Origin of the sequence: Allobosea sp. LC85 (genome assembly GCF_000735605.1) — a bacterium.
In the GTDB taxonomy this organism is placed as follows: Bacteria; Pseudomonadota; Alphaproteobacteria; order Rhizobiales; family Beijerinckiaceae; genus Allobosea.
Genome location: NZ_JPKG01000004.1, coordinates 56,967 through 171,200, shown reverse-complemented (window position 1 = coordinate 171,200; position 114,234 = coordinate 56,967). Strand labels below are relative to the sequence as shown.

Below are 114,234 nucleotides of genomic sequence, written 5' to 3'. Positions count from 1 at the left end.
AGTCATCCGGCCAATCATGGATGTTGTAGGCGAGGCCGGCGGTGTCGCCGCTGCGGATCTTCTTGGCGAGCGCGACCATTTCGGCCCAGGTGTCGGGCAGCTTGTCGGGGTCGCCGCCCGCCTTCTTCACCAGCTCGGCATTGACATACATCAGCGGCGTCGAGGCGTTGAAGGCAAGGCCGGCCTGCTTGCCGCCGACCTGGCCGAGCGCGAGCAGCGCGTCGGAATAATTCGCCTTGCGCCAGTCTTCCGGCTCGCCCTTCAGCAGCGGGCCGAGATCGACGACCTGCTTGCGCTTGTCGAGGGATTCGACGAGCTCGCTCAACAGGTGGAAGCCGGAATAATAGACATCCGGCAGCTGGTTAGTGACGGACTGACGCAGCATCGCCTGATGCCCCTCGTCATAGCTCGCCGCCGGCGCGCGGAAATTGATCTTGATATTCGGGTGCGTCTTCATGAATTCCGCGGCGATCGGCTCGTGGAACTTGGCGAAGGCCGGGAAGGCGTAGAGCACATCGAGCGTGACATCCTGGGCGCGGGCTGCCGTGGATGCGACGAGGGCGAGCGCTGCCGCAGCAAGCGCTTTTCCCAAGGGTTTCATGTTTGATCTCCGTGACATGGACAGCGAAGCTGCCGGATTGAATCAATGCGTCAGGCCTGGTCTTTTCGCGGGTTGGGACTTGGAAGCGCCGGTCCTTGTCGGAGCCTCCCTACTTCACCCCGGTCATCGTGATGCCGTCGATGAACCTCCGTCTGGCGATGAGGAAAGCGAGGACGAGCGGCGCGGTCAGGATCGTCGCCGCGGCCGTGAGCGCGCCGTAGTTCGATCCGGTCTCGGCGTCGGCGAAGAACATCATCCCGAGCGGCGGCGGCGCGAGCTTGGCATCCGAGATGACGATCAGCGGCCAGTACAGGTCGTTCCAATGCGCCACGGCCGAGAAGACCGAGAAGGCGGCGATGGCCGGCCAGGCGCTCGGCGTGACGATGCGCCAGACGATCTCGAACTCGCTCATGCCGTCGAGCCTGGCGGCGTTGATGATGTCGTCGGGGAAGCTGCGGAAGAACTGGCGGAACAGGAAGATGGCGAAGACCGAGAGGAAGAACGGCACCATCATCGAGAAATAGGTGTTGAGCAGGCCGAGCTGGGCGAGCGCGATATAGAGCGGCATGGCCGGCACCTGCACCGGAATGCAGAGCCCGAGCAGCACCAGGACGAAGAGCGCGTCGCGGCCGGGAAAGTCGAGCTTCGCCAGCGCGTAGGCGCAGGGGATGGCCACGAGCAGCTGCACGACGAGAATGCCGGCGCAGAGGATGACGCCGTTCAGCGCAAAGCGCAGCAGCGGCGCCTTCTCCATCGCGAAACCGTAATTCTGCAGGCCGTAGAACTGTTTTGGCCAGAGCGAGATCTCGGCGCTGAAGATCTCCGCCGGCGGCTTGATCGAGGTCACCAGCATCCAGATGAAGGGCGCCAGCATGAAGATCGCGCCCGCGATCAGCACGCCATGGACCAGAACCAGCGAGAGGAAACGGCGCAGCACGGAATGGACGGGCGTGGCGGCCGAGGCGGGGGCAAGCGCGTGACCAGCCATCAGTAATGCACCTTCTTGTCGAGGGCGAAGGTCTGCACGGCCGAGAAGACGAGGATGAAGGCGAGGAAGATGAAGGTCAGCGCCGCGGCATAGCCGGTGTGGAAATACTGAAAGCCTTCGAGATAGATGTTGTAGAGCAGCACCTCGGTGGAGCCGACGGGGCCGCCGCGCGTCATCACCGCCACCGTGTCGAAAATCTTGAAGGCGGTGATCATCGTGGTGACGAGCACGAACATGGTCGTCGGCCCGAGCAGCGGCCAGGTGATGGTGAGGAAGCGATCGATGCCGCTGGAGCAGCCGTCGATATCGGCCGCCTCGTAGAGATCGCGCGGGATCGCGGTCAGCCCGGCGAGGAACAGGATCATGTTGAAGCCGAGCAGCTGCCAGATGCCGATCACGGCGAGCGTCGCCAGCGCCGTCGACGGCTCGCTCAGGAAAGCGACGGGGGCAAAGCCGAGCCATTTCAGGAGGCCGTTGACCGGGCCGAGCGAGGGGTGGAGCAGGAACTGCCAGACGGTCGCCATCGCGATCAGCGTCGAGGTCACCGGCAGGAAATAGATCACCTCGTAGAAGGAGCGGCTGCGGCGGCGCCGATGCACCATGACCGCGATCAGCAGCGCCCCAAACACGCCGCCCGGCACGACGATGGCGACATAGAGCAAGGTGTTGACGACAGAGCGCCGGATGATCGGATCGGCCAGCGCCTTCTGGAAATTGGCGAGGCCGACCCAGTCCATGTCGACGCCGCCGAACTCGTAATTGGTCAGGCTGAGCAGCATCAGCACTGCGAGCGGCAGCAGGATCGTCAGCAGCAGCAGGATGAAGGCCGGGAGCGCGAAGCCAAGCCCGGTGAGCCGCTCGATCAGCGCCCTGCGGCGGGCGACGGGGGCGAAACCAGCGGGTGTTGCAAGCGCGAGCGTCATGCTCAAGCCCTCAGCGGCACGACGGAGGCGCCGCCCTGCCCGCGCGGCTCGAGCCGATCGCCCTCGGCATCGAAGATATGGCTCGCGGCTTCATCGAAGCCGAGCGTGACTTCGGCCGCCTCGTTGACGCAGGCAGCGACCGCTGGGCTGGCGCGCATCGTCACGCCCGGTGCGTCGCGCCCGGCGAGATCGAAATGCAGGATATATTCGGAGCCGAGATTCTCCTTGCGCCTGAGGCGCGCGGAGAACCAGGCGCGGCCGGCGCCGGCTTGCTCGCCATGAACGAGGGTGAGCGCCTCGGAGCGGATGCCGAGCGTCACCGGCTGCCCCGGCGCCAGCGCGACTGAGAGCGCCATCGGCCGGCCAAAGAGTTCGAGGCGGCCGGCGGCGCCGACCGTGGCGGGCAGGAGGTTGATCGCCGGACTGCCGATGAACTGCGCGACCTTGAGCGAGGCCGGCTTCTCATAGAGCTGCGAGGGCGTGCCGAGCTGCAGAATCTCGCCTGAATCCATCATCGCGACGCGGTCGGACATCGTCATCGCCTCGACCTGGTCATGCGTGACATAGATGAAGGTCGCGCCCAGGCGCTTGTGCAGCTCCGCCAGCTCGGTGCGCATATGGACGCGCAGCTTGGCGTCGAGATTGGAGAGCGGCTCGTCCATCAGGAAGACATCGGGGCTGCGCACCATGGCGCGCCCGAGCGCGACGCGCTGGCGCTGGCCGCCCGAGAGCTGCGCCGGCTTGCGGTCAAGCAGATGGCCGAGCTGGAGCTGGGCCGCGACCGCGTCGACATCCGTCTCGATGCCGGCCATCGCCTTGCGCCGCTGCCCCGAGAGCAGCTTAAGCAGCGGCAGGCGCTGCCAGAGTTTCAGCCGCGCCATCATCAGCGGCAGCGCAATATTCGCCCGCACGCTCATATGCGGGTAGAGCGCATAGGACTGAAAGACCATCGCGACGCGCCGCTCATGCGGGCGCAGATGATCGACGCTGTTTCCTCCGATCGCGACGCTGCCGCCATCCTGGTGCTCCAGCCCGGCGATGATCCGGATCAGGGTCGATTTTCCGCAGCCGGAGGGGCCGACCAGCGTCAGGAATTCGCCATCGGCGATGTCGAGATCGACGCCGCCGAGCACCTTCGTCGGCCCGAACGCCTTGGCGATGGATGACAGTGCGACTGTGGCCATGTCGTTCGCCTCTTGAATTGTGGAACCGGATCGCGGGCGGTATCGAACACGCGCCAAAGCGCGGCAGGCAGCGTCGTCAGGCGGCGCGCGGCGGGTAGACCTCGTGGATCACATCGTCGATCCAGAGCGTTTTCAGCGCGGGAATCTCACGGATCGCGGCGGTGAACTCCCGGCCCTCGAAGCTGTAGGCGACGGCGCCGAGCGTGGTGGAGCCGGCCATGCCGGGCTGCAGCTCGGGGCCGACGACGAAACCGGAAGACGGGCCCCAGATGTAGCGCGTGCCCGCGACCATGAAATCATGGGCCCGGTGCAGATGGCCGCTGGCGACGAAGGCAACGTCATGGCGACGGACGAGATCGAGCAGATGGGCCCGGGGTCTCGGCGGCACGCTCCAATAGCCCGTGTCGCCTTCATCCGGCGTCTCGACGAAGAGCGGCCGGTGCAGGAACCAGCCGAGCCGCCGCCCCTCAGCGTCCGCGATCGCCTGCTCGAGCCAGGCGAGCTGGCGCTCTTCGTCCGCCTCGTCGCTGCCGAACAGCATCGAGTTCAGGCCGATCAGCCGCCAGCCTTCGATATCGCGGCTCCAGAAATCCGCGCCAAGATGGCTGCGCCAGCGGGCGAGACGCTCTGCATTGACCGGCTGGTGCGGGTGCCAAGCCTCGCCGACATCATGATTGCCGGGAATGCTCAGCACCGGGACGCCAAGCGCGTCGATCAGCTGGCGGCAATGCCGCATGTCCTCGTCGATATCGGCGCCGTCGACCGTGACATCGCCGGTATGGATGACGAGGTCCGGCGCCTGTCCCGCCAGCCAGGATCTCAGCGGCTCCCAGTTGCAGGCAAAATGCTGCTTGGTCGGGCTGAGATGGGTGTCCGAAATCTGCACGAGCCGCTGCATGGGTTCCCCTCCCAAATACGCTCCCCGGGAGGAAGCGGCCTGCCGCCGTCAGATGCGGGGCAGTGCTTTTGCAGTGGATCATACAAATGAATGTTTTATGACACAAATGTATTTTGAGGGTGGCGCGGCTTGCCACGTGGATGTTATGCGCGGGCCTGGAGGGACTCGATCGCAGCGGGTTCGGCTTGGGTATGAGCGGGCAACACGGGGGAAGAGCCACCCCGCTCACTCGCGTGCGTTCGCGGCAAGGCTGGGTGAACTGCAGAACTGCACCCGTCACGCCGCATCAGTCGAAATTGCGCCATATGCGGAAGTTGACAATGCGCCTGAAAGCTTCCGTTCCTTGCGGGGCAGCCAGGCGACTGGTCGACCCAAAGCCGCAGCGGCGTTCCGGCTGGGGCCTTAATCTGCGCCAGAGCGTCGGCCGGTCTTCACCTTGAACCTGCAGACTCTGAACCTGCGTATAGGTCATCCCCTCCTCTTTGGTATTCGATCTTTCCTCCCGGCCAATAGTCCTGTCGGGAGCGTACCGTCATGGTCAAGGTGCTTCCTCAGCGTGCCTGCCCCACGGAATATCACGCGATTGCGATAGATATTCCCGCTGCGCATCGAGGCTAGAGAGTCGATCCTCCCTAGAATTTTGCATGGGTTGCCTCAGTCATTAAACAGCCTTTGTCTAAGACTATAAGAATAACTATGCCTACATCACGGTCATTATATCGAGATTCTGCTCTCAATGATCGAGCAACAGCTCTTGTCATTAGCGATGATGAGAAAAATTATTCTGTCCTCGATCATAAGAAAAATGAAAGAGATGGATGATTACATTTTTTCAACTCGGTACTCGGCGTGCCGCTTGTGCGGCTCTCGTCGTAGCAGCCTGCGCAATAGCCGCCTTCACCTTCTCTCAAACCCCGGCCGAAACCGGGTCTCGCGCCGGAACCGTCCTGTCGTCTCCGACAGCCACTTTCCAGTCAGCGCGCGATTGGGCGCCCTATGATGTCGCGGCGAATGTTGCTCCGGTGCCCCAAGGTGGCCCTCGTCACTCAGCCGATCGTAACTCTGCGGGCGCGACAGCTGCTGGGCTGGGTGCTGCAGTAAACAGCCCGGCGGGCGATGTCTCACATTTCATCAGCTCTGCGATGCGCCCGATAATATACAGCATTCTGATCGCTGAACCGGGTTCATTGCTGAAGTCGGCGATCAAAGTGCTGCATCTTCTCGGTATCATTCTAGGTCTGGGTGCCGCGACGGTGCTCGATCTCGTTATCGTCAAGTTCCTTGTCTCGGGGAAAATCAAAGCCGATCAGATTGCGATCGTGAAATTCGTCACCGGCATCGTGTCCGCCGGTCTCGCGGTGCTGTGGCTCTCGGGGATCCTGTATCTGGTGCACTACGCCGCCTTCGATCCGGCAAAGCTCTGGAACCAGAAGGTCTGGGCCAAGATCGCGATCGTCGGCGTTCTGACCATCAACGGCTACTTCATCCATCACACGGTCATGCCGCTCCTGGAGAAGCAGATCGGGCGGTCGCTCTTCGCGGGCCTGTCGCGCAAGCAGGTTGCGATGATGCTGGTCTTCGGGACGGTGTCCGCGACCTCCTGGTATGTGCCGCTCATCCTCGGCGCCATGCCGCACTTCAACTTCATCGTGCCGGCCCCGCGCCTGCTGGTGGCCTACGCGATCATTCTGGGCATCGCTATTGCAGCGACCCACGGCATGGTTGGCGCACTCCGGCGCAATGGAGGCGCTCCCGAGGCCCAGCTTCAACCTGCGACAGCGAGGTCGTAGTCTAACCCGCTTCCCTTGTTGGCAGGCTCGAGCATCGGACCGAAAAGTGGAATCCGGTTTTCGGAAAAATCCGATGCTCAAACAAAGAGTTAGATCGCCGTGCGTCCGTTCGGACGCACGGCGATCTGGATTTTCAAGTAAGCTTTGATTTCGTTGGATTTTATTGGGACTTGTCGGGGTCGCGACAGGCCCCGACTCGTGCCCCTCGGCCAATTCGCTTGTTTTCGTGTCAATTCAGTCGCTTGCTCGCGGGCCGACCGGGGCCGGATTTCCGGGCCGCTCCCCATCAGCCTCGAGAGCGACGGCATCGCATCTGCGTCAGGGCCGCGAAAAACCCCTCCCCCCCGGGAGGGAGGGGGGAGGGGTTTAAGGGGGCGATTTGCGGCGAACCGCCCCCCCGGGGGGCTCTTTATCCTGACCATAACGGTACGCTCCCGACCGAACTATTGGCCGGGAGGAAGGATCGAATACCAAAGAGGAGGGGATGACCTATACGCAGGTCTAAGAGCTCTTATACGTGCCTAGAGCATCGGACCGAAAAGTGGAATCCGGTTATTGGAAAAATCCGGTGCTCAAACAAAGAGCTGGATCGCCGCTCCTGCGTCCGAACGGACGCACGGCGATCTAAGAGCTTTGCGGCTTTCCCGGCGCAAGCTTCAGCTTGTCCGCCATGCGGGCGAGTTCGGGCAAGGACGCAGCCCGCATCTTCTGCATGGCCTGGCTGCGGTGAACCTTCACGGTAATCTCGCTCACGCCCAGATCGCCGGCGATCTGCTTGTTGAGCCGTCCGGTCACCACCAAAGCCATCACCTCGCGCTCCCGCGGGGTCAGGCTATCGAAACGCGCACGCAACGTCGCCAGCGCCTTTTCATTCTCAAGCCATGCGCGGTCGCGCGCCAGGCCGAGGTGAACGGCATCGAGCAGATCCTGGTCGCGGAACGGTTTGGTCAGGAACTCGACCGCGCCCCCTTTCATCGCCTGGACGGACATGGGAATGTCGCCATGCCCGGTGATGAATACGAGCGGGAGCTGAATGTTCGCCCGCGACAGCTCTTGCTGAAAGTCAAGACCGCTTTGTCCCGGCAGCCGGACATCGAGCACGAGGCAGGTCGGCCCGTCCGGTCGCCCATCCTTGAGGAAGTCGCCCACCGAAGCGAGGAGCTTCACGTCAAAGCCGACGGATCGCAGCAGGCTGCCGAGCGCATCGCGGATCCCAAGATCATCATCGATGACGATGACGGTTGCCGGCGCCTCGGTCATCATCAGCATCCCCCAAACGGAACCGGCTCTTGCGGACGTGCGCTGCCTGTATCCGTTGCGGCAGCACCGGGCAAAGTCCGCCCCCCAGAGCGCCAATGACGCGACGAGAACACTGCTCTTCTCTCCTGTCGCCAGTGCCACGAAGCCTCTTCGCACACGAGAATGCGCGCTAATTACCTCAGCGCAAGGCCAATTGCGAGGTGATCAGGCTGCCCGCGAGAGCGCCTTGCGCCTGCTGCGGTCTGCCATCGACCGCGTGCCGATGCGCTGCATGTCCGGCGGGCTGCCGCACGGGGGGCAGTGCCACAAGCAGCAGAGCGCGAGGCTAGGCCATCGGACCGGATATCGTATCCGGTCCGATGACCTAGCCTTTTCGTGTTTGCATCGGCTTTCCCGAAAACCGCAATCCACTTTTCGGGCCGATGCTTTAGCACTCGCGACGCTCTGCCGAACGAAGGGCTTGCCCTTGGGGATCACCGCGGCTGCCGAACATAGTTAGACGTCTGTATAGGTACTGCGAGCCGTTTAGCTGCTTCTCTGGACCATCCGTACAATCGAAAAGAAGAGCTTCACCGCATTATTCTGATCGGGACAAGCGACAAGTCCGGCTATCAGCGCCAGGCTGCTTCGCTAAACCAGTAGATGCCAGAATTGTCGCGCGATGGGCAGATCTCGCAGGCTACACCCAGGAGTTTGCGATGAATCTCGTCACCAATCCGGCCTATCGCTGGTACGAAGCGGCTCATTGGATGCTCACTCCGGCACGGGTAGCCACGCAAGGCATGAAGGTCATCTTCGAGAACCCAGGCAACCCTCTCACCGGCACGGCCTACGGCCGGACCATCGCCGCCGCCTGCGCGCTCTTCGAGACGACGACGCGGCGCTACGACAAGCCGGCGTTCAGACTTGCGACAACGCGCGTTGACGGCCAACGGGCCGGTGTGAGCGAGCGCGTCGTCTGGGACCGCCCCTTCGGCCGGGTGATTGCGTTCGATCGGGAGATCGGGCGGCCAGAGCCGCAACCGAAGCCCCCATTCGGGCAGGTGATCGCGTTCGACCGGGCGCTGCACCGTGCGAAGCCGCAGCCGAAGCTGCTGTTGGTCGCGCCCATGTCCGGCCATTTCGCCACCCTGCTGCGCGGCACGGTCGAGGCCTTTCTTCCCAGCCACCAGGTCTTCATCACCGACTGGGCCGACGCGCGCATGGTGCCGCTTTCGCAGGGGCGCTTCGATCTCGACGATTACATCGACTATCTCATCTCGATGTTCCGGGCGCTCGGGCCCGATCTCCACGTCTTGGCGGTCTGCCAAGGCTCGGTGCCAGTGATGGCCGCCATTGCCGCCATGGAGGCCGACAACGACCCGCTCACGCCACGCTCCATGACGCTCATCGCCGGCCCGATCGACACCCGCCATTCGCCGACAGCGGTGAACCGGCTCGCTGAGAAGCACGGCATCGCGTGGTTCAGGAGACACTGCATCGCAAAGGTGCCGCCGGCCTATCCAGGTTCCCGGCGCGACGTCTATCCGGGATTCATGCAGCTCTCCGGTTTCATGGCGATGAACATCGACCGGCATCTCACGGCCCATTGCAAGATGTTCGAGCATCTCGTCGATGGCGACGGCGACGCGGCCGAGAAGCATCGGGACTTCTACGACGAATACCTGGCCGTCATGGACCTGACAGCCGAATTCTACCTGCAGACGGTGGAGCAAGTCTTCCTCCGCCACGACTTGGCCAAGGGCGAGATGATCCATCGCGGGACACGCGTCGACCTGCGCGCGATCCGGCGTTGCGCAATCATGGTCGTCGAGGGCGAGAAGGACGACATCACCGGCATCGGTCAAACACGCGCGGCCCTCGAACTCACGCCCAACCTGCCGCCGGAGAAGAAGCTTTACCATCTCCAGAAGGGGGTCGGACATTACGGCGTGTTCAACGGCTCCCGCTTCCGCGCCGAGATCGTGCCCCGTATCGCCCATTTCATCTTGAAGCAGCAGATGAGCTCCAGCTCCGAATCGAGCTTGGATCCGTCGCGATTAACCGCAAGTCTTAGATAATCGATACCATAGTATAGGTTTCGATGCCTTTGTCGCGCTTAGATGCCAATGTATCTTACCAAGCGCGCACAACGCTAGAATTCTGCACAACGCTTATCGCGAATTTTGGAGGCGGCGGTGCCAACCAAGAAACCGCTGATTGCGATCGTCGATGACGACGAGTCGATGCGCGAGGCTACCAAGGGGCTCATGAGGTCGCTGGGGTTTGACGCCGAGGCCTTTTCATCCGCAGATGATTTCTTGAGGTTCCCCCATCTCCGCCGCCTGGCCTGCCTGGTGACGGACATCGATATGCCCGGCATGAGCGGGCTTGATCTGCACCGCCGCCTCGTCGCGTTGGGCAAGAGCATTCCGACCGTTCTGATCAGCGCCTATCCGGACGAGAACGTGCGCGCACGCGGGTTCGGCGCGGACATCGTCTGCTCCCTGACAAAGCCGTTTGGCGAGCAGGATCTGCTTGATTGCATCCGGGCTGCCCTGGCTTGCGGTCGCCACGGCGAAAGCGGTTCATGACGGCCCGCAGGGAGGCAACGCCAGCCCTTCAGGTCTGCGGCTATGACCTAACCTTCTGTGTTTGCATCGGCTTTCCCGAAAACCGCAATCCACTTTTCGGGCCGATGCTTTAGCAACGACCTCGCGCAGGCAAAGCGCGCTGCAACGCGACGCCGCGGGTGCCAGGCATCTGCACGTCGAGGATGAGACAGGCGGCGTCGTTCACACGGGCGACCCAAATCAATCGCCGCGGATGTGACGTGTGACGGTCCATCCCGGGCCTGCCACCTCACACCACCGGCATTTGGCCGGCGTGCTCGGCGGGAACGGTCTCGTCCCGTTCTGCAGGGAGAGTGAACTGGAAGACGGCACCGCGAGGGTCATTCGCGGAGGCCCACAGCCGTCCGCGGTGCGCCTCGATGATCGACCGGCAGATCGCCAAGCCCATGCCCATGCCGTCGGGCTTGGTCGTGTAGAAGGCCTCGAAGATGCGCTCCACACTCTGCGCGTCCAACCCCGGGCCGGAATCCCGCACCGTGACGAGCACGCCGTTCGAGCCATCTCGCCCGGTGCTGATCAGCACCTCCCGCGCCCCCTCGGCGAGGCCGCACATGGCCTCGACCGCATTGAGGATCAGGTTGAGCATCACTTGTTGCAGTTGGACCCGATCGGCTCGAATGAGCGGCAAGCCCGCCGCGAGCTGCGTCTGCACCGTGACGCCGTTCTTCACCGCTTCGCCACGGGTCAGGGCGATAACGTCGAGGACGGCTTTGTTGATGTCCAAGCGATCCTTGCGCGCCGGCGCCTTCTTGATCAGGGCCCGGATCCGGCCGATGACGTCGCCGGCTCGTTTGGTGTCCTTGTTGATGCGACCGAGGGCCTGCCGGACCTCCTCCAGATCGGGCGGGCGGGCCCCCAGCCAGCGCAAGGCGGCCTGGGCGTTGGTGGCCGCCGCGGCGATGGGCTGGTTGACTTCATGGGCGATCGAGGCCGTCAGCTGCCCCATGGTCGCGACGCGGTTGGCGCGCGCGAGCTCAGCCTGGGCCTCTCGCAAGGCTTCGGATGCCAGCGCATGGTCCGTGAGGTCGCGGGTGATCACGAGGGCGGCCTCCACCCGCTCCGAGGCCGATCGCAGAGGCGAGTAGCTCACCATCAAGTATCGCCGGCCGAGAGGATAGCTGAACCACTCCGCGTAGCGGGCTTCTTCGCCATCGAAACACCGGTCGTAATACGGCTTGAACGTCTGCTCAAAAGCCTTCGTCCCCAGAAGATCCGCGACGTGCTTGCCGAGAATCCTCTCGGCCGGCATTCCCCAAATCCGCTCGTAGACCGGGTTAACCCGCTGATACCGGTAATCCCTTCCAATCACGCAGATCGCATCAGGCGAATTCTCGAACACCTGCCCGGTCAGATACTCCGCCCGCTCGCGCTCGGTGATGTCCTCGCAGACGATCAAGACCACGGGCCGGCCCTTCATCAGCATGGCCTTGCCCGTTTCGCGGACCCAGAGCACCGAGCCATCTTTGCGGACCTTGCGCAGCTCCCAGCTAATCGCTCGGCCGAGTTGTTCGAGGCATCTGGCCGTGTTCCGTTGCGCCGCGGCTCGATCAGCTTCATGAAAGACTTTCAGCACGGAATCGCCCGTCAGCTCGTCGACGGTGTAGCCGAGTTGCTCAGCCCCGAAGGGATTCACGGATAGGACGGTCCCGGACGCGTCCACCATGAAGTACATCGTCGGATTGTTCTCGAATACGGCCCGCCACTTCTCTTCGCTCTCCCGCAGCGCCTCATCCGCCTGCTTGCGCTCGGTGATGTTCCGCCCGACGCCGCGGTAGCCGATGAAGCGGCCCGTCTCGTCAAACATCGGCAGCCCCGAGACGGACACGTAACGCTTGCCGCCATCGGGCGTAGGCCGCGCGAGCTCGAAATCACGGAACGGCAGGTGGGCATCGAGCGTTTCGCGGTGTTTGCGCCAGGCCTCTGCGTCAGGCTCCAGATAGGGCACTTCCCAGCGCGTCCGACCGATTTCGGAGCCCGGCGCCACCGCGTCGGCAAATCCTTCGGCGAACTCCTGGCGGAGGAAGCGATGCTGCGCGTCGCTCTCCCAATACACGTCGAAGGAGAATTGCACGAGGGTGCGAAAGCGCACCTCGCTCGCGCGTAGGGCCTCTTCCACCCGCTTGCGCTCGGTAATGTCCTGAATCGTACCAAACATGCTGCGCGGCCGGCCCGACGCGTCCCTTGTCAGATCGCCGTGACTGTGGACGATGCGCAGCTCGCCATTGGGCCGGACGACGCGGTACTCCAAGTCGTAGCGAGATTTGCCACGCAGCGTCTCCGCCGCGGCCTGGCTCCAGATCGGCCGATCCTCTGGGTGTATCCGCTCCAGCATTCCGGCAACAGTGATCGTGTCTTCGCCCGGCGTCAGCCCAAAGATGCGGTAGGTCTCGTCTGACCAGGTCGAACGGTCTGTGTCGAGGTCACGTTCCCAGTAGCCGACATGCGCGACGCGTTGAGCTTCTTCGAACTTGGCCTCGCTCCGACGCAGACCGTCCAACGTCTCCTTGAGACGGGACGTCATGAGAGTGAACGCCTGGGCAAGCAGGCCGACTTCATCGTTTCGCCGAACCTCGGGCAGGTCTCGCCATTCCCCCTTTGCGATCGCTTGCGCCGCCTGCGTCAGGGCGGTCAGCGGCCGCAACGTGCGTCCGACCACCCAGAGTCCGAGGAGCACGAAGACAGCAACCATGACTGTGCCGATGCCAATCGAGAGATACGCCGCGCGATATGCAGGCCCCAGGAAATCCGAAGCAGGCACCGCCGCGACGATGGTCCACTTAAGTGCGCCAGGTGCCTCAAAGCGATCAACCGCCGCATAGATCCGGCCGCGCTCGGGGTCATCGAAGGAAAAGGCACGCGGCGCAGTTGACGAGGACCCAGCGATCTCGGGGTGCCGACCGAGATGACGGGCCGTCGCGCGAATGACGGGATCGGCGGCCTCTGATGCCTGCAGGCGCAGATGCCCGCCATCGGGGCCGATCGCGACGGGTGACACTCCCCCCGACGCGCCAATCAGACCCCCGGTGGCATCGATGACGAAGGCCCGCCCGTGGTCACCGATGTCGAGCGACTGCAAGAAGCTGGAAAGCTGAGTCAGGATGAGGTCGATCCCACACACCCCGACGAAGGTGCCGTCCTTGTCGAGGACCGGCGCAGAGAGCGAGACGCTCAGGATCGGCTCGACGGAACCGAGATAGGGCTCGGTCCAGTACCGCTTGCCCGTCTCCTTCGCCTGGGCGTACCAGAGCCTCTGGCGCGGATCGAAGGCTCCTTTCGACTTCCTCAATTGGCCGATCCGTCCGCCTGGCAGCGCTTCGAACTCGCGCACGACGCCGGCGCGAAATTCATCGGTCATCAGATACACGGTGCTTGAGTCTTCCAATCGCCCCACCGAAACCATCCCGCCGGCCTCGTTGCCGAAAAACAGCCAGTCGACATCGGGTTCGTCGGTCAGCAATCCATAGAGCTCCGCTGCGATCGCATTTGGATTGCCGAGCGGCATGTCGTGAGAGACAAGACGGTGGGCCAAGCGGGATACCGTTCTGTCGGAGCCGCGCACCAAGTGACTGAGGTCGCGATGCGCAGCTCGCGTCACCTCTCGGATCAATTGGTCGGACATGATCGAGACTACGGCGTTTCCCCTCCAAATCCCCACACCGGTTAGGGCAAGGCTTAGAACAAGAACGACGCCGGCGACGGGGAAGATTAAACGGTGCCGCAGCATGATCACCGAGATCCCCCAGGTAACGAGATCCTCCAGATAATCAGATAGTTATTTTATATTGCTCCCAGGGATGGGGGCCGGCAAGGCGAGATGTTGGCCACGGGCGGGGGGCGTTGAGGTGGTCCCCGGTTTCTGGACAGCGAGTTAAGCTTGGTTCGCCTGAGAGAGGACGAACCCGATGACCGGGGAGGAAGCGCCATTCGGGGAATTCAAGGCCAAGGTGGCCCCGGATGCGGTCGGAGGCGAGCAGACGGTGGCGCAGTTGGCAGCGAAGCACGGCATCCGCCAGACCATGATCAATGTTTGGAAAAAGCAGGCCATCGAGGGGATGGCCAACGTCGGCGGACGGTGTTTGAAGAACTCCTCGCCGCAGAAGAGCTGATAATCGGGGTTCTAAAGCATCGGCCCGAAAAGTGGATTGCGGTTTTCGGGAAAGCCGATGCAAACACAGAAGCTTAGGTCATCGGACCGGATACGATATCCGGTCCGATGACCTAGCTAGACCCCGTGTTCGCACAGGACCTCGTCCGAGAGGTCGTGCAGGTGCAGGGATGGCGAGCCCCGCCATGAGCCGCGTGATCACCCGACCGATTGGCTTCACCAAGTGCCTGTTCGCCAGGCAGCGATTCCTGCTTCGCTCAGCCAAGCGCCAAACCTTCGTATAGGCTCAACCAACCATCGTAGAGTCTAAGCTGCCGCACGTACAATCGATATGGCGGTGTTGATTGACGTAGCCTGACATCGGCCAAAACCGCTGGGCGAAGGCTGCAGGCCATCGAAGGCTGCAGGCCATATTGATACACGATCGAGCACTCCCCGGGGAATGCAAGGAGGCGTGGAGAGTGACACAGGCTGCGTCGACGGCGAGCCAGGCGGGCGGATCTGCCTCCTCACACCCTTGCCATAACCCGACTCGTTGGCCGTGCGACCACCATCAAGGCGAGTGTCACGAAAGTCCTCGCGAACCGACCCCTCTGATTAGCGGCAAGCCGCTCCGTGGCCCAAATGCGATGGTGAGCCAGTTTGACATGAAACCCGCGTTCAAGCGGATGCGCAGCTGCTTTGTATTGGCGCACTGAACCTGGTCGCGCCGATCGTCCGTGACAAGCGTGAAGCGGGACGGTCCGGTCCGCGAACTGAGGAGGAGTCATGGACCTTCTTCTGAATGACACCAAGACAGGCAAGTGCCGCACGGGGGTCAAAGGCCGCCCGCAGTCCGGCGCCCCCACTGTTGTTCTCAGTCATCCTCGTTTCGCTATTCGCGTTGAGACCAAGATAAAGCGCTCTCGCGAACGGGCTCGGCGTTGGGTTCTGCGTGAACTCGACTGCCTGCTCCAGCAGCGCGGCCCAGCCGCCATCAAGGGGAAGACCGATTGGTGGCGGGAGGTCGAGTGATGTCCCACGCATTACGTCATCACCCCGGCCCTCATCGCGGGCTCGGTCGCGTGAATGGCCGGCCGGAAATAATCCGTCATGCCGTTTGGCTCTACGTCTGTTTTGCCCTCAACTTCCTGCCTGATCCGGACACATCTACCTTTAGCTACGGGCCATTCGTGCTCCTTGGCCGGTTCGCGAACGTGCCTGCCCGGAAGCGGAAGTTTTGAGAGTCTGAGGAGGGGCCCGGTCCCAGGGGCCTGTTCGATCGCACGACCAAAGAGATGAGGTATCGCGGTGGCTGCGGGCGATCCGGGAGCGGAAGTGCGCAGCCTCTTCACATACGGTGCCGGAGAGGTCGGACCTGACCTCGGCAGCGAGCGAAGGAGCGACGGCGATGGCGCATTTCGTAGGTCTGGACGTGTCGGTGCAGGAGACGGCGGTGTGCGTCGTCGACGAAGCCGGCAAGGTTGTGTTCGAGCAGAAGGTTGCGACCGAGCCGGACGATCTCGTCGGGCTGCTCATGTCCATCAGTCGCGACTATGGCCGGATCGGGATTGAGGCCGGTCCGCTCTCGCAGTGGCTGGTGAATGGCTTGGCGGAAGCAGGCCTGCCGGTGATCTGCGTCGAGACGCGGCACATGAACTCGCTCCTGAAGGCGCAACAGGTCAACAAGTCGGACCGTCACGACGCGCGTGGCATCGCGCAGATGATGCGCGTCGGCCTGTTCAAACCGGTCCACGTCAAGACGCTGGCGAGCCAGGAGAAGCGGATGCTGCTGACCAGCCGCAAGCTCCTGCAGCGCAAGATGCTCGACATCGAGTTCGACCTGCGCGGCACGCTGCGCAACTTCGGCCTCAAGGTCGGCGTGGTCGGCACGGCCGGGTTCGAGGCTCGCGTCCGCGACTTGGTGGCGGGCATGTCCAGTCTGTCGGCGATCGTGGAGCCGCTGCTCACCGTCCGGCGCGTCCTGCGCCAGGAGTTCGCGCGGATGCACAAAATGCTGCTCGAAGTGGTTCGCCAGGATCCCGTGTGCCGGCGGCTGATGACCGCGCCTGGCGTTGGGGCGGTCGTGGCGCTCACCTATCGGGCGACGGTCGATCAGCCGCAGCGCTTTGTTCACTCGAGGGCAGTCGGCGCGCACGTTGGTCTGACACCTCGACGCCACCAGTCCGGCGAGATCGACTATGATGGCGGCATCTCCAAGTCCGGCGACACCATGCTGCGAACGATGCTGTACGAGGCCGCCCAGACGCTGCTTACGCAGAGCCGGCACTGGTCGTGGCTCAAAGCATGGGGCACGCGGGTCGCGCAGCGGCGCGGCATGCGGCGCGCCATCGTAGCCGTCGCCAGGCGACTGGCGGTGATCCTGCATCGCATGTGGATCGACGGCACCGACTTCCGCTGGGGCCGCGACCCGGCAGCCGCCGTTCAGGCGGCCTGACCCCGGCCCGCACAGGAGCAGCGACGGGTTCTGCCATGGCAGGAAGAGGTCCTCACGGGGACGGTGGTGAGACGAGATCGCAATGTCCGCAGCCTCTGCCGCTCGACGGCGGCAAGAGCGCCCGAGAGATTGGTCCGCCTCATCCTCTTACCCCATCATGGGGCGGCCCCTGCGCCGACCCCGGAGAGAAGCGCGAGCCCCGTGCGGCGACCTCGTACCGAAATGCCCCCGAGCAGGAACCGACCACAGCTGGACGCGATCCGCACGGCCGTCGTCCCCGCCGGCACAACCGGCGATCGATCGGTGCGGCCCCTTGACTTAAACCGCGATAGAGAAGCGGACGTTCTCAGAGTCTGAAAAGGGCCATCTTCGCCCCTCAACGCCGATCCCTCGATCTCCCGGACGTGACGAGCCTCCGTTCTGAACGCCATTCCGAAGCATGGACGTTCAGCGCTGACCGCTGCTCCGGCATGGAGAGATTACCTCAACCCGGCCCTGGGACGGGCGGACGTCGTGGCTCATCACCGCCCATTCTGGAACGAAGAACAGTCAGCGCCTTCCTTAGGTTTGGCAGGATTCAACCCTCGCGCCGCGGACGTCCCCTCTCGCCCCCGGAATGACGGCCGCTCAGAACCGCCTCCGCCGCATCGAGTCCGGTCTGATAGGCCCCGTGCGCGGTCGAGAAATCATGCGTCGAACAGGCCTCGCCCGCGAAGAAGATGCGCTCGTCCCATGGCTTTGCCAGAATGGCGCGCGCATCAGTGCAGCCGGGGAGCGCGTGGCTGTAGGAGCCCCTGATGAAGGGCGATTTCGCCCAGCGCGTCTGGGCGACCGGCTTCAGCCGGCGCCGGATGCCGGCGCCGAACAGGCCGGCGAGTTCGTCCTGGGCGAAGGCGACCATGTCCTCGCCGGATTCGAGCTCGCGCGCCGCAGCACCACAAATGAATCCCTCGATTAAGGGACGGCCGAACGGCCGCAAATGGTAGCTGCCGGTCTTCGCTTCATGCGGGTTTCCCAGCACCTGCGTGTCCGGTTCCAGATCGTCGGGACGATCGATGGCGAACGAGACCTTGTCGGCGAGGCCAAGCGGCAGGCGAGACGCCGCCTCGATCCGGTCAGCGAGCGCAGCCGGCAGTTTGATGACGCCCGCAGCCAGGACATCGGTCGAGACCGTGATGATCGCAGCCCCTGCCCTGATCGTGCCTGAGCCTGTGACGATGGCGAGTTTCGACTGTTCAGCCTCGATCGCCGTCACCGGCACGCCGAGCGAGATCGGCAGCCCGGATGCCGCAGCGGCAATGAGCGCGCCATAGCCCTCGATGATGCGCCAGTTCACGCCGGTGTCCGCATCGGCGAAGGCGAGATAATCCCGGATCGAGAGGGTCTTGAGGTCGGTTCCGTTGATATAGCTGCTGACGGCCTCGAGATAGGGATTCCAGGGGCCGCCCTCCTCCAGCCAATCGGCGGCCCGGTCGCTCCCGGCCGGGGCCTGGCGCAGGCGTTGCTCGAACGCGGCGAAGGCTGAGTGAGCGGCCTCCTGATCGGCGGCGGGGAAGCCGAGATTTTTGAACTGGCGCCCCCAGGGCGGCAGCGTCCTGTCGATGGTGAAGCCGAGGCCCCGCGCCAACGCGGTGCAGGGGTTCCGCTCGGCCGAATGCAGCCAGCCGCAGCCGAGATCGATCGGCAAACCGCCGTGAGGAATCGTCCAGGCGCGGCCACCGATCCTGTCGCCGGCCTCGAGGACGGCGAGCGAGATCCCGGCCGCCGCGAGCCGTCGCGCTGCCGCGATGCCGGCCGCGCCGGCGCCGACCACGACGACATCGACCTCTGCACTCATTCGACCGTCCTCGGTGCGGCGCCCAGTTCCAGCCAGTCGAGCTCTTCCTCGAGCCGATGGAAGGCATCGTCGCCGATCGTGCCGTCGCTCCGCAGCTCAAGCGCCTTGTCGCGCGCCGCGGCGAGCGCATCGCGCCGGAGCTGGTTCTGGGTGGTGTCGAACTCGTCGCTGTCGCGTGTCTGCGCGAGCATGTCGTCATATTCCCGGCGCACCGCCTCCGCAGCTTCGGACGGCGCATCGCCAATCGTTGCAATGGCCGCCTTGAGGGCGAGTTTTCGTGCCATGCGGAACTCGCGCTCGACCGGGCGGTCGTCCCGCGGAGACAGCCGGCGCAGCAGCAGCGGCAGCGTCAGCCCCTGGATCAGCAGCGTCCCGACCACGACCGTGAAGGCGCAAAGCAGGATCAAGTCGCGCTGGGGAAATCCGCCCGGCAGGGCATAGGCGGCCGCGAGCGTGACGATGCCGCGCATGCCGCACCAGGCGATGATCAGGCCATCGGAGCCGGCCGTTGACGCCAGCCGCGGCCCGTCCTTCGCACCGTCGGTCTTGGCCCTCCCGTTCTTGGCCCCGTCGGATTTGGCGCCCTCGGCCTTGGCGCTTTCCGTCTTGGCGCCCTCGGTCTTGGCGCTTTCTTTGGCCCGGCGCGTCACTTTCGCGATCGCCTGGTAGGTCATGACCCAGCTCAGGCGCACGATGATGACGGTTGCCAGTACGACGAGCGCGATGACGACATAGGCGCCGATCTCGCGCGGGCTGAGCGTGGCGAGGATCGGCCGCAATTGCAGACCGATCAGCACGAAGGCCAGGGTCTGGAGCACGAAGACCGTCGTCTCCCAGACGGCATAGGACGGGATGCGAAGGCGCGCGCTGGTGCGGGCGGGCGCGCTGCGCGCCAGGACCATGGCATAGACGACAATCGTGATAATGCCGGAGAGGTGCAGCTCCTCCGCCAGGATCCAGACCCCGAAGGTCGTGATGAACTGCAGGATGATGGCGCTCGGCGGGTCCTTGAACGCGGCCAGGAACCGAACCAGCGCCCAGCCGAGGATCGCGCCGAGCCCGATGCTGCCGATGACGACGAGGCCGAAGGTCGGCAGCGCCGACGCCGGCGAGAAGCCGCCGACGACGACCGCCCCGACGGCCAGGCGATAGATCAGCAGCGCCGTCGCGTCGTTGAGGAGGCTTTCGCCTTCCAGGATGACGACGAGCCGATGCGGCGGGCGCAGGCGGCGCAGAACGGCGGTCGCGGCGACAGCGTCAGGTGGCGCGACGATCGCGCCGAGCGCCACGGCCGCTGCCCAGGGCAGGTCCGGCACCAGCCACCGGGCGACGACTGCGACCGCCACCGTCGTCACCCCGACCGCGATGACGACGAGGCTGCCGACGGGCAGCCAGTTCCGGCGCAGGTCGCGCGGCGAGGTATCGAAGGCCGCATCGAGCAGGATCGGCGCGACGAACAGGGCGAGCACCAGCTCGGGATCGAGCGCGATTGCCGGCGCGTTCGGGACGAGCGCCAGCGCCGTCCCGGCGACCGCAAGCACGACCGGATAGGGCACGCCAATGCGCCGCGCGCCGGCCGAGAGCAGGACCGCCCCCAGCATGATGGCCAGGATCGACTCGAAGAAGATCATGACCCGAATTTTGCGCGGGCCGGTCGGTCTTGTCGATTGGCGGGCAGATCAGAGTGGAGGCAAGTCCGATCGCAGGAAGTCCGATTGCAGGATGAGCGCGGCGGCGGTCGTCACGCGCATGTCTTCGCGCCCCTTCCCTTCGCTGTCCCGCCCTGTCGCTGCGCACAGCCTGCACCCTGGCGGATGCCGGGAGCGTCATGACGGGGGGCGCACTCCGCCTGGCAGTATGCATCCGGGCTCTCCTGCGATACGCCTTTAGGCCTGCTTGTACGGCGTTCCACCATCTGGCTTCGGGAGGTTGCAGCGTGGCCCTTATGACCCGACGGCGCTTTGTCGCGTCTCTTCCGGCTCTGGCCTCCGGCCTGGCCACTCCCCTTCGCGCGCAGGTCGGCATGCCCGGCAGCGGCGCGACGTTGTTCCAGGACGTTCGCATCTTCGACGGGACGGGAAGCGGGCTCTCAGGCCCCTCGCATGTGCTCGTTCGCGGCAATCTGATCGAGCGCATCTCGACGGGACCGATCGCAGCCGAGCCCGGCACCGTGGTCATCGCGGGCGGCGGGCGGACGCTGATGCCAGGGCTCACCGACATGCACTGGCACGCGATGCTGGTGCGCTCGACGCCGTCGCAGTCGCTCTTCGGCAATCTCGGCTTCAATTATCTGACGGCCGGCGCCGAGGCGACCGAGACCCTGATGCGCGGCTTCACCACGGTCCGCGACATGGGCGGCCCGTCCTTCGGCCTCAAGCAGGCGATCGATGGCGGCGTGCTGCCTGGGCCCCGCATCTATCCGTCCGGTGCGGTCATCACGGTGACCAGCGGGCACGGGGATTTCCGCCAGCTGACGGACCTTCCCCGGGCGCCAGGTTCGCTGGCGCGGATGGAGCAGGTCGGCGGCAGCATGGTCGCCGACAGCCCGGACGAGGTGCGGATGCGCGTACGCGAGCAGCTCATGCAGGGTGCCTCCCAGATCAAGCTGACGGCAGGCGGCGGCGTTGCCTCGCCGTTCAGCCCGCTCGACGTCTCGACCTTCACCGCAGACGAGCTCCGCGCCGCCGTGGAGGCCGCCGAGAACTGGGGGACCTATGTCACTGTGCACGCCTACACGCCGGCGGCGATCGCGCGCGCGATCTCCGTCGGGGTGAAATGCATCGAGCACGGTCACCTGATGGACGACGCATCGGCGCGGCTGATCGCGGAAAAGGACATCTGGCTGAGCACGCAGGCCTTCCCGGATGAGCTGGCGGAGGCCTTTCCGCCGGACTCGGGCGAGCGGGCCAAGGCCTATCAGGTGTTTGCCGGCACGGAGAAGACCTTCGAGCTGGCGCGAAAATACAAGCTCAAGGTCGCCTTCGGGACCGACATCCTGTTTGCACCGCAGCTCGCGAAGCGGCATGGCGAACTGCTCGCCAAGCTGACGCGCTGGTTCACCCCCGCCGAAACCCTGGCCATGGCGACCGGCACGAATGCCCGGCTGCTGGAATTGTCCGGCCTGCGCAATCCCTATCCAGGAAAGCTCGGTGTGGTCGCCCCCAACGCGCTGGCCGACCTGCTGCTTGTCGACGGCAATCCGCTTGAAAACATCAATCTCGTCGCTGATCCGCACAGGTCTTTCGTCGTCATCATGAAGGACGGTCGAATCTACAAGAATGCGCTGCCGGGCTGACGGCCCCGCCCATCTCCTTGCTTGAGCAGCGATTTCGTCGCTGGAGAAGCGCCGCCGCCCGAAGCCAGACATTGCTGATCGGCCGAAGCCGAGGCTGATCCCGCCCCGAAGCGGAGCGTCACTCCGATTTCGGTCACTACGGGATCGGGTCTTGAGACCGGCAGCCCCGATGCCGCTATAACCTTTCCTGCCGTGCTGACGGAACGTCGGATGATGCGAGCGCATTCTATGGTCGTGGGGCACTGTCGGGGCTGACCGTGAACCGCCTTCGGCGCGGGATCGCCTTCGCGCGCGGGAGAAACCAGGCGCGCGTGAGAAACCAGGCCGGAATGGGCTTCAAGAGCGAAAGGACAAGCCGTGACAATTGCCAAGAACACGATCTGCCTTTGGTACGACAAGGATGCCGAGGCCGCCGCCCGCTTCTACACCGAGACTTTTCCGAACAGCGTGATGGGAGCCATCCACCATGCTCCCACCGACTACCCGTCCGGCAAGGCGGGCGACGTGCTGACGGTCGACTTCACCGTCGCCGGCATCCCCTGCCTCGGCCTGAATGGCGGGCCCACGTTCAAGCATAACGAAGCCTTCTCGTTCCAGATCGCGACCGACGATCAGCAGGAGACCGACCGCTACTGGAACGCGATCGTCGGCAATGGCGGCGAGGAAAGCGCCTGCGGCTGGTGTCGCGACAAATGGGGCATCTCCTGGCAGATCACGCCGCGTGTGCTGACCGAGGCGATGGCGGCCGGCGGCGAAGAGGCGAAGCGCGCCTTCACCGCAATGATGGACATGACGAAGATCGATGTCGCCGCGATCGAGGCGGCAAGGCGCGGCTGAGGCTCGCAAGGGGCTGATCCGGCGGACCGAAAGCCCCTGCCCGATCGCGCCCAGTGCGGATCCCGAAAAGCTGCGTCGCGCTCACGAGGCGGGCGCGGTTTATGGACGCCGGATCCGATCGCAGCTCGATCCGGCTTGAAGGCCAGCTCAGGCAGCGCTATCTTACAATCGTCTTACCCACGGCATTGGGCACCATGGCAAGCGCGCCGAAGCTGATCACGACGGTCTCCACGAAGGGGCAGGTCATTCTGCCCAGCTCCATTCGCCAGCGGCGCGAATGGGGGGCCGGAACGCGGCTCATCGTCGAAGAGACAGCGGAAGGCGTGCTGCTGAAGCCAGCTCCCGCCTTTGCGGAAACCCAGCCCCAGGACGTCTTTGGCGTTCTCCCTGCTGTCGGCAGGCCGAAGACGCTGGACGAGATGACGGCGAGCGTTCTGGCTGAGGCGAAGCGCCGGCATGCTCGCGATTGATACCAATCTCATCGTTCGCTACCTGACGGGCGACCATCCCCAGCAATCACAGCGCGCTCGCGTTCTGATCGACGGACAGCCGGTCTTCGTCGCGAAGACGGTGATGCTCGAGGTCGAATGGGTGCTGCGCAGTGCGTATGAGCATGATCCGGCCGATGTCAGGCGGGCCTTGAGAGCATTTGCGGGTCTTCCCTCAGTGACGATCGAAGACGGCTCGGTGGTCGCTGCCGCCCTGGATCTGGCTGAGCGCGGCATGGATTTCGCCGATGCCTTGCATCTCTGCACATCTGCCCATTGCGAGGGTTTCGCGAGCTTCGATCGCAGGTTCGTCACAACCGCGAAAGCCGCCGGCTATCAGCACGTGCGAGAAGCTTGACCGCGACCGGCACGTCAGCCCGCCCTGAGCTGTAACGAAAACGGCCCCGCATCACTGCGGAGCCGCCTTCCGTCGGGAGCTCATCGAGGAGCTCGACCTTGGATGCCGCAGGTCTGACCAAGCAGGCCAGGAGCGAGCGGCCCGATTGCCTTACGCCCTTCTGCAGCGCCCGGCCAGCGCCATGCCCGGCCACGATGCCGCACCTGACGCCCTATTTCCCCCAGCAGCGCTCCGTCGTCGCTATCTCCACCGCCATGGCGCTGCTCGCAGCGGGCCAACGCTGCAACCACCCGGCGGCTCTTGACGCCACCCATATCATGCAACATATGGAGTTACATGAATCGCGACAGTCGTTTGTCCGGGGTGCTGCACGTGCTGCTGCACATGGCGGACCAGAACAGCCCGGTGACCTCGGAGGCGCTGGCGCGGATGATGCGGACAAATCCCGTGGTGATCCGTCGGATCATGTCGGGCCTGCGCGATCAGGGCTATGTCCGCTCCGAGAAGGGCCATGGCGGCGGCTGGACCCTCGCCCGCGACCTCGCCGATATCACCTTGCGCGACATCTATGACGGCATCGGCTCGCCCGCCCTCTTCGCCATCGGCCATCGCAGCGAGGCGCCCGGCTGCGTCGTCGAGCAGGCGGTCAATGCGGCGCTCGATGGCAGCCTGCGCGAGGCGCAGACGCTGCTGCTGGCCTCCTTCGAGACCGTCACGCTGGCGGCCTTGAGCGCGGATTTCCGCGAACGCCTGGCGCGGCGCGCGCCGATCCAGCCGGGAGAACCCACCTGTGTCGACTGAGATCGCGGCTCGCGACGAGCCCCTGCTGAAGAGTTTTTCCGATCCCGAAGCGGTCTCGCGCTATGCCGAGGGCCCGCGGCGCTTCGTGCCCGGCCTCGACGCGCTGCACCGGATGACCGGCCTGCTCCTCGCCGAAGGCGCTCCCAAAGACGCAAGAGTGCTCGTGCTCGGGGCCGGCGGCGGCAGCGAGATCCTTGCGCTCGCCAAGGCGCATCCGCGCTGGAGCTTCGTCGGCGTCGATCCGGCGGCGGAAATGCTGCGCCTCGCGGAACGCACGCTTGGGCCGCTCATGGACAGGGTCACGCTGGTCGAAGGCTATATCGACGATGCGCCCGCCGGGCCCTTTGACGCGGCGACCTGCCTGCTGACGCTGCATTTCCTCTCCGCGCCCGAACGCGAGCGGACGGTGCGCGAGATCCACGCCCGGCTTCGCCCCGGCGCGCCCTTCGTCGCCGCGCATGCGAGCTTCCCCCAGGGCGTCGACGAGCGCGAGACCTGGCTCGATCGCTATGCGGCCTACCCGATCGCATCCGGCGCCGATCCCGAACAGGTGCATCGCGCCCGCGCGGCGGTCGCGACCAGCCTGCAGAGCTTCAGCCCCGAGCAGGACGAGGCGATCCTGCGGGCCGGCGGCTTTGGCAACGCCAGCCTGTTCTACGCGGCCTTCACCTGGCGCGGCTGGATCGCGAACGCCTGAACGATCGGCATGGTCCGGCTCCATATGGCCGGAGGAGCCCGCCCCGGCCCTCACCTCTTGTTGCCGGCCGTGGCCAGCTCGCGTGCGCTGATCGATCGGACGCAATCCGTCAGCCGGTCGAGCAACCGGGCCGCCAGCCGGGTGCGCTGCCAGTAGAGCGCGACGGAGATCGACCGATGCGGCGGCAATTCCACGAGGCGGCCGGCGACCAGGTGCGGCGTCGCCAGCGTGAGCGGCGTCATCGACCAGCCCAGTCCGGCGAGCGTCATGTCCAGCATGCCCTGGGTCGACGGGGTCCAATGGACCGGGGGCGAAATCGGCGTCTTCCAGGCCTCCCGCGCCCAGCGCGCCTGCAATTCGTCGCGACGGTCGAAGCGCAGCATCGGCGCCCCCTGCAGGCTCGCAGCATCGACGCCGTCGGGAAAGGACTGGTGCATGAAGCCGGGGCTGGCTGTGGCCACATAATCGATGGCCCCGAGCGAGTAGATCTTGCATCCGGGTACAGGCGCGGGATCGGCCGTCACCGCCGCCAGGACCTCTCCCGTGCGCAGCCGCTCGGCCGTATGGGCCTCGTCTTCCATGACGAGGTCGAGCATCGCACCGGTCTCGGCCGCGAACTGTGCCGCCGCCCGGGGAAACCAGGTGCTGACGCTGTCGGCATTGACCGCGACCCTGACCGTGGTCGCGCCAGGCCGCTCAGCGGCCAATCCGGGGAGATCATGGACCACTTCGCCTTCGAGCAGCCGAACCTGCTCGACATGGGCGCAGAGCTTGGCGCCGATCCCGGTCGGGCGGCAGGGAGCGCCCCGCGTCAGCAGGATCGCGCCGAGCCGTTCTTCGAGCCCCTTCACGCGCTGGGACACAGCCGATGGCGTGACACCGAGCGCCATGGCGGCCTTCTCGAAACTGCCCTCGCGAGCAACCGCGGCGACGGCCGCCAGGGACGCATAGTCCAGCATTAGCTCACCTAATTCACGATTAGATTGTTTAGCTAGACTACATCGACGGCCGCGCCCATCAAGGCCGGCATGACCAGCTCTCTCATCTCCTCTCTCTTGCCCTCTCTCTTGCCCTCTCTCTTGCCCGCCTTCACCAAGGGTTTTGCCCTGTCCGCCGGCCTGATCATGGCCATCGGCGCCCAGAACATGTTCGTCCTGCGCCAGGGTCTCAAACGGCAGCATGTCTGGCCGATCGTCCTGTTCTGCGCTGCGGCCGACGCCTCGCTGATCGTGGCGGGCGTCAGCGGCCTCGGCGGCGCGCTCGCGCTCGTTCCAGGCCTGTCGCTTGGTCTCAGCCTGGGTGGTGCGGCCTTCCTCGGCTGGTACGGGGTCTCGGCGCTGCGGCGGGCCGCCAATCCTTCCGTCCTCGTCGTCGAGCAGCAGGCGGGCATGACGCTCAGCGCCGCGCTTGCCGGCACTGCCGCCTTCACCTTCCTCAACCCTCACGTCTATATCGACACGGTCATGCTGATGGGCGCCGTCGGGACGAGCCTTCCGCCGGTCGAGCCGCCTCCGTTCATGGCCGGCGCGGCGCTTGCCAGCCTTGCCTGGTTCGCCTCGCTCGGCTTCGGCGCGCGTTTCCTTGCCCCGCTCCTGTCCCGGCCCGCGTCCTGGCGCGTTCTCGACCTCGGCATCGGCGCGATGATGCTGACGCTGGCTGCCAGCCTCCTCCGCGACGTGCTGATCAGTTGACGATCGCCATCGCAAGCCGGCGCGCCGGCCCGCGTCAGGCCGCGTTCGGCTTCCAGTCGGCGACCTCGACGGCGAGCATCGCCGCCGCCTCGACGATCGGCCGCGCCGGCATCGTCACATAGGAGGCGGTGAAACTCATCGGGGTCGGCACCCAATCGCAGTTGAGGGCGACGAGCTCGCCGGATTCGACGAAGCGCTCCACCAGCGGCGACGGTAGGGTCGCAATGCCCAGTCCGTCCAGCGTCATGTTCAGGCAGGCCGCCAGATTGCTCGACGAGACCGGGCGGCTGAGCCGGCTGCTGTTGCGCTTGAAATAGTCGACGACCTCCGCATAGGGGCGCGTGTTCCTGGCATGGGTCAGAATGGGAAACCGGGCGAGATCATCGGCCCCGGCAGGATCCGGCAAGGCTGCGGCGAAGCGGGGTGCGGCGACCCAGGGCAGCGCCACCGTTCCCAGCGGCAGATTGGCGACCGAGAGGTCCGAGATCGGTCCGTTGAGAAAGGCGATGTCGAGCGAGCCGTCGATCAGATTGCGCTGGAGATTGAAGGTCAGGTCGACGCTGAGTTCGACCACGACCTCGGGAAAACGCACGGCCATCTCGCGCAGGAAGCGATGCAGCCAGGTCTGGGCCACGGTTTCCGCGACGCCGAGCTTCAGGATGGATTGCCGGCTCGTCATATCCCCCGCCTGGAGCAGCGCCTCGGTCGCCTCGAGCGCGCGTGCGGCGAGCGGCAGCACGCTCTTGCCTTGGTCCGTCAGCACGACCGATCCGGCATCGCGTTCGAACAGGCGCAGGTTCAGGACCGTTTCGAGCGCCGCAATGCGCGCCGAAATATTCGGCTGCGTCGTGTTCATCTGTTCGGCGACGCGACGGAAATTTTTGAGCGAGGCCAGGCGGACGAAGGTTTCGATCTGCTTGAGCGTGATCTGCATCGAAAGTCCCGCTCCGCGCGCCGCCCCGGAGAGAGGCAGAGGATCACTATTTTCTATTCTATGGAGACAATCAAATAATTAGACCTGATCATCGATCGCGGCCATGTTTTTGCAGGTTCGGCTCTCCCGGTAGCATCGGGCGTCTCCCTGCACTGAAAGGTGGTTTCCGTGAGCGGCACTGCATCCCCCCAGGGCAATCTCGGCGCCGATATCGGCGGCACTTTCACCGATGTCGTGCTGGAGATCGGCGGAGAGAGTTTCTCCGCCAAGGTGCTGACGACCTATGACGCGCCCGAACGCGCCATCATCGAGGGCATGCACCGCGTCTGCGTCAAGGCAGGCGTGACGCCGGCTGCGATCGGTCGGATCATCCACGGCACGACGCTCGCGACCAACGCCCTGATCGAACGCCGCGGCGCGAAGACGGCGCTCATCACGACGGAAGGCTTTCGCGACGTGATCGAGATGCGGACCGAGAGCCGGTTCGAACAATACGACCTCAATCTGACGCTGCCCCAGCCCCTGCTGCCGCGCAACCGGCGCTACACGCTGCGCGAGCGCGTCGGTGCCAGCGGCAAGACGCTGATCCCGCTCCGGCGCGAGGATATCGTGGCGCTGGCCGAGGAGATCGCGCAGGCCGGCTATGAGAGCGTCGCCGTCGGGCTGATCCATTCCTATCTCGACCCCGGCCATGAGCGCCTGGTCCGCGAGGTGCTGCTGGAGCGGATGCCGGGTCTCGCGGTCTCGATCTCGTCGGAAGTGTCGCCGCAGATGCGCGAATACGAGCGCTTCAACACGGTGGTGGCGAATGCCTATGTCAAACCGATGATGAAGCGCTATCTCGCCAGTCTCGCCGCGAAACTGGCTGGCGAAGGCGCGGACTGCCCGATCTTCCTGATGCATTCCGGCGGCGGCATCATGTCGCTCGAAGGCGCGGCGGAGTTCCCGGTTCGCCTGGTCGAATCCGGGCCGGCCGGCGGAGCGATCTATGCCGCCGATGTCGCCGCGCGCTTCGGCCTCGACCGGGTTCTCTCCTTCGACATGGGCGGGACGACGGCCAAGATCTGCCTGATCAAGAACCAGACACCGAAGACGAGCCGGGTCTTCGAGGTGGCGCGGAGCTACCGCTTCAAGAAGGGCTCGGGCATGCCGATCTCGATCCCGGTGATCGACATGGTCGAGATCGGCGCCGGCGGCGGCTCGCTCGCCCAGGTCGATTCGATGCGCCAGATCCGCGTCGGCCCGGAGAGCGCCGGCTCGGAACCGGGGCCCGCCTGCTATGGTCGCGGCGGCACGAGGCCCGCCGTGACGGACGCGGACCTCCTGCTCGGCAAGATCGACCCCGCCAATTTCGCCGGCGGCAGCATGGCGCTGGACGCAGCCGCCTCGCGCGCGGCCGTGACGGCTGCGATTGCCGATCGGCTCGGCATGAGCGGCGAGACCGCCGCCTTCGGCATCGTCGAGGTCGTCGACGAGAACATGGCCAATGCCGCCCGCGTCCACGCGGTCGAGAATGGCGAGGATCTTTCCGGCTACACGATGATCGCCTTTGGCGGCGCGGCGCCGCTCCATGCCGGGCGGCTCTGCGAAAAGCTCGGCATCGCGCGCCTGCTGGTGCCGCCCGGGGCCGGTGTCGGCTCGGCCATCGGCTTCCTGCGGGCGCCGTTCAGCTTCGAGGCGACGCGCAGCGTCTATATGCGCCTGGCGGATTTCGACGCGTCGCTGGTGCGCGACCTGCTCTGCGAACTCGAAAGCGAAGCCACGAGCTTCGTCCGCTCCTGCGACGCGCAGGCGCCGCTCAGTGTCGAGACCAAGGTTTACATGCGCTATGTCGGCCAGGGCTGGGAAATCCCGATCGATGTCAGTCGCGCCCCGCCGACGATCGATGCCTATCGCGACCTGTTCGAGGCCGAATACGCCAAGCTGTTCTCAAGGACCGTGCAGGGGTTGGACATCGAGATCACCGTCTGGGCCGTGAATGCGAGCACGGCGAAGACGGTGCCGGTGCGGGCCGAGGGGCTCGGCGCCCTGGCGCCGCTGACGACGACCGCACAACGCGAGGTCTTCGATCCCGCGCTCGGTGTCCGGGTGACGGCGGGCGTGTTCCAGCGCGCGGAGGTCGCAATCGGCCGGGTCGTGGCAGGCCCTTGCGTCATCGTCGAGGATGAAACCACGATCATCGTGCCCGCCGGCTGCGCGGCGACCTGCCGCTCGGATGGTTGCATCGAAGTCGTCAAGCAGAGCCCTGACGCGGCTAAAGCCCGTCTCGCCGACATGATCGAGGCCTGACCATGACGACGCTCTCCACCGTTTCGCTGCAGGTGATGTGGAACCGCCTGATCTCGATCGTCGAGGAGCAGGCCCAGGCCCTGATCCGCACGGCCTTCTCGACCTCGGTGCGCGAGGCCGGGGACCTCTCGGCCGGCGTCTATAACCGGGCCGGGCTGATGCTGGCCCAGGCCGTGACCGGCACGCCCGGCCATGTCAACGCGATGGCCGATGCGGTCGCCCATTTCATCCGCGAGATCGGGCCCGAAAACATCCTCGAAGGCGACATCTACATCACCAACGACCCCTGGATGGGGACCGGGCACCTGCACGACATCACGGTGGTGACGCCGTCCTTCTACCGGGGTCGGCATGTCGGCTTCTTCGCCTGCACGGCCCATGTCGTCGATATCGGCGGCCGCGGCTTCGGCGCGGACGCCAACTCGGTCTATGAGGAAGGCCTCTATATCCCGATCATGAAATTCGCCGACCGGGGCCAGGTCGACCAGCCCTTCGTCAGGCTGGTGCGCGGCAATATCCGCGAGCCCGACCAGGTCGTCGGCGACATCTTCGCGCTCGCGACCTGCAACGATGTCGGCCATCGCCGGCTGACCGGCATGCTCGATGAATTCGCGCTCGACGGGCTGGAGCAGGTCGGCGATTTCATCCTCGAGAATTCGCGCCAGGCGACGCTGGAGAAAATCGCGGCGCTCAAGCCCGGTGCAGCCGAGGGCGCCATGCTCAGCGACGGTTTCGCCACGCCGATCGAACTCAGGGTCAAGGTCACGATCGGCACGGACGAGGTTTGCGTCGATTTCACTGGTTCGTCCGGCGTCGACCTCAAGGGCATCAACTGCCCGATGGTCTATTCCAAGGCCTATGCCTGCTATGCCCTGAAATGCGCGATCGCGCCCGAAATCCCCAATAATGCGGCCTCGCTCGAGCCCTTCCGCATCACGGCCCCGGAGAACACGATCGTCAACGCGCTGCATCCGGCGCCCGTCGCGCTGCGCCATGTCATCGGCCATCTCATCCCCGACACGGTCTATGATGCGCTCGACAAGCTCGTGCCCAGGACCGTTCCGGCCGAGGGCGCGGGTCCGCTCTGCAATTTCCAGGTCTCGCTGCGTCCGGCCTCGGAGGCTGCCCGGCTTGCCGGAGCCAGGCGCGCCGAGGTCTTGATGTTCAATTGCGGCGGATCGGGCGCACGCCCGACGCTCGACGGCATGAACACCACCGCCTTCCCCTCCGGCGTCATGACCATGCCGATCGAGGCGACGGAGCATGCCGGCCCGATCATCATCTGGCGCAAGGAATTGCGACCCGATTCCGGCGGCGCCGGCCGCTTCCGCGGCGGGCTCGGCCAGTTCATGGAGGTCGGCGCCGTCGCGGGCCATGTCTTCGACATGTCCGCGATGTTCGACCGCGTGAAGCATCCGCCGCGCGGCCGCCTTGGCGGGGCCGATGGCGGCGCGACCGAAATCCGCCTCGATGACGGCACCGCCATGGCCGGCAAGGGGCGCCAGGCCGTTCCCGAGGGCCGCAAGGTCATGCTGTCATTGCCCGGCGGCGCCGGTTACGGCCCGGCCGCGGAGCGCAGCCGCGCCGCAGTGCTGCGCGACCTCGCGCTCGGCTATGTCTCGGCCTCGGCGGCCAAGGCCGCGTACGACATCAGCGATGCCGAGATCGCGGCGGTCGAAGCCGGGCTGAAGCGCGGCGAACTGCCCCCGGCCGGATGACGCCGTGCCTTTTGAGACCCGCAACGCCGATGATCCCAATCGCCGCCGTACCGTCCCGGTGCGGCGGTCAGACGCGAGGATAGCATGCCGCATTACGACCGTATCCTGATCACCGGCGCGGCCGGCCGTCTCGGCTCTCAGCTTCGCATCGGGCTCGCACATCTCGCCGGGACGATCCGCGTCGCCGACCGCGAGCCGCTCGGCCCGCTCGCCGCCAACGAGGAGCAGGCGATCTTCGATCTCGCCGACATGGAGGCGACGATCGCGGCGACCGAGGGCTGCGATGCCATCGTCCATTTCGGCGGCGCGCCGACCGAGCGGGACTGGCAGACCATCCTCGATTCCGGTATTCGCGCCTCCTACCACATCTATGAGGGCGCCCGGAAACACGGGGTCAAACGCATCGTCTACGCCTCGTCCGTCCATGCGATCGGCTTCCACGAGATCGGAGCGCAGATTTCGGTCGATGCGCCGGTTCGGCCGGACTGCCTCTACGGCGTCGGCAAAACCTTCGTGGAAAGCCTGAGCCGGCTCTATTGGGACAAGTTCGGCATCGAGACGGCGTGCCTGCGCATCTTCTCGTCCTTCCCCGAACCTGTCGACCGCCGGATGCTGTGGTCCTATCTCTCCTTCGCCGATTGCGTGCGCCTCGTCGAAGCCTCGCTGACGGCGCCGTTCGTCGGCCACACGATCTCGTTTGGAACCTCGGACAACACAGTGAAGGCGGTCGACAACAGCGGCGCCAACCATCTCGGCTACCACCCGCAGGACAGCTCGGAAGCGTTTCGCGCCAAGGTCGAGGCGAACGCGCCGGCCCTCGACCCCAAATCCCCGACCGGCCGCTATCTCGGCGGCAAGTTCTGCGAAATGGGCCATCCCGACGACGAAGCGAAGGCCTGAGATCGCCGATAGCCCATCGATCCGTCATTGCGAGCGTAGCGAAGCAATCCAGAGGCGGCAGCGCTCGACGTCCCCCTGGATTGCATCGTCGCTGCGCTTCTCGCAATGACGGTTGGGTCTGAACGCAAAAGGTGCGTTCTGCGAAATGGGCCATCCCGACGACGAAGCGAAGGCTTAAGCTCGCGGATAGCCCATCGTCATTGCGAGCGGAGCGAAGCAATCCAGAGGCGACAGCGCTCGACGTCCCCCTGGATTGCTTCGTCGCTGCGCTTCTCGCAATGACGGTTGGGTCTGAACGCAAATGAATGGAGCAGGCACATGCTAAGGGACAAGCGTTCGCACGGGCTGTGGGAGCTCTCGGCCCCGCCCGCGCCACCGACCACGGTCCTGAGCGGGCAAGCATCGGCAGACGTCGTCATCGTCGGCGCCGGCTATACCGGGCTGTCAGCCGCCCTCCACCTGGCGAAGGCCGGCAGAAAGGTCGTGGTTCTGGAGGCGGTCGAGATCGGCTTCGGCGCGTCCGGCCGCAACTCGGGCTTCGTCAATGCCGGCCTCTGGGTGATGCCCGACGATCTGATCGCCACGCTCGGCCCGGTCCATGGCAACCGCCTGATCGGATTGCTCGGCGAAGCGCCGCGCGAGGTCTTCGCGCTCACGGAACGCTATGGCATGTCCTGCCAGTCCGATCATCGCGGCACCTATCATTGCGCCGTCGGCGCCAGCGGCCTGAAGCAGCTTCAGGCCCGCCAAGCGCAGTGGAGCCGGCTCGGCGCCAAGGTCGAACTCCTGAGCGCGGGCGATACGCAGGCGAGGACCGGGGCTGCCGGTTATACCGGCTCGCTGTTCGACCCGCGCGCCGGCACGATCCAGCCGCTCGCCTATGCCCGCGGCCTGGCGGGCGCCGCCATGACCGAAGGCGCGACCATCCACACCGGCAGTGCGGTGACCGCCTTCGAGCGCAGCGGCAACGCCTGGCTGGTCAGGACAGCCGGCGGCAGCGTCAGCGCCGACTGGCTCATCCTGGCGACGGACGCCTATTCGACCGGGGCGACCGCCAGCATTCGCGAGGAGCAGGTCCACCTGCCCTATTTCCACGTCTCGACCGCGCCGCTCGGCCACAATATCCGCAAGACCATCCTGCCGAATGGCGGCGCGGGCTGGGACACCAAGACCATCCTGAGCGGGTTCCGGCTCGATGCCGAGGGGCGGCTGATCGTCGGCAGCGTCGGTGCGCTGCGCGGGACGGGCTTGAGCGTTCATCGCGCCTGGGTGAAGCGGCATATCCGCAAGCTGTTTCCGCAGCTCGGCGAATTCGAGTTGGAGACGGAATGGTACGGCAAGATCGGCATGACGCCAGATCATCTGCCGCGGCTGCACAGCTACGGCCCGAACGCGATCGGCTTCAGCGGCTACAATGGACGCGGCATCGCGCCGGGCACGGTCTTCGGGCGCGAACTCGCCCGTCTCATCCTCGGCGAGATCGATCTTGCCGGCATGCCGTTGCCGGTATCCGATCTCGCCATCCCGGCCTTCCGGGGCATCAGGGAGGCCCATTACGAGGTCGGCGCGCAAGTGGCGCATCTCCCGATCGCGCCGGCCTGAGCCGCGCAGTCGCGCGATACGGCTGCAGCCTTTCGCCAATCGCATCCAACCCGCCGCGTGGCGCCGTGCCGGCTCAGGTAATTGATAAATACCGACCGTATGGTATGTTGCACTTATGCCGAGACCGACCAAACAATCGCCTGAGCGCGGCAGCGCACGCATCCGGCTCCTCGAGGCGGCGCGTGATGTCGTTCGAACCAAAGGCTTCGCAGCGACGGCCGTCGACGAGCTCTGCAAGTCAGCCGACGTCACCAAGGGAGCGTTCTTCCATCAGTTCGGCAGCAAGGACGCTCTGGGGGTGGCGGCTGCGGAGTTCTGGGCGGAGACGACCTCTGCATTCTTCGCCGCCGCGCCCTACCACGCCCCGTCTGATCCGCTGGAGCGCATTCTCGCCTATGTCGCGTTCCGCAAGGCGATCATTGCAGGCGATCTGGCCGAGTTCACCTGCCTGGTCGGCACGATGGCGCAGGAGGTTTTCGCCAGTTCCCCGGCCATTCGCGATGCCTGTGGCCGCAGCATCCTCGGCCATGCGGCGACGCTCGTGGCCGATATCGAGGCGGCCCGACGGGAGCGCGGCATCACCGGCGACTGGACGGCGGAAAGCCTCGCGCGGCACACGCAAACCATCATCCAGGGCGGCTTCGTCCTGGCGAAGGCCGGGAACGATCCCGAGCTTGCGCGAGAAAGCCTTGATCATCTGGAGCGCTACATCCGGCACCTGTTTCACGTCACAGAGGAGGTGGAGACATGAGCGAAATCAGCGAGGTTGGCTGCGCCTGCGGGCAAGTGCGCCTGGCGTTGAAGGGAGCGCCGATCCTCGTCTCCGAGTGCCTGTGCGACAGCTGCAGGGCTGCGGCCGATCGGCTGGCCACGCTTCCCGGTGCGAGGAGCGTCCTGACATCCTACGGCGCGACGCCCTGCGCGGAGTATCGCAAGGACCGGGTCCGGATCCTGTCGGGCACGGAGCGCTTGAGCGAATTCCGGCTCTCGGCCGATGCGGGCTCGCGTCGTGTCGTCGCGACATGCTGCAATACGCCGATCTTCCTGGAAATGAAGGGCGCGCACTGGCTGAGCGTCTATCTGCATCTCTGGCCGGATGCGGCGCGGCCAAAGGCCCGGATCCGGACAATGGCCGGCGATTGTGCCGATGCGTCCAACCTCCCGGACGACATCCCCAATCTGAAGAGCCACTCGGTATCGTTCTACGCCAAACTCCTGGGGGCGTGGATCGGAATGGGTTTTCGCAATCCCAGGATTGACGTGACGGGGACGATCGATGCCTGAGGACAAGATCGAGATCGAGAACGTCAACAAGCCCGGAAGCATCGAACGGGTCGATCGCGCGAAATATCTGGCGATGCGCGCAGCGCTGCTGGCCGTCCTGCCAAGCCAGCCACCGGGCCTGACGCCGGCCGAGGCGAAGGAGGCGCTCCTCTCCCGGCTTCCGGGAGACCTGTTCCCCGGAGGCAAGACGGCGGGATGGTGGTTGAAAGCCGTCCAGCTCGATCTCGAGGCAAAGGGCGCAATCACACGCGCGCCCCGGAAGCCGGTTCACCTCTACCGGCACGGGCCGATCTGAAGGCGCGCGGCACTTCACGGAATGAACCGAAGCCGCAGGCTACTGCCAGAAGCGCATGAGCGGATTGGCCGGGGGCGACTTGCGCCCGACCGGCCCTCCTACGCCACGGCTATCACCGGCTGGCGAAGGACCGTCTTGAGCCTGGCCGCTGCAGTCTTGCGCGGATCGCTCAGATAGATCTCGTGGTGGGGGCCGTTGAAGGTCATCCCCTTGCCCGGCATCACCTCATCATGGAGCCGGGCCAGAACCGGACCTTCCTCATCATAGCTGCCGACATGCAGGGTCTGGAGCGAGAGCCCTTCGGCATAGGATTCGTGGCGCAGGCTCTGCGGGGGCTGACCAAGCTTGCCGCCCGTCTTGGCCACCGCCCTCTCGAACATGTCATGGCTGACGAAATCAGGAGCCATGATCATCATCGTCCAGCGCCATTGGCTCTTTTCGCGGGTGATGAAGCTCCGGGAATCGTCGGCCCACCACAATCCTTCCAGCGGCGGCACCACATAGTCTCTGCCGAGCGCCGCCTTTGCGGCGAACTTCATGGCGTAGCTGACCCCGTAGAGCCATTCGACCGCCGAACGGTAGGCCAGCGCGGTGTTGGGATCGCCTTCACCGTTCACCTTCACGAACGGCATCTGCGGCACGTCGACCAAAGCGAAGTCCCCGGTGGGCGGGTCATAGAGTGGTCTAAGGGCCTTCTTGAAATCGATCTTCGCCATCCTCGCCACCGCCCTCCTTCGCGTCGCCTGTCACCTAAAGCATCGGCCCGAAAAGTGGATTGCGGTTTTCGGGGCAAAGCCGATGCAAACACAAAAAGGTTAGATCATCGGGCCGGATACGATATCCGGTCCGATGATCTAACCCACCATTCGATGACGGTGGATGGCAGCAGCCGCTCGCGGAACCGGCCCAATGCCTTGCGGGAGTGCGGTGCCGGAATGATGTCGGCGCCGCTTAGATCGGGTGCAGTCCCTCGCCGGGATGACCTCCCGGCGAGGGACTGCCTGGTTCTTAGTTGCGATACCAGGACGCGAGGTTCCAGGTGTCGACGTCCCAGCCGCTGTGATCATGCGCGAGGCTCAGCGCCGCAGCGACGACCTTGGTCCGCGACAGGACCGGCAGGATGACGTTGGCTTCGCAGAAGATCTCGTTGACCTTGATCAGCAGGGCTGCGCGCTTGGCCGGGTCAAGTTCCTTCTGCGCGGCCTTGTAGGCCTCGTCAGCCGCCGGGTCGGAGTAGCGCGAGACGTTGCGGCCGAGCCACTTGTTGTCCTTGTTGGCGATCTCCCAGGACACGAACTGGTTCAGGAAGCGCTCCGGATCGGGCTGCGGCTGCGTCGTGGTGTACATCTCCATGTCGACATAGAGCTTGGTGTAGGTGTCGGGGTTGGCGACGTCCGAGGAGAAGAACACGGACGCGGTCACCGACTTCAGCTCAAGCTCGATGCCGGCACGCTGGCAGGCCTGCTTGATGATCGCCTGGACCTTCTGACGCGGCGCGTTGATCGAGGTCTGGAAGACGAGTTTGAGCTTCTTGCCGTCCTTCTCGCGGATACCGTCGGCGCCCTTCTTCCAGCCGGCCTCGTCGAGGATCTTGTTGGCCTTCTCGAGGCTGAATTCGTATTTCAGCTTCTCCGACTTGAACTGCTTCGGCTGGTTGACGAAGCTCGCCGTCGCGATGCCGCCGCGGCCATAGATGAACTTCTGGATCGAGTCGCGGTCGATCAGCAGGTTGATCGCCTGGCGCACGGCCGGGTCGCTCAGCGTCGGGTGCTTGGTCTTGACGCTCGAACGCTCGCCATCGACCTCGGTCCACGGATCCGTGGTGTTCAGGGTGATGAACTCCACGTCGCCGGCCGGCGCTGCGCTGATCTTGCCGCGGCCGCCGGTTTCCATGCGCTTGAGGACTTCGTCCTCGACCAGCGTATCCCAGGCATAGTCGTATTCGCCGGTCTGCAGCACGGCGCGCGCCGCCGAGATCGCGTCACCACCGCCCTTGACCTCGAGCGTGTCGAAATGCGGCTTGTTCTGGACGTGGTAATTCTCGTTGCGCGTGCCGGTGAGGACGTCGCCGGGCTTGAAGTCGACGAACTTGTAGGGGCCGGTGCCGACGGGCTTCAGGTTCGCCGGAGCCTCACGCGACTTGGCGCCCTTGTACTCGCCGAAATGATGCTTCGGGATGATCATGCCGGCGACGCCGACGAAAGCGTCGGCCCAGAACGGCGTCGCTTCCTTGAAGATCACCTTGACGGTATGGGAGTTGATCTTCTCGACCTTGATGTCCTTGTAGGCGCCGGTCGTATAGGCGGCGGTCGCCGGATCGGCGGCATATTCCCAGGTGAAGACGACGTCATCGGCCGTGAACGGCTTGCCGTCATGCCAGGTCACGCCCTGCTTCAGCTTCCAGGTGACGCTCTTGCCATCCTCGGAAAGGCCACCATTCGCCTTGGTCGGAGCTTCGGCCGCGAGCTGCGGGACGAGATTGCCCTCCTTGTCCCAGCCGGCGAGCGGCTCATAGAAGACGCGCGAGGCGACCTGGTCCTTGGTGCCGGAGGCGAAATGCGGGTTCAGCAGGGTCGGCGCCTGCCAGAGCAGGATCTTCAACGGCCCGCCGCCGCCAGCCTTTGTCGGCTTGTATTCGAGCGTAGCGTTCGCCATCGCGACGCCGTTCCAGGCAAGGATCTGGCTCGCGATCGGCGCCGTGATCCCCACAGCCGCCATTCTCTGAATAAAGGACCGCCGCGAAAGGCGCCCTTCCTTCAGATTGTTCACCATCCCCTGAATGTCTTGACTATTCATGACTTACCCTCGGATTCAACTGACAAGATACCAGCCACTATACTGACCGGATCCAGCCTTCTTTTATTGAATCTAAACCGTGACGATGCTTTAGATTCAAGGCTCGTGGTAAGAGCTACAGAATTAAGCCCGGCTTAAGGCAATCGACGAAGGTGGCGCTTAAGGTCCGCTTCCGACACAAGCCAGATATGCGGGTACCGCGCAGCGCGATCGCGCCGGGCACCAGAACCTCGCCGATTGGCGATCCCGGGCCTCTAGGTAATCCTCCAGCGGAGCTTCAATCTCTGCAAAACCCGGGCTTCGCAGCAGCCCCGTCCTGTAGCAGTAATACGGCGCGGGCTGCGTCTGCGAGCCTTGCGGCAAGGGTGGTGAATCGCCGCTTCTGGCGCCCGGGCTGCTCAGCATGCAGGCCGATCTGATGGAGTCATTCATGTGTGATCTCTGCTGTTCGCCCCCATCCGGCCTGTCCCGCCGTGGCCTGTTTGCCGGCATGGCGGCCTTCGCCGGCGCCGCCGCCCTGCCCCGGCCGGCCTTCGCCCAGGCCACGCCCCCGCAGAATGCGATCTCGCCGGATGAGGCGCTGAAGCGGCTGATGGAGGGCAATGCGCGCTATGCCGCCAATGCTCCGACCAACCAGGACTATTCGGCCGGCCGCGCCGCCCGCGCCAGCGCCCAGCATCCGATCGCCGCGATCCTGAGCTGCGCCGATTCACGCGTCTCGCCGGAACTCGCCTTCGATCAGGGGCCCGGCGACCTCTTCGTGGTCCGCCTCGCCGGCAATTTCGTCAATGACGATGGCCTCGCCAGCCTCGAATACGCCGTGAAATACCTCAACACGCCGCTCGTCATGGTCCTGGGACATTCGGGCTGCGGCGCGATCGACGCCGCGATCAAGGTCGTGCGGGACAAGGCAACCCTGCCCGGCCATCTCCAGCAGATGGTGCGCGAGATCAGACCCGCCGTTGAGGCTGCCAAGGCGGGCAAGCCCGACGACCTCCTCGCCGCGGCGATCGCGGAGAATGTCCGCCGCGGCAAACGCCGCCTCGAGACCGCCAAGCCGATCCTCGCGGAGTTCGTCGCGAGCAGGAAGGTCAAGGTGGTCGGGGCGCAATACGAGCTGTCGAGCGGCACAATCACGCTGCTGTGACGCATGGCCGGAGCCGCGCGGCCGGCCACCCGACGGGGCCAATCGCGCGATGCGCCTGCCTCTCGACTTCCGCTTTCATGCCCCTTCATTAGATCACGCTGCGTTTGGAGATCACGCTGCGTTTGGACGAAATCGTCCAAACGCAGAAAACGTGATCGACTCTAATAGTTTAGAGCATGCTTGATGCGAAAAACCGTTGCCACTTTTTCGCAGCATGTTCTAGGCACGCAGGGAGCGGGACACCCCCGCAAGTCGATCGAACAGGGAACTGGCGTGCGCAAACTTGGCTTTGACCTGCGTCAGCTGGAGATTTTCCGGGCCGCTGTTTCCGCCGGAACCCTCACGGAAGCCGGACGCATGCTCGGCCTCACCCAATCAGCCGTGTCCCAGGCCATAGCGTCATTGGAGAAGGAGTTTGAGGTTCCGCTGATCGACCGCAGTATTCGTCCGGTTCAGATCACCACGGCAGGCAGAATGCTGCTGGAGCGCGCGGAAGCCCTGCTCACCGAGGCCGCCGAGCTCGATATCAATCTGCGTCGCATGAGCCGCAATGCGACACCGACGCTGAGGATTTCGATGGTCGCTTCGCTGACCACGGTTGTTGGTCCGCAATTCGTGCGCGAGCTTGGACGCTCCTTCAAACGGTGCTCGCTCTTTGCAAATCTGCGCGGGCTCAGCGAGCAGCAGTTCCGGAGCCGGGAGATCGACATCCTGATCGGCGTCGACCTGCTGCGGGAAACCGATGTCGCGCTCACCATTCCCCTGCTGATCGAGCCCTTTGCCCTGCTGCTGCCGGAAGCCTGGGACAAGCCGGTCGAGAGCCTGGCGGATCTCCAGGGCCTCAGCTTCATCCGTCATACCCAGCGGACCAGCGCCGGCCGGCAGATCGAGCAGGCGATCCGCCAGCGCAGGCTCGACTTCCCCCGCGAATTTGAAAGCGACACCGCAGATACGATCGCGACGATGGTGTCCGCTGGATTGGGCTGGACGATCACGACGCCGCTGATCGCACTGCAGACACAGGAGCGCTTGCGCGGAACGCGGCTCGTCGCCCTGCCCGCCATGAAACTGCGGCGGCGCGTCGATCTCTATGCCCGGAAGTCCGAGCTGGGAACGATCCCGCAGGAGGTTGCCCAGCTTCTCTGCAAACTCCTGCGGACCCAGGCCATGCCCCTTCTCCACGACATGGCGCCGTGGATGGGGGATCAGTTCCACCTGTTCGAGCAGGAGGGAGGTTGACCTCCCGCTTGCCGGATCAGTCCAGCGGCTTGCCGTTGATCGCGATGCGTTTGACCGTGCTCGGCTGGACGCCATATTTGTCGACGATCTTCTGGTAGCTCCCATCTGCGATCATCGCTTGCAGTGCGGCAGCCACCGCGTCTCGCAGCCCGGGATTTTTCTTCGACACCCCGATGCCCTGATAGGTCATCGCATAGGGCTCTCCCAGGAGCTTGTATGTATTGGCCTCGAGAGACATCAGGTAAGGCAGGGTTTCATTCCCCTGCGCGCCGGCGTCGATGCGGCCCTGGCGAAGTTGAGCCCGCGCATCGGCCGACCCTTCCGTGCCCAGGACCTTGATCGCCGGCTTGCCGGCCTTGACGCAGTTTTCCTGGCTCCAGCTCTCGATCTCCTTCGGGAAATTGGTCCGCCGGCTCGCTCCAACGATCTTCCCGCAGAGGTCGGCTGCGGATTTGAATTCGTCGGCTCGCTTCTGCTGAACGAAATACTGGACGCCCGATTGCATGTAATCGACGAAGTCGATGAGTTCGCGCCGCTCGGGCAGATCGTTCATTCCGGCCAGGATGAGGTCGATCCGCTCGGTCGTGACCGCACTGATCATCTGCTCGAAACTGGTTTCCTGCCACTCCACCTTGACGCCGAGCCGTTCGCCGATCGCGTTCCCGACATCGATGTCGTAGCCGCTCAGCGTGTTGGTGGCGGGGTCTTTGAAGGTGACGGGAGGATAGTTCGCCACCGTGCCGATCACGATTTTCCCGGCCGATCTGAACTTGTCCGGCACGGTCTGCGCGTGAGCGCAGGATAAGCCGGCAAGGAAAGCCGCGACAGCCCATGCTTGGATCTTCATGTCCCACTCCTCTTCTGTTTTGAAAGCGATGGCCCGGCGCTAGATCGCCGTGCGTCCGTTCGGACGCAGGACGGGCGATCTATCTCTTTGTTTGAGCATCGGATTTTTTCGAGAACCGGATTCCACCTTTCGATCCGATGCTCTAGGCGCGTACGGCCGAGATGAATTCCTGGGTGCGCCTGTGCTTCGGCGTGGACAGCAACGCATCCGGCCGGTCCACTTCGACGATCTCGCCCCTGTCCATGAAGACGACGCGGTCTGCGACTTCGCGGGCGAAGGCCAGCTCATGGGTGACGACGATCATCGTCATGCCGCTCCTGGCGAGATCCCGCATGACCTGCAGCACGTCGCCGACGAGTTCGGGATCGAGCGCGGAGGTCGGTTCGTCAAACAGCATCAGGTCCGGCCTCATGGCCAGGCCGCGCGCGATCGCCACCCGTTGCTGCTGGCCACCCGAAAGCTGGCTCGGATAGGCGTTTTCCCTGTCGGCCAGGCCGACCTGGGCGAGCAGCGCCCTGGCGCGCTCGCGCGCCTGGCCAGGCTCCTCGCCCAGCACCTGCACCGGCCCTTCGACAATGTTTTCCAGCGCCGTGAAATGGGGGAAGAGATTGAAGCGCTGGAACACCATGCCGATCGAACGACGCTGCCGGGCGATCTCGCGATCCTTGAGGTGATAGAGCCTCTGCCCCTCCCGCCTGTATCCGACGAGTTCTGAATTGACCCAGATCGCTCCGCCGTCGATCTGCTCGAGCTGGTTGATGCAGCGCAGGAACGTGCTCTTTCCCGAGCCCGATGGGCCGATGACGCAGACGACCTCCCCGCGCTCGACATCGAGCGTGATGCTCTTCAGCGCTTCGAAGTCCCCGAAGGTCTTGCGGATATCGATGGCCCGCACCAGCGCCGCCGCGTGGTGGCTGGTCATCGCCGGCCTCCCCTGTCGCCGCGGCCAAAATACCGCTCGACGAAGCTCTGGCCGAAGCTCAGCAGGCTGACGATGGCGAGATACCAGATGCTGGCCACGAACAAGAGTTCAAGGACACGGGAATTGGCGTAGTAAATCGTCTGCGCCGCGTGAAGCATTTCGGAATACTGGATCACGCTCGCCAGCGATGTGAGCTTGATCATGCCGATGAATTCATTGCCGACCGGCGGAACGATGACGCGCATGGCCTGCGGCATGACGATTCTGCGCAGCATCCGCATGCGCGTCATGCCGATGGCCTGGGCGGCCTCATATTGTCCCTGGTCGACTGACTGGAGGCCGGCACGAACGACCTCTGAGGTATAGGCGCCCTGCTGAATGCCGAGCCCGAGCAGACCGGCCACGAACGGGGTCATGACATCCACCGTCCGGACATCGAACAGTCCGGGAAAGGCGATGCGCGGGAAGATCAGCGCCAGGTTGAACCAGATCAGCAACTGGAGCAGCGCAGGGGCCGCCCGAAAGAGCCAGACATAGCCAATAGCGACGATACGCAGCACCGGGTTGCTGGACAGCCGCATGACGGCGAACACGACCCCGAGCACGATGCCCAGGACCATCGCGCAGATGGCGAGCAGGATGGTGTTGGCAAGCCCGTGCATGATGGCGGGAGCCGTCAGGAACTGCCCGACATAGCGCCACTCGATGTCGCCAAGCGCGAAGGCCCGCGTGATCGCGGCGAGAATGGCGAGGATCGCCGCTGCGGCAAGGAAGCGCCCGTAGTGCCGCTGCGGCATGATCGTGTAATGGGCAATGCGGTATTCATCGGCAGGCAAGCCGCCGGGCACTGAAGCAGCCATTGTCGTTACGGTCGAAGTCATGGCGGGCTCCGATCGCAACAGCCGGCCAGCAACACGCATGCGATGCGTCTCATTCACTGATCCCCATTGAGTGTTGGCGGCCCTGGATCGCCAGGGCACGCAGGCCGGCTCAGACGGCCGGGCTCGTGGGGCGACCGAGATAGTCGATCGCGCACATCACATGCAGCTTGAGGACGGCAATGGCCTCATCCAGCGTGACATGTTCCTCATCGGTGCCCATGCTGATCGGGGACGGCCCGCAGATCAGCGCGGGGATGCCGCGCCAGCGCCAATAGCGCGTGTCGGTTCCGCCCAGGCTGCAGACGGGCGGCGCGTCATGGCCGAGCAGGCCCTTCATGTTGTTGCGCAGGATCGTGGCCATCTCGCCGAACGGGTCGGTGCTGCTTGCGGGATAGCTGTGGTCCTCGTTGACGAGCAGCGTGCAGCCGAACTCGGAGGCGAGGGTCTCGAGTTCGCCGCGGATCCGGTCCCGATCCGGGCCGATCGGGAAGCGCATGTCCAGATGAACGGAGCAATGCATCGGAATCTGCGTCGCCTTCTGGCCGCCCTCGATGATGCCGGCATTGACGGTGATGCGGCGTGCGTTATCGGCCGCCCCCTTCCCGAGATTGGCATCGGCTGCCGCGATAGTTTCGGGAGAAGTCAGGATCGCATCGATCTCGGGAGGCAGGCTTGCAAGCTGCCGGTGGTAGCGCTGGTAGATCGCGTGAACGGCGTTGGTGACCTGCTCGATCGGGTTGTTGGCCCGGTGCGGATAGCCGCCATGGCCGCCCGGCCCCTTCGCCGATAGCGAGAAGCGCAGCGTGCCCTTCTCCATGAAGCGGACATTGGAGAGCCCGCTCGGCTCCCCATTCAGGCAGCAATCGCCGGTGATCGCGTCGGCATGCTCGTCGAACAGGAACTTCGTTCCGTAGCGGCCGCCCGATTGCTCGTCCGATACGACGGTCAGCGTCAGGGCGCCGTTCAGGCGATCCCGGTAGGGGTGAAGCAGGCAATAGGTCAGGACGGAGGCGAGCGTTCCGGTCTTCATGTCGGATGCGCCGCGGGCGACGATGCGGTCCCCCACGATCTCCGCCGCCCACAAGGCATCGTCGGTCACCGGAAAGACATCCATGTGGCCGTTGAGGACGAGATGGCGCCCGGGCCGATCGGCGTCCCATCTCGCCAGGATGTTGGGCATGTCATCACGGCAGGAGATCGTGCGGTGAGGAAGAGCGAAACGGTCGAGGATGCCGCGCACGAAATCGGCCGCCTCACGCATGTCGCCCGGCGGATTGACGCTCCGGATGCGCAGGAAATCCTGGAGAAGAGCGAGGAATTCGTCCCGCCGGTCGTCAATGACCTGGCAGAGTTCGGCCTTAAGGCTTTCGGTGCTGGATGACATGCGTTTCTCGGCGGTGGTGCAAGCCCGCGGCATTGCGATTTCGTCCGAGGGATGAATGCCAGTCACAGCACGAAGCGATATGACTATTAGTCAGATTAATGGATAGGATTAGCCTTCCTGCTTTTGGGCTAGAGCGACCTGGAATCGCAGTCCAGGGCCCGGCCCGACGGGCAGCTCTCGCCGACCCAGTCGGCGCTTGTTCCGCTGGCGTTGCGATGAAGGTCACCGGCCGTGTGCGCCCTTCCTTTCGCTCGCCACGGAAGCAGCGCCCAGAGCCAGCCGATCAGGCGGATCTTTGCAGCGGTGCCTGAAGCTCGAAGCGGCTCGGCACCGGATCGAGACCGAGACGCTGGCGCAACGTGCCCTCGCCATACTCGGTCCGGAACAATCCCCGCTTCTGCAGCAATGGCACGACCTCGCTGGTGAAGAGCGCGAACTGGCTCGGCAGGATCGGCGGCATGACGTTGAAACCGTCGGCCGCGCCCGAGGCGAACCAGTCCTCGATCACATCCGCGATCTGCTCGGGCGTACCGGTCGCGGTGAAGTGCCCGCGCGCTCCGGCGAGGCTGTGCAGCAGGCCGCGCAGCGTCGGCCGCTCGCGCCCGACAAGGGCGGTGATCGCCTGCGCCCGGCTGCGCGACGCCTGGACCTGCGCGGGATCGGGAAAATCCGCGACCGACAGCACCTGGTCGAGCTTCAGATGCGAGAAGTCGTGACCGCCGAAGCGGTTCGAGAGGCGCGACAGCCCGACTGTCGGATGGGACAGTTCGTTCAGCTCCTCCCAGACCCGCTTCGCCTCGGCCTCGGTCGAGCCGATCGCCGCGCTGATGCCGGGCAGGATGACAACCTGGTCGCCCCGGCGTCCGAGCGCGCGGGCTTGCGACTTGATGTCGGAGTAGAAGGCGATGGCGCTCTCCTTGGTGAGATGCGCGGTGAAGATCGCCTCGGCATAGCGGGCGGCGAAGGCGCGGCCATCGGTCGAGGCGCCGGCCTGGACGAAGACGGGCCGCCCCTGCGGCGAGCGCGGGATGTTCAGCGCACCCGCGACGCCGAAATGCGTGCCACGGTGATCGGCGCGGCGGATGCGCTCGCGCCGGGCGAAATGCCCGGTCTCGCGATCATCCAGGATCGCGTCCGTCGCCCAGCTGTCCCAGAGTTTCGAAGCGACCTCGACGAACTCATGGGCCCGCTCGTAGCGCTGGTCGATCCCGGCCTGCTGCTCCTGACCGAAATTCCCCGCGGCCGCCGGCGCCCAGGAGGTCACGATGTTCCACCCGATGCGGCCGCCGCTGAGATGATCGAGCGAGGCAAGCTGGCGGGCGAGATTGTAGGGCTCGCTATAGGTCGTCGAAGCCGTCGCGATCAGCCCGATGCGCTCGGTCAGGGCAGAGAGCGCGCCGAGCAGCGTCAGCGGTTCGAGCTCGCCGCGCGCGGCATGCTCCAGTTCGTCGCCGAGCGCGACATGATCGGCGAAGAAGACGGAATCGAGCCTGGCTTTCTCGGCCGCCAGCGCCAGATCGCGGTAATAGGCGACGTCGGTCAGTGCTTGCCGCGTCGAGCCGTCGTGACGCCAGGCCGCCTCGTGATGGCCGCGACCGTTGATGAAGAGATTGAGGTGAAGTTCACGGGTCATGGGTCAAAGCTCTCGGGTGGCGGTCAGATGGTATCGGTGACGCCGAGCGCGGCGAGGAGTTCGCCCCGCAGCACATCGAAGCCTGCGTCCTTGGCGCGCGGGTGGGCCAGGGAAACCGGCCGGTCGACGACGATGCGCCCCTCGTCCATGACGAGCACGCGATCGGCGAGCTTGATCGCCTCGTCGACATCATGGGTGACGAGCAGCACGGTCGGGCGATGCTGGCGGATCAGCCGGAAGAGCAAGTCGTGCATCCGGATCCGCGTCAGCGCGTCGAGCGCGCCGAAGGGCTCGTCCGCCAGCAGCAGACGGGGCTGGCGCACCAGGGAGCGGGCCAGCGCCACCCGCTGCTGCTCGCCGCCGGAGAGCGCGTTCGGCCAGGCCGCCTCCCGCCCTGCGAGGCCGACATCGGCCAGCGCCCTTTTCCCGCGCTCGTCACTACCTTCCGCATGCAGGCCGAAGACGACATTCTGCAGCACGGTCTTCCAGGGCAGCAGGCGCGAGTCCTGGAAGAGGACCGACCGGTCGGCGGGCACCGTGAGCCTGCCCTCGCCCTCGACACCATCGTCGAGCCCGGCGATGGCGCGCAGCAGCGTGCTCTTGCCCGAACCGCTCCTGCCGATCAGCGCGACGAACTCGCCCGCCGCGAAATCCAGCGAAAGCGGTCCGAGCACGCTGCGGCCGGAGAAGCGGCGCGTGACGTCGCGCAGGCTGACCGCGAGGGCGTCCGGCTGCGGCAGGCGAAGCGGATGCGCCGAGGCGTTCATGACGCCAGCGCCTTGCGGTAGGACAGCGCCTTGCGCTCCCAGAGCCGGACGGCGAAATCGGAACCGAGGCCGAGCACCGCATAGATCGCGAGACCGACCACGATGATGTCGGTCTGGCCATAGTCGCGGGCGCGGTTCATCAGGTAGCCGATGCCCTGGCTGGTATTGATCTGTTCGAGCACGACCAGCGCCGTCCAGCAGGTGGTCACGGCGAGCCGCAGGCCGGTGAAGAAGCCGGGCAGCGCGCCAGGCAGCGCGACCTCGCGCAGGAAGGCGCCGCGCGTCAGCCCGACGCTGCGGGCGAGCTCGACATGGCGGATATCGATGCCCCGCAGGGCCGCATGGGTGTTGATGTAGATCGGCACGAACACGCTGGAGGCGATCAGGGCGACCTTCATGGCCTCGCCGATCCCGAGCCAGAGGATCGCAAGCGGGATCAGCGCCAGCGTCGGGATCGCCCGCTTGATCTGGACGAGCCCGTCGATCGAGGCCTCGCCGATCCGGCTGAGGCCGGAGGCCAGCGCCAGCAGGAGGCCGATTGCCACGCCGATGCCGAGCCCGAGATAGGCGCGCCGGGCCGAGGCCAGGAAATGCTCGGCAAGCGTGCCCGATTGCAGCAGCTCGAAGCCGGTGAACAGGGCGGTCGACGGCGCCGCCAGGAATTTCGGCGAGAGCCATCCCGTCACCGAGGCGAGCTCCCAGAGAACGACCAGCGCGACCGGCCCGAACAGGATGGCGCCCGTCGGCAGGCGGCCCGGCGCCAGCTTCGGCAGCTTGCGCTGTGCCGGGGGAAACGGATGCGCCTGCGCCGGCACGCCTGCTATCGCGGCGAAGGGCGCCGAATAGGCCGTCGCAATGAGCGCATGGCTTTGATCGGACATGGAGAGCCTCAATTGGATTTGGCAGCGATGACGTCGTCGAAGCGCAGATCGAACTCCTCGCGCGCATCGAGACGCTTTGGCAGGTCGCCGGCCTCATGGATGACGTCGATCAAGGCCTGCTGCTTGGCGATCAGGCTGGCGAGCAGCGGAAATGCGAAGCGGCCCTCCGCTTCGACGATCCTGCGCCCATCCGTCGGCTTGAGGTTCTGGCGCTTGACGTAATAGGCCTCGACCCAGCTCTCGGCATTCGCATGCGACCAGCGGTTGGCATCGATCCAGGCCGCCACGAATTCACGAATGGCTGCGAGCTTTGCGGGATCGTCCAAGGCTCTCTTGCTCGCATAGAGATAGGTCAGGCTCTTCGGCAGGCGGTCGTTCTGCTCCTTCGGCAAGGCGCTCGCGCCGCGATCGGCGAAATCGGCGAGATAGCGCGAGTAATGCGGCTCGTTCAGCGCAGCCACATCCACTTGGCCCGTCCGCACCGCATCCGGGAAATCGGCTGCCCGCAAGGGCACGAGCCGCACATCCTTCCTGGTCAGCCCCGCGAGCTTCAGCGCGTTGAGCACGAAGGGCTGGCGGCCCGTCCCCTCGCCATAGGCGATGCTCCTGCCGCGCAGGTCCTCCAGCGAGGCAATCGTCAGTCCGGGCCGCACGGCCAGGGAATAGTCGGTCTCCGAGGAGGTCTTCGCCGCCACGATCGGAATCTGTTCGCCGGCCGCATGGGCCTGGATCGGCGGCGTGTTGCCAACCGTCGCGAGATCAAGGGCACCCGCCCGGAAGGCCTCGAGGATGGCGGGGCCACCGAGAAAATTGGCATAGGTCACCTGGCTCGACAGCCTGTCCTCTGCGCCCGACGCCCGCATCAGGGTCTGCAGCGCCTCATTCTGATCGGCCACGACCAGCTTCGTGCCGACCGGAGCCTTGGTGAGTGGCGCGGCCAGCCCCTGCGCCGTTGCGATACCGGGCGCGGCGACCGAGAGCAGGAGGGACATGGCGAGGATCGTGCGGCGCCTCGGCCCTTGTACCCTTACGGAATACACATCGCTCGACATGGTTGTTCCTCGCTCGGCTCGGTGTCGGTCAGGAACGAATGTCGTGACCGGCCATCGAAATACTGGCGAAGAATCGTTCTTTTAGTCAAACAGAATGTTCTTTCTAAAATACAATGGAATGGCGAACGGCATTCTCCTGGAGCTGCAGATGCGAGAACAGCGCTGCTCTGCGAAAAATTACTTCTCCGGGAGCGCGATGACACAGCAAGCTGTTCGCCGTTGCTGCGCGTGCAGGATGTTGCGCCGAGGGCAGAATTCGTCGGCTGTGTTCAATGCGCCATGGACTTCGCGGCCAACCTGGCTCAGCTACCTGCGGATCGTCGAGAACCGGTGTTCCCCATAGGTCGCGGTGTAAGGTACCTGGATGTATTCGAATGTCTTCCGGGCAACCCTGGCCGGCAGCGTATCCCTGTGCCTTGCAAAATTGGGTAGCTGTCCCGCTCCAAACAGGACTTCGTTCAGGTTCAGGCCGACACCGACATAGAATGTTCGCTCGATCGGATAGCCGAGCGCGCGTTCCTTTTTCTCAAATCCCCGTGCATCGAAACCCAGGTGCAATTCGCCGTAGCGCAGAGGCGTCTTCTTGAGCGCGTCGAAGCCACTCGCCTTCAAGGCCATGACATAGCGCTGGCGCTCATAGGGCGGCAGGATACCGGCATCGGAGGTCGTGATGCCCGGCTTTTCGTAGCTCGCGGGCGTATACAACAGCCGCCAGTCGAGCTTTTCACGCATGCCCGGGACCGTGTTGCGGATGATCGAGAAGGCCGCACCGACAGCGTTTGCCGCAATGTCCTCGCGAGAGAAGCGATGCCTGCCTGCGAAGCCGTCCAGGGTCTCTCCGAGCCCCATGATGCCGAACGCGACGAGAGCGGCAGTGAACTGGGCGCCGTTGGGATTGGCTGCGTTCGCCCGGATCTGGTCGGTCAGGAGGTCGGCGATGACAAAGGTCGAGAAGGCATGGCCGATTTTGTCCATCCCGCCGTGCCGCGTGTTCTTCGCAAACCAGCCTTCCTTGATGAACTGGAAGTTCGAATCACCCCACCCCCAGTCACGCAACCCGACAACGGCGAGCGCGCCGCCGATGGCGGCCAACTCCCAGCGCACGGACCAGAGATGGTCACCCATCTGGTTCATGGAATAGAAACTGGGGGGAGCTGGTGCTGCGCCGGAGCTCCGCTGGTCCGTCTGCTCCCGCGGAGGGAGCGTACCGGACTTCGCCTTGGCCGAGCGCGCCTTCTTCCGGTCCTCGGCGATGGCCTCCGTCGCCTCGGCGGCCTGCGCCATCGGCATCAGAGCGCCTGGCGCAATCGGCGGGCTGGCGAACACGCCGAGGCAAGCGAGGATGGCGGTGGCCCGCACGTTCTGCTTCGCCGGAGGTTGATGCGCGACCGCGCTGGCAGGCCAAGGCCGGATTCCAGACATCATCAAGCGACCTCAATCACTGTCCCATCGAAAGCGATCATCGCCGAGGCAGCCTTACGGCGTGATCGAGGCACCTAGAGAGTCCGGTCGTAGGACGAAAGTATCATTCTCCCGTCTTATCGACCAGCAGGATGAGGCGGCTCGCGCCTATTCATGAACAGTGGATATGATTTCATGCGGTTTATGCAGTCTAATCGATGGACGGCCCTGGCGGCGGGGCTCAACCTCGCCGCAGCCCCCGGCCTTGCCGCAGCCCCTCCTCCGCCCGGCAGGCCCGGGCGGGCGGGCGGATCCTGGTCGCCTGACATCCCTTACGAGCGGAGCCTTATGACCGTCGCGGTGTTCGCCGCAGGATTCAGCCTTTGCGCCGCGAGTACCACCTCCAGGCGATTGCGCGCGTGCAGCTTGGCCATCAGGTTGGTCATGTAGCCCTTGATGGTCTTGTCGCTGAGCGAAAGCGCGTGGGCGATCTCGGTGTTCTTTTTCCCGAGCAGCAGCAATTTGACGATCTGCTCCTCCCGGACGCTGAGCCTGTTGCTGATTGCCTTCTGTCGTTCGAGAGCGTTGTCCCGCAAGGTACCGATCACCTTGGTCGCGAAGGCCGGCGTAACATAGACATCGCCCTGCTGTGCCGCCTGAAGCGCCTGGAAAAGGTCCTCTCCGGGGCTGCCCTTCAGGACATAGCCCTTGGCCCCGATATCCAGGGCCCTGACCGCATCATCCGGGTTTGTCGAGGCTGTGAATACGATGATCTTCGTCTCGGGAGCGATTTTCAACCCGTCCGCGATCGCCTGGAACACATCCCCCGCCATGTTCAGATCGACGATCATCTGATCGGGTTGATGCGTCCTGATGATCGAGACGATGTCATCCGCGAGCGTCCCGGTCGCGGCGAGCGTGAAACCGCCCCATCGTTTCAGCAGCGCGCCAATCCCCTCCATCAGCAGCGGGTGATCGTCGACGATTGCAACCGAACGGTCCGGCATGGCCCCAGAACCTCTGTATTTTACTTTACGCCCCCAGGCCGAGCCCGATGGTTGCTTAGTCAACGCACTTTGTAAATCCTCCAAAATTGGAAATAATCTCCAGCCATTTTTTGACGGAAGCGGAGCAGGAAAGCGCACCTGGCCCAGGGCCCGGTCCTGACTGCACGGTTTACCAATCCTCTGCGCCTCGCGCTGCGATGATCAGGGGAACAATCACACCCTCAGTCTGCGCCCGCCTTAACTTGGAAGCGAGAAATCATCGGGATTTGGCCGCCAATCTGTACTATGATGATGTGTGGGTGGGGACCTACTCAACGAGGGCTGCGCAATGAAAACACTCCTGATCTTGGCTGTTTCAGTGGCGCTGTCTGGCGTCGGAGGATGCGCAAATTTCGGCAAGGGCAAAGCACCTCCGCCCGCGCCGGTGGCAACGCCGATCGTCACCAAGGGCTGACGCCCTACGCCAATATGTCAGAGAACGGCCGGTTCAACTGGCCGTTCTCTTCTTGCTATACTTGCCAGTCTTGTCTTCATTGATGGCGCGGCGAGCGGCGCGCAAGGCCGAGTGCCGGGAGCCCCCGCTGATGTATTCCCGAGGACCACGTCGGGCTCCGCCTTTGTCCCGAAGGACGCTCTACTTCGACCCGGCCGAATTCATCTGCGGAAACGGCCGGACCAGCGCCTCCCGATCGATATGCGGGGCGAGCAGTGTCTGGAACGCGTGGTTGACCTGTTCATGCTCGACCTTGCGGCCGCTGGCACGTTCGGTGGGCAGCACGCCCTTGTCGATCAGGGCCTTGTAGCGGATGGGGTCGGAGCCTCGTCGCGATGGCGCAGGAGGATACGAGAACCGGAATAACCGTAATGTGTCCTGCGCCCCATGATCCGGGTCTTCCCGCCCCGGCGGCGATCTGCCCATACTGATGAGTGGGTTGCAGGGGGTGAGAGATGGACCATAGACGCGTTGCGGCGGCTGTCGAGGCGGCCGCCCGGGCCTTGCATGAATCGGTGCGCGACCAGCATCAGTTCCATTGGGAGAAGATGACCGAAACCTGGCGACAGGACCTGCGCAGCTATATTCAACCCAGCGTGATCGCTGCGCTCGATGCGTCAGACCGGATCGTCGCGTCCTCGACCACCCGATCGGCATCGGTGGCAAGGCCGCGGCTGCCTTCCGTCGGACGCTGACGTCGGCAAGGGCAAGGCCAGAGCGTCTTAGCCGGTTGCATCGCCAGGAATGGCCGCGCCATGCGGGATGACGCGGCCGTGGTCCTGAACGCGTGCGCCCTACCCTGCCTGCGCCGGGCTCAGCGCCTTTTGCGCGGGGCTGCGATCATCCGTCATCGCCGCACCTCTGCGCGATGAGCTTGCCCGAGCCAACCTGGCCCGAGCTAACCTGGCCCGAGCTAACCTGGCCCGAGATAATCGTGGTCCGTGACCTTCTCCATCCAGGTCACCACCGAACCATCCTTCATCGCGGCGATGGCGACATGCGCCATGGCGCAGTCCGGCGCGGCACCGTGCCAGTGTTTCTCGCCCGGCTCGAACCAGACGATGTCGCCGGGGCGGATCTCCTCGACCGGGCCGCCCTCGCGCTGCGCCCGGCCCAAACCGGAGACCACCAGAAGCGTCTGGCCGAGCGGATGGGTGTGCCAGGCTGTTCGCGCGCCGGGCTCGAAGGTCACGGTCGCACCGCTCAAGGCTCCGCCGCCGGCGAAGGGCGCGTCGATCCTGACCGTCCCCGTGAAATACTCGGCTGGCCCCTTCGCCGAAGGCTGCGCCCCGCTTCGCTTGATCTCCATTCTCGTCTCCACAATTCCTTGCGCCCGGAGCCGGACAGACTCCCGATCCTTCGCCGCATTGTAGCCGCGCGACATTCAGGCGATTAGGCGATAGAAACCGCATGAGGCCATATCCAGAGTTCATGAATGCGGCGCGAGGAACTGGTCGATCTCAGTGCCTTCCTGACGGTGGCCGAGGAGCGGAGCGTCACGCGCGCGGCCGCCAAGCTCGGCACCTCGCAATCCTCGCTGAGCCATACGACGGCTCGATACCAGGCTGGGGGTCCGCCTGCCGACCCGCACCACCCGCAGCGTCGCGCCGACAACGGCCGGGGAACGGCTGCTGGGGACGCTGCGCCCGGCGCTGGAGAGCATCGGCTCGGAACTGGCCTCGCTGAATGAGCTGCGGGAGAAACCGGCCGGGACGATCCGCATCACCACCTCGGAGCACGCCGGCGACGACCGTGCTGTGGCCGGCCCTGGAGCGGTTCCTGCCGCATGATCCCGACATCCATGTCGAGCTCAGCATCGATTCCAGCCTGACCGACATCGTCACCGAACGCTTCGACGCCGGCGTCCGGCTGGGCGAAGCGCTGGCCAAGGACATGGTGGCGGTCCGGATCTGCGCATGGTGGTGGTCGGGTCACCCGGCTATCTCGCCACGCGCTCCATTCCCCAGACCCGCATGACCTCGCCGAGCACAGCTGCATCAACCTGTGCCTGTTGAGTGGGGGCGGCCTCTATGCCTGGGAGCTGGAGCGGGATGGACGCGAACTCCGCGTCCGGGTCGAGGGCCAGCTCGCCTTCGGCCGGTGCGGGTATGCCCATCAATTGGAAGAGATCCGCGAATTGCAGCAGTTGATGGGATAGACTTCAACGGACCCCGATGCGACCGAATTGACTGTGGGGAGGACGTAATGGCGGCAGCTGATACGACCCAACAGCGTCGGAAACTCACCAACGCTGAGCTTGCGGCGCTCGCACATCTCTATCGCGGCGAAATCTACCGCAGCACAGTCTGGCGCACCCGGTTGGACACCACCACCAACTGGGCGGTCGTGACATTGGGCGTGGCCCTTTCCATCACGTTCTCGTCGCCGAGCGCTTCGCCGCTGCCACTGGTTCTGGTCGGCATCTTGATCCTGTTCTTTCTCATGCTCGAGTCGCGCCGCTATCGCTATTTCAATGTCTGGCGTGCCCGGGCGCGGTGGCTTGAAAAGCACCTGTTTGCCCCGATGCTCAAGGACGGCAATCTCCATATGGAAGAAGGCTGGCAGGAGGTTCTCGCCGAGGACTATTGGCACCCGCACCACCACATTGCTTTCATGACCGCGGTCGGCCGCCGAGTCCGGCGCAACTATCTCTGGATCCTGCTGATCCAGACCGTGTCCTATATCGGCAAACTGATCGTGCATCCGGTCCCGCTCGTCACACTGGATCAATTTTGGCGCCGGGCCGATGTGGGGCCGATCCCAGGGGAGTTCGTGACGGCTGCCGGGGTGATCTATGTCGGCGTCTGGCTCGGTATTGCGCTGTGGAGTGAGTGGAACGATCGGATCAGGTTCGGACGGGCGCCAAGCTCCAGCGGCATGGGATGATTCCCGCACGCCGGATCTTCGAGCTTGTTCCTTCGAGTGCCTCGACCTCTTCGCGGGAGAGGCCGCCCGGATAGAGCGACGTCTGCAACGGGGCAGGAAACCATGACGCCGGCCTGACCGGTCCACCCGTCCAAGCTGGCATCGGGCGCACGAACGTGTCGGGATGAGCGAGTGCAACTTTGCCAGGCTGTTCAAGAAAGAGGTGCAGATGACACCTGCACACCATGTGGAAGCGGTGCGTCGGGAAGCTGCGCGTCGTCTCGCCGAGGACGCGAAGATCTCGATGAAGATGGTCGCAGCGCAATCAGGATTTGGCGACGTCATCACCTTCCGTCGCGCGTTCCTGCGCAAGTTCTCGATCTCACCAGCAAGCTATCGAAAGAGTTTTGCGCGCTAGGGCGGCATCGCCGATGCGCATCAATCCATTGTCGTAAGCGCGCGGCATCAAGGCTGCTGCATCCCGCCGGAAACGCGTGTAAATTCGCCATTATCGGAGATGGTTGGCGCGAAAGCACCGGCCCGCGGCGGCGCTTTTGCCCCGGGATAGCAGAAGCGGCATGGCATCGGCCGGCCTCGCTTGCGTCATAGCAAGAGGTGGGAGGGTGTGATGAGGAAACTCGCAACGCTCGCCACTGCCGCTTTGATCTTGACCGGCAGTGTCGGAACGGCCGACGCGCAATGGCGCGGGCGCGGCTGGGGCTATCACGGCGGCTATTATCGTCATTCCGGCGGGGCCGTCGCCGCCGGGCTCATCGGCGGGGCGCTGCTGGGAGGCCTCATCGCTTCGGCAGCGACGGCCCCCGCCTATGGCTACGGCTACGGATATCCCGCCTATGGCTACGGATATAGCTATCCCGCCTATTCCTATTATGGCCCACCGGTCTATTACCGCCCGCGCTATTACTATGCGCGGCCTGTCTATTATGCTCCGCGCTATTACGGCTGGAACCGGGGTTATTATGGCCCGCGCTACTATCCCCGCGCGGTCTACCGCGGATACTGGTGAAGCACGTGCCGGCGGCCGGGCCACCACGGAGACCGACCGGCCGGCTGCGCCAGCAAGAGGGTTCTCAGTTCGACTGCCGGATGCCGAACGGAGCCGTGCTCTCAGCACAGCGGCGCCCCGAAGCGCTCGACCTGGCAGGGCTGCCGTGCGAGGCCGGCGCAGACGCTCGCGACCGCATCCTGCAGCGTCTCGGCCAGCAGCTTCATAGGCGCTGGCTGTTTCCAGGCACTCGCCCGCGGCTTCCGCCTCGCGCGCCAGCTTGGCGAGGTCGAGCCTCAGCAGGCGCCCCTCCCTCACGACGAAGCGGCCGTCGATCATCACGTCGCGCACCGCCGTGCCATCCTCGACATGGACGACCTGGTTGACCGTGCGGTTATGCGGCAGCCAGTTGATAGGGTCGAGGTTTCCCGTGGCAGAAACGGCGAGGACCCCGATCAGATCACATACCAATTTTTCTGAGAAATATAATATTTGGTTATGGCGTGTCGCGCATCGTGCCGCGACTGCAGCCACCCCCACTCAATCCGGCAAGTCAGGGCCGGTCGCGAGCGGCACCAGCTCCATCAGACCCTGCACGAAGCTGCGCGCGATGCGCGACAGCGGCTCGACGCGCGAGGACAGCAGATGCGGCCGTGTCGTCGTCTTCGGCACCAGCGGGCGGGAGCGGATATTCGGCCAGGCGTTGTCGACCAGCACGAAGTCGTCGACGATCGCGATGCCGCCACCGGCCTGGACCAGCGAGCAGGCATTCGGCGTGAAGCGCACCTGCGCGTTGAAGCGAATGGGCTTTGGCGTGGTGCCGAGGGCGCGATTGACGACCATGCCATAGGGCGTCTGCGAGCCATATCCGATCATCGGATAGGGCACGAGGTCTGCCGGCTTGACAACGCGCTTGCTGCCGAGCGGGTGGCCTTCGGGAAAGATCACGCGCAGGCGCCCCTCGGCAATCTGGGTCGCTTTCACGCTCGGATCCTCGACGGCCATGGAGGTGACGGCGAGATCGGCGCGATGGCTGGCAATGCGGGCGATCAGCTCCGCCAGCGTCAGGATCTCGAAATCGACCCGCACATCGGGATGGGACTGGCGAAAGCGGCCGATCGCCTTCGGCACGAGCATGTGGCCGACGCTGGGGCTTGCGAGCAGACGGATCGAACCGGCGCTGCCGCGGCGCAACTCCTCCGCCATGTCATTGACCCGCGTCACGCCCTGATGGACCAATTCGGCCTCGGCAAAGAGCTGCCGCGCCTCCGGCGTCGGCTGGACGCGCCCCTTGACGCGCTCGAACAGCGTCAGGCCGAGCCGGTCCTCCGTGTAGGACAAGAGCCGGCTGATCGCCGGCTGGGAGACCGAGAGCAGGCGCGCCGCACCGCTGATCGAGCCCGTCACCATGACGGCGCGGAACATCTCGATCTGCCGAAGATTCATCGCCATGGCACATAACGCTCCCTTATAGGTCAGTAGAGAAATGGTATATACTTGTTTTGGCGGCGCCCGGCTAGATTGCGGCCAGTTTGATCTGGCCTTCAAGCCCAAGGAGTCTCTTTCGATGCCCCGCCTTCTTACCGTTGCAGCGGCTCAGCTCGGCCCCATCCATCGCGCCGATGATCGCAGATCGGTCGTGCGCCGGATGATCGCGCTGATGCAGCAGGCAAAGGCCCGCGGCGCCGATTTCGTCGTCTATCCCGAACTCGCCCTCACGACCTTCTTCCCGCGCTGGTATTGCGAGGATCGTGCCGAGGCCGACCAGTGGTTCGAGGCCGCGATGCCGGGGCCGGACACACAGCCGCTGTTCGACACGGCGCGCGCGCTCGGCATCGCCATGAGCTTCGGCTATGCCGAGTTGACGCCGGAAGGACGGCACTTCAACAGCTCGATCCTGGTCGACAGGACCGGGCAGATCATCGGCAAGTACCGCAAGGTGCATTTGCCCGGCCATGCCGAACGCGACCCCACCCGGGCGCATCAGCATCTCGAGAAGCGCTATTTCGAGCCCGGCGACCGCGGCTTCCCGGTCTGGCGCTTCGAAGACGGGCTGGTCGGCATGGCGATCTGCAACGACCGGCGCTGGCCCGAGACCTACCGCGTCATGGGGCTGCAGGGCGTCGAGATGGTCGTGCTCGGCTACAACACGCCGACCACCAACGGCCATTCCAAGACCGAGACGCTGGCTGACCGCCTGTTCCATCATCGCCTGTCCGTGCAGGCCGGCGCCTATCAGAATTCGACCTGGGTCGTGGCGGTCGCCAAGGCCGGCGTCGAGGATGGCTTCCCGCTGTTCGGCGGCACGCTGATCGCCGATCCCAGCGGCAAGATCGTCGGCGAACTCGACCATGACGAGGATGGGCTGCTGATCCATGCCTGCGATCTCGATGCCACGCGCTTCGGCAAGGAGACGATGTTCAACTTCGCCGCCCACCGACGTGTCGAACATTATGACCTGATCACCTCGCGGATCGGGGTCGGCGAGCCGCTGGGTACCGCCGGCTAGGCCGGCTCGCGGCGCCCTGGCCATCCGGTTTCCGGATCGAGCCGGAGCCGTTCGCCCGGCAGTTGTCCGGGGGTGGGCCCAAGCGCCCTGCCCCGCCGCTCGCGAGCGGGCAATCCGGCACGCGCCGTCGCCACAAGCGCGTTGCGCCGTGTCGCCGCATTTGGGGCGACGTTGGTCGGCTGACTTTTCAACCGGGACGGGCAAGAACGGTCTGGGGGCCTATAGTCCCTGCTGGATGGGCTGCAAGTCAGGGGCGACACACGTGAAGGAACCGAACCAGGTCGATGAGTATGTCGGCGTTCGCCTGCGAAGACTGCGCCGCCTGACAGGCTACAGCCAGACGAAGCTTGGCGATTTGCTGGGAATCACGTTTCAGCAGATCCAGAAATACGAAAAGGGCGTGAACCGGATCAGCGCCAGCCGGCTGCAGCATATCGCCAGGATCTTTCAGGTCCCCGTCTCCCACTTCTTCGAGGGAGCGCCTGCGGCCTCGACTCCGGCCGCAGATTCCGCGCCAGAAGCCCCCTCCCCGAAGGTCGCGGACCTGCTCGCCACGCGGGACGGCGTCCGCCTGGCCAAGGCCTTCGCCTCGATCAGGAGCCTCAAGACGCGCCGCCGGATCGTCGCTCTTACCGAGGCGATGGGCAACGCCGAGGAAGCAAGCGACAGCGAGCAGGATGCAGGCGCCGGCACAGGGCCCGGGCGCGACTGAACCGCTTGCCGTTGCGGTGCGAAAGAGCCGGGGCGCTGGCGGTGACGCAAGTCTCGGGTGGCTCGCAGTCCTTCAATGCTGTCAATGCACTACGCCGATTGGGGCGCTGGATGCGAATGGTGACGATTGCGAACCAGTCCTCAGTCGCAAAGGCCTGTCAGGAGTTCGACGAGGCCGGCCGCATGAAGCCCTCGGCCTATTATGAGCGCGTCGTCGACGTGATGGAGGAACGCGTCCGCTTCACGCTGCTGACCCGCGACCGCTCCGCCTGTCTCACCACCCGGTACGGCGAGAGGAAGAAGGCTGCCGAGGCGGTTCCCGTCACTGCAATCTAGTGCCTTAGCGCCGCTGGATCGTTAGCCGAGCCGCCGAGACGCCCAGAGAGCGACCGTAGCCAGAGCCAGCAGCCAAGCGCAGACGATGATGGCGGCCGCGATCATACTGCGCGGACGAACGGCGCTTTGCTCGGCCCTCCTCCGGAACTCGGCCATGAGTTCCGGCGGGATCAGATAAATTGCCAGTGCGATGCCAGCGGGAACAATCAGCAAGTCATCGAGATAGCCAAGGACCGGGATGAAATCAGGGACCAGGTCGATTGGGCTCAAGGCGTAGGCGGCAACAGCGGCTGCCAGCACCTTGGCATGCCAGGGCGTCCGCGGGTCGCGCGCGGCGATCCACAGCGCGACGACATCGCGCTTCAGGCGTCTCGCCCATTGCTTTGCGCCATCGAGCGTCATGATGGCGCAGTCGCACAGGGCGAGAGGGTCTGCAACGGCTGAGCCGACATCCCCGCCTCGCCGTCGCGATTCAATGCCCCGATGCGAGCGTTACCTTCGCCTTGTCGTGGACGGCGAGGCGCTCGATCATCGTGGCGGTCGCCTGGTTGACGCCGACGGTCTCGATACCGATGCCCTGGTGCCGGAACTTGAGCACGACGCGGTCCAGCGCATTGATCGCGGTGATGTCCCAGAAATGGGCTGCGCTGAGATCGATCTCGACCTGCTTCACCTCCTCCTCGCGGAAATCGAAGGCCGAATGAAACGCTTCGGCGGTCGCGAAGAAGATCTGTCCGGTGACGCGGTAGACACGCCTGTCACCTTCGCGCTCGGAAACGACTGCGAAGAAGCGGGTGACCTTGTGAGCGAAGAACAGGCCGCTGAGGATGACGCCGAACAGCACGCCCTTTGCCAGATCATGCGTTGCGACCACGACCGCGACAGTGCCCAGCATGACGAAGCTGGAACTCTTCGGATGGATCAGCAGGGTCTGCAGGGAGCGCCACTGGAAGGTGTTGAGCGAGACCATGATCATGACGGCGACCAGCGCCGCCATCGGGATCTGCGCGACATAGGGGCCGAGCACCGAAATCAGGAACAGCAGGAAGCAGCCGGCCCATAGGGTCGAGAGGCGGCCGCGGCCGCCCGACGAGACATTGATCACCGATTGCCCGATCATGGCGCAGCCGGCCATGCCGCCGAAGAAGCCGGCGACGATATTGGCCGCGCCCTGGCCAGCGCATTCCCGGTTCTTGTCCGAAGACGTGTCGGTCATCTCGTCGAGGATTGCTGCCGTCATCAGGCTTTCCAGGAGCCCGACCATGGCCAGCGTCAGTGCGTAGGGCGTAATGATCCATAGCGTCTCGAGGGTGAACGGCACCTGCGGAATCGCGAAGAAGGGCAATTCGCCAGGCAGCGCCCCCATGTCGCCGACCGTGCGGATGCCGAGGCCGAAATACAGCGACACCGCCGTGAGCAGGACGATGGCGACCAGCGGCGACGGCACCGCCTTTGTCAGCCGTGGCAGCAGATAGATGATGGCGAGCCCGGCGGCGGTCATGGCGTAGACGACGGGTCCACGGCCGAGCAGCTCCGGCATCTGCGCCATGAAGATCAGGATCGCGAGCGCATTGACGAAGCCAGTGACGACGGAGCGCGAGACGAACCGCATCAGGTTGCCGAGCTTGAGGATGCTGGCTGCGATCTGGAAGATGCCCGTGAGGACCGTCGCGGCGAACAGGAAGCCAAGCCCGTGGTCCCTGACGAGCGTCGTCATCACGAGCGCCATGGCGCCGGTGGCGGCCGAAATCATCGCCGGCCTGCCGCCCGCGAAGGCGGTGACGACGGCGATGCAGAAGGAGGCATAGAGCCCGACCTTGGGATCGACGCCGGCAATGATCGAGAATGCGATCGCCTCCGGGATCAGGGCGAGCGCAACGACCGTGCCGGCAAGGAGTTCGCGCGTGACGTTGGGCGCCCATTCGCTTCGGACATGAGAAATTGCCATGGGGAGATTGAAGCCTTCATAGCCTCGCTGCGGCCCATAGGCGGGCGAGGCGCGCACGTTCGGACAGCTCCGGACCGGGCCGGGGCGTTCATCGTTCCGTCGTTGCGTTGTCCGGCGGATTGGCGGCCGGAAGAGCCACCCGGGGTTTCACCGGGTCCTGACTAGTGAAACCTGCTCTGTCGCACTTTCCGCTGCGATGCAACCCAATTGACTGGGTCAGGCGCTTGGCGGCGGCATCGGCGCCGATGCCCGGAGCTGGACATGGCGCGCCCGCGCCGCGATGCAATTTTGACCCGGGAGGCGCTGGACCAGGCGCGCGTCCGGATTGCGGGCGCTCCATCATCGTAAAGTTAAGGATAAGTTTGAATAGAAATTGCCCGATCGGCAGCCGCGCATCATCAGGCTATGGCAGAAGGAATTCTCGCCATGCCTGCTCCCCCCTCGCTCCGTGACGATCTGCTCCGGCGCCTGCGCAGCGCGCCCACCGCCGGCGACATCCTGCGCGCCAACACTGGCGAGGGACCCGGCTTCAACGCCCTGCGGCTCGCCCTGTCTCTGCTGATCCTCGGCGCCCATTCCGGCTGGGTCGCCGGCATGGACAGCAGCCATGACTGGGTCGGCCTGCAGGGCCTGTTCCGGCTCAGCCTCGTGCCGGCCTTCTTCGCGTTGAGCGGCTTCCTCGTCACCGGCAGTGCACTCAGGACCGGCGCGGTCAGGCCCTTCATCACCCTGCGCTTCATCCGGATCGTGCCGGCGCTACTCGTGGAGGTGACGCTGTCTGCCCTGGTGCTCGGCCCGATCTTCACGACCTATCTGCTATCCGACTATTTTCACGACATCCGCTTCCTCGAGTATTTCGGCAATGTCGTCGGGCGCATCCGCTTCGAATTGCCGGGAGTTTTCGAAACCAACCCGCTGCCGAACACGGTCAACCAGAACCTCTGGACGCTGAAGCCGGAATTCTACTGCTATATCCTGATGGCCCTGATGATCTTCTTCGGCATCGTCAGGAACAGGGTGCTGTTCGCCGCTCTGGTCGCAGTCCTGACGCTTGCCGCGACAGTCACTGCCTACCAGTTCGGCTTCGGTGTCACGCCGGGCAACTATCACTGGACGGTGGTGGTGTTCTATTTCTTCGCCGGCTGCATCTATTTCCAATGGCGCGACCATCTGAAGATGCACTGGCTGCTGTTCCTCGGCTCGCTCGGGGCTTCGCTTGTCCTGATGTCCGGGGATCGCGAGCTCGCCTTCCTGGTCACGCCCTTCCTGACCTATTGCGTGGTCTATGTCGGGCTGCTGCCGCTGAAGCTGCCGGAGGCGATCCGCAAGCTCGACGTCTCCTACGGCATCTATCTCTACGGCTTCCCGATCCAGCAGGCTCTGGTCGCCAGGTTCGACGTCCTGCATGGCGACGGGCTGCTGCTCTTCCTGGTCTCGACCCCGCTGGTGATCGGCTTCGCCCTGCTCTCATGGCTGTTCATCGAGAAGCCGTTCCTCAGGGTGAAGCGCTATATCCTCGGCAACCGGCCGTCCCCGGCAAGCCCGCCGCAACCAATGGCCGCAGGCGGGAGCAACGCAGCAAGCCTGGCGCCGGCGGTCCGCTGAACAGCCCGGACGCTGCCGCCGTCAGACCCGTCTGGTCGACATGCGGCTGGCGAATTCGAGCCCGGACACGGCCAGGGCGAACACCATCCAGAGCGGGTCGGCGCGATTGAGGAAGAAGGATTCCAGCATGCCGACATAGGTCATGAAGATGACGATCATGGCGAAGAGATCGGCCAGGTTCCGGCTGGCCGCGATCCGGTCGGCGCGGAGATAGTTCCTGAGAGGCAGGATCATCAGGCACCAGGTCATCACGATCGCGCCCGGAATTCCGAACATCACCATCGCGTCGAGATAGCTGTTATGGGCCGAGCCGATGCCGCGGACGTCCCAGCTCGCCTCGAAATTCTCCTCCAGCGTCGAGACCACGGGCGTCTGCCAGAAGCCGAAATAGCCGTAGCCGAACCAGGGCTTCTCGCCGATATGGGCGCTGGCGAAGCGCCAGATCTCGTCGCGGCCGGTGAAGGTCGGGTCGGAGATCAGCGCGCTCGAGATCCTGAGCAGCGTCGGCGACAGCACGGTGCCGATTGTGAGCGCGGCGACCAGCAGCACCAGCGCGGCATGGGCCAGCAGGATCAGGCGCGGCCCGGCCATGGCGCGGCCGAGCAGGACGAGCCCGATCGCCACCGGCAGGAAACCCATCGTCGTCTTCGAACCGCTGTTCAGCACGAAGATCGCGCCGAGGCCAATGATCAGCAGGCCGCGCAGCCTGAACCCCAGGCGCCAGCAATAGATGCCGAACATGATGAGGATCGAGAACACCGGCGCGGCAAAATTCTTGTGCGAGAGATGGCCGCGCCAGTCGCCGGCATGGCCGCCCTCGACGCCCTCGGCGCCATGGATCGCGAGCTGCGGCGCGAGCAGGATGACGGCGTAGACCAGCAGAAGCACGGCGAGCGTGGCATTGGCCGCAGCGCTGGCGAAGTCCCGCTCGCTCCTGGGCAGGAGCAGGACGCCAACCACGACGACCATCGCGAAAGCGGTGAGCAACAAGGCCCGCAACGAGGCTTCCGGATCAGGCGCCCGCCCGGTGGACAAGGCGGCAACCAGCAGGACGATGATCCAGCTGCTCGAGCGCAGCTGCGCCAGCGCTGCCCGCTCGCTCAGCCGCAGCATCGCCCAGAGATAGAGGATGGCGAGGCTGACATAGCCGATCTGGTTGACGACATTGCCGGTCGAGGCCCCTGCCTCCACGCTGTCGGGCACGCCGGCGAAGGGCTGGAGGGTCAGGATCATGATGAACAGGCCGAAGCCGCTGAGCAGCGCGGCGGTAAGCCGCGCAGTGTCGGTCGGCGCGGCTGGTGCCGCCGCGGCCGGGGCGGTTCCTGTCTCTGCGCTGCCGAACGTCATGCTGCCCCTGATCAATTCGCGCCACTCGGCAGGGCACGCCATGGCCGCCGCCGCGCGGTCGCGCGCACTATGAACGCGCAACCTTAAGAGCCTGTAGCCAAGGGCAGATGAGCCGTCGTCCGGGGCTGCGGCCCGGCCTGATGGGCCCCTAACGTCCTGCGCTCCGACCGCCGCTTCATCTCGCAGCGGGGTCGGATGTCCGCAATGTCTCGAACGAATCCAGGAAATCGGCCTCGACAGCGCCCATCAACACAGACGTGATCGCGTCTTTCCGCAACCTGTTCGAAGCGAGTACGTTGGACCCGTCAGGATATCACCGAGCGCGTTCGCTCGCGCAGCAAGGGAGGTTTGGATGACAAAGCTTGATCGCCGTATGCTGGTCCAACTTGTACTCTCTGGGCTTGGAGTTGCCGCGATAGCCGTGCCCGCGTTCGCGCATCATGGCTGGTCCTGGGCCGAGGGAGAGCAAACCACACTGCAAGGCAGCATTCGCCAGATTTCAATGGCGCCGCCCCACCCGATGTTGATGGTGGCAGTGGCAGACGGAAAGGTCTGGCAGGTCGATCTCGGCAACCCCAACCAGACGGAACGCTCCGGTTTCCGTGGGGACACTGCCAAACCAGGCGATGCCATCACCGTCCTCGGCAATCGTCATCTCGACAAGAGCAAGCTTCACATGAAGGCCGTTCGGATTACGATCGGGGGCAATAACTACGACATGTATCCAGAGCGTATCCGTACGAACTGAGGGCTGGCATGGAGTGGATCGAGGTCCTGAGCCGCTGGCCCGGCGCCGTTGCCCTCCAGCGCTCGGGGACCGCCTATCTCCTGGTGAATGCCGCCCATATCCTCGGCGTGGGACTGCTCGTCGGCGCGATCATTCCACTCGATCTGCGGCTTGTCGGCGTCCTGCGGGCTTCCCCGTTGTACATCCTCGGGCCCTTCCTCTCACGGGCAGCGGCCTTCGGGCTGATACTCGCGCTTGCTACGGGCGCCTGGCTCTTCACCGTGAAGCCAGCAGAATATGTCGCAAACCCCGCCTTCATCTGGAAAATGGGGCTGATCGTTCTCGCCCTGGCGAATGTCGGCCTTCAGCATCGGGGAAAAGCCTTTGATCAGGCGCTTGCATCCAATCAGCCGCCCACGCGGGTGCGCCTGATTGCGTTTTCGTCCCTGGCTCTCTGGATCTCGGCGCTCGTGGCCGGTCGCTGGATCGGCTTCGTCTGAGCCATGCCTGGTGGGCGTGGTCTGGTGCAGTTCCCAGCGCGAACGACAAACTGGCCCGCCGGCGCCCTCTCATGGCGGGCCAAGCCTGGTGGCGGGCCAAGTCTGGTGGCGGGCCAAGTCTGGTGGCGGGCCAAGTCTGGTGGCGGGCCAAGCCTGGCCATGAGCGGTTTTCATCAAATCACACATGGTGCCCACGGGGTTCCGCTCCAGGCGGAACCCGACACGCAATGGCACATAGTATGGCACGCAACCTTAGATCATCGGACCGGATATCGAATCCGGTCCGATGATCTCACCTTTTTGTGTTTGCATCCGCTTTCCCGAAAACCGCAATCCACTTTTCGGGCCGATGCATTAACTCGTCCTGGCAAGATAACTGCCGCCGGCCTCCATGAACACCTGATTGTCCTCCCGGAGCCTCGCTGCCGCGTCGTCATAGAGGAATGGCAGGAAGGCGAAGCGCTTGCCGCGCGTCACCTGCGAGACGGCATGGAGCAGCGAACAGGAGAACACGACGGCGCCCCCCGGCGGCGGCTTGAAGCTGCGTGCGCCATATTCGGGAAAGCTGACCTCTCCGCCCTCGAAATCCGCGTTCAGGTTGATGGAGACGGCAAAACGGCGGTGCGCCGTGCCCTTGGTCGTATTGTCCCGATGCGCGCCGAAATGCCCGCCGGTCTCCGCGTCGTAGCAGCCCACGAGATAGCGCTCCATGCGGGTCACCGCGAACTGGTGGACCTTCTTGACCTCGGGAACGATGCGCTTGCTGATCTTGCCCTGAATGACCTTGATCAGGTCCGTGTCGTCGATGAGGAAGTCGGAGCGCCGCTTGTGGGAATGGTCCGAGATCAGCACGGTTTTCCCGCCCTTCTCGCGCATGAAGCCGGATTCGCTGCCACCATCGGCCTCGTAAAGCCCGATCAAGCGCTGGCAGAAATCCGGCTCGAAGACATTGGGCAGGACGAGGACAGGCGCGTGCACCTGGAAGCCCGGGAAAGCATCGACCGGCGGAAGTGCGGCGAGGAACGCCGCAACCTCATGACGCTCCGAACCGTCGCGGCTCAGTGGAAAGGTCGCCATGACGCGCAGCGTCGGATCGAGCACATACCAGGCACGACGCAGAGGCGTATCAGTGCCTGGCTCTGCCTCGACGGCCGCGACGCCGAACTCCTTGCTGACCAGCAGATCGAAGTCCCAGAAATAGCGGATGCCGGGCATGCGCTGCCTGACGCGCTGCTTGAGCTCATCATCGGGGTCGTTGCTGACGCCGAAGAAGGCAATCTTGTCGTCGTCGAAGAGGTCGCGCTGCTCGGACAGGAGCTTGAGCGCGGACGCCGTGCTTGCTCGCGCAGCGGAACCGAAGAAGCACAGCACGATATAGCGCCCGGCGGCGCTGGAGAAATGATAGCTCGGATTGCTTGTCGAACGCTGCTGGAACCATGGCGCGGGGTCGCCGATGCCCATCGACCTGTATTTCACGGCTGCCCCCCAGATCTTATTGGGAGAGAATGTCATATCTCCAGACGTTGGCAATGATGACCGTCGCTATACCTTGATTTCGATGAGGCGATTGAGACGACCTTGATCTGATCACCAGCGAATACGCCCCGCATACAGCGCACAGCCCGCTGTGCTATGCCTCGTTCCCCATCAACAACCCGTGGCTGCTTCTGCGGCCGGAGCGGAGTCCATGTCCAGCACCGATGGCAGCATGTTCGACCTGGTCGGAGTGCTCGCCGTATTGCTTCTCGTTGCCGCAAACGGCTTCTTCGTCGCGGCTGAATTTTCCCTGGTCGCCGTGCGCCGAAGCCGCGTTTCGGAGCTTGTCGCGGCGGGACGCATGAATGCCACCGCCCTCAAGCACGCCGTCGACAATCTCGACGCGAATCTCGCAGCGACGCAGTTGGGGATTACCATTTCCTCGCTGGCGCTCGGCTGGCTCGGTGAGCCCGCACTGGCACACCTGATCGAACCGCTCCTGAATAGCCTGCCGGGCTCTCTGGCAACGGCCAGTTCCCATGCCATCGCCATTGCAATCTCCTTCATCATCATCACGGCCCTGCACATTGTTCTTGGCGAACTCGCCCCCAAGAGCCTTGCCCTTCAGCGCAGCGAAGGGACGGCGCTCTGGGTCGTGCGGCCGCTGGGGCTCTTCCTGTTCCTGCTGCGGCCCGCAATCATCACACTCAACGGCCTCGGCAATCTCGTGCTGCGCCTGTGCGGCTTGCGGCCGGGGACCGGAGAGGGATCCCTGCATTCGCCGGAAGAACTGAAACTCCTTGTTCAGGCCAGTCAGGAGGCCGGGATCCTCCAGCAGGCGCAGCAGGAGGTGGTCGAGCGCGTGCTCAGCATCGGCGACCGCCGCATCGCCGACATCATGACACCGCGCCGAGACGTCGATTGGATCGACGCTGACGACACTCATGACGAGATGCTGCGGACCATTCGCGAATGTCGCCATGAGCAGTTGCTGGTCGGGCGTGGTGGCATCGACGAGCCCCTGGGCATGATCCTCAAGCGGGATCTTCTGGACCAAGTCCTGGACGGCAAAGCGCTCGATCCCATGGCCGTCATCTGCGAGCCCGTCATCGTTCATGAGACGACGCCGATCTTCCGCGTGCTCGAACACTTCAAGAAGGCGCCGGTTCGCCTCGCGATCGTCGTCGATGAATATGGTGGCCTCGACGGGATCGTCACCCAGACCGATCTCCTCGAAGCCATTGCCGGCGACTTGCCCGATGTCGAGGGCGAGGAGCCCGATATCGTGGAGCGCGAAGACGGCTCCCTGCTGATCGACGGCATGATGCCGGCGCATGATGCCTTCAATCGGCTTGGTTTCCGGCTGCGCTCCGCGGAAGGGGATTTCCACACGATTGCCGGCTTCGCCCTGGCCCGGCTCGAACACCTCCCCGAGATTGGCGAGCATTTCGACTACGCGGGCTGGCGGTTCGAGATCGTCGATATGGACGGCAGGCGGATCGACAAGCTCCTGGCGCAGCGCTCCAGCGCAAAGGACGGTTCCGAAGAGAGGTGAATCGCCACGCGACAGACGGCGTTGTGCCCTATCTCGCTCGCCAGGGTGTGGCGCGGTCAGGATTTGGTTTGATCTCGATCCGATCGACATGCGCGTGACGCCGTCTGTCTTCGTCGACCGGGCTACACGCCTCGCCGCAAGGATACGGACGCGAAGGACAATCTGCGGCATGTCGGCGCCGAGGATGGCGCCGCCGTTGCGCCAGGACAGGCTCGCGGCGTTGCCGTCGGTGCTGCTGTTGCCTGGCCGCCAAAGGCCCCGCCCCAGAAGGCATAGCGCGGCTCAAGCCGCGGCGCCGGCATCAGCGTCGCGCTCTGGCGTCCGGGCTGATCGGCACTGAAGCCGGCGGCAACCTGCCCGCCCGGCCTCACCTTGCCGAACACGAACGGCAATGAACGTGCATTCACAAGCGCGAACAGCGCTGCACTGTGGCAAATCCAATACAACTGAAGGTGGGTCCTCGGCGCGGGCCGCCCAGGCTCCCCGCGCGAGATAAAGCATCGGCCCGAAACGTGGATTGCGGTTTTCGGGACAAAGCCGATGCAAACACAAAAGGCCGGTTGCGAACCGTCACACCGCGCGAACCTGTTCGGCCCGGGCGACCGTGAGCCCCTCGACCCTGTGCTTGTCGATCAACCTGGAAACGAAGCCGGACGAGATCGCGGCCGCCACGAAGCGCTTGATATAGTCGATCGCAACCGCGTTTTTGGTCGGTGTTCCGACGGCCTGCTGCACGGCCATGTAGCGCCCCGGCAGGATCCGGGATCCCGGGATCGCCTTCAGGTCTGTCACCAGTCTGGGGCGCAGGCCGGCAAGGGCATCGAGTTTACCCTCGAGGAAAACTGACGCCGCATCATCGATGGTCTTTGTGCGCACCAGCGACGCATGCGCGATGTTGCGGTCGAGCCAGAGCCCGTATGCCGTTCGGTCGGTGACGGCGATGCGCCGGCCCGGCGCATCCACGTCGCGGATCTGGTCCAGTGGCGAACCTTCCGGAACGAGGTAACTCGCCTCGATCTCGGTATAGGCCGGGGTGAAGCTGATGAACGCGGCGCGCTGCGGTTCAGCCCCGATCAGGGCGATGTCCCATTCATCGCGATCGGCGGCATCGGCGATCAGGCCTGGCGATTCATAGGTGACGTAGCGCAGCTCCACGCCCAGGAGATCGGCAAATGCACGCGCCATATCAGGCGCCACCCCGACCGGGCCGCCGTCGGGCGTCCTGCCGGAGACCAGCAGGAAGTTCGACAGATTGATCGCAGCCCGCAGAACCCCGCGTGGCGCGAGAAGGCCTATCAGGTCCTCCGAGGGCGGGCCGACATGGTCCAGCAATCGCATCTTCGCCTCCGATCCCGTCACCGAACCTGACCAACTGTCACGACCTGAATGACCTTGCCAGAGCTTCCGTCGCCTTGACCAGCATCGACCCAGGGAACGTCACCCCTGAAAGGGCTCGACCAGCAAGCGCCGCCCCAGCATGAACGCGTCGCCGACCAGCACCAGCGGGGCGAGATCGACATCGCTGCGGCCTTCCGCGACCAGCGCTTCGAAGCGGCGATAGATGCGGGCATATTCCTGCTCCGGCTCGTCGACGAGGATGCGGCCATCATGGCTCAGCGTCCTGCCGCCCGAGGAGAGAAAGAGGGGGCCGGCCTCGGTCTCGACACGGATGTCCCAGCTCTGTTCGCCCGTCTGGCGGAAGTCGAACTCCGCGTGGATCGGCAACCCCAGAGCATCGGACAGATCGAGTTCGGCGGCGATCGGCGCCTGGCGGTTCGCCGGAACGGACAGCAGGGCGCCGGTCACGAAGATCGGCTCAGGCAAAATGGCGGTCAGGATCGACAGGGCGTTGATGCCGGGGTCGAAGACGCCAAGTCCACCGGGCTCGAAGATCCAGTCCTGCCCGGGATGCCAGACGCGCACATCCTCCTTCCAGACGACCTCGACCGAGCGAGGCCTGTTCCGCGCAAGGAAGGCGCGCGCCGGCGCGACAGCGGGCGCGAAACGCGAATGCCAGGTGGTGAACAGCGTCCGGCCGCTCCGTTCCGCCTTTGCAACGAGAGGGCCCAGTTCGCTGACGCTCGCACCCGGCGGCTTCTCAAGCAGGACATGCATGCCGGCGTCGAGCGCTTCCGCCACCAGTGCGTGCCGGCCCTGAGGCGGTGTGCAGAGGGCGACGGCATCGAGCGCCACATCGGCTGCCAGCATGGCGCCAAGCGAGGTGAAGACGGGTAAGCCAGGCAGCGTGCCCTGCCGGCTCGCCGCCGCGACCAGCTCGAAACCGGGCGCTGCCGCGATCGCGCCCAGATGCTGGCTGCGCGCGATCTGCCCAAGTCCGACGATTCCGAGGCGGATCCTCGCCATCCCGCCCGCCTCAGCCGCGCGCGGCAGTTTGCGCAGTCACGCGCAGACCGTCGGGCAGGAACAGATGCGCCAGGGCGATATCGACGTGAAGCGGCACCCGCTCGCCCGGCTTCGGCTTCTGCTGCCCCTCGACCTGAACGGTGATCGGCTGGCCGTCGGACAGGACGCCGTAGATCAGCGAGGAGCCGCCCAGCTGTTCCACGAGCTGGACCTGCGCCTCGCCGATCCGCGTGCCTGGGCCGCCGAGCCGCAGGTGCTCGGGCCGTACGCCCAGGCTGCAATCGGCCCCGTCCTGACCGGCCAGATGCGGCAGGGGCAACACGGTTTCCGCCAGGGCCACGCGCGCTTCTCCTCCTGCCGCCGGCAGCAGCGTTGCCTGCAGAAGGTTCATCTTCGGACTGCCGATGAAACCGGCGACAAAGCGATTGACCGGGTTGTTATAGAGCTCCAGCGGCGACCCGATCTGCTCGACCTTTCCTGCGCGCAGGACCACGATCTTGTCGGCCATCGTCATGGCTTCGACCTGGTCATGCGTGACATAGATCATCGTGTTGCCGAGCTGCTGGTGCAGCTTGGCGATTTCCACCCGCATCTGCACGCGCAGCTCCGCGTCGAGATTGGAGAGCGGCTCGTCGAACAGGAAGATCTTGGGTTCGCGCACGATGGCGCGGCCGATGGCGACGCGCTGCCGCTGCCCGCCCGAGAGCTCCTTGGGCTTGCGATCGAGCAAATGATCCAGCTGCAGGATCGCCGCGGCCCGGGCCACGCGCATATCGATCTCGGCCTTGGCCATCCGCGCCGTCTCGAGCGCGAAGGCCATGTTCTTGTAGACATTCATATGCGGGTAGAGCGCATAGGATTGGAACACCATGGCGATGCCCCGCTGCGCGGCGGGCACATCGTTCATCACCTCGTCGTCGATGCGCAAAGCGCCATCGCTGATGCTCTCCAGCCCGGCGATCATCCGCAGCAAGGTGGATTTCCCGCAACCGGACGGACCGACGAAGACGACGAATTCGCCGTTCGTCACGGACAGGTTCACATCCTGGATCACCGGGTGATCACCAAAGCGCTTGTGGACATGCTCCAAGGTCAGCCAGCTCATCGTTCCCTCCTTGCTGCCTTATCGTTCTTGTTGTTGCGGGCAGGCCGGCCCTGCCCTGCTCGGGACGGTTAGATCATCGGACCGGATATCGTATCCGGTCCGATGATCTAACCTTTTGTGTTTGCATCGGCTTTGCCCCGAAAACCGCAATCCGCTTTTCGGGCCGATGCTCTAGGCGGCGAGCGCCGTCGAGCGGATGCCCGAAGGCATGGCAGGACCATGTGCCGCGATCAGGTCGTCGACCATGGCGCGGATCTCGCGCAGCGAGAGGACGCTCGCGGCATGGCGGTCCAGCACCGCGGCGCGGTAGACCGCATCCCGGTCGCCTTCCAGGGCAGCGCGCACCGTGAGTTCCTGGACAAAGACATGCGGCGCGCAATGGGCGGCGAGTTCCGGCGGCAGCGTGCCGGCATGGCAGGCACGCAGGCCGTTGCGGTCGACGATCACCGGAACCTCGACGCAGCAATCCTGCGGCAGGTTCTCGATCAATCCGGTGTTGCGAACATTTCCGTAGATGAGCTGCGGCTCGTTCGTGACCATGCCGTTGATGATCGCTGCGCCATATTCGTCGCTGCGCTCGATCGGGAAGCTCTCGCCGGCCAGCAGCCGTTGCCGGGTTTCGGCATAGCGCCGCAGGTTGCGCTCGCTGCGGCGAATATACTCGTCCACCGGCACATCGAATTCCGCGATCTGGTCCTCGCGACGCAGGAAATAGGGCGTGTACTCCGCCGTATGCTCGCTCGATTCACTGACAAAGCGCCCGAGATGCTCCAGCAACGCAAAACGGATCTTGTCCTGCGCGAAGATCTCCGGATTGCTCGCGGCGCGCCGCAGCTGCGGATAGGCATCCTTGCCGTCGATCTCGAGCCGCAGGAACCAGGTCATGTGGTTGATGCCGGCGCAGTCATAGCTCAATCGGGAGCGATCGACCCCGAGATAGGAGGCAAGGTCGCGCGCCGTGTGCTGGACGTTGTGGCACAACCCCACCACCTGCTGCTCGGGGAAGGCCTTGTAGACCGCCCAGGTCAGGATGCTCATCGGGTTGGTGTAGTTCATCAGCAGGGCGCCGGGGCAGACCGCCCGCATGTCCCCGACCAGGTCCACCATGAAGGGAATGGTCCGCAACCCGCGGAAGATGCCGCCGATGCCGACCGTATCTGCGATGGTCTGCTTCAGCCCGTAGCGGCGCGGAATCTCGAAATCGAGCACGGTCGCCTCGTGCATGCCGATCTGCACCATGTTGATCACGAAGTCCGCGCCCTCCAGGCAGCGCCGGCGGTCCGCGTGTTCGGTCACGGTCGCCCCGGCGTCGAACTGGCCCGACGTCCAGCGCGCCATCATACCCGCGGTTTCGAGGCGCTCGGCATCGATGTCGTACAAGGCGATCTCACATTGCTTCAGCGCGGGAAGGCTGAGGATGTCGGTGAGCAGGTTCTTGACGAAGACGACGCTGCCGGCGCCGATCATGGCGATCTTGGTCATGTCATGTTCTCTCTTGGGTAGAGGTCGGGAAAGGGCTCACTTGAGGCCTGTGCTGGCAATCCCCTGAACCAGATAGCGCTGGAAGATCAGGAAGATGAGCAGCATCGGCAGAAGGGAGATCAGGGCCAGCGCCATGACGCCGCCCCAATCCGGATTGGCCTCGCCGCGCAGCAGGTTCAGGCCGAGCGGCAGGGTGAAGAGCTCCTGGTCCGTCAGGACGACCAGCGGCCAGGCGAAGTCGTTCCAGCGCCACATGAAGGTGAAGATCACCAGCACGGCGATGATCGGCTTGGAGAGCGGCAGCACGATGCGCAGGAAGATCCGCATCTCGCTGGCGCCGTCGAGCCGCGCAGCCTCGATCAATTCGTCGGGAATGCTGACCATGAACTGGCGCACCATGAAGACACCGAAGGCTTCGGCCGCGCGTGGCAGGATGACACCCCAGGGCGAGTTCAGCAGCCCAAGCCAGGACGTGACGAGGAACTCCGGCACCAGGATCACCTGGATCGGGATCATCAGCGCGCCCAGGATCGCGAAGAACAGGATGTCGCGCCCGGGAAAACGGAATTTGGCGAAGACGTAGCCGCAAAGCAGGTTCGCGGACACGGTGATCACCACGGCGATCACGGCGATGAAGGTCGAATTCATCACCCAGGTCAGGAACGGATGCCGCTGCGCGATGTTCCCGAAATTCTCCAGCGTCAGCACCTGCGGGATCAGGCTCACCACCGGCTGGAAGACCTCGGAACGAGGCCGGATCGCGGTCGCGAGCATCCAGTAGAGCGGAAAGATCATCGCCACCGCCCCGAGCACGACAGCGATCCAGATCAGCACGCTGCCGGTTCGGCGAGCGCCAGGGCGCCTGGCGCCCGCCGCGAAGGTCGGGCCGCTCATAGCACGTTCTCCGATTGCCGGCTGATCCGCCATTGCAGGATCGTGAAGCCCAGGACGATGGCGTAGAGCACGACGCCAATGGCGCTGGCATAGCCCATTTCCGACGTCATGAAGGCGGACTGATAGATGTATTGCACCAGCATCGTCGTCGAGAATCCGGGGCCGCCGCCGGTCATCACGTAGATCAGGTCGAAGACCTGGAAGGAGTGGATCACGTTGAGGATCAGCAACAGGAAGGTGGCAGGTCGCAGCAACGGCAACGTGATCTTCCAGAACTGGCGATAGGGCGACGCGCCATCCATGGTCGCAGCCTCGTAATAGAGCGTCGGGATCGACTGTAGCGCGGCCAGATAGACCACCATGCAGAAGCCCACCCTCACCCAGAAGGTTGCCAGCACCAGCGACGGGAGCGCCCAGGCCGGCGAGGAGAGCCAGGGGATGCGATCGCCGCCCAGGCGCACGATCAGGGAGTTGATGACGCCGTAATGCTCGTTGAACATCCAGGCGGCGATGATGCCGGTGGCGACGGCCGAAACCACGACCGGAAGGAAATAGACGCTGCGCAGGAAGACCCGCCCCGGCATCCGTCGGTTCAGCGCCACCGCGAGCAGCAGGCCGCCCGCCATGGTGGTGGGCACCGAAGCCACGGCATAGACGGCCGTATTGAACAGCGCATGCCAGAACTGCGTATCGGCCACCAGCCTGCGATAATTGGCCAGGCCGGCAAAGCTCACGTCACCGATCAGGCTCCAGTCATGGAAGCTGATGTAGAAGGCATAGAGCAGCGGAAAGAAACTGAAGGCGCTGAACAGAAGCAGATTGGGCGTGATCAGGAGATAGGCGAGCATCCAGGGCCGCCGGAAGGAGCGGCGCGCCCGTGCCGCAGTGGCAGGGCGCACAGCGCTGGTCATGACGATGCTGTTGGACATGGATCACCTCGCAGACGGGAAGGCGGGCCGCACGGTCCTCAATTCTTGAGGACGCTGCGAATGGTGCCGTCCACGTTCTCCGCCGTGTCCTTTGGCGACTGGCCGGAGGTGAAGGCGAGGTCGAGCTGCTCGCCGAGCTTCGCGTTGATGCGGCTGAAATCCGGCAGGGTCACGGTCGCGGCCAGATGGTCCGGGATCGTCCGCGACTGCTCGACGAAGACCTGCATCGCGTCGGGACGGAGCTGGTACTCCAGCTTCGTGTCCATCAGGCTGCGCCGAACCGGCAGGAAGCCGGCGGCGACGCAGAAGTCCCGCATATTGGCCTCGTTGGTGGCATAGCGCAGGAAATCGATGGCGACGTCCCGGTTCTTGCTGTCGCGCGTCACCGCAAGGCAATTGCCACCGAGATCAGACGCCATGCTCACGCTGCGCGGCATGTAGGTCACCTGCCACTCCGCCTGCTTCATCGCGTCGTGCAGGAACGGGATCTGCCAGTCGCCATGCACCAGCATGCCGATCGTTCCGTTGGCGAAGAGGTTCTGCGTCTGCTCGTTGGTCTTGATCGAGGTCGTGGGCGGGACGAGCTTGTCAGTGAACCAGGACTGGGCCCACGCGATCGCCTCGAGGCCCTCTTTCGACGAGAGCCGCGGCTGGAGCAGCTGCTCGTCGAGCAGCCGGCCGCCATGCTGGTAGAGGAAGGGCAGAAAACGATAGGCGGCGGTGTTCTGCCAGGCGCAGGCGAAGCCGAAAGGCGCCCCGGCCTTCTCCTTCAACATCCGGGCGATCCGAATGAACTCCTCCCAGCGCCAGCTGTCCTCGAGCCGACGCGGCAGCTCGATCCCGGCCCGCCGGAACATCTCCATGTTGCAATAGACCGCGAGCGTGTCGGTGTGGTGGGGAATGGCGAAGGCCTTGTCACGGTAGGTGACGGCTTTCCACAACGCGGGCGCGAACTGCGCGGCCAGGCCGCCGTCGAGATGCCCGCTCAGATCGACGACGGCGCCTGCCTTCGCATAGCGGCCGACCTGCTGATACTGGATGCGGACCAGATCGGGCGCCTGCCGGCCGGCGAGGCGCGTATCGACCTGCTGATAGAGCTGTCCGGAGGATCCGCTGAGTTCCAGCCGGATCGAGACATGCGGGTTTTGCGCCGTGTAGCCGGCGATCAGCCGCCGGAAGGCGTCCTCCTCCGCCCGGTTGCCCCAGACTGCGAAATTCAGGTTCACCGGCGCCTGGGCCCGCACGGACCTCCCCGACGCGACCGAGAGAGCGAGCCCGGCGCCCAGAATATGCCGTCGGGTGAAAGCCGTGCCTGTTCCGTTGACGTTGGTCATCCCTGTTTCCTTCCCTGGATCACCGCATTTTTGCGGTTTGGTTTTCGTTATTGCTGGTCGTGGCTCTAGGCTGGCGGGCCACCCCTCTTCAGGCCGCCGCAGGATTCCCGGATCACGAGCGAGACCGGAATCTGCGTGTGCCGAACGGGCTTCTCCAGGCCCTCGAGCTGGTCGATGAGGCTCATCGCCGCCTGCTGGCCGAGCTCAAGACGACGGTGCTCCACCGTCGTCAGCGCCGGAACGGTGAAGGCCGACAGGGCGATGCCGTCGAAGCCGACCACGGCCATGTCCTCGGGCACGCGCATGCCGTGACGACGCAAGCCGTGCAGCACGCCGATCGCCATCTGGTCGTTGAACACGAAAAGCGCCTCTGGCCGCGGCTGCGGCAAGGCGAGCAAAAGCTCCACCGCCTTCACGCCGCCTTCCGGGCTGTTCGTGACCTCGATTTCCCAATCCGGACGCACCGGCAGACCGGCCTCCAGGAGCGCCCGACGATAGCCGTGCACGCGCTCCCGCTCGCGCAAGGGATGCCGCTGCTGGCCCGAGATATGACCGATCCGCCGATAGCCGCAGGCGAGCAGGTGCTGCGTCGCCATGTACCCGCCGCCCTCGAGATCGACGCCGACGGATGTGATCTCGGTACCGTCACCTTGATCCTGTAGCGCGACGCAGGGGACGCCGTGGCGTGCCAGCTCCTTCAACGCATCCCAGATCGCCCGCGTCGGGGCAGAGGTGATGACGCCGTCCGAAACGCCGCCGCGCAGCCGCGCGATCGCCTTGAGCTTGGCGGCCTCGTCTTCTCCAACGAGCACGTCGAGCAGATAGCCGCGCTGCTGCGCCACCTGCTGCACGGCGCCGATCACCTCGGCTGAATAGGGGTTGCCGATATCCGGGGTGATGAAGGTGAGCGTGTTGGTGCGCCGCTGCCTCAGGTTCCGCGCGACGGAGTTCGGGGTGTAGCCGAGCTCGGCAGCCGCTTCGCGCACACGCTGCTGCGTGGCCTCGGACAGACCGACGCGCCCGCTCGCGCCGTTGAGCACCAGCGAAACGGTCGCCTGCGAAACCCCCGCACGCTTCGCGACATCCGTGCTGGTCGCCGCCCCGGGACGCTTCGATGGATGCTGCTCGCGCGGCAACGCCCTCTCCTGTAATCTAATACGTATTAGATTGAGAACTAGCGTCACGCGAAACGCGTGTCAACGAGGTCCGGAAGGCTTGCCTCGTGGCGCGTTCGCACAGTGCTGGCCTGTAGATCGGGCTGATCGTGGCCGCCGTTGAAATGCATCGCCGAACGCGACAGACGCGCGAAACGAGGCTTTACTTTCCGGCCATGAGCCCGGACGCTGATCGCACCATCCCTCGCTCCGGTCGGAGTCGCGCTGCCTGCCATGTCCGAGACTGCCTCCGCGCGCCGCGCCATCGGTTTGATCGTTCCCTCCTCCAACCGCGTCGTCGAGCGCGTGGCGGCCCGGTTGCTGGCTGGAACTCCGGAGATCGATTGCTGCATCGCCCGGGTGCCCTATGGCGGCATCGTCGCGGCCGGTCCCTCTGGCGGCTACAGGCTCGAACCCTTCGATAGCGCCGCGACACTGCTGGAAGAGGCCGGCGTCGATACGATCTGCTGGAGTGCAACGCGGGGCGCGGCGCTGGGCTTTGCCGTCGATCGCGACCTGTGCCGGCGGATCGAGGACGAGACGGGCATCCCGGCCGTCACCACCGCTCTTGCGACAGTCGAGCGTCTGAGCGTAACCCCTTGCGGGCGAGTCGGTTTGATCACGCAGGGCGACGAAGCGGAATCGCTGCATGTCGCCGGGCAGTTTCGCCGCGGGGGTGTCGACATCCTCGACCATCTCTGGCTCGGCATCACCAATAATCTCCATGCCGCGCATCTCGCCGGCGACACGCTGCTGAGGGAGGCAAGGACCCTGGCCGCGCGATCCGGTCTCGACACCATCCTGGTCTGGAGCACCAATCTTTCCGGCTACGCGGCACGCCTGGCCGCCGATCCGGCATCCGACCCAGCCATCCTCGACGCGGCCGAGATCGGCATCAACGCGGCGCTGGCAAGCGCAAACGCGCGGCAGAAGAGATAACTGCCCATTAAATAGCCTGAACGCCAGTCATTGCATGCAACGTGGCTAGAGCCGCTGCCCGCGCTGGCATTTTTCAAGAGATTTCAATCGCCTAAACCTTGGCACGCTACATGCTTGACCAGCGCCCATGTGCGCCTTTGCTGCCCCGCATCCAGGACAGAGCCCCATCCGAGCCGAGACGGGCACGGAGCGGACCTTTCTCGCGACCGGCCGCCGGGCGCCCTGCCCCGCTTGCCGACCCGCCCCCGGCGGTCCGGTGCGCCGCGACATCCCGACTGGCAAAACAAGGATCTCTTGCTGATGATCACTCGCCGCACCGCCATCGCAGCCGGTCTTGCTGCGCCCTTCGTCGCGCAGGGCAAGCTCGGGGCCCAGACACCCAGCCGGGCCGAGACATTGCTGCTGGTGCAGGAATATGGGCCCAACAGCCTGGACATGCAGGGCATCGGCTCGTCGCAGCCGGTCAATGGCGTCGCGCTGAACTGCTATGACCGGCTGCTGCGCTTCAAGCCGGTGCCGATCCCGGGCGGCGGCGGCAACACGATCGCGATGGGCGAGCTCGAGGGCGAGCTGGCCGAGAGCTGGCAGGTCGCGTCGGACGGCATGAGCTGCACCTTCAAGCTGCGCGACGCCGCCTTCCATTCCGGCCGCAAGGTCACGGCGGCCGACGTGAAATGGTCGCTCGACCGCGCCTGCACGATCGGCGGCTTCGCCACCACGCAGATGAATGCCGGCTCGCTGGAGAAGCCCGAGCAGTTCGTCGTCGTCGACGAGAAGACCTTCCGCGTCGACTTCGTCCGCAAGGACAAGATGACGCTGCCGAACCTCGCGGTCACCATCCCCTTCGTGTTCGACTCCGAGCTCGCGATCAAGAATGGCGGCGGCGATCCCCATGCCAAGGAGTGGCTGAAGAACAATGTCGTCGGCTCCGGCGCCTACAAGGTCGAGAGCTGGAAGCCCGGAGTCGAGACGATCTATGTCCGGAACGACGCCTGGACCTCCGGCAAGCTGCCGCAGCTTCGCCGCATCATCGCGCGCGACATCGCCTCGCCCTCGACCCGCCGGGCCCTGATGGAGCGCGGCGATGCCGATGTCTCCTACGGGCTGCCGCCAAAAGACTTCAAGGACCTGCTCGATGCCGGCAAGGTCAATGTCGTCGGCGTGCCCATCCCCAACGGGGTCTGGGGCTGCTATCTCAACACGCAGGTCGGGCCGTTCAAGGATGTGCGCCTGCGCCAGGCCGTGGCCTGGGTGATGCCCTATGAGAAGCTGCTGCAGGCCTCGCTGTTCGGCCGCGGCGTCGACATGTCGGGCGGGGCGGAGACGCCCAAGGTCGCCTGGCCGCAGCCCTTTCCCTACACATCGAACGTCGCCAAGGCCAAGGCGCTGGTCGATGCCGCCGGCGGCGGCTTCTCGACCACGCTGTATTTCGACGCCGGCAATGCGACGGTCGCCGAGCCGATGGCGGTGCTGATCAAGGAGGCGCTCGGTGCCATTGGCATCACGGTCGAGATCAACAAGGTGCCGGGCGCGAATTTCCGCACCGAGATCGCCAAGAAGACCAATCCGATGGTGCTGAACCGCTTCGCCGGCTGGCTCGACTATCCCGATTACTACCTGTTCTGGACGATGCACGGCAATAATTCGATCTTCAACATCGCCGCCTACCAGAACCCCGAACTCGACAAGCTGATCGACGCCGCGCGCTTCGCGCCCGACAAGGCAGCCTATGACGCCAATGTCGTCGACTTCATCAAGCTGGTGAACCGCGAGGTGCCGATGGTGCCGATCGCGCAGCCGACCCATGACGTGGCGCTCCAGAAGGCGATCGGCGGCTACCAGTTCCAGCCCTGCCGCGAGCCCGATTTCCGCTACCTGACCAAGGGCTGAGCGATCGGCTCCCCACCGCCCTCGCCGCTCGCGAGACCAGCGGAAACGGCGAAGCAATCCGGGACTGCCAGCCGCCATCGGCCCGTCGCACACCGGATTGCTTCACCCCCGCCCGCAATGACGACGGCGGCGACTTCGCCGGATGTCGCTAAGGAGGTTGCACAATGCTTCGCATGATCGGCGGGCGGCTGATGACGACGATCCCGTCGGTCATCGGCGTGATCATCGTCACCTTCCTGCTCACGCGGGTGCTGCCGGGCGACACGGCCGCCTATTTCGCCGGGCCGGCGGCGACGCCGCAGGCGATTGCCGAAATCCGCAGCAAGCTGGGGCTCGACCGGCCCCTGCCGGTGCAGTTCGTCTCCTATGTCACGGCGCTGGCCAAGGGTGATCTCGGCCAGTCCCTGACCACCGGCCAGTCGGTGACGGCCGACCTGGCGGCGCGCCTGCCGGCCTCCGCCGAGCTGACGCTCGCCGGGCTGCTGCTGGCCATGTCGGTCGCCTTGCCGCTCGGCGTGCTGGCCGCAGTGAAACAGGGCTCATGGATCGACCATCTCTGCCGTGTGGTGGCGACGGCCGGCGTCTCGCTGCCGGTTTTCTTCACCGGGCTCCTGCTGGTCTATGTCTTCTATTTCCTGCTCGGCTGGTCGCCGGCGCCGCTCGGGCGGCTCGACGTCTTCGCCTCCGAACCGCCGCGCGTCACCGGCCTGTTCCTGATCGACAGCCTGCTTGCCGGGCATTTCGAGACCTTTCGCGCCGCGCTGGCGCAGCTGATCCTGCCTGCGGTGACGCTCGGCATCTTCTCGCTGGCGCCGATCACGCGGATGACGCGCGCCTCGATGCTGGCGGTGCTCGGCGCCGATTTCGTCCGCACGGCGCGCGCCAGCGGGCTGACCCAGGCCAAGGTCATCGGCACCTATGCCTTTCGCAACGCCATGCTGCCCGTCGTGACCACGCTCGGCATGGTGTTCTCCTTCCTGCTCGGCGCCAATGTCCTGGTCGAGAAGGTCTTCGCCTGGCCCGGCGTCGGCTCCTATGCCGTCGAGGCGCTGATCGCCTCGGATTATGCGCCGATCCAGGGCTTCGTGCTGACCATGGCGATCCTCTACGTCGTGCTGAACCTGCTGATCGACCTGCTCTACGGCGTCATCGATCCCCGCGTCAGGCTGGAGGGGTGAGGCCTGTGAACGACATGAGCAAGGTCGACCCCGCCGCCACGCCTGCCCTGCGTCTTGATGCGCCGCCCGCGACGAGCCTATGGTCGCATGCGCGCCACGTCGTCTCGGAAAATCCGATTACCGGCTTCGCCTTCCTGCTGTTCGCACTGATCCTGCTCGCAGCGATACTCGGCCCCTCGCTCGTGCCCTACGACCCGCTGGCGAGCAACACCAATGCGGCCCTGCAAGCCCCGAGCACGGCGCACTGGTTCGGCACCGACCAGCTCGGGCGGGACATCTTCAGCCGGGTCATCGCCGCGACGCGGCTCGATTTCACCATTGCGGTCGCCTCGGTCGCGCTGGTCTTCCTGCTGGGCGGGCTCGCCGGCGTCAGCGCCGGCTTCTTCGGCGGCTGGGTCGACAAGCTGGTCGGGCGCATCGCCGACACGATCATGGCCTTTCCGCTGTTCGTGCTGGCGATGGGCATCGTCGCGGCACTCGGCAACAGCGTCACCAACATCGTCATCGCCACCGCGATCATCAATTTCCCGCTCTATGCGCGCGTGGCGCGGGCCGAGGCGAATGTGCGGCGCGAAGCCGGTTTCGTGCAGGCGGCGCGGCTCTCGGGCAATTCCGACTGGCGGCTGCTGCTGACCCAGATCATGCCCAATATCATGCCGATCATGGCGGTGCAGATGTCGCTGACCATGGGTTACGCGATCCTGAACGCCGCCGGCCTCTCCTTCATCGGCCTTGGCGTGCGCCCGCCGACGCCGGAATGGGGGATCATGGTGGCCGAGGGCGCGAGCTTCATCGTCTCCGGCGAATGGTGGATCGCCTTCTTCCCCGGCCTGGCGCTGATGATCGCCGTGTTCTGCTTCAACCTGCTCGGCGACGGCGTGCGCGATCTCGTCGATCCCCAGCGGAGGAACTGACCGTGGCCACCATCCCGCTGCTCGAGATTCGCAACCTCACCGTCGAATTCGCCACGCGCCGGGGGGCGGTGCAGGCGGTCAGGTCGATCGATGTCAGCGTCGCCAAGGGCGAGACGGTCGCGATCGTCGGCGAGTCCGGCTCCGGCAAATCGGTGACCTCCTATGCCGTGGTGCGCATTCTCGATCGGGCCGGAAGGGTCGCGGAGGGTTCGATCTCGTTCTCCGGCGTCGATCTCGTCGCTGCCAATGAGACGCAGATGCGCGACCTGCGCGGGCGCGAGATCTCGATGATCTTCCAGAACCCGCGCGCCGCGCTCAACCCGATCCGCAAGGTCGGCAGGCAGATCGAGGACGTGCTGCTGCAGCATGTCCAGGCGACGCGCGCGACCGCCAGGGAGAAGGCGATCGAGGCCCTGACGCGCGTCAGGATCGCCCGCCCCGAGGAGCGCTACGACGCCTACCCGTTCGAGCTCTCCGGCGGCATGTGCCAGCGCGTGGTGATCGCGCTCGCCATCGCCTGCCAGCCGCAGCTGCTGATCGCCGACGAGCCGACCACGGGGCTCGACGTCACCACGCAGAAGGCGGTGATGGACCTCATCGTCGAGCTCACCCGCGAGCGCGGCATGTCGACGATCCTGATCACCCATGATCTTGGGCTGGCCGCCGCCTATTGCGACAAGGTCGTCGTCATGGAGAAGGGCCAGGTCGTCGAGACGGCCGCGGCCGGCGAGATCTTCCGCAATCCACAGCACCCCTATACCCGCCGGCTGATGCAGGCGACGCCGCGCATCGGCATGTCGCTCGCCGATCTGCTGACGGAGCCGCCGAAGGCCGAGCCCGCACCCAAGACCGCGCCCCAGCCCCCGCCTGCTCCCACCCCTTCTGGCGCCGCGCCGGGCGAAGCGGCCGCCGGGCAGCCTCTGCTCAGCGTCGAGGCGCTGGTGAAGGAGTACCCACGCCCGGCTACGGGTGCGTTCCTCGCCAGGCTGATGGGCAAGGCGGAGCCGGAGAAGCCCGCCTTCCGCGCCGTCGACGGCATCAGCTTCTCGATTGCGCGCGGCGAGACACTCGGACTCGTCGGCGAATCCGGCTGCGGCAAGTCGACGACCTCGATGACGATCACGCGGCTGATCGACCCGAGCGGCGGCAGGATCGTCTTTGACGGCACCGATATCGGCGCGATTCCCGCCAGGCAGTTTGCGGCCTCGCCTCAGCGCCGGCGCATCCAGATGGTGTTCCAGGACCCGACGGACAGCCTCAATCCGCGCTTCACCGCCGAGCGGGCGATTGCCGACCCGATCATGCGGATGGGTGCGCTCAGCGGCCGCGATGCGCTGCGGGCGCGCTGCGAGGACCTGGCGCGGCTTGTCGGCCTGCCGGTCGAGCTGATCGACCGGTTCCCGCATCAGCTCTCGGGCGGGCAGAAGGCCCGCGTCGGCATCGCGCGCGCAATCGCGCTCGACCCCGACCTCGTCATCCTGGACGAGCCGACCGCGGCGCTCGATGTCTCCGTCCAGGCGGTCGTGCTGAACCTGCTGGAGGAGCTGAAGGGGCGGCTCGGCATGAGCTACCTCTTCGTCTCGCATGACCTGAATGTGGTGCGGCTGCTCTGCGACCGGGTGATCGTGATGCGCAGCGGCGCGATCGTCGAGCAAGGCACGGCAGAAGAGGTTCTGGGCAATCCCAGGGCGGAGTACACCAGGGAGCTGCTGACCGCGATTCCGCATCCGCCGATGTGAGGCGCCGCGTTGCTGTTGCGAGCACAGCGCCGAAACCGGCCGTGGCCTTTGGAGACGCCTTCATGAAGATCAACGACCCCGCCGTGCTTGCCGAAGTCGAGGCCGCCTTCGCGACCTATGAAAAGGCGCTGACGCGCAACGACGTCGCAACGCTGGACGCGCTGTTCAAGGACAGCCCGCTGACGCTGCGCTATGGCGTGGCCGAGAACCTCTACGGCCATCACGAGATCGCGGCGTTCCGCTCGGCGCGGTCGCCCGTCGGGCTGGAGCGCGATCTCGAATGCACCGTCATCACCAGCTATGGCGACGCGATGGCGACGGCCAACACCATGTTCCGCCGCGCCAGCATGCAGGGCAAGGTCGGCCGGCAAAGCCAGACCTGGGTCAAGTTTCCCGAGGGCTGGCGGGTCGTCGCCGCCCATGTCAGCATCATCGCCGAATGAAGCCGCTTTCGCGCCGCGTCATGATCATTGCGCCATGACCGCCGTGCCGATGCCTGTTATGCAGGCCTGTGCGACCCTGCCTGCTCTCCAGTGCTGATGCCATGCCGCCCCGCGCCCTTCCCGCCCGAGCCAGACCCGCAGCCCCGGCCCCGACGCGCACGGAAGCGCTGCGCCTCCAGATCGCGGACGAGATCGTCTCGGGCGTGCTCGAACCGGGAACACCGCTCGACGAGCAGGATCTGGCGGCACGGTTCGGCGTCTCGCGGACGCCCGTGCGCGAGGCGATCCGCCAGCTGTCCGCCTCGGGCCTCGTCAGCGTCCGGCCGCATCGCGGCGCGCTCGTTGCCCTGCCGACCCCGACGCAGCTCGACGACATGTTCGAAGCCATGGCCGAGCTCGAGGCGCTGTGTGCCGGGCTCGCCGCCCGCAACATGACGGTTCCCGAACGGCGCGGACTGGAAGCGCTGCACCAGGCCCTGCGCACGCTGGTGCATGAGGGCGATCCCGCGCGCTATCACGAGACCAACGAGGCCTTTCACGCCGCGATCTATGCCGGATCGCATAATGGCTACCTCGCGGAGCTGACCCTGATGACGCGCGCCCGCGTCGCGCCGTTCCGCAGGGCGCAATTCCGGGCAACCGGACGGCTGGGCGGCTCCTATCGGGAGCACGATCTGATCGTCCAGGCGATCCTGCGCGGCGACCAGCCCGGCGCGGTCGAGGCGATGCGCGCCCATATCGGCATCGTGCGGGATGCGTTCAGGAGCTATGCGGGCGCGCCTTAGGCCATAGGGCTCACAAACGGGTCGTTGCGTTTGACCCCCTTGCCATCATGCGTTTCTACGCTTGGTTCCGCCGGGCGGTCGCCTCCTGCTCACTGAGTTCAGCGCCATACCGCGCGACACTGATGACCGCACCGGAAAGTTCCGACTGCGTGAGGTCGGTCTTGTGCAAAAGCACCGTCAAGTCGGCTATTCGGGCGCCGTCGAGGGTTCGCCAGTTCGGCCTAAGAACAACGCACTCATGGCGAATTGCGCGCCCGTCTTTCAAGGCAATTTCGCAGGCGGTTTCATAGTATCGGCCGAAACCGATGTGGTCTGGAATCGTTGAAACGGGGAATAGCCGGATCAAGAACTGTCGCTCCCCGAATGGTATCACATCAATCACGGCCACCGAACCACTCCTGCTTCCTTTCTAAGTATAGCAGCGGTTGGAGTTCCCGGGGGAGAGCCGCAGTTGGCACCGCGATAATGAGCTAAGCCATGGCATGTGCCTGCGCCGCGACATAGGCCCGCCAGCCCCCGAATTCGCTGACGTCGCGCGCCTCTTCGGTCGCAATCTGCTCGCAGAGAAACCCCTTGACCCGCGTGCCATCGGCCAGAGCCAGCGTGCCGATGCCAAGCGGGGCTGAAATGCCGGCAACGAAGCGGCCAAAGCCTTCGGGGGGCAGCGCCCAGACCTCGAGCGCGATGGCTACTCCCCCCTGCCCGACCCGGATAAGGCCCGGCCGCGCTGGCGGGCCGCCCGGCAGGGCAAAGAGACGATACTCGGCGCTCGTGCTCGTCGCGCGCAGGAAGGTCGCGCCGAGTGCGGTCAATTCGCCATTCAGCGGCATGCCCGAGAGATGCGCGCCGACGACCGCGATCTCCAGCGTGCCGGGCGCAACGGCCGCCGGACCGTTCGCCGGCGGCAGCGGTGCACCGGTCGCGCCGAGCGTCAGTCCCGACGCCTGGTGAAAGGCCCGGCCGAGGCTGGCCAGCGTCGCGTCATGGCCGGACGGCGCGATGAAGGTGACGCCGGCTGCCGTGCCGTCCTCCATCAGGCTCACCGGCACGGCGAGCGCGCACATGTCGAGCAGGTTGACGAAATTGGTGTAGCGGCCGAGCAGCGAATTCCGGCCGATCGGGTCCGCGGCCATCTCCGCGAGCGTGACCGGTCGCGGCGCGGTCGGTACCATCATGGCATCGATGCCTTTCAGCGCGGCCCGGGCCGCGAGAGCGAGCCCGGCCAGCCGATACTGCGCCTCGAAGGTGTCGGCGGCATCCGGCAGCGGCCTCCCGGCAATGACCTGCCTGATCACCGGCAAGATCGCCTCGGGATCGACCATCAGCAGGCCGCGGATGGCGAGATAGCGCTCCGCCACCCAGGGTCCGTCATAGAGCAGCCGGGCCGTCTCGTAGAACGGCGTCATGTCGATGGGGACGATGATCGCGCCCAGCGCCCGCGCGCGTTCGACCGCAAGGGCAAAGCTCGCCGCCGCCGCCGGAGCGCCGTCGAAGTCGAGATCGACGGGGCGCGGCACGGCGAGCCGCGGATGCGGCGCCAGCGCGCCCGGCCGCCCAATCGGTATTGAGCGGGAGAACGGGTCGGCGGGATCGGGGCCGGCGATCACCTCCAGGACGGCCGTTGCGTCATCGACGGTCAGGGCGAACACCGAAACGCAATCGAGCGTGCGGCAGGCCGGGACGACGCCGGCCGTCGAGACCAGGCCGAGGCTCGGCTTGAGGCCGACGAGGTTCTGCAAGCCGGCCGGCACTCGCCCGGACCCAGCAGTGTCGGTGCCGAGCGCGACAGGCACGATGCCGGCGGCAACCGCGCTCGCGGAACCGGAGCTGGAGCCCCCCGGCACGAGATCGGCGCGCAAGGTATTGCGCGGGACGCCATAGGGCGAGCGTGTGCCGTTCAGGCCGGTGGCGAACTGGTCGAGATTGGTCTTGCCGATGATGATCGCCCCCGCCGCCCGCAACCGCGCAACCACGCCGGCATCCGCGATAGGGAGATAGGAGAAAGCCGGGCACGCCGCCGTCGTCGCGAGCCCCGCGACATCGATATTGTCCTTGACCGCGACGGGCACGCCCCAGAGCCTTCGTCCCCGTGGCCCCTCGCCTTGCAGGCGCGCCGCCTCGGCCAGCGCCTCGGATTCAGGCCGCAGGCTGATGAAGATCGCCTCGTCGCCATGGTCGCGATACCGGGCATAGACAGCCGCTATCGTCTCCGGGAGCGTGCGCCGACCAGCGAGATGATCGGCGAGAAGCGTGGTCACTGTGCTCACGGGATAGCCTCTCGATCTTTCGGCCTATTGAGTAGGCATTTGCTTGCGATATGCATGCAAAGATTATGCACGGCGCCACCCGCATCGGCGGAGATGCGGGGCCGGATCGAGGCGATCCGCCGAATGCGATCCTCTGGCGCGCAAATCTATCAAGCGATTTCAAACCTTTAGCTGACGCCGCCCGGCTCTCGGCGACCACGGCATGCTCTCAGGCACAGCCCTTGCAAAGCTTGTTCCGTTCGCCAGCGACGGGAGCGCCTTTCGTGAGCCGGTCCGAGATTCCAGCTGAGCCCTTCCCGATCAGCGTCGATTTCGCGCGAACCGCGCTCGTGATCATCGACATGCAGCGGGATTTCCTGGAGCCCGGCGGCTTTGGTGCCGCGCTTGGCAATGATGTCGCCCTGCTCGGCGCGGCGGTCTTGCCGTGCAAGGCCATGCTCGCAGGAGCCCGTGCCGCCGGCATGCTGGTGCTCCACACGCGCGAAGGCCACCGGCCCGATCTTTCGGACGCGCCGCCGGCCAAGGTGCTGCGCGGCGACCCGACGAGGCGCATCGGCGCGGCCGGGCCGATGGGGCGCATCCTGGTCCGCGGCGAGGCCGGCCATGACATCGTGCCGGCGCTGGCGCCGCTGCCCGGCGAACCGGTGATCGACAAGCCTGGCAAGGGCGCCTTCTACCAGACCGATCTCGACCTGTTGCTGCGCAATCGCAGCATCGAGACGTTGCTCGTCACCGGCGTGACGACCGAGGTCTGCGTCCACACCACCGTGCGCGAGGCGAATGACCGGGGCTATCGCTGCCTCGTGCTCAGCGACGCCTGCGCCTCGTATTTTCCGGAGTTCCACAGAGTGGGCTTGGCGATGATCGCAGCCCAGGGCGGCATTTTCGGCTGGGTCTCGTCCACGGACGCGGTGCTGGCCGCCCTCGCAGCCAGGGACCAGGCTGCCTAGAGCATGCTGCGAAAAAGTGGCAACGGTTTTTCGCATGAAACATGCTCTAAACTATTGGAATCGATCACGTTTTCTGCGTTTTGACAATTTCGTCCAAACGCAGCGTGATCTCAGCGCGGAGGTGAAGCCGATGGCGAGCGCAACAAGCAGGCCGCACTTGTGGACGCCGGGCGACTGGAACGCCCTGTTCGGCTTCGGCACCAATATCCTGGTCAACCTGCTGGTGCTGACCGGGCTGCTGCAATTCGTGCTGAAGATGCCGGGCGAAATCGTCTTCGGCCGCATCCTGCCGGCGCTCGGTCTGATGATGCTGCTCTCGACCGGCTATTACGCCTGGCTCGCCTACCGGCTCGCCCGGGAAACCGGCCGCGACGATGTCTGCGCGCTGCCCTCGGGCATCAGCGTGCCGCACATGTTCGTCGTCACCTTCGTGATCATGCTGCCGATCGCCAGCATGACCGGCGATCCGGTCAAGGGCTGGGAAGCCGGCCTCGTCTGGGTGTTCTTCCAGAGTTTCATCCTGATGGCCGGCGGCTTCATCGCGCCCTATATCCGCAAGGTCACGCCGCGCGCGGCGCTGCTAGGCACGCTGGCGGGCGTCTCGATCGCCTTCATCTCGATGCGCCCGGCACTCGAGATCTTCCTGACGCCGGCGATCGGACTCACCTGCCTCGCGATCATCCTCGTCAGCTGGTTTGGCGGCGTGCGCTATCCCCGCGGCATCCCCGCCGGGCTGGTCGCGATCGCCTTCGGCATGGTCATCGCCTGGGGCTCGGCGCTGCTGGGGCTCGATGTCGGCGGGCTGAGCCTCGCCAAGCTGGGCGCAGCCTTCTCGACCTTCGGCTTCTCGCTGCCGCTGCCGGCGGTCGACCATATCTTCTCCGGCTTCTCCTATCTCGGCATCATCCTCGTCACTGCGATCCCCTTCGGCATCTACGATCTCGTCGAGGCGATGGACAATGTCGAGAGCGCGGAAGCGGCCGGCGATCATTACCCGACGACGCGGGTGCTGACCGCCGACGGCGTCGTCAGCCTGATCGGCTGCCTGATGGGCAACCCTTTCATCAACGCCGTCTATATCGGCCATCCCGGCTGGAAGGCGATGGGCGGGCGCATCGGCTATTCCGCCGCGACCGGGCTGATCGTGGCTGCGCTGTGCTGGTTCGGCGTCGTCGCCCTGCTGCTGGCGCTGATCCCGCTCGTCGCGATCTCGCCGATCCTGCTCTATATCGGCATGCTGATCGGCGCGCAGGCCTTCCAGACCACGCCGGCAAGCCATGCGCCTGCCGTCGTGCTGGCGCTGACGCCCCATCTCGCAGCCTGGGCCAAGGTGCTGATCGACGGAGCGCTCGGCGCGGCCGGGACCAATGCGGCCGCTGTCGGCATCGACAAGATGGCCAATATGGGCGTGCTCTATCACGGGCTCGAGCTGATGGGTGGCGGCGCGATCCTGTCGGGCCTGGTGCTCGGCGCCATCGCCGTCTTCGTGATCGAGAAGCAGTTCCTGCACGCGGCGGGATTTGCGGCCGCAGGCGCCGTCCTGAGTTTTTTCGGCCTGATGCATGGCGAGGCGATCGGCATCGGCAAGGGGCTCGGCGTCACGCCCTCGATCAGCCTGGCCTATGCGATGGTCGCGGGCTTCCTCTTCCTCTGCGCGCGCTCGCTCTCCGTCGTGACCGCAGCGAAGAGGATGAGCACCGAGCCGCGCGGCAATCTGGAGCCGGCGGAATGAGTGGGCCCGTCTTCGATGCGGCGCGCCATTGCGATGCGATGGCGCCCGCGCTCGGCCTGGCGATCACCGAGCAGCAGCGCCCAGCCGTGCTGCAATTCCTGGCGGTGGCGAAGGCCATGTCGGAGATTGTCTTCGCCGCGCCGTTCGATGAGGCGACCTTCGAGCCAGCCGGCGTGTTTCGTGCCGGGCGTCCGTGCGACGGAGAGCCTGCGTGACCTTCGACGCCTTCGCACCGGCCCACCGCATCGCGGCCGATATCAGGGAGGGGGTGATGACCGCAGAAGCGGTCGTCACCGGATTCCTCCAGCGGATCGAACGCCTGAACCCAGCGATCAACGCCTTCACCGACGTCACCGCAGGGCGCGCGCTGGCGCAGGCCCGCGCGATCGATGCCAGCCGCGCAGCAGGGGCGCCCCTCGGGCCCCTCGCCGGCGTGCCCTTCGCTGCCAAGAACCTGTTCGACATTGCCGGGCTGCCGACGCGGGCCGGCTCAAAAATCAACCGCGAGCGCGCGCCCGCCGGGCGCGACGCCGTGCTGATCGAGCGTCTGACGGCTGCAGGCGCCGTGCTGCTCGGCGGCCTGAACATGGGCGAATACGCCTATGACTTCACCGGCGAGAACGCGCATGACGGCCCCTGCCGCAACCCGCATGACCTCAGCCGCATGGCAGGCGGCTCGTCGTCCGGTTCAGGCGCCGCGACGGCAGCGGGTCTCGCCCCGATCTCGCTCGGCTCCGACACCAACGGGTCGATCCGCGTGCCAAGCTCGCTTTGCGGCGTCTTCGGGCTCAAACCGACCTATGGCCGGCTGCCGCGCACGCGCAGCTTTCCGTTCTGCGACTCGCTCGACCATCTCGGCCCCTTCGCCCGGGACGTGACCGATCTCGCAATGGCCTATGACCTGATGCAGGGCCATGATGCGGGCGATCCGGCCTGTACGCGCCAAGCGGTCGAACCGACCGTGCCGACGCTGGAGCATGGTGTCAGCGGCCTGCGCATCGCGATAGCCGGCGGCTATTTCTCGACCGATGCGATGCCGGAAGCCCAGGCCGCCGTCGCCGCGGTCGCGCAGGCGCTTGGCACGTCGCGAGTGATCGAGATCGCCGGAGCGGGCATCGCCCGGGCCGCCGCCTTCCTGATCACCAATGGCGAGAGTTCGGCCTTCCATCTCGCGCGGCTGCAGCAGCGCGCCGATGATTTCGACCCCGAGACCCGGGACCGCTTCCTCGCTGGCGCGCTGCAGCCGACGGCCTGGTACCTCCAGGCGCAGCGGGCGCGGCGCTGGTTCCATGACGAGATGATGCGGCTGTTCGAGACGGTCGACCTGATTATTGCGCCGGCCACGCCCTGCGTCGCACCGGAGATCGGCCAGAAGACCATGGAGCTGCGGCGCGAGACCGTCGCGTTGCGGCCCAATCTCGGCCTGTTCACGCAGCCGATCTCCTGCATCGGCCTGCCCGTCGCAGCCGTGCCGGTCTTCGGGGATGGCCTGCCGATCGGCGTGCAGCTGATTGCCCCGCCCTGGCGCGAGGACCTTTGCCTGCGCGCAGCCCATGCCGTGGCGCAGGCAGGCGTCGCGACCGCCAGGCCGGCATAGCACGCACCTCCAACCCTGCTCATGCCTCAACCGGACGCGATATCGTCCAGTTGCGTCAGGTGATCCACTCTCGCTTCGCGTTCCTGGTGACGAGATAGTCGTTGACCGTCGCGCACTCCTTCAGAAGGATCATTGCCTTTTCGGCGATATGCCTGCCGGCAACGGTGTCGGACGGATAGTGCAAGCCGAGAACCTCGCGGTTTCGGGCGATCCGTTCCGCCATCCGATACAGCGGAACGTCAGATCCGGCCGGCATCACCTCTTTCAACATATGGGCAACCAGATAGGCCTCGGTGGCATGGCCGCTCGGGAAGGCAGGATGCCCGGGAACCTCGATGGGCGGCATGAGGGATGGGCTGAGCTGGGATGGCCGCGGACGCTTGTAGATTCCCTTGTAGTGCATGGCGACGAACTGTCCGACGCAAAGGGCGATGTGGCAAAGCGCGAAGGAAAGCGGGTGCGATCTGGCATTGAAAGTCAGAATTCCCTGGAAATACCCGAGAATATTGCTCCTCTGCGCCAACGCCTCCTGCATGACCTGGGGCCTGTAGTCGATCAGCAGGATCAGCTCATCCAGTTCCCGCATGATTTCGGCGCGGCTGCGCCAATCAGTAATACCGCTGATACTATCGTATGACTTCGGATCTGTAGAGCGTTTCTTCCTGGCAAACTCGCTCAGCACCCGAATTGCAAGATGATAGGTTGACCAGGATTCCTCGCGATAGTCCCGCGCCTCGACCTGCGCTCCACCGGGATGGGGATTGATCAGAGCCCAGGGCGCAACATTGGACGGCGGCCATTTGTGCCCCGGGTAATAGCCCGGCACGCCGACGGCGGCTGTCGGTGATGGCGAGAGGCCGATGGGTCGAACCGTTCCGGCTTTGACGAGGCCCACAACCTGCCCAGTGGCGTCCGTCGCGTCCGTGGCGTCGGTGGCGTCCGTTGCGTCGGTGGCATCCGTAAGGCCAATGGCACCCATGTCTGCCCCCTCCATTTCGGACGGTTGGATGGTAAAATGCTAACAGTCTTTAGCGAGGAAGCCCAGCATGACCTAAATGCTGGATATAACGGGTCTTGATCTCGACCTTCCTGAAGGGTTGCAAAGTCCGCTCGAACTCGGACAGGCTGAAATCCGGATCAAGCGCCAGAAGTTGAGCCGCGGTTTGCTTTGCCTCATCCATGCGATGGAGCGCTGAGAGCGAAGCCGTCAAGATCTTCAAAGTCGACATGTAGGACGGGTTCTCGGCCAGAGCGAGCCTGGCCCATTTCACGCCCGCCTCGTAGTCCTCGCTTGCATAGTTGGCGAGGGCAAGGATCATGTGGAAATAGAAGGCGCCTCGGTCCAGCGGAGACAACCGCAGGGCATGCTCCGCATTCTGCACCGCCTTCTCGCACTCGCCAATGTAACTCAGCGTGGCGCTGGAGAGCAGCCAGGCGAGCGCGTTGTTTGGGCAAGATGTCAGGGCGCGATCAAGGTAAACCAGCCCAACATCATAGTCATGGTACAGAAAGGACTTGAGGTGACCATAGGTCGCCAGCGCGAGTGAATTCTGATGGTCCAGGTCGATGGCGCGGGAGGCAAGATCAAGGGCGAGCCTGGCGTCATCGGAGGGCGCTTTCGACCAACGCTGCCCGACCAGAAGGCTCTGCCAACGCGCCGCCCAGGCAACCGGCATCGCAAAACCCGGGTCAAGTTCCATCGCCCGCGTCAGATAGCCTTGCGCGGCCATGAAGGATTCGCGTTGAGGACTATCGATCAGAGCGAGCGCTTTCAGCGTGCAGTCGTAGGCGGTGTAATTCTCAGGCCTTCTTCGGCGGATCTCGCGCAATTCCCGCGAGCGCACATGGGGCGCTATCCCGGCCACGATCCGCTCTACAATACGCTCCTGGAGATCGAACACTTCGTCGGGCTGAACTTCGACGGCATCCCCCCACAGGCTTTCGCCGGTATGCGAATCCAGGAGTTGAATGGCAATCCTGAGCGTCTTCGCCGAGTACCGCAGGGACCCTCGAGCGATGTAGCGCACTCCGAGCATCCGCCCGATCTCGGCGACATCCAGGTTAGACTGTCCGAGCCCCAAGGCCGATGAGCGCGCGACGACGAAGAGCTCTCGCAGGCTCGCCAGCGAGACAACGATGTCCTCGATGATGCCCTCGGCCAGATATTGATGCGCCGTGCTGGGCCCGAGGCATTGCAGGGGAAGGACCGCGATGGATGGCAGCGGCGTTGTCGCATGTGGAGCAGTTGTCGCGCTGAGAAGCGGGAGGTGCGAGGGCAGCTCATAGGCTTCGACCGCATGCGGAAGAATGTGCTCGAACCGCAGATGACCGACGCTGCGAAGATTGTTGAGTGTATGTCCGCGGATCTCCCGAAGCACCGCGCCGGACAGGACAATGCCCCCGGGTTGGGCATGCTCCTTGAGACAGGCCGCAATCCTGACATCATCCCCTTGAGGAATATCATCCGCATCGATGATCATGCCCACATGGATTGCGATCCTGAAGGCAATCGGGCGGCGCGTCGGATCGTCCGTGATGCGAGAAGGCTCCGTCGAAGCCGCCTGCAACTGCTGCCCCCAGTGAACGGCGTCCAGGGCTGTCTCAAATTCGGCAAAGACGTCGTCGCCTGCAAGCTTGACGAAACGCGCGCCATGGTCGCGCGCCAATGGTTCAACCAAACTGTCAACGATCGTGAGCCAGCGTTTGTCCGTTCCCTCTTCGTCTTCCGGCAGCATGGCTGAGTAGCCAATGATGTCGACGAGGGCGAAGGCGGCCGGCCTGGCGATGACGCTAGGTCGTTCGCCCGGCGGGGCTATTCGCCCCCTGTCGCGGCCTGCAAGCGCTGCGAATTCGTCCAGACGAAGGCGATAGACCCGGATGCGCCGGTCAATGTTCTTGAGGTCCGGCTCGCCCATATCCTCGAAGGCTGCAAGATTCGCACGTCCGACCTGTTCCTGGACGGCGCCGCTTACGCAAACGCCTCCGGGCTCGGCAAGGCTCTGGAGGCGTGCGGCGATGTTGATGTCGTCGCCGTAGATCGTCGGCCCATCAACAATGATCTCGCCGCAGTGAATGCCCATCCGCAGTTGCATACGCCGCTCGACTGGAACGCTTTCATTCTCCTGGGCGGCGCGCAGCTGGATCTCGACCGCGCAGTCGACGGCCGCCGTCACGCTCGAAAACTCGGCGAGCGCGCTGTCACCGGCGAGGTCGATGGTGCGGCCTGCATGTCTGGAGATGATCGGTTGCCACAGTTCATTGTGGCAACGCTTGAGCGCCGCCACCGTGCCAGCTTCGTCGGCAGCCATCAGTCGACTATAGCCGACGACGTCCGCCATCATGATTGCAGCCAGGCGACGCGGAACTGCGGTCGAAATCATCTCGCGCCTCGGCTCGGGGCCCCTCCTCCTCTTGCGCCTGCCGTTAGGTCGCCGTGCGTCCGTTCGGACGCAGGATGGGCGATCTATCTCTTTGTTTGAGCATCGGATTTTTCCGAAAACCGGATTCCACTTTTCGGTCCGATGCTCCAGGCCAGCCAAAGACTGCCGCCGCAAGGGGAGAAGCGAGTGATCGTATTCAGCGTTAGGCAGGGAGCCGGAAGCCTACGGCCATACTGTCTCGAGGGCGCTTCCGTGTCGCTCCACTCCCTGGAATGGATCACGACACCAGCGGAAACACAATTGAAAGCTTTTCATAAGCGGACTGCCCGTCGATGGTTCCGAAGCCGGTCTGTCCATTGGGGACGGGCGTGCCGAGGGGGTGGGCGGTTGTCCTGAGTGCTTGCCGGAGGTCTTCGGGCGAAACCTGGCCCGCCGCCCATTGGGGCTGCGTGCGAAGGCGGGCCACGACGCCGGATGCAAACGCACAGGCGGCTGAGGTGCCGGCGTTGATCGCCTGCGCATCGTCGTCTTCGCAAAAGTTGGCGGGAGCGCACAGATCAGGCTTCTGGTTCGGCCAGGTGGCAAAGCCGGGCTGAGCTGGCCCCTGGGAGGAATAGCCGAGCCACATCTCGTCAATCCGGACAGCGCCCACCGTGAGAACCTTGCGGTGCGAATTCGCGCCGAGAATGCTCTGCCCTGGACCGGTGTCATTGGAGCCGCAACGCCCATCCGGACAAAATTGACCGCAATTCCCGGCCGAGAAGACGACATCGTGCCCAAGGCGGTTGGCGAATGAGACAAGAACATTGAAGGGATGAAACGGATTACTCGTGTAGTCGCCGTCCGGATCGCCCTTGCGGTCGAACAGCGCCCATGGATTTACGAAGACCCATGAACCGGAATATTGGGGCCGGTCTCGATTCAACGCGATGTCGACCAGCGCAACGGAATAGGCCACCCAGGCGTCGGACAGGAATGCCTTCAGATTGGTGATCCGCTCAGGCATGAGCGGCAGGTCCCAGATCCGGGCCGTACCGGCGACACCGAGCACGTTGCGCGCGGTCATCGCGCCATGCCCCCGGCTGGCCGTCCCCGGTTGCGGCGACCCGGACGGATGGGGCCAGCCGCCCTCGTAATTTGCGCCGATCAAGCCCTGGTCGACGCCCCGGTCGACGACGACGACGTTGACGCGGGCGTTTCCGGCCTTGTGAACATTGGATCTGACGAGCCTGTCCGCATGAGACCTCCGGCCAAAGCTGGCCTGGTCGAGACCCACCGGGCAAAAATAATCCGAGAGTTCGATAGGTAGGTCGCACCCGACAGCGACGATGTCGCGCCCCTGCTCGCCACGACGACTGAAGGCCTCGCGAAAGCGCGCGACCTCCGCACGGTCGTTGAACCCGAGGCCGACGACCAGACGGGGGACGAGCTCCCGCTGAGCCTCCAGCCAATAGGCGGAGGGAAGCGAGGCCAGTTCCAGGACCAATGGCGCCGCAGCGTCGGCAGACCTCTCCACCCTGTCACGAAGAAACTGCGTCAAAGGGGCGAAGTCGCGACTCACACCTGCGGCAAGCAAATAGAGGCTGCTGAGTTCGTCGCTCGGCCGCAGGACCAGGAACTCGCGAAAGGGCCGATCCTCTCCAGGAAAAGGTTGCTGCTTCGGAGCCATATCAAGGGTCCTCGGATCGGCCCCTTAATGCTAGCAGACTAACACATCCCACCCAACCACGTTGGCTTGGCTCTCCCCTGAGCCACATAGCGGCGAACTCTCTTGGTTCATTCGTCCCCGTCGCGGATGAGGACGACAGCCGAACCTGCGACATGCTCGATCGCCGGGGACCAGCGCGAACTCCGCTCGCCGACGCCTGACAATCCCGTACAATCCACAGGTCGCCTCGCTTCCTATAAGCTGCGATTATGAGGAACGTCTGATGCGTGCGCGGCAGCTCGAAGTCTTCCGAATGGTCATGCGCTGCGGCACGATCACCAGCGCGGCACGGGCGCTGAACGTTTCGCAGCCGGCGCTGAGCCAGATCCTGCTGCATACCGAGGACGAACTGGGCCTGAAACTGTTCCAGCGCGTCAAGGGACGGCTCATTCCGACGCCGGAGGCCGAAGAGCTGTTCCCCGAAGTCGACCGGCTCTTCAGCGATCTTGCAGGCCTGCGCCGGCGCGCGCAGGGTTTGCGGCTCGGCACATCCGGCGTGGTTCGGCTCGCGGCCTCGGCGCCCCCCTCGCTTTCGCTGGTGCCGGAAGCACTGCGACATTTCAGGGCTGCTCATGCCGATATTCGCATCCTGTCCTTTGTCGTGCCTGCGGAGGTCATCGTCGCCATGCTCGATCGCGGTGATGCCGGTCTGGGCATCGCCATGACCGACCAGGCGATCCCGCTGATCGAGACGGAGATCATCGGCCGTACCCAGATCGTCTGCGTTCTTCCTGCAAGTCATGCCCTGGCGCAGCGCGACGCGATCGATGCCGCGGATCTCGTCGGCGAGACCTTGATTTCGTACCGAGCAGAGTCATTGCCGGGCCAGTTGCTACGCGATGCGCTGAGCCGAGAGGGCACCCCATTTCAGCCGGAAATCGAGATCGACGTTTCGATCATAGCGCTCGCCTTCGTGCAGCAGGGGCTCGGCATCGCGATCGTCGACGGGCTGTTGCCCTGGCACAGCTTTCCGGGTCTGGTAACCCGCCCGTTCAGGCCTTCTGTCGCGCTTCCGCTCTGCCTGCTGACCAGCGCCAGGCGGCCGCTGTCGCGCAATCACGAATTGCTGCGCGACCATCTTCGGAGAGCCTGCAGCGGGCTGGGGCTGAACGCGCCCAGCGTACAGGGGGCATAAGTCGGGCTTATCGAGTTGGCGGCAATTGATCTTGGACGGCGAGGCCGCGGCCACGGAGACTGCCCCCCTCTCCTGCCTGCCCCTCTCCTGCTTGCCCCCTCTCCTGCTTGCCTCCTCTCCTGCTTGCCCCCTCTCCTGCTTGGCGATCTGAATCATGAGCTGGCGTATTGGCGTCGATATCGGCGGTACCTTCATCGACTTCTGTGCGCTGGAGACCGACACCAACCGGCTCGAGACGATCAAGGTTCTGACCACACCAGACGAACCCGGACGGGAATTGCTTGACGGCCTCTCGCTCCTCCACGAGCGCCATTCCATCGCGCCGACTGATGTGACCTCCTTCGTTCATGGCACCACGGTCGGCATCAACACCATCATCCAGCGCAAGGGCAGCCGGCTCGCTCTGATCACGACGGCCGGCTTCGAGGACGTGATTGAACTCGCGCGCCTGCGCATGCCGGAGATGTATTCGCTGTTCTGCGCCCGCCCCGAACAGCTCATTCCACGCGACATGATTTTTGGCGTGCCGCAGCGCACGCTCTCCAGCGGCGCCATCATCGAGGAGTTGGATAGCGCGGCTCTTGAAAAGGCGGTGGAGCGCGCCCGCGGCAAGGGCGCAGACGGCATCATCGTCTCTTTCCTGCATTCCTATCGCAGTCCGGTCCATGAGGCCCGTGCCAAGGCGCAGATCAAGGCGCTGGTGCCGGACCTGTTCGTCTTCGCATCGAGCGAGGTCTGGCCGGTCATCCGCGAATATGAGCGCACGACAACGGCGATCCTGAACGGCTACGTCCATCCGCGCGTCGCGCGCTATCTCGCCTCGCTCGAAGCGGCGCTTGCCTCGCGCGGCGTGCCGGCTGCTCCCATGCTGACCAAATCGAACGGCGGCATCATGAATGTCGAGGCGGGCAAGACGGCCTGCGTGAACATGCTGCTATCGGGTACGGCGTCGGGCGTCATAGGCGCGGCCTATCTTGCCGATCAGGCCAATGTCACCAACGTGCTGACACTCGACATTGGCGGCACCAGCGCGGATCTCGCGCTGATCATCGATGGCGAACCGCAATTCGGCACTGGCGAGGTGATTGGCGATTTCCCGCTCTTCGTACCCAGCGTCTCGGTGACCTCCATCGGGAGCGGCGGCGGCTCGATCGCCTGGGTCGATGAGTTCGGCGTGCTGAAGGTAGGCCCGGAAAGCGCGGGCTCGACACCGGGGCCGGCCTGCTACGGGCGCGGCGGCACACGCGCCACCATCACGGACGCGATGGCGGCCTGCGGCTTCCTGGGCCATGCGCCGATCGCCTATGATCAGATCGGCATGCACCGCGAGCGCGCCGAGACCGTGATCGGAGAGCTCGCCGCGCGTCTCGACTATCCCCTGCAGGCGACCGCCGAGGCAATCATCGAGGTCGCGGTCTCCGAGATGTTCGTCGAGGTCAACAAGCTTGTCGCGCGCTTCGGCGTAGACCTGCGCGAATTCACGCTGATGCCCTTTGGTGGCGCCGGGCCCATGCTAGGCTGCTTTCTGGCACGCGAACTCGGCATTCCCAGGATACTGGTGCCGCCACGCCCGGGCGTTGTGAGCGCGCTCGGCGGGCTCATAGCCGATGTGAAGGGCGATTTCATCCAGACGATTTTCGTGGCGTCCGAAACGGCGTCAGTACCACGGCTCAACGAGGCGCTGGCCCGGCTCAAAGCGGATGGTGAGGGCTGGATCAGGGGTGAACAGGCTTTCAAGGGACCTGTCATCGAGAGCCTCTCGGCCGATATGCGCTATCACGGCCAGTCCTTCGAGATCGAGGTGCCAGTTTCAGAGAGCTGGGTCATCGAAGGCGACATATCCGCGCTCAATACGGCGTTCCATCGCCAGCATCTCACGATCTACGATTTCAACGACGAGGCCGCAGAGGTGCAGATCGTCAATCTGCGGCTGATCGTTGCGGGAGCGACCGCGCGGCCCTGCCTGACGCTCGCTCCGCCGGCCGCAACCCAGCTTCGTCCGGACAGGATGATCTCGGTCTGGCTCGACGGTGAAAGCCGAGAGGTTGCACTCTATCACCGCTCGGCCCTGCAGCCCGGCCATCGTTTTGCCGGCCCGGCCGTGGTCGCGCAGGACGATACCACCATCTGCATCCCGTCGGGATTTGACGGCCATGTCGATGCTGCCCTCAACCTTCACCTCAGCTTGCAGACGGATGCCTGATCATGGTCGACAAGGTCACCCTGCAGGTTCTTGCGAACCATTGCCGCGCTGCCGCGGAGAACATGGCCTACACGCTCTATCGGACCGCGCATTCGACCTTCGTCAAGGAGACGGAGGATTTCACCGTCATGCTGATGGACAAGACCGGTCGCGTCGTCGCGGTGCCAATGGATCTTGGCGCAACCTGGTACCCCGGCATGAACTACAACCGGGCGATCGACCTCGTCGAAGAATACCGGCCCGGCGACATCGCCTTCACCAATGATCCCTATAGCGGCTATCTCGCCACCCACGCTCCAGACACGCATCTCTGGAAGCCCATTTTCCACGAAGGCGAGATCGTCTGTTTCGTCGGCGGCCATGTCCACAACACCGATATGGGCGGCGCGGTGCCGGCAAGCCTGTCGCGCTCGCTGACCGAGATCCATCAGGAGGGCATCCGCTTCCCGCCCATGACCCTGGTGCGTGACGGTGTGTTCGACGAGAAGATCCTGCGGATCATGATGATGAATGTCCGCAAGCCCCAACTGAACATGGGCGATCTCAAGGCCCTGGCCGGCGCGCTCAACACGGGCGAGCGCAAGATCCAGGCGATGATCACCAAATTCGGCGCCAAGGGTTTCATGGACGGCCTCGAAGGCCTGATGGACTACGCCGAGCATCAGGCCCGAGATATCCTGCGTTCGATCCCCGATGGCGATTACTTCTTCTCCGATTACGCCGATGAGGACGGCGTCGACGGCAATCCCTGCCGGCTCGCGCTGACGCTGACGATCAAGGGCGACGAGGCGACCCTCGACTTTACCGGCTCGGACCCGCAGCTAACCTCCTCGCTGAACGTGCCGACCGGCAGCGACCCCCGCCACACGCTGCTGCTCGTCGGCGTCTACTATGTGCTCTACACGCTGAACCCGCAGCTCCTGCTCAATTCCGGTCTGACGCGGCCCTTCACCTGCATTGCGCCCGAGGGCACGGTGCTGAATCCGGTCTTCCCGGCCGCAGTGGGCATGCGCAGCCTGACCTGCGCGCGGCTGCGCAGCCTGATCTTCGGCGCGTTCAGCCTCGCCATGCCCGAGCGCATGCCGGCAGCCCCAGCCGGATCGAGCTCGATCGTCAACGTGATGACGACCGATGAGCGCACGCATCGCAGTGTCATCGCCGCGATCAACCCGGTGGTGGGTGGCGGCGGCGGCATGCCGCATCGCGACGGTCCGAACGGCTCGGGCGCCGACAGCGCCTATCTCAAGAATACGCCGATCGAGATCACCGAGACCGAGGTTCCGATCCAGTTCGTCCGCTACGGGTTGTTGCCAGATTCGGGAGGCGCCGGCCGTTGGCGTGGCGGGCTTGCGACCGTAATGGAATTCAAGGTGTTCGCACCCAACACCCGTATCACCGTGCGCAACCGCGATCGCTCTCGCTTCCGGCCATGGGGCACGCTGGGTGGGCGCTCGTCGGAGCCGTCGAATTTCCTCATCAACCCCGGGGCAGCCAACGAGCGCATCCTCGGCAATATCGACATCGCCATCGCCGAGCCAGGCGACGTCATCCATATCCATTCACCAGGCGGCGGCGGGCGTGGCTCGGCGCTGGAGCGCGAGCCGGAGCGCGTGATGCTGGATGTCGCGCGCGGCTATGTCAGTGCAGAGGCAGCCGCCACGCACTATGGCGTGGTCATTGCGGGTGGCGCGGTCGATCTGGCCGGAACCACCGCGCGCCGGAGGGAGATGGCTGCGCTGGCTCATGGCACGCATTTCCATTTCGGACCCGAGCGGGACGCTTTCGAGGCCGTGTGGGACGCCGGGACCTATGCCAGTCTGACCCGGATCCTCGGTGCCCTGCCCGTGCACTGGCGCTTCTTCACCAAGACCAAGATCTTCGCGGCAATGCGCACGGGCCCCACGGGGCAAAAGCCTGATGTCGCTGCGGCCTTCGCGAGCGTCCGGCGCGATTATCCTCAGGTGCCGGACATCGAGCCGCCCGCCAGGAAGGAAGACGACGCCCCAGGCCCCTTCAGGCAGGGCGGTGGTCCGGAGTTCAGGTGCCGGCGAGTGTGACGGTATCGCCCGGCCTGATCTCGCCGGGCACCAGAATGTCGCAATAGATTCCAAAATTGCGGCTGTGACGCTTCACCACCGTGCGCAGCAACTCGACATCGAGCGGGAGCCCCGCCTGCGCGATGGTGATGAAGCCACACCGCCCGCAGGGGATGCTGCCCTTCAGAACGACATCGCCGATGCGGATCTCGCGGCCGAGCCAGCCATTCTCCGGAATCGGCTCTTGCTCGTCTGGCCAATCGACGACGATGTTGGGCCGGAAGCGACGCTCGTCGACGATGCTCCCTGGCGAGTCGCGCTCCAGACTTCGCATGGCAGCGGTTGTCAGGAGATGTATCGGCGCATGCTCATAGCGCGGCCGAAAGCCAACCTGCCCACGCCGGACAAACGGCTTCAGCTTGGCCGGGAAGCCGAAAAGAGAGGATAGGTTCTCGATAGCGCCTGCGTCGTCCGGTTTCGCCCAGGTCGTCCCGTCGGCCGAGATGAAAAGGCCGGCTTGAGCCGTCCACCGAGCGTATCCCCGCGGGACCTCGACAAAGTGCTTTTCGCGACCGGGCGAGGCGATGCGCTCGTCCGATCCGTCCACGATGCCCCAGAGCCGATCACCCACGACGCCCGATGGATCGAGCGGAGCAACGCTCAGGCGTTCGCCCGCCATCGAACTCACCGGATAGCGCCAGAGCGCGGAAACGCTTCCAGACATTTCCGGCCCGGTCACGGCAGATCCAATGCTGGATCAAGCACGCGGGCGCATCGCGTCTCATCGGAATGTCGCATCATTGGGAAACCGCTCTTCACGTCTTTGAATCGCGTAGGCCGGCGCCTGACCATTGCGTCCGCTTCAGGCGGTTGGTCGCGCATTGCAGGGTCAGTCCTTTCGCTCATCGCTCAATGGTAAGCGGTGCGGCACAGCGTGCGGGCGCCGATGGCGCAGCCTGACAGAATAGAATCTGCCGATTCACCGGCCGTCCTTGGCAGAGCCTTCCACGTCGGATGGGGTTTTAGCGGCGCGCGCAGTTGCCGGTCGTCGCGGACTCAAGTCCATCCCGCCGCGGATGGGGGCCTGAAGGCCGCCCCGCGCTTGCGCCAGGCGATGCCATCGTTCTGTATCCCGAGGCGCAAAAGCCATTCACGGCGGCTCGACGGGCAGGCGCTAATAGCTTGCCTTCAGCAGGCCCATATCCGGGTAGAGCGCATCGATGGCTTCGATCTCGGCCCGCAGCTCGGCGATGATCCAGTCCCGGATCTCCCGGACGACCGGTCGCGCCTGGCGGTTGCGGGGCGTGACCAGCACACAGGTGCGCGAGCCCACCGTCAGACGTCGTGAGGCCGGCACGAGGGCGCCCACGATCAACCCATGCGAAACGACTGTGGTCCAGCCAAAGGCGATGCCTTGCCCAAGCAGCGCAGCCTGCACGACGACAGCGTAGTCGGAGAAGCTGAGCGTCTTGACCGGGCCGTCGCGGCCGGTTGCGAATGGGGGATACTGTTCCGCCCAGTCAGACGAACTGTCGCTCAGCTGGATGATGGTGTTGCCGTCTTCTGATGCAGCTGATCCGTCGCGCCGATAGCCGGGGCTGCAGACCGGAAGCATGACCTCGCGAATGATGACAGCCTCTGCTGACACGGCCTCGTCGGCCTCGGCGAAGCGCATGCCGAGATCGACATTCTCGACCGGCCCGCGCAGCGAGCCGGCGATCATCTGAAAGCGCAGATCGACGGCCGGAAAGTGCCGCTGAAAGCGGTCCATGCGTGGCATCAGCCAATGGGTCGTAAAGGCCGAAGAGACCGAGAGGGTCACGGCCTCCTTGCCGTCGCGGAGTTGCTCGATTTCGCGCAACCCGATCTCGATGCTGCGGAAGCCATCCGCCACGCGGCGGTGCAGCACCTCCCCCTCCCTGGTCAGAACCGCCCCCTTGCCGCCGCGCTCGAACAGCTTCACGCCCAGGTGTCCCTCGAGCCGCGACAGCATGCGGCTGACAGCCGGCTGGGTGACGTTCAACTCATCGGCTGCGCGCGTGAAACTGCCGCTGCGCGCAGCCGCCTCGAACACGAAGAGCGCATTGCTCGACGACACCATGCGGCGCAGTTCCGACATTACATGAAGTTATGATCATACTGATTATTTGGCAATTGCCGCTGCCGGCTAAAATCCATTTGATAGCCGGAGTCGAATGCAGCTTGCAGCGAAAGTCCCGAAGAGGGCCGCACTGCCTGATGGCAAGCGTCGGACTTGGGCTCACCGCCATAAGGTCGGCTTATGGCTTGACCTGAAATCGGTCTTTGCCGGCGCGCACCAGCAGCCGCTGTATTCCTGACGGGAGAGCAAGATGGCAGAATCCGGTGGCGAGCGCGTCGAAATCCGGTCCGCGAGCAAGATCTACGGATCTGTGCAGGCCCTGGATGGCGTATCGCTCGACATCGCACCGCAGGAATTCGTCTCGCTCCTCGGTCCGTCAGGCTCCGGCAAGACGACGCTACTGGGCATTTTGGGCGGCTTCATCCAGCCATCGGGCGGCTTGATCCTTTTCGGCGGGCGCGACGTTACCTTCACGCCGCCGCACAAGCGCGATATCGGCATCGTCTTCCAGAACTATGCGCTGTTTCCGCATATGAGCGTCGGCGACAATGTCGCCTTTCCGCTCCGGGCGCGGCGGCTGCCGAAATCGACCTATGCGAAGCGGGTCAGAAGCGCGCTCGCGATGGTCGACCTCGCCGGTTACGAGGAGCGCGGCATCGCCCAGCTTTCCGGCGGGCAGCGCCAGCGCGTCGCTCTTGCGCGCGCCATGATCTTCGAGCCGCGGCTGATCTTGATGGATGAACCGCTCTCGGCGCTGGACAAGCAGTTGCGCGAGAGCATGCAGATCGAACTGCGCCAACTTCACAAGCGGCTCGGCGCAACCATCATCTATGTCACACACGACCAGCGCGAAGCGCTGACGATGAGCGACCGCGTCGCCATCCTGAAAGACGGCAAGCTCGTCCAGATCGATGCGCCAACCCGCCTGCACGACCACCCGAACAATGCCTTCGTGGCGAGCTTCATCGGGGAAGCAGCGCTGCTGCCGGTTGAGCGTGTCGATGCCGAGCGCGTTTCATTGGCCGGCACGGTGCTTGCGACGAGCCGTAAGATGCCGCCCGCCGGCGATCTGCTGCTGGCGATCCAGACCGAAAAGCTGCTGGTCGCCGATTCAACGGACGCACCCGGCCGCAACAGGTTCTCGGCGCGGGTGACCGACATCGTCTTTCAGGGTGAAAGCCTGCGCGTCTTCCTGGCGCTCGATGGCGGCGCGACGCTCAGCCTGCGCCAACCCAGTCACTACGAGGCCGCCCGCCGCATTCCGCCGATCGGCGAGCGCATCCAGGTCAGCCTGCATCCCCAAGACACGATCATCGTACCGAAAGGCGATTGATCGCCCAACCCTCCCTGCCCCATCAAGAGAAGTCGACACCATGGCGCTGCGTGATTTCAAGGTTCTGACATTCGATGTCGTCGGCACGCTGATCGATTTCGAGACCGGCATCCTCAATGCGGTCCGTCGGATCGGCGGCCCTGCAGCCGCCAAGCTCTCGGACGACGATATCTTCGGGCCTTATCTCAAGGGCCGCGAGCTCAATTACGAGCGCTCCAGCGAGGTGATGGGCCGCGTCTACATTCATCTCGCAAAGGAACTCGGTCTGCCGAGTGACGACGCCACTGCCGATGCCTTCCAGCTCGCGATCCTGCGCCATCCGGCCTTTCCAGATTCCGTCGAGGCCCTGGCGCGGCTTCGCAAGCATTTTCGGCTGGTGGCCATGACCAATGCCGACCGCTCGACCTTCTCGTTCTATTCGCACGCTCTGGGCAACCCGTTCCACGACAGCGTGACCGCCGACGAGGCCGTTCATCCGAAGCCCGATCCGCTGTTCTTCGCGTTCAATCGCGGGCGGCAGGCGGCCTTCGGGTACAAGCAGGACGAGATCCTGCATGTTGCCCAGAGCCAGTATCACGATATCGGCGTCGCCAAATCGCTCGGTTACACCACCTGCTGGATCGAGCGGCGCCAGGGCCAGAAAGGCTTTGGCGGCAGCCCGACCGTGGAGATCACCAAGCCGGACTACCACTTCGCCACGCTGAAGGCGCTCGCTGACGCTGTCGAAGCCGAGAAAGCGTGATCTGACGTGACCAACGCCGCCGCCTGGCAATCCCTGGAGGCCGCCCCCTCGCTCTGGCGTGCGACGGCCAAGCCCCTGCGCACCCGGCCCGTTCTGCAGGGAGACAAGCAGGCCGATGTCGCCATCATCGGCGCTGGCTACACCGGGCTGTCGGCAGCGTATCACCTGGCCAGGAGCGGCCTGAATCCGATCGTAATCGAGGCCAACCAGCCTGGCTGGGGCGCCAGCGGACGCAATGGCGGCGTCATCACCGCCAAGTTCCGGCTGACATTCCCGGCGATCGCCGCAGCGCATGGCAAGGCGATGGCGAGGCGGATGTACGAGATCGCCCACGAGGCAACCGACATCGTTGCCGAGCTCGTGGATGAATTCGACATCGCCGACGCCGCGCTGACACGATCTGGCCAGGTCAAGGCCGCGCATAACCGGGAGACGCTGAACTACGCTATCAGGGAAGCTGAATGGCTGCGTTCCGAGCTCGACGACACGACCATGTCGGTGCTGAACGCCGATCAGGTGCGCGACGAAACCGGATCGGCCGGCTTCGTCGGCGGCGTGCTCAACGCCGGTTCCGGCGGCATCCATCCGTTGAACTATCTGCACGGTCTCGCCAGTGGGCTGTTTGATCGCGGCATCGAGATCTATGCCGACACACCGGCGCTGCGACTGCGCCGCGAAGGCGACGGCGTTCTGGTGGAAACCCCGCAAGGCACGGTTCGCGCCCGTCTGGCGATCGTCGCGACCAACAGCTATTCCGATCTCACGGCGGCGACGGCCTCCTACCGCACGACGTTGATTCCCTTCCGCAGCGCGATCATCGCAACCGAACCACTTTCGCCCACTCTCGCCGCAAGCGTGATGCCGACGCGCCGGACCTACACCGAGACCAAGCGCATGATGCGCTGGTTCCGCATGGTCGACGACCGGGTCATCTTCGGTGGGCGCGGCGCCTTCGGCAAAAAGGACTCGCCAGCTGCGTTCCGCGCCTTGCACAAGGCGATGGTCGGAATTTTTCCGCAGCTGGCCGATGTGCCGCTGGCCTATCGCTGGTCCGGGCTCGTCGCGATGACGCTGGATTCGGTGCCCCATGTCGGGCGCGCCGATGATCGCGTGCTCTTCGCCATGGGCTACAACGGCGCCGGTGTCGCGATGGCAAGCCTGATGGGGCGCTACCTCGCAGCCTACGCGCGCGGCGAGACGCCTGATGTCGGCCTGCTCGACGCCGCCCGCATGCGGCATGTGCCTTTCTATCCGCTTCGGGAGCCGGCCGTGCGCATGGTCGCCGGCTGGTACCAGTTTCTAGACGCGATCGGACGGTAGCTCGAAGATCCGATCCAACAAAAGGGGACCAGAACATGGCTGAGCGATATGGGAAGACCCGGCTTGCGGGCACGGCCGCAGCCCTCTCGATGGCACTGATCGGCTCCATGCCGGCCTTTGCGGAGGAGATACTCTTCGTTTCGCAGGGCGGCGCCTATCAGAAGGCGCAGACCGTCGCGATCCTCGATCCCGCCGCCAAGAAACTTGGCATCACCATCAATCAGGACAGCGTGCCAGATGCCTGGCCGATCATGCGCTCGCAGGTCGCGACGGGTAAGCCGACCTGGGACGTCGTAGACGTCGCCACCAATTTCTGCCTGCGCGGTGGCGAGCAGGGCATCGTCGAGAAACTCGATTTCAGCAAGATTCCCAACGCCGCCGCGATGCCGGCGGATTATCGCAGCGACTACTCGGTCGCCTATGAGTTCTATTCCAGCGTATTGGGCTACAGCCTGAAGAAATTCCCCGACGCCGCGTCGGCACCCAAGACCTGGGCAGACTTCTGGGACGTGAAGAAGTTTCCCGGCCGCCGGTCGCTGCGCAATCACCCTCTCGCCACGCTGGAAGCCGCGCTGATGGCCGACGGTGTCGCGCCCGACAAGCTCTACCCGCTCGACGTTGAGCGCGCTTTCAAGAAGCTCGAGGAGATCAAGCCCCACATCACGGTCTGGTGGACGTCGGGCGCGCAATCGGCCCAACTCCTGAATGACGGCGAGGTCGACATGGTGATGGCCTGGAACGGCCGCATCAGCGCGCTGGCGAAAGAAGGGGCCAAGGTCGCCTACACCTATAACCAGGGCATCCTGCAGAGCACCTCGCTATGCGTGCTGAAGGGGGCGCCGAACCTGCCGACCGCAATCAAATTCCTGAACGAGGCGGTCGACCCGGTGCATCAGGCCAATCTCCCGCTGCATATCGACTATGGACCAGCCAACCCCAAGGCCTACGACACCAAGGTCATCCCTGAGGCGCGCGTCAAGGAGCTGCCGAGCGCGCCCGACAACGCCAAGGTGCAGGCCCTGATGTCCTATGCCTGGTGGACCTCAGCCGCTGGCGAAGCGGCCGAAAAGCGCTGGCTCTCCTTCGCCCAGAAGTAGCCGCGCACACGGCATCAGGCTCGGGTCGCGCCCAAGGCGGAGCCGAGACCCTCTTGGAGGAGATGCTCGGGTCAGGCCCGAGCATGACGGGAGAGACAGGATGAGCGCCATCGACCCTTCCGACCGCTACCGGCGCCGCGAACAGGGGCTGATGCTCCTGCTCGCCTCGCCGGCCGTGATCGTGATCGTGGCGCTCGTCGTGCTGCCTGTGGGCTGGCTGATGGGCCAGTCCTTCTATGACAACGGCTTCACGCTGGAGAACTATCGCCGGATCTTCAGCGAGGACATCTACTGGCGCAGCTTCATGCTGACCTTTCGCATCGCGCTGATGGTCACGCTGCTGACGCTGATCCTCGGCTATCCCGTAGCCTATGCCGCGGCCCATGTCAGGCGTCCCTGGGACGTGCTGATCCTGAGCTTCGTGATCCTGCCGTTCTGGACCAGCGTTCTGGTGCGCGCCTATGCCTGGCTCGTCCTGCTGCAGCGCACGGGCGTCGCCAATCAGGTGCTGGAGCGCTTCGGGCTGATCGGCGAGCCGCTCGCGCTGGTCCATAACGAACTCGGCACGGTGATCGCGACAGTCCATATCCTGCTGCCATTCATGGTGCTGCCGCTCTATTCGACCATGCAGAAAATCCCCCGCGAACTCATGCTCGCCGGCGCGAGCCTGGGCGGTGGGCCGCTTCACAGCTTCCTGCGCATCTTTCTGCCATTGTCGTTGCCCGGCGTCATCGCCGGGCTGACACTCGTCTTTGTCCTGACGCTGGGCTTCTACATCACGCCCGAACTGCTGGGTGGCGGCCGCACGATCATGATCTCGATGGTCGTGAGCCGGAATGTGGAACTCTACAACCAGTGGGGCGCAGCGAGCGCGGTCGGCGTCGTGCTGCTCGTCTGCGTGCTGGCGATTTTCATCGCCGTCGGGCGGATCATCCCGCTCGACAAGATGCTGGGGCAGAAATGAAACAGCCACTTCTGCCGCGCATCATGTTCGGCGCCTTCGTAGCGCTGGTCTTGATCTACCTGATCTTGCCGCTGCTGATCATCGTGCCGATGTCGTTCTCCGGCACGCGCTTCCTCACCTTTCCGCCGCCCTCCTTCTCCCTGCGCTGGTACGCCGAGTATTTCGGCAACCCGAACTGGATGCAGGCGACACGCATGAGCCTGATGATCGGGGTGCTGACCGTGCTGATCGCAACGCCGCTGGGGGTGGCGGCGGCTTACGCCATCAGCAACGGCACCGGCCGGTTGATGCGGGTTCTGCATCTGATGCTGATGCTGCCGCTGATCGTGCCGATCATCATCATCGCGATCGGCATCTTCTTCGTCTACGCCCGGGTCGGGTTGATCTCGACATTGACTGGGCTCGTCCTGGCAAACGTCATGCTCGGCCTGCCCTTTGTGATTACCTCGGTCGTGGCAGGGCTGCAGAGTTTCGACCCGACGCAGGAGATGGTCGCACGCAGTCTCGGCATGAACCGCCTGCGCGCCTTCCTCGCGGTGACGCTGCCACAGATCAAGGCCAGCGTCTTCGCCGGTGGGATCTTCGCGTTCATTTCGGCGATCGACGAGACCATCATCGCGCTGTTCATTTCAGGCGGTCAGTACCAGCCTCTGACGAAGCGGATGTTCACGGCGCTGCGCGACGAGATCGACCCGACCATAGCCTCGATCTCGACCTTGCTGACGGCGGCGTCATTCCTGCTCGTGCTGCTGGCGATGAGCGGGCAGAAACGATCGGCTCCTTAGATAGACAAGCAACATGAATGTGCGGTCATGACGTCCCTCAGCCCGCCAGGTCGATGATCTGCTGCAGCAGGACCGAGGTGTCGTTCCGGCGGTAGCTGACGATGATGGGGCTGGTGAACCTTTCATCGAGATCGAGGAACTGGACATCGTCGCGGCCGAAGCGCCGGACCGAGGCCGGGACCACGCAAATTCCAACCCCGGAGGCGACGAGGCCGAGCGCGGTCTGCACGTCCCGGACCTCCATGCCGATGCGCGGCCTGACCCCGGCCTCGCGATAGAAGGACAGGACCTGGTCGGCATAGCTCGGCCGGGGCGCCTTCGGATACAGGATCAGCGGCTCCGCCTCGAGATCCGCCAGCTTCGGCTTCCGGCCGCTTCTCGGCAGCGCATGGGTCGAACCGACCGCCACGCATAATCCTTCCTCGCGCAGCACCTTGCGCACCAGCATGTCGTCATCGAAGCGCAGCCGCCCGAAGCCGACATCGATGCGACCGTCCTTCAACGCGGAAATCTGCTCCAGCGTCGTCATCTCGAGGAGCTGCACCTCCACATCCGGCACCAGGATGCGAAAATCGCGGATCAATTGCGGCAGCGTGTCGTAGAGCGTCGAGGCGACGAAGCCGACATTGAACTGCAGCACCAGGCGCTTGCCGATGCGCGTCGTCATGGCGCTCATCTCCTCGACGCGCTGCAGCACCTGTTGCCCCTGCTCGAAGAGATAGCGCCCAGCCTCGGTCATCGTGATCGGCCGGCCACGATCGAGCAGGCGCACGCCAAGCTCCTCCTCCAGTTGCTGAATCTGCCGGCTCAGCGGCGGCTGGGCGATATGGAGCTTCTCGGCCGCGCGGCTGAACGAGCCTTCGGCGGCGACGGTCGTGAAATAGCGCAGATGACGCAGATCCATCGCTGCCTGCTCCTCCCGCTCTCCGATCGATGCAGGCGGCCGCATCCCGGAGACCGCCATCGTGGCGGTCGTCACATCCTCGCGGGCGAATGCCCCGGCTCCGCGCCGCATCGGCAGGGAAGCGGCTTCCATACCGTAAGGGTATTAATTTACACCAAAACGATCCTGTCCAGCGGCGTCATGCCTGCCTAGCCTGACAAGCAGGGAAGAAGCGTTCGCGCAGGAGAATGACGCTCCGCCGCGAACCGAGCTGGCCGTCAGAGCCGCCGGAGAGCCATGTCTGAGATCGAACCGTTGCGGCCCGCGCCAGCGCGGCTTGCGAAAAGCACGTCGTCGACGCCCCTGTTCGGACGCCGTCGCCGAAGCCGGCGGGCCTGATCATGCCCTATCTCGAAACCGGACCGGGCCTGCGCCTGTTCTACACGGTCACGGGGCCGGGCTCTGCGCCGGTGCTCGTCTTCTCCAATTCGCTCGGCACCACGCATCGAATGTGGGACGCCATCGCCAGCGAACTCTCCGCTGAATATCGCTGCGTGCGTTACGACACCCGCGGCCATGGCGGCTCGAACCACGACCCCTCGCCCTTCGAGATCGCCGATCTTGCCGATGATCTTGTCGCCCTGCTCGACCATCTCGACCTGACGCGCGCCCATGTCGCCGGCCTCTCGCTTGGCGGGATGATCGGCCAGGCTTTTGCCGCGCGGCACCCGACACGTCTTGCCGGCCTCACCCTGATGGCGACGACAGCCTATATGCCGACGCGCGAGGCCTGGGAGGAGCGTGCCGGGCTGGTGCGGCGCGACGGCACGCAGGCGATTCTCGCGGCCACGATGGAGCGCTGGTTCACCTCGGGCTTCCGCGACGCCCATCACGGCGCCACTGACGCGGTGGCGGAAGAGTTCGCCGCCATCGACCGGGACGGCTACGCCGCCTGCTGCGAGGCGATCGGCCGGATGGATCTGCGCCCGCTACTGCAGCGGGTGAGTGCTCCCACGACCGTGATCGCCGGCCGCGAGGACCCGGCGACGCCGGTCGCGATGGCTGAAGCCCTGCAAGCGGGCATCGCCGGCTCACGCCTCGTCGTGCTCTCGCCTGCCGCCCACCTGCTCGCAATCGAGCAGGCCGAGCGCGTCGCAGCCGAGCTGAGGCGCGATCTCTCCCGTTCATACCCACAAAAATCACAAATCTGAGGAGCGCCCATGTCCAGTCCACCAACCGGCACGCAAGACATCAAGGACATCATCGATGCAGGCTCGATGACGGGCCGCCGATGGGCCGTCGTCGCCCTCTGCTTCGTCATCGCCCTGCTCGACGGCTTCGACACCCAGTCCATCGCCTTCATTGGGCCTGCGATCGCGCAGGATTTCGGCATGAAGGCCGCCGACCTGACCTGGGTCATCACCGCCAGCACCATCGGCATGACGCTCGGCGCGATCGGCCTCGGCAGTTTCGGAGACCGCTATGGCCGGCGCAAGGCGATCCTGATCGCCATCTTCCTGTTCGGGGTGTTCTCCCTGATGGGCGCCTATGCCACCTCGCCGACGCAGATCATCGTGCTGCGCTTCCTGATCGGCCTCGGCATGGGCGGGGCCACGCCCTCGCTGCTGGCACTGGCCGGTGAATACAGCCCCGCCTCCCGGCGCGGCACGATGATCACAGGGGTGCTGCTCGGCCTGCCGGCCGGGGCCATGCTCGGCGGCCTGATCGCAGCGAGCTGGCTACCCATCCTGGGCTGGCGCGGGATCTTCCTGGTCGGCGGCATCCTGCCGCTCGGGCTGATGGTCATCACCTATTTCCTCCTGCCGGAATCGCCCGCCTATCTCGTCTCGCGCAAGCAGAACGACAGGCAGGACGAGGCGCGCCGCCTGCTTCGGCAGATGACCGGCCAGTCGATCCCCGACCAGATGCGCCTCGTCAGCACCGGCAAGGTCGTCCATGGCGGCTCGATCGCCGGCCTGTTCGAGCCGGGCT

Annotated in this window: 100 protein-coding genes, 3 pseudogenes and 1 other annotated feature (2 of these 104 running past the window's edge); of the genes and pseudogenes, 57 read left to right on the top strand and 46 right to left on the bottom strand. The window is 65.0% G+C overall.

Features of this window, described 5'->3' with window-relative positions; genetic code table 11:
• The 5 genes from FG93_RS00780 to FG93_RS00760 form a co-directional block, all read right to left on the bottom strand.
• Positions 1-601: the 5' portion of an extracellular solute-binding protein gene (locus tag FG93_RS00780; RefSeq protein WP_152579231.1), read on the bottom strand. The gene continues 671 nt to the left of window position 1, outside the view; only the first 601 of its 1,272 coding nucleotides appear in the window; the start codon lies at positions 599-601; its stop codon lies beyond the left edge, outside the window.
• A gap of 109 nt (positions 602-710) precedes the next feature.
• Positions 711-1,589, bottom strand: a complete 879-nt coding sequence (locus tag FG93_RS00775) for a carbohydrate ABC transporter permease (protein ID WP_052513134.1) — start codon at positions 1,587-1,589, stop codon at positions 711-713.
• Complete coding sequence (locus FG93_RS00770) at positions 1,589-2,512, bottom strand: carbohydrate ABC transporter permease (RefSeq protein ID WP_043230658.1); 924 nt, start codon at positions 2,510-2,512, stop codon at positions 1,589-1,591. Before FG93_RS00770 ends, FG93_RS00775 begins: the two co-directional genes overlap by 1 nt.
• Before the next feature lie 2 nt (positions 2,513-2,514).
• Positions 2,515-3,696, bottom strand: coding sequence for an ABC transporter ATP-binding protein (locus tag FG93_RS00765; protein WP_043230656.1), 1,182 nt, complete (start codon positions 3,694-3,696; stop codon positions 2,515-2,517).
• A gap of 76 nt (positions 3,697-3,772) precedes the next feature.
• Positions 3,773-4,594, bottom strand: coding sequence for a metallophosphoesterase (locus FG93_RS00760; protein ID WP_043230654.1), 822 nt, complete (start codon positions 4,592-4,594; stop codon positions 3,773-3,775).
• A 1,022-nt stretch (positions 4,595-5,616) separates the two neighbouring features.
• On the opposite strand from FG93_RS00760, the gene FG93_RS00755 reads away from it, so the two are divergent.
• On the top strand, positions 5,617-6,384 hold the full coding sequence (locus tag FG93_RS00755; RefSeq protein WP_152579230.1) for a hypothetical protein: 768 nt from the start codon (positions 5,617-5,619) through the stop codon (positions 6,382-6,384).
• A gap of 624 nt (positions 6,385-7,008) precedes the next feature.
• On the opposite strand, the gene FG93_RS00750 is transcribed toward FG93_RS00755, so the two are convergent.
• Positions 7,009-7,644 carry a response regulator transcription factor gene (locus FG93_RS00750; RefSeq protein ID WP_043230879.1) on the bottom strand — a complete coding sequence of 212 codons (636 nt, stop codon included), beginning with the start codon at positions 7,642-7,644 and terminating at the stop codon, positions 7,009-7,011.
• Positions 7,645-8,342: 698 nt separating this feature from the next.
• On the opposite strand from FG93_RS00750, the gene FG93_RS00745 reads away from it, so the two are divergent.
• The gene (locus tag FG93_RS00745; protein ID WP_052513129.1) at positions 8,343-9,704 is read left to right on the top strand and encodes a polyhydroxyalkanoate depolymerase; all 1,362 of its coding nucleotides are present in this window, start codon (positions 8,343-8,345) and stop codon (positions 9,702-9,704) included.
• 117 nt (positions 9,705-9,821) lie between these two features.
• The gene (locus FG93_RS00740) at positions 9,822-10,217 is read left to right on the top strand and encodes a response regulator transcription factor (protein WP_043230874.1); all 396 of its coding nucleotides are present in this window, start codon (positions 9,822-9,824) and stop codon (positions 10,215-10,217) included.
• Positions 10,218-10,485: 268 nt separating this feature from the next.
• Here the strand turns inward: FG93_RS00740 and FG93_RS31580 are convergent, their stop codons facing one another.
• On the bottom strand, positions 10,486-13,980 hold the full coding sequence (locus tag FG93_RS31580) for a PAS domain S-box protein (RefSeq protein WP_081881211.1): 3,495 nt from the start codon (positions 13,978-13,980) through the stop codon (positions 10,486-10,488).
• Between the two features lie 178 nt (positions 13,981-14,158).
• On the opposite strand from FG93_RS31580, the pseudogene FG93_RS00725 reads away from it, so the two are divergent.
• The 3 genes and pseudogenes from FG93_RS00725 to FG93_RS00720 all read left to right on the top strand — a co-directional run.
• Positions 14,159-14,314 (top strand): annotated as a pseudogene (locus tag FG93_RS00725) (IS3 family transposase); the annotation flags it as partial.
• A gap of 815 nt (positions 14,315-15,129) precedes the next feature.
• A complete protein-coding gene (locus FG93_RS32190; RefSeq protein WP_152579229.1) occupies positions 15,130-15,375 on the top strand; it encodes a hypothetical protein in 246 nt (81 codons plus the stop codon).
• A gap of 376 nt (positions 15,376-15,751) precedes the next feature.
• Complete coding sequence (locus tag FG93_RS00720) at positions 15,752-16,798, top strand: IS110 family transposase (protein WP_043230864.1); 1,047 nt, start codon at positions 15,752-15,754, stop codon at positions 16,796-16,798.
• 577 nt (positions 16,799-17,375) lie between these two features.
• Here the strand turns inward: FG93_RS00720 and FG93_RS00715 are convergent.
• Positions 17,376-18,635 (bottom strand): NAD(P)/FAD-dependent oxidoreductase, encoded by a 1,260-nt coding sequence (locus FG93_RS00715; protein ID WP_052513127.1) that lies wholly within the window; start codon positions 18,633-18,635, stop codon positions 17,376-17,378.
• A complete protein-coding gene (locus FG93_RS00710) occupies positions 18,632-20,266 on the bottom strand; it encodes a sodium:proton antiporter (RefSeq protein ID WP_043230652.1) in 1,635 nt (544 codons plus the stop codon). Before FG93_RS00710 ends, FG93_RS00715 begins: the two co-directional genes overlap by 4 nt.
• Before the next feature lie 392 nt (positions 20,267-20,658).
• On the opposite strand from FG93_RS00710, the gene FG93_RS00705 reads away from it, so the two are divergent.
• From FG93_RS00705 to FG93_RS00680, 6 genes are all read left to right on the top strand, one after another.
• Positions 20,659-21,930, top strand: coding sequence for an amidohydrolase family protein (locus FG93_RS00705; RefSeq protein WP_244448458.1), 1,272 nt, complete (start codon positions 20,659-20,661; stop codon positions 21,928-21,930).
• 363 nt (positions 21,931-22,293) lie between these two features.
• Entirely contained in the window at positions 22,294-22,767 is a 474-nt protein-coding gene (locus tag FG93_RS00700; RefSeq protein WP_200878051.1) for a VOC family protein, read from the top strand.
• A 194-nt stretch (positions 22,768-22,961) separates the two neighbouring features.
• Complete coding sequence (locus tag FG93_RS00695; protein ID WP_043230860.1) at positions 22,962-23,237, top strand: AbrB/MazE/SpoVT family DNA-binding domain-containing protein; 276 nt, start codon at positions 22,962-22,964, stop codon at positions 23,235-23,237.
• Positions 23,224-23,613, top strand: coding sequence for a type II toxin-antitoxin system VapC family toxin (locus tag FG93_RS00690; protein ID WP_043230643.1), 390 nt, complete (start codon positions 23,224-23,226; stop codon positions 23,611-23,613). Before FG93_RS00695 ends, FG93_RS00690 begins: the two co-directional genes overlap by 14 nt.
• 336 nt (positions 23,614-23,949) lie before the next feature.
• Entirely contained in the window at positions 23,950-24,414 is a 465-nt protein-coding gene (locus FG93_RS00685; protein WP_043230641.1) for an Rrf2 family transcriptional regulator, read from the top strand.
• Positions 24,404-25,111, top strand: coding sequence for a class I SAM-dependent methyltransferase (locus tag FG93_RS00680; protein ID WP_244448453.1), 708 nt, complete (start codon positions 24,404-24,406; stop codon positions 25,109-25,111). Before FG93_RS00685 ends, FG93_RS00680 begins: the two co-directional genes overlap by 11 nt.
• 50 nt (positions 25,112-25,161) lie before the next feature.
• Here the strand turns inward: FG93_RS00680 and FG93_RS00675 are convergent, their stop codons facing one another.
• Positions 25,162-26,070, bottom strand: a complete 909-nt coding sequence (locus FG93_RS00675) for a LysR family transcriptional regulator ArgP (protein ID WP_043230638.1) — start codon at positions 26,068-26,070, stop codon at positions 25,162-25,164.
• Positions 26,071-26,235: 165 nt separating this feature from the next.
• Between FG93_RS00675 and FG93_RS00670 the strand changes: the two genes are divergently transcribed.
• Positions 26,236-26,802, top strand: a complete 567-nt coding sequence (locus FG93_RS00670) for a LysE/ArgO family amino acid transporter (RefSeq protein ID WP_244448457.1) — start codon at positions 26,236-26,238, stop codon at positions 26,800-26,802.
• A 34-nt stretch (positions 26,803-26,836) separates the two neighbouring features.
• Here the strand turns inward: FG93_RS00670 and FG93_RS00665 are convergent, their stop codons facing one another.
• Entirely contained in the window at positions 26,837-27,736 is a 900-nt protein-coding gene (locus tag FG93_RS00665) for a LysR family transcriptional regulator (protein WP_052513125.1), read from the bottom strand.
• A 168-nt stretch (positions 27,737-27,904) separates the two neighbouring features.
• On the opposite strand from FG93_RS00665, the gene FG93_RS00660 reads away from it, so the two are divergent.
• The 7 genes from FG93_RS00660 (at position 27,905) to FG93_RS00630 (ending at position 35,824) form a co-directional block, all read left to right on the top strand.
• Positions 27,905-30,025, top strand: a complete 2,121-nt coding sequence (locus tag FG93_RS00660; RefSeq protein WP_043230635.1) for a hydantoinase/oxoprolinase family protein — start codon at positions 27,905-27,907, stop codon at positions 30,023-30,025.
• Between the two features lie 2 nt (positions 30,026-30,027).
• The gene (locus tag FG93_RS00655) at positions 30,028-31,743 is read left to right on the top strand and encodes a hydantoinase B/oxoprolinase family protein (protein ID WP_043230633.1); all 1,716 of its coding nucleotides are present in this window, start codon (positions 30,028-30,030) and stop codon (positions 31,741-31,743) included.
• Between the two features lie 84 nt (positions 31,744-31,827).
• The gene (locus FG93_RS00650) at positions 31,828-32,643 is read left to right on the top strand and encodes an NAD(P)-dependent oxidoreductase (RefSeq protein ID WP_043230631.1); all 816 of its coding nucleotides are present in this window, start codon (positions 31,828-31,830) and stop codon (positions 32,641-32,643) included.
• 318 nt (positions 32,644-32,961) lie between these two features.
• Positions 32,962-34,245 (top strand): FAD-binding oxidoreductase, encoded by a 1,284-nt coding sequence (locus FG93_RS00645; RefSeq protein WP_043230628.1) that lies wholly within the window; start codon positions 32,962-32,964, stop codon positions 34,243-34,245.
• A gap of 115 nt (positions 34,246-34,360) precedes the next feature.
• Positions 34,361-34,996: a TetR/AcrR family transcriptional regulator gene (locus FG93_RS00640; RefSeq protein ID WP_043230625.1), complete on the top strand. Its 636-nt coding sequence runs from the start codon at positions 34,361-34,363 to the stop codon at positions 34,994-34,996.
• Entirely contained in the window at positions 34,993-35,529 is a 537-nt protein-coding gene (locus tag FG93_RS00635; RefSeq protein ID WP_043230622.1) for a GFA family protein, read from the top strand. Before FG93_RS00640 ends, FG93_RS00635 begins: the two co-directional genes overlap by 4 nt.
• Positions 35,522-35,824 (top strand): hypothetical protein, encoded by a 303-nt coding sequence (locus tag FG93_RS00630; protein ID WP_043230620.1) that lies wholly within the window; start codon positions 35,522-35,524, stop codon positions 35,822-35,824. Before FG93_RS00635 ends, FG93_RS00630 begins: the two co-directional genes overlap by 8 nt.
• A 98-nt stretch (positions 35,825-35,922) precedes the next feature.
• Here the strand turns inward: FG93_RS00630 and FG93_RS00625 are convergent, their stop codons facing one another.
• Positions 35,923-36,540, bottom strand: a complete 618-nt coding sequence (locus FG93_RS00625; protein WP_043230852.1) for a GyrI-like domain-containing protein — start codon at positions 36,538-36,540, stop codon at positions 35,923-35,925.
• A gap of 292 nt (positions 36,541-36,832) precedes the next feature.
• Positions 36,833-38,620 carry a peptide ABC transporter substrate-binding protein gene (locus FG93_RS00620; protein WP_043230617.1) on the bottom strand — a complete coding sequence of 596 codons (1,788 nt, stop codon included), beginning with the start codon at positions 38,618-38,620 and terminating at the stop codon, positions 36,833-36,835.
• Positions 38,621-39,050: 430 nt separating this feature from the next.
• Here FG93_RS00620 and FG93_RS00615 point away from each other — a divergent pair, with 430 nt between their 5' ends.
• Positions 39,051-39,767 (top strand): carbonic anhydrase, encoded by a 717-nt coding sequence (locus FG93_RS00615; protein ID WP_043230849.1) that lies wholly within the window; start codon positions 39,051-39,053, stop codon positions 39,765-39,767.
• A gap of 183 nt (positions 39,768-39,950) precedes the next feature.
• Positions 39,951-41,006, top strand: a complete 1,056-nt coding sequence (locus tag FG93_RS00610) for a LysR family transcriptional regulator (RefSeq protein ID WP_081881208.1) — start codon at positions 39,951-39,953, stop codon at positions 41,004-41,006.
• Between the two features lie 16 nt (positions 41,007-41,022).
• Here the strand turns inward: FG93_RS00610 and FG93_RS00605 are convergent, their stop codons facing one another.
• The 10 genes from FG93_RS00605 to FG93_RS00560 all read right to left on the bottom strand — a co-directional run bounded on the left by FG93_RS00605 (position 41,023) and on the right by FG93_RS00560 (position 51,919).
• The gene (locus FG93_RS00605; RefSeq protein ID WP_043230614.1) at positions 41,023-41,853 is read right to left on the bottom strand and encodes an ABC transporter substrate-binding protein; all 831 of its coding nucleotides are present in this window, start codon (positions 41,851-41,853) and stop codon (positions 41,023-41,025) included.
• Between the two features lie 142 nt (positions 41,854-41,995).
• A complete protein-coding gene (locus FG93_RS00600; protein WP_043230612.1) occupies positions 41,996-42,775 on the bottom strand; it encodes an amino acid ABC transporter ATP-binding protein in 780 nt (259 codons plus the stop codon).
• A complete protein-coding gene (locus FG93_RS00595) occupies positions 42,772-43,656 on the bottom strand; it encodes an amino acid ABC transporter permease (protein ID WP_152579228.1) in 885 nt (294 codons plus the stop codon). The genes FG93_RS00600 and FG93_RS00595 overlap by 4 nt, the downstream gene beginning before the upstream one ends.
• A 109-nt stretch (positions 43,657-43,765) precedes the next feature.
• Positions 43,766-45,040 carry a M20/M25/M40 family metallo-hydrolase gene (locus tag FG93_RS00590; protein WP_161783749.1) on the bottom strand — a complete coding sequence of 425 codons (1,275 nt, stop codon included), beginning with the start codon at positions 45,038-45,040 and terminating at the stop codon, positions 43,766-43,768.
• A 283-nt stretch (positions 45,041-45,323) separates the two neighbouring features.
• Entirely contained in the window at positions 45,324-46,673 is a 1,350-nt protein-coding gene (locus tag FG93_RS00585; protein WP_043230608.1) for an LLM class flavin-dependent oxidoreductase, read from the bottom strand.
• A 23-nt stretch (positions 46,674-46,696) separates the two neighbouring features.
• On the bottom strand, positions 46,697-47,440 hold the full coding sequence (locus FG93_RS00580; RefSeq protein WP_043230605.1) for an ABC transporter ATP-binding protein: 744 nt from the start codon (positions 47,438-47,440) through the stop codon (positions 46,697-46,699).
• Positions 47,437-48,321, bottom strand: a complete 885-nt coding sequence (locus tag FG93_RS00575; protein WP_043230602.1) for an ABC transporter permease — start codon at positions 48,319-48,321, stop codon at positions 47,437-47,439. The genes FG93_RS00580 and FG93_RS00575 overlap by 4 nt, the downstream gene beginning before the upstream one ends.
• Before the next feature lie 8 nt (positions 48,322-48,329).
• A complete protein-coding gene (locus FG93_RS00570; RefSeq protein ID WP_043230599.1) occupies positions 48,330-49,373 on the bottom strand; it encodes a PhnD/SsuA/transferrin family substrate-binding protein in 1,044 nt (347 codons plus the stop codon).
• Between the two features lie 306 nt (positions 49,374-49,679).
• Positions 49,680-50,732, bottom strand: a complete 1,053-nt coding sequence (locus FG93_RS30940; protein ID WP_161783748.1) for a DUF2279 domain-containing protein — start codon at positions 50,730-50,732, stop codon at positions 49,680-49,682.
• A 374-nt stretch (positions 50,733-51,106) separates the two neighbouring features.
• Positions 51,107-51,919, bottom strand: a complete 813-nt coding sequence (locus FG93_RS00560; RefSeq protein WP_244448452.1) for a response regulator transcription factor — start codon at positions 51,917-51,919, stop codon at positions 51,107-51,109.
• A 190-nt stretch (positions 51,920-52,109) separates the two neighbouring features.
• On the opposite strand from FG93_RS00560, the gene FG93_RS32185 reads away from it, so the two are divergent.
• Entirely contained in the window at positions 52,110-52,235 is a 126-nt protein-coding gene (locus FG93_RS32185) for an ABC transporter (RefSeq protein ID WP_152579227.1), read from the top strand.
• Between the two features lie 180 nt (positions 52,236-52,415).
• Here the strand turns inward: FG93_RS32185 and FG93_RS32755 are convergent, their stop codons facing one another.
• Positions 52,416-52,559, bottom strand: a complete 144-nt coding sequence (locus tag FG93_RS32755; protein ID WP_161783747.1) for a hypothetical protein — start codon at positions 52,557-52,559, stop codon at positions 52,416-52,418.
• A 170-nt stretch (positions 52,560-52,729) separates the two neighbouring features.
• On the opposite strand from FG93_RS32755, the gene FG93_RS00555 reads away from it, so the two are divergent.
• Complete coding sequence (locus FG93_RS00555) at positions 52,730-52,969, top strand: hypothetical protein (protein WP_043230594.1); 240 nt, start codon at positions 52,730-52,732, stop codon at positions 52,967-52,969.
• Positions 52,970-53,187: 218 nt separating this feature from the next.
• On the opposite strand, the gene FG93_RS00550 is transcribed toward FG93_RS00555, so the two are convergent.
• Entirely contained in the window at positions 53,188-53,583 is a 396-nt protein-coding gene (locus tag FG93_RS00550) for a cupin domain-containing protein (protein WP_043230591.1), read from the bottom strand.
• 126 nt (positions 53,584-53,709) lie between these two features.
• On the opposite strand from FG93_RS00550, the pseudogene FG93_RS00545 reads away from it, so the two are divergent.
• The 4 genes and pseudogenes from FG93_RS00545 to FG93_RS00530 form a co-directional block, all read left to right on the top strand.
• A pseudogene (locus FG93_RS00545) lies at positions 53,710-54,369 on the top strand (LysR substrate-binding domain-containing protein); the annotation flags it as partial.
• A 110-nt stretch (positions 54,370-54,479) separates the two neighbouring features.
• The gene (locus FG93_RS00540; RefSeq protein WP_043230589.1) at positions 54,480-55,160 is read left to right on the top strand and encodes a DUF2270 domain-containing protein; all 681 of its coding nucleotides are present in this window, start codon (positions 54,480-54,482) and stop codon (positions 55,158-55,160) included.
• Between the two features lie 163 nt (positions 55,161-55,323).
• Complete coding sequence (locus tag FG93_RS00535) at positions 55,324-55,557, top strand: helix-turn-helix domain-containing protein (protein WP_043230586.1); 234 nt, start codon at positions 55,324-55,326, stop codon at positions 55,555-55,557.
• 210 nt (positions 55,558-55,767) lie between these two features.
• Positions 55,768-56,166, top strand: a complete 399-nt coding sequence (locus tag FG93_RS00530) for a hypothetical protein (RefSeq protein ID WP_043230584.1) — start codon at positions 55,768-55,770, stop codon at positions 56,164-56,166.
• Between the two features lie 519 nt (positions 56,167-56,685).
• Here the strand turns inward: FG93_RS00530 and FG93_RS00525 are convergent.
• Positions 56,686-57,597 carry a LysR family transcriptional regulator gene (locus FG93_RS00525; RefSeq protein WP_043230581.1) on the bottom strand — a complete coding sequence of 304 codons (912 nt, stop codon included), beginning with the start codon at positions 57,595-57,597 and terminating at the stop codon, positions 56,686-56,688.
• A 115-nt stretch (positions 57,598-57,712) separates the two neighbouring features.
• Here FG93_RS00525 and FG93_RS00520 point away from each other — a divergent pair, with 115 nt between their 5' ends.
• The 3 genes and pseudogenes from FG93_RS00520 to FG93_RS00510 form a co-directional block, all read left to right on the top strand.
• Positions 57,713-58,654: an N-carbamoyl-D-amino-acid hydrolase gene (locus FG93_RS00520; RefSeq protein ID WP_043230578.1), complete on the top strand. Its 942-nt coding sequence runs from the start codon at positions 57,713-57,715 to the stop codon at positions 58,652-58,654.
• A 235-nt stretch (positions 58,655-58,889) separates the two neighbouring features.
• On the top strand, positions 58,890-59,366 hold the full coding sequence (locus FG93_RS00515; protein ID WP_052513116.1) for a helix-turn-helix domain-containing protein: 477 nt from the start codon (positions 58,890-58,892) through the stop codon (positions 59,364-59,366).
• Between the two features lie 35 nt (positions 59,367-59,401).
• Positions 59,402-59,701, top strand: a pseudogene (locus FG93_RS00510) (arsenical resistance protein ArsH); the annotation flags it as partial.
• A 21-nt stretch (positions 59,702-59,722) separates the two neighbouring features.
• Here the strand turns inward: FG93_RS00510 and FG93_RS00505 are convergent.
• Complete coding sequence (locus FG93_RS00505) at positions 59,723-60,103, bottom strand: YkvA family protein (protein ID WP_043230575.1); 381 nt, start codon at positions 60,101-60,103, stop codon at positions 59,723-59,725.
• 70 nt (positions 60,104-60,173) lie between these two features.
• Positions 60,174-61,649 carry a SulP family inorganic anion transporter gene (locus FG93_RS00500; RefSeq protein ID WP_043230832.1) on the bottom strand — a complete coding sequence of 492 codons (1,476 nt, stop codon included), beginning with the start codon at positions 61,647-61,649 and terminating at the stop codon, positions 60,174-60,176.
• 105 nt (positions 61,650-61,754) lie between these two features.
• Positions 61,755-61,810 (bottom strand) — a sequence feature (sul1 is cis-regulatory element that is thought to sense ions involved in sulfur or methionine metabolism; They are found in Alphaproteobacteria).
• A gap of 265 nt (positions 61,811-62,075) precedes the next feature.
• On the opposite strand from FG93_RS00500, the gene FG93_RS00495 reads away from it, so the two are divergent.
• Positions 62,076-63,254 (top strand): acyltransferase, encoded by a 1,179-nt coding sequence (locus FG93_RS00495; protein WP_161783746.1) that lies wholly within the window; start codon positions 62,076-62,078, stop codon positions 63,252-63,254.
• A gap of 21 nt (positions 63,255-63,275) precedes the next feature.
• On the opposite strand, the gene FG93_RS00490 is transcribed toward FG93_RS00495, so the two are convergent.
• A complete protein-coding gene (locus FG93_RS00490) occupies positions 63,276-64,601 on the bottom strand; it encodes an O-antigen ligase (protein WP_161783745.1) in 1,326 nt (441 codons plus the stop codon).
• 373 nt (positions 64,602-64,974) lie between these two features.
• Here FG93_RS00490 and FG93_RS31575 point away from each other — a divergent pair, with 373 nt between their 5' ends.
• Entirely contained in the window at positions 64,975-65,349 is a 375-nt protein-coding gene (locus FG93_RS31575) for a DUF6152 family protein (RefSeq protein WP_244448456.1), read from the top strand.
• Between the two features lie 8 nt (positions 65,350-65,357).
• Positions 65,358-65,828, top strand: coding sequence for a DUF6644 family protein (locus FG93_RS00480; protein ID WP_043230566.1), 471 nt, complete (start codon positions 65,358-65,360; stop codon positions 65,826-65,828).
• Between the two features lie 354 nt (positions 65,829-66,182).
• Here FG93_RS00480 and FG93_RS00475 read toward each other — a convergent pair whose 3' ends face one another.
• Entirely contained in the window at positions 66,183-67,304 is a 1,122-nt protein-coding gene (locus tag FG93_RS00475) for a 2OG-Fe(II) oxygenase (RefSeq protein WP_244448450.1), read from the bottom strand.
• Positions 67,305-67,515: 211 nt separating this feature from the next.
• Between FG93_RS00475 and FG93_RS00470 the strand changes: the two genes are divergently transcribed.
• On the top strand, positions 67,516-68,859 hold the full coding sequence (locus tag FG93_RS00470; protein WP_043230561.1) for a hemolysin family protein: 1,344 nt from the start codon (positions 67,516-67,518) through the stop codon (positions 68,857-68,859).
• A 570-nt stretch (positions 68,860-69,429) separates the two neighbouring features.
• On the opposite strand, the gene FG93_RS00460 is transcribed toward FG93_RS00470, so the two are convergent.
• The 8 genes from FG93_RS00460 to FG93_RS00425 all read right to left on the bottom strand — a co-directional run bounded on the left by FG93_RS00460 (position 69,430) and on the right by FG93_RS00425 (position 78,103).
• Positions 69,430-70,197, bottom strand: coding sequence for a transporter substrate-binding domain-containing protein (locus FG93_RS00460; RefSeq protein WP_043230556.1), 768 nt, complete (start codon positions 70,195-70,197; stop codon positions 69,430-69,432).
• Between the two features lie 99 nt (positions 70,198-70,296).
• On the bottom strand, positions 70,297-71,223 hold the full coding sequence (locus FG93_RS00455; RefSeq protein WP_043230554.1) for a Gfo/Idh/MocA family protein: 927 nt from the start codon (positions 71,221-71,223) through the stop codon (positions 70,297-70,299).
• Between the two features lie 10 nt (positions 71,224-71,233).
• Entirely contained in the window at positions 71,234-72,328 is a 1,095-nt protein-coding gene (locus tag FG93_RS00450; RefSeq protein WP_043230553.1) for an ABC transporter ATP-binding protein, read from the bottom strand.
• Positions 72,329-72,499: 171 nt separating this feature from the next.
• Positions 72,500-73,810, bottom strand: a complete 1,311-nt coding sequence (locus tag FG93_RS00445) for an alpha-glucosidase/alpha-galactosidase (protein WP_043230552.1) — start codon at positions 73,808-73,810, stop codon at positions 72,500-72,502.
• A gap of 36 nt (positions 73,811-73,846) precedes the next feature.
• Positions 73,847-74,704, bottom strand: coding sequence for a carbohydrate ABC transporter permease (locus FG93_RS00440; RefSeq protein ID WP_043230551.1), 858 nt, complete (start codon positions 74,702-74,704; stop codon positions 73,847-73,849).
• The gene (locus FG93_RS00435) at positions 74,701-75,633 is read right to left on the bottom strand and encodes a carbohydrate ABC transporter permease (protein ID WP_043230550.1); all 933 of its coding nucleotides are present in this window, start codon (positions 75,631-75,633) and stop codon (positions 74,701-74,703) included. Before FG93_RS00435 ends, FG93_RS00440 begins: the two co-directional genes overlap by 4 nt.
• A 38-nt stretch (positions 75,634-75,671) precedes the next feature.
• On the bottom strand, positions 75,672-76,967 hold the full coding sequence (locus FG93_RS00430; protein ID WP_043230549.1) for a sugar ABC transporter substrate-binding protein: 1,296 nt from the start codon (positions 76,965-76,967) through the stop codon (positions 75,672-75,674).
• Between the two features lie 65 nt (positions 76,968-77,032).
• Positions 77,033-78,103, bottom strand: a complete 1,071-nt coding sequence (locus FG93_RS00425; protein WP_043230548.1) for a LacI family DNA-binding transcriptional regulator — start codon at positions 78,101-78,103, stop codon at positions 77,033-77,035.
• A gap of 252 nt (positions 78,104-78,355) precedes the next feature.
• On the opposite strand from FG93_RS00425, the gene FG93_RS30935 reads away from it, so the two are divergent.
• The 7 genes from FG93_RS30935 (at position 78,356) to FG93_RS00390 (ending at position 86,009) form a co-directional block, all read left to right on the top strand.
• Positions 78,356-79,060 (top strand): hypothetical protein, encoded by a 705-nt coding sequence (locus tag FG93_RS30935; protein ID WP_052513110.1) that lies wholly within the window; start codon positions 78,356-78,358, stop codon positions 79,058-79,060.
• A 300-nt stretch (positions 79,061-79,360) separates the two neighbouring features.
• Positions 79,361-80,950 carry an ABC transporter substrate-binding protein gene (locus FG93_RS00415; protein ID WP_043230825.1) on the top strand — a complete coding sequence of 530 codons (1,590 nt, stop codon included), beginning with the start codon at positions 79,361-79,363 and terminating at the stop codon, positions 80,948-80,950.
• Between the two features lie 164 nt (positions 80,951-81,114).
• Positions 81,115-82,128: an ABC transporter permease gene (locus FG93_RS00410; protein ID WP_043230546.1), complete on the top strand. Its 1,014-nt coding sequence runs from the start codon at positions 81,115-81,117 to the stop codon at positions 82,126-82,128.
• Positions 82,129-82,142: 14 nt separating this feature from the next.
• Positions 82,143-83,042 (top strand): ABC transporter permease, encoded by a 900-nt coding sequence (locus tag FG93_RS00405; protein WP_043230823.1) that lies wholly within the window; start codon positions 82,143-82,145, stop codon positions 83,040-83,042.
• 2 nt (positions 83,043-83,044) lie between these two features.
• Positions 83,045-84,781: an ABC transporter ATP-binding protein gene (locus FG93_RS00400; RefSeq protein ID WP_043230541.1), complete on the top strand. Its 1,737-nt coding sequence runs from the start codon at positions 83,045-83,047 to the stop codon at positions 84,779-84,781.
• Between the two features lie 62 nt (positions 84,782-84,843).
• Positions 84,844-85,224, top strand: coding sequence for an oxalurate catabolism protein HpxZ (gene hpxZ, locus FG93_RS00395; protein ID WP_043230820.1), 381 nt, complete (start codon positions 84,844-84,846; stop codon positions 85,222-85,224).
• Between the two features lie 101 nt (positions 85,225-85,325).
• A complete protein-coding gene (locus FG93_RS00390) occupies positions 85,326-86,009 on the top strand; it encodes a GntR family transcriptional regulator (RefSeq protein WP_043230533.1) in 684 nt (227 codons plus the stop codon).
• A 55-nt stretch (positions 86,010-86,064) separates the two neighbouring features.
• Here the strand turns inward: FG93_RS00390 and FG93_RS00385 are convergent, their stop codons facing one another.
• Positions 86,065-86,397, bottom strand: a complete 333-nt coding sequence (locus tag FG93_RS00385; RefSeq protein WP_152579226.1) for a hypothetical protein — start codon at positions 86,395-86,397, stop codon at positions 86,065-86,067.
• Between the two features lie 82 nt (positions 86,398-86,479).
• Complete coding sequence (gene atzF / locus FG93_RS00380) at positions 86,480-88,276, bottom strand: allophanate hydrolase (protein WP_043230530.1); 1,797 nt, start codon at positions 88,274-88,276, stop codon at positions 86,480-86,482.
• Positions 88,277-88,539: 263 nt separating this feature from the next.
• On the opposite strand from atzF, the gene FG93_RS00375 reads away from it, so the two are divergent.
• The 4 genes from FG93_RS00375 (at position 88,540) to FG93_RS00360 (ending at position 92,555) form a co-directional block, all read left to right on the top strand.
• Entirely contained in the window at positions 88,540-89,226 is a 687-nt protein-coding gene (locus FG93_RS00375) for a cysteine hydrolase family protein (protein ID WP_043230817.1), read from the top strand.
• 130 nt (positions 89,227-89,356) lie between these two features.
• Positions 89,357-90,958, top strand: coding sequence for a hypothetical protein (locus FG93_RS00370; protein WP_043230815.1), 1,602 nt, complete (start codon positions 89,357-89,359; stop codon positions 90,956-90,958).
• On the top strand, positions 90,955-91,173 hold the full coding sequence (locus tag FG93_RS00365) for a DUF4089 domain-containing protein (protein WP_043230527.1): 219 nt from the start codon (positions 90,955-90,957) through the stop codon (positions 91,171-91,173). Before FG93_RS00370 ends, FG93_RS00365 begins: the two co-directional genes overlap by 4 nt.
• Positions 91,174-91,202: 29 nt before the next feature.
• Positions 91,203-92,555: an AtzE family amidohydrolase gene (locus FG93_RS00360; protein ID WP_280114113.1), complete on the top strand. Its 1,353-nt coding sequence runs from the start codon at positions 91,203-91,205 to the stop codon at positions 92,553-92,555.
• A gap of 55 nt (positions 92,556-92,610) precedes the next feature.
• On the opposite strand, the gene FG93_RS30930 is transcribed toward FG93_RS00360, so the two are convergent.
• The 3 genes from FG93_RS30930 to FG93_RS00345 form a co-directional block, all read right to left on the bottom strand.
• On the bottom strand, positions 92,611-93,534 hold the full coding sequence (locus FG93_RS30930; protein ID WP_052513106.1) for a phosphatase PAP2 family protein: 924 nt from the start codon (positions 93,532-93,534) through the stop codon (positions 92,611-92,613).
• Positions 93,535-93,583: 49 nt separating this feature from the next.
• A complete protein-coding gene (locus FG93_RS00350) occupies positions 93,584-95,935 on the bottom strand; it encodes an adenylate/guanylate cyclase domain-containing protein (protein ID WP_081881203.1) in 2,352 nt (783 codons plus the stop codon).
• A 277-nt stretch (positions 95,936-96,212) separates the two neighbouring features.
• Positions 96,213-97,604 (bottom strand): S8/S53 family peptidase, encoded by a 1,392-nt coding sequence (locus tag FG93_RS00345; protein ID WP_043230519.1) that lies wholly within the window; start codon positions 97,602-97,604, stop codon positions 96,213-96,215.
• A 262-nt stretch (positions 97,605-97,866) separates the two neighbouring features.
• Here FG93_RS00345 and FG93_RS00340 point away from each other — a divergent pair, with 262 nt between their 5' ends.
• The 3 genes from FG93_RS00340 to FG93_RS00330 all read left to right on the top strand — a co-directional run bounded on the left by FG93_RS00340 (position 97,867) and on the right by FG93_RS00330 (position 103,038).
• Complete coding sequence (locus tag FG93_RS00340) at positions 97,867-98,778, top strand: LysR family transcriptional regulator (protein WP_043230515.1); 912 nt, start codon at positions 97,867-97,869, stop codon at positions 98,776-98,778.
• A 154-nt stretch (positions 98,779-98,932) separates the two neighbouring features.
• The gene (locus FG93_RS00335) at positions 98,933-100,981 is read left to right on the top strand and encodes a hydantoinase/oxoprolinase family protein (RefSeq protein WP_043230509.1); all 2,049 of its coding nucleotides are present in this window, start codon (positions 98,933-98,935) and stop codon (positions 100,979-100,981) included.
• 2 nt (positions 100,982-100,983) lie between these two features.
• The gene (locus FG93_RS00330) at positions 100,984-103,038 is read left to right on the top strand and encodes a hydantoinase B/oxoprolinase family protein (protein ID WP_052513104.1); all 2,055 of its coding nucleotides are present in this window, start codon (positions 100,984-100,986) and stop codon (positions 103,036-103,038) included.
• Here the strand turns inward: FG93_RS00330 and FG93_RS00325 are convergent.
• On the bottom strand, positions 103,019-103,756 hold the full coding sequence (locus FG93_RS00325; RefSeq protein WP_152579224.1) for an MOSC domain-containing protein: 738 nt from the start codon (positions 103,754-103,756) through the stop codon (positions 103,019-103,021). The genes FG93_RS00330 and FG93_RS00325 overlap by 20 nt on opposite strands.
• 435 nt (positions 103,757-104,191) lie before the next feature.
• Positions 104,192-105,136, bottom strand: a complete 945-nt coding sequence (locus FG93_RS00320) for a LysR family transcriptional regulator (protein ID WP_043230503.1) — start codon at positions 105,134-105,136, stop codon at positions 104,192-104,194.
• Positions 105,137-105,368: 232 nt separating this feature from the next.
• Between FG93_RS00320 and FG93_RS00315 the strand changes: the two genes are divergently transcribed.
• The 6 genes from FG93_RS00315 (at position 105,369) to FG93_RS00290 (ending at position 111,359) form a co-directional block, all read left to right on the top strand.
• Complete coding sequence (locus FG93_RS00315; protein WP_043230498.1) at positions 105,369-106,451, top strand: ABC transporter ATP-binding protein; 1,083 nt, start codon at positions 105,369-105,371, stop codon at positions 106,449-106,451.
• A gap of 40 nt (positions 106,452-106,491) precedes the next feature.
• The gene (locus FG93_RS00310) at positions 106,492-107,193 is read left to right on the top strand and encodes an HAD-IA family hydrolase (RefSeq protein ID WP_043230495.1); all 702 of its coding nucleotides are present in this window, start codon (positions 106,492-106,494) and stop codon (positions 107,191-107,193) included.
• Positions 107,194-107,199: 6 nt separating this feature from the next.
• The gene (locus FG93_RS00305; protein ID WP_052513102.1) at positions 107,200-108,513 is read left to right on the top strand and encodes an FAD-binding oxidoreductase; all 1,314 of its coding nucleotides are present in this window, start codon (positions 107,200-107,202) and stop codon (positions 108,511-108,513) included.
• An 89-nt stretch (positions 108,514-108,602) separates the two neighbouring features.
• A complete protein-coding gene (locus FG93_RS00300; protein WP_161783752.1) occupies positions 108,603-109,610 on the top strand; it encodes an ABC transporter substrate-binding protein in 1,008 nt (335 codons plus the stop codon).
• Positions 109,611-109,710: 100 nt separating this feature from the next.
• On the top strand, positions 109,711-110,574 hold the full coding sequence (locus FG93_RS00295) for an ABC transporter permease (protein WP_244448449.1): 864 nt from the start codon (positions 109,711-109,713) through the stop codon (positions 110,572-110,574).
• A complete protein-coding gene (locus FG93_RS00290; protein ID WP_052513100.1) occupies positions 110,571-111,359 on the top strand; it encodes an ABC transporter permease in 789 nt (262 codons plus the stop codon). The genes FG93_RS00295 and FG93_RS00290 overlap by 4 nt, the downstream gene beginning before the upstream one ends.
• 37 nt (positions 111,360-111,396) lie before the next feature.
• Here the strand turns inward: FG93_RS00290 and FG93_RS00285 are convergent, their stop codons facing one another.
• Positions 111,397-112,263: a LysR family transcriptional regulator gene (locus tag FG93_RS00285; RefSeq protein ID WP_043230798.1), complete on the bottom strand. Its 867-nt coding sequence runs from the start codon at positions 112,261-112,263 to the stop codon at positions 111,397-111,399.
• Between the two features lie 380 nt (positions 112,264-112,643).
• Here FG93_RS00285 and pcaD point away from each other — a divergent pair, with 380 nt between their 5' ends.
• The gene (gene pcaD / locus FG93_RS00280) at positions 112,644-113,453 is read left to right on the top strand and encodes a 3-oxoadipate enol-lactonase (RefSeq protein ID WP_043230489.1); all 810 of its coding nucleotides are present in this window, start codon (positions 112,644-112,646) and stop codon (positions 113,451-113,453) included.
• A gap of 9 nt (positions 113,454-113,462) precedes the next feature.
• Positions 113,463-114,234 carry the 5' portion of an MFS transporter gene (locus FG93_RS00275; RefSeq protein ID WP_200878046.1) on the top strand. The gene runs 599 nt beyond the window's last position, so the window shows 772 of its 1,371 coding nt (coding positions 1-772); its start codon is at positions 113,463-113,465; its stop codon lies off the right edge, out of view.

Excerpts from the sequence above, each read along its gene's own strand:
- FG93_RS00645 (WP_043230628.1), top strand. The coding sequence starts at position 32,962 with ATGCTAAGGGACAAGCGTTCGCACGGGCTGTGGGAGCTCTCGGCCCCG.
- FG93_RS00575 (WP_043230602.1), bottom strand. The coding sequence starts at position 48,321 with ATGTCCGATCAAAGCCATGCGCTCATTGCGACGGCCTATTCGGCGCCC.
- FG93_RS00625 (WP_043230852.1), bottom strand. The coding sequence starts at position 36,540 with ATGGCGAAGATCGATTTCAAGAAGGCCCTTAGACCACTCTATGACCCG.
- FG93_RS31580 (WP_081881211.1), bottom strand. The coding sequence starts at position 13,980 with ATGCTGCGGCACCGTTTAATCTTCCCCGTCGCCGGCGTCGTTCTTGTT.
- FG93_RS00340 (WP_043230515.1), top strand. The coding sequence starts at position 97,867 with ATGCGTGCGCGGCAGCTCGAAGTCTTCCGAATGGTCATGCGCTGCGGC.
- FG93_RS00525 (WP_043230581.1), bottom strand. The coding sequence starts at position 57,597 with ATGGCGATGAATCTTCGGCAGATCGAGATGTTCCGCGCCGTCATGGTG.
- FG93_RS00630 (WP_043230620.1), top strand. The coding sequence starts at position 35,522 with ATGCCTGAGGACAAGATCGAGATCGAGAACGTCAACAAGCCCGGAAGC.
- FG93_RS00440 (WP_043230551.1), bottom strand. The coding sequence starts at position 74,704 with ATGAGCGGCCCGACCTTCGCGGCGGGCGCCAGGCGCCCTGGCGCTCGC.
- FG93_RS00455 (WP_043230554.1), bottom strand. The coding sequence starts at position 71,223 with ATGGCGAGGATCCGCCTCGGAATCGTCGGACTTGGGCAGATCGCGCGC.
- FG93_RS00555 (WP_043230594.1), top strand. The coding sequence starts at position 52,730 with ATGGACCATAGACGCGTTGCGGCGGCTGTCGAGGCGGCCGCCCGGGCC.
- FG93_RS00310 (WP_043230495.1), top strand. The coding sequence starts at position 106,492 with ATGGCGCTGCGTGATTTCAAGGTTCTGACATTCGATGTCGTCGGCACG.
- FG93_RS00710 (WP_043230652.1), bottom strand. The coding sequence starts at position 20,266 with ATGATCTTCTTCGAGTCGATCCTGGCCATCATGCTGGGGGCGGTCCTG.
- FG93_RS00295 (WP_244448449.1), top strand. The coding sequence starts at position 109,711 with ATGAGCGCCATCGACCCTTCCGACCGCTACCGGCGCCGCGAACAGGGG.
- FG93_RS00675 (WP_043230638.1), bottom strand. The coding sequence starts at position 26,070 with ATGCTGGACTATGCGTCCCTGGCGGCCGTCGCCGCGGTTGCTCGCGAG.
- FG93_RS00765 (WP_043230656.1), bottom strand. The coding sequence starts at position 3,696 with ATGGCCACAGTCGCACTGTCATCCATCGCCAAGGCGTTCGGGCCGACG.
- FG93_RS32190 (WP_152579229.1), top strand. The coding sequence starts at position 15,130 with ATGGACCTTCTTCTGAATGACACCAAGACAGGCAAGTGCCGCACGGGG.
- FG93_RS00335 (WP_043230509.1), top strand. The coding sequence starts at position 98,933 with ATGAGCTGGCGTATTGGCGTCGATATCGGCGGTACCTTCATCGACTTC.
- FG93_RS00620 (WP_043230617.1), bottom strand. The coding sequence starts at position 38,620 with ATGAATAGTCAAGACATTCAGGGGATGGTGAACAATCTGAAGGAAGGG.
- FG93_RS00605 (WP_043230614.1), bottom strand. The coding sequence starts at position 41,853 with ATGAAGATCCAAGCATGGGCTGTCGCGGCTTTCCTTGCCGGCTTATCC.
- FG93_RS00685 (WP_043230641.1), top strand. The coding sequence starts at position 23,950 with ATGAATCGCGACAGTCGTTTGTCCGGGGTGCTGCACGTGCTGCTGCAC.
- FG93_RS00345 (WP_043230519.1), bottom strand. The coding sequence starts at position 97,604 with ATGGCTCCGAAGCAGCAACCTTTTCCTGGAGAGGATCGGCCCTTTCGC.
- FG93_RS00535 (WP_043230586.1), top strand. The coding sequence starts at position 55,324 with ATGAGCGAGTGCAACTTTGCCAGGCTGTTCAAGAAAGAGGTGCAGATG.
- FG93_RS30935 (WP_052513110.1), top strand. The coding sequence starts at position 78,356 with ATGTCCGAGACTGCCTCCGCGCGCCGCGCCATCGGTTTGATCGTTCCC.
- FG93_RS00290 (WP_052513100.1), top strand. The coding sequence starts at position 110,571 with ATGAAACAGCCACTTCTGCCGCGCATCATGTTCGGCGCCTTCGTAGCG.
- FG93_RS00695 (WP_043230860.1), top strand. The coding sequence starts at position 22,962 with ATGGCAAGCGCGCCGAAGCTGATCACGACGGTCTCCACGAAGGGGCAG.
- FG93_RS00370 (WP_043230815.1), top strand. The coding sequence starts at position 89,357 with ATGGCGAGCGCAACAAGCAGGCCGCACTTGTGGACGCCGGGCGACTGG.
- FG93_RS00410 (WP_043230546.1), top strand. The coding sequence starts at position 81,115 with ATGCTTCGCATGATCGGCGGGCGGCTGATGACGACGATCCCGTCGGTC.
- FG93_RS00315 (WP_043230498.1), top strand. The coding sequence starts at position 105,369 with ATGGCAGAATCCGGTGGCGAGCGCGTCGAAATCCGGTCCGCGAGCAAG.
- FG93_RS00770 (WP_043230658.1), bottom strand. The coding sequence starts at position 2,512 with ATGACGCTCGCGCTTGCAACACCCGCTGGTTTCGCCCCCGTCGCCCGC.
- FG93_RS00405 (WP_043230823.1), top strand. The coding sequence starts at position 82,143 with ATGAGCAAGGTCGACCCCGCCGCCACGCCTGCCCTGCGTCTTGATGCG.
- FG93_RS00505 (WP_043230575.1), bottom strand. The coding sequence starts at position 60,103 with ATGACGCTCGATGGCGCAAAGCAATGGGCGAGACGCCTGAAGCGCGAT.
- FG93_RS00715 (WP_052513127.1), bottom strand. The coding sequence starts at position 18,635 with ATGAGTGCAGAGGTCGATGTCGTCGTGGTCGGCGCCGGCGCGGCCGGC.
- FG93_RS00460 (WP_043230556.1), bottom strand. The coding sequence starts at position 70,197 with ATGCGATTGCTGGACCATGTCGGCCCGCCCTCGGAGGACCTGATAGGC.
- FG93_RS00615 (WP_043230849.1), top strand. The coding sequence starts at position 39,051 with ATGTGTGATCTCTGCTGTTCGCCCCCATCCGGCCTGTCCCGCCGTGGC.
- FG93_RS00745 (WP_052513129.1), top strand. The coding sequence starts at position 8,343 with ATGAATCTCGTCACCAATCCGGCCTATCGCTGGTACGAAGCGGCTCAT.
- FG93_RS00590 (WP_161783749.1), bottom strand. The coding sequence starts at position 45,040 with ATGTCATCCAGCACCGAAAGCCTTAAGGCCGAACTCTGCCAGGTCATT.
- FG93_RS00775 (WP_052513134.1), bottom strand. The coding sequence starts at position 1,589 with ATGGCTGGTCACGCGCTTGCCCCCGCCTCGGCCGCCACGCCCGTCCAT.
- FG93_RS31575 (WP_244448456.1), top strand. The coding sequence starts at position 64,975 with ATGCTGGTCCAACTTGTACTCTCTGGGCTTGGAGTTGCCGCGATAGCC.
- FG93_RS00690 (WP_043230643.1), top strand. The coding sequence starts at position 23,224 with ATGCTCGCGATTGATACCAATCTCATCGTTCGCTACCTGACGGGCGAC.
- FG93_RS00320 (WP_043230503.1), bottom strand. The coding sequence starts at position 105,136 with ATGTCGGAACTGCGCCGCATGGTGTCGTCGAGCAATGCGCTCTTCGTG.
- FG93_RS00570 (WP_043230599.1), bottom strand. The coding sequence starts at position 49,373 with ATGTCGAGCGATGTGTATTCCGTAAGGGTACAAGGGCCGAGGCGCCGC.
- FG93_RS00365 (WP_043230527.1), top strand. The coding sequence starts at position 90,955 with ATGAGTGGGCCCGTCTTCGATGCGGCGCGCCATTGCGATGCGATGGCG.
- FG93_RS32185 (WP_152579227.1), top strand. The coding sequence starts at position 52,110 with ATGAAAACACTCCTGATCTTGGCTGTTTCAGTGGCGCTGTCTGGCGTC.
- FG93_RS00595 (WP_152579228.1), bottom strand. The coding sequence starts at position 43,656 with ATGACTTCGACCGTAACGACAATGGCTGCTTCAGTGCCCGGCGGCTTG.
- FG93_RS00330 (WP_052513104.1), top strand. The coding sequence starts at position 100,984 with ATGGTCGACAAGGTCACCCTGCAGGTTCTTGCGAACCATTGCCGCGCT.
- FG93_RS00515 (WP_052513116.1), top strand. The coding sequence starts at position 58,890 with ATGGGCTGCAAGTCAGGGGCGACACACGTGAAGGAACCGAACCAGGTC.
- FG93_RS00490 (WP_161783745.1), bottom strand. The coding sequence starts at position 64,601 with ATGACGTTCGGCAGCGCAGAGACAGGAACCGCCCCGGCCGCGGCGGCA.
- FG93_RS00495 (WP_161783746.1), top strand. The coding sequence starts at position 62,076 with ATGCCTGCTCCCCCCTCGCTCCGTGACGATCTGCTCCGGCGCCTGCGC.
- FG93_RS00500 (WP_043230832.1), bottom strand. The coding sequence starts at position 61,649 with ATGGCAATTTCTCATGTCCGAAGCGAATGGGCGCCCAACGTCACGCGC.
- FG93_RS00580 (WP_043230605.1), bottom strand. The coding sequence starts at position 47,440 with ATGAACGCCTCGGCGCATCCGCTTCGCCTGCCGCAGCCGGACGCCCTC.
- FG93_RS00540 (WP_043230589.1), top strand. The coding sequence starts at position 54,480 with ATGGCGGCAGCTGATACGACCCAACAGCGTCGGAAACTCACCAACGCT.
- FG93_RS00635 (WP_043230622.1), top strand. The coding sequence starts at position 34,993 with ATGAGCGAAATCAGCGAGGTTGGCTGCGCCTGCGGGCAAGTGCGCCTG.
- FG93_RS00450 (WP_043230553.1), bottom strand. The coding sequence starts at position 72,328 with ATGAGCTGGCTGACCTTGGAGCATGTCCACAAGCGCTTTGGTGATCAC.
- FG93_RS00665 (WP_052513125.1), bottom strand. The coding sequence starts at position 27,736 with ATGCAGATCACGCTCAAGCAGATCGAAACCTTCGTCCGCCTGGCCTCG.
- FG93_RS00350 (WP_081881203.1), bottom strand. The coding sequence starts at position 95,935 with ATGATTTCGACCGCAGTTCCGCGTCGCCTGGCTGCAATCATGATGGCG.
- FG93_RS00430 (WP_043230549.1), bottom strand. The coding sequence starts at position 76,967 with ATGACCAACGTCAACGGAACAGGCACGGCTTTCACCCGACGGCATATT.
- FG93_RS00520 (WP_043230578.1), top strand. The coding sequence starts at position 57,713 with ATGCCCCGCCTTCTTACCGTTGCAGCGGCTCAGCTCGGCCCCATCCAT.
- FG93_RS00390 (WP_043230533.1), top strand. The coding sequence starts at position 85,326 with ATGCCGCCCCGCGCCCTTCCCGCCCGAGCCAGACCCGCAGCCCCGGCC.
- FG93_RS00435 (WP_043230550.1), bottom strand. The coding sequence starts at position 75,633 with ATGTCCAACAGCATCGTCATGACCAGCGCTGTGCGCCCTGCCACTGCG.
- FG93_RS00750 (WP_043230879.1), bottom strand. The coding sequence starts at position 7,644 with ATGACCGAGGCGCCGGCAACCGTCATCGTCATCGATGATGATCTTGGG.
- FG93_RS00705 (WP_244448458.1), top strand. The coding sequence starts at position 20,659 with ATGCCCGGCAGCGGCGCGACGTTGTTCCAGGACGTTCGCATCTTCGAC.
- FG93_RS00285 (WP_043230798.1), bottom strand. The coding sequence starts at position 112,263 with ATGGATCTGCGTCATCTGCGCTATTTCACGACCGTCGCCGCCGAAGGC.
- pcaD (WP_043230489.1), top strand. The coding sequence starts at position 112,644 with ATGCCCTATCTCGAAACCGGACCGGGCCTGCGCCTGTTCTACACGGTC.
- FG93_RS00480 (WP_043230566.1), top strand. The coding sequence starts at position 65,358 with ATGGAGTGGATCGAGGTCCTGAGCCGCTGGCCCGGCGCCGTTGCCCTC.
- FG93_RS00760 (WP_043230654.1), bottom strand. The coding sequence starts at position 4,594 with ATGCAGCGGCTCGTGCAGATTTCGGACACCCATCTCAGCCCGACCAAG.
- FG93_RS00415 (WP_043230825.1), top strand. The coding sequence starts at position 79,361 with ATGATCACTCGCCGCACCGCCATCGCAGCCGGTCTTGCTGCGCCCTTC.
- FG93_RS00600 (WP_043230612.1), bottom strand. The coding sequence starts at position 42,775 with ATGACCAGCCACCACGCGGCGGCGCTGGTGCGGGCCATCGATATCCGC.
- FG93_RS00470 (WP_043230561.1), top strand. The coding sequence starts at position 67,516 with ATGTCCAGCACCGATGGCAGCATGTTCGACCTGGTCGGAGTGCTCGCC.
- FG93_RS00650 (WP_043230631.1), top strand. The coding sequence starts at position 31,828 with ATGCCGCATTACGACCGTATCCTGATCACCGGCGCGGCCGGCCGTCTC.
- hpxZ (WP_043230820.1), top strand. The coding sequence starts at position 84,844 with ATGAAGATCAACGACCCCGCCGTGCTTGCCGAAGTCGAGGCCGCCTTC.
- FG93_RS00300 (WP_161783752.1), top strand. The coding sequence starts at position 108,603 with ATGGCACTGATCGGCTCCATGCCGGCCTTTGCGGAGGAGATACTCTTC.
- FG93_RS00445 (WP_043230552.1), bottom strand. The coding sequence starts at position 73,810 with ATGACCAAGATCGCCATGATCGGCGCCGGCAGCGTCGTCTTCGTCAAG.
- FG93_RS00550 (WP_043230591.1), bottom strand. The coding sequence starts at position 53,583 with ATGGAGATCAAGCGAAGCGGGGCGCAGCCTTCGGCGAAGGGGCCAGCC.
- FG93_RS00640 (WP_043230625.1), top strand. The coding sequence starts at position 34,361 with ATGCCGAGACCGACCAAACAATCGCCTGAGCGCGGCAGCGCACGCATC.
- FG93_RS30930 (WP_052513106.1), bottom strand. The coding sequence starts at position 93,534 with ATGGGTGCCATTGGCCTTACGGATGCCACCGACGCAACGGACGCCACC.
- FG93_RS00720 (WP_043230864.1), top strand. The coding sequence starts at position 15,752 with ATGGCGCATTTCGTAGGTCTGGACGTGTCGGTGCAGGAGACGGCGGTG.
- FG93_RS00655 (WP_043230633.1), top strand. The coding sequence starts at position 30,028 with ATGACGACGCTCTCCACCGTTTCGCTGCAGGTGATGTGGAACCGCCTG.
- FG93_RS00530 (WP_043230584.1), top strand. The coding sequence starts at position 55,768 with ATGAGGAAACTCGCAACGCTCGCCACTGCCGCTTTGATCTTGACCGGC.
- FG93_RS00585 (WP_043230608.1), bottom strand. The coding sequence starts at position 46,673 with ATGACCCGTGAACTTCACCTCAATCTCTTCATCAACGGTCGCGGCCAT.
- FG93_RS00670 (WP_244448457.1), top strand. The coding sequence starts at position 26,236 with ATGGCCATCGGCGCCCAGAACATGTTCGTCCTGCGCCAGGGTCTCAAA.
- FG93_RS00610 (WP_081881208.1), top strand. The coding sequence starts at position 39,951 with ATGCGAAAAACCGTTGCCACTTTTTCGCAGCATGTTCTAGGCACGCAG.